This window comes from Xanthobacter luteus, assembly GCF_040049235.1.
Lineage (GTDB): Bacteria > Pseudomonadota > Alphaproteobacteria > Rhizobiales > Xanthobacteraceae > Xanthobacter.
On sequence record NZ_JBDZDO010000003.1, the window covers coordinates 1 to 111,560 of the forward strand.

General features: G+C 70.8%; 100 protein-coding genes, 1 pseudogene and 1 other annotated feature (1 of these 102 running past the window's edge). Of the genes and pseudogenes, 54 read left to right on the top strand and 47 right to left on the bottom strand.

The window, feature by feature from the left end; translation table 11 throughout:
- The first annotated feature begins 194 nt into the window (after positions 1-194).
- Genes ABLE88_RS11010 through ABLE88_RS11025 form a run of 4 tightly spaced genes read left to right on the top strand, consistent with a single transcriptional unit; the run spans position 195 to position 3,570 of the window.
- Positions 195-1,085, top strand: coding sequence for a branched-chain amino acid ABC transporter permease (locus ABLE88_RS11010; RefSeq protein WP_348831666.1), 891 nt, complete (start codon positions 195-197; stop codon positions 1,083-1,085).
- Complete coding sequence (locus ABLE88_RS11015; protein ID WP_348831668.1) at positions 1,078-2,121, top strand: branched-chain amino acid ABC transporter permease; 1,044 nt, start codon at positions 1,078-1,080, stop codon at positions 2,119-2,121. The genes ABLE88_RS11010 and ABLE88_RS11015 overlap by 8 nt, the downstream gene beginning before the upstream one ends.
- Positions 2,118-2,861 carry an ABC transporter ATP-binding protein gene (locus ABLE88_RS11020; RefSeq protein WP_348831669.1) on the top strand — a complete coding sequence of 248 codons (744 nt, stop codon included), beginning with the start codon at positions 2,118-2,120 and terminating at the stop codon, positions 2,859-2,861. The genes ABLE88_RS11015 and ABLE88_RS11020 overlap by 4 nt, the downstream gene beginning before the upstream one ends.
- 1 nt (position 2,862) lies before the next feature.
- The gene (locus tag ABLE88_RS11025; protein WP_348831670.1) at positions 2,863-3,570 is read left to right on the top strand and encodes an ABC transporter ATP-binding protein; all 708 of its coding nucleotides are present in this window, start codon (positions 2,863-2,865) and stop codon (positions 3,568-3,570) included.
- Between the two features lie 43 nt (positions 3,571-3,613).
- Here the strand turns inward: ABLE88_RS11025 and ABLE88_RS11030 are convergent, their stop codons facing one another.
- Positions 3,614-4,438, bottom strand: coding sequence for a sterol desaturase family protein (locus tag ABLE88_RS11030; RefSeq protein WP_348831671.1), 825 nt, complete (start codon positions 4,436-4,438; stop codon positions 3,614-3,616).
- Positions 4,439-4,633: 195 nt separating this feature from the next.
- On the opposite strand from ABLE88_RS11030, the gene ABLE88_RS11035 reads away from it, so the two are divergent.
- Entirely contained in the window at positions 4,634-5,458 is an 825-nt protein-coding gene (locus tag ABLE88_RS11035) for an AraC family transcriptional regulator (RefSeq protein ID WP_348831673.1), read from the top strand.
- A 9-nt stretch (positions 5,459-5,467) separates the two neighbouring features.
- On the opposite strand, the gene ABLE88_RS11040 is transcribed toward ABLE88_RS11035, so the two are convergent.
- Positions 5,468-6,493: a LysR family transcriptional regulator gene (locus ABLE88_RS11040; RefSeq protein WP_348831675.1), complete on the bottom strand. Its 1,026-nt coding sequence runs from the start codon at positions 6,491-6,493 to the stop codon at positions 5,468-5,470.
- 263 nt (positions 6,494-6,756) lie between these two features.
- Between ABLE88_RS11040 and ABLE88_RS11045 the strand changes: the two genes are divergently transcribed.
- From ABLE88_RS11045 to ABLE88_RS11075, 7 genes are all read left to right on the top strand, one after another.
- The gene (locus tag ABLE88_RS11045; protein ID WP_348831677.1) at positions 6,757-8,178 is read left to right on the top strand and encodes a UbiD family decarboxylase; all 1,422 of its coding nucleotides are present in this window, start codon (positions 6,757-6,759) and stop codon (positions 8,176-8,178) included.
- 65 nt (positions 8,179-8,243) lie between these two features.
- The gene (locus ABLE88_RS11050) at positions 8,244-9,707 is read left to right on the top strand and encodes an aldehyde dehydrogenase family protein (protein WP_348831678.1); all 1,464 of its coding nucleotides are present in this window, start codon (positions 8,244-8,246) and stop codon (positions 9,705-9,707) included.
- Positions 9,708-9,874: 167 nt separating this feature from the next.
- Positions 9,875-11,080 (top strand): amino acid ABC transporter substrate-binding protein, encoded by a 1,206-nt coding sequence (locus tag ABLE88_RS11055; protein ID WP_348831679.1) that lies wholly within the window; start codon positions 9,875-9,877, stop codon positions 11,078-11,080.
- Between the two features lie 119 nt (positions 11,081-11,199).
- Complete coding sequence (locus ABLE88_RS11060) at positions 11,200-12,087, top strand: branched-chain amino acid ABC transporter permease (RefSeq protein WP_348831680.1); 888 nt, start codon at positions 11,200-11,202, stop codon at positions 12,085-12,087.
- The gene (locus tag ABLE88_RS11065) at positions 12,087-13,895 is read left to right on the top strand and encodes a branched-chain amino acid ABC transporter ATP-binding protein/permease (protein WP_348831681.1); all 1,809 of its coding nucleotides are present in this window, start codon (positions 12,087-12,089) and stop codon (positions 13,893-13,895) included. Before ABLE88_RS11060 ends, ABLE88_RS11065 begins: the two co-directional genes overlap by 1 nt.
- Positions 13,895-14,602 (top strand): ABC transporter ATP-binding protein, encoded by a 708-nt coding sequence (locus ABLE88_RS11070; protein WP_348831682.1) that lies wholly within the window; start codon positions 13,895-13,897, stop codon positions 14,600-14,602. Before ABLE88_RS11065 ends, ABLE88_RS11070 begins: the two co-directional genes overlap by 1 nt.
- 33 nt (positions 14,603-14,635) lie before the next feature.
- The gene (locus ABLE88_RS11075; RefSeq protein ID WP_348831683.1) at positions 14,636-15,394 is read left to right on the top strand and encodes an SDR family NAD(P)-dependent oxidoreductase; all 759 of its coding nucleotides are present in this window, start codon (positions 14,636-14,638) and stop codon (positions 15,392-15,394) included.
- Positions 15,395-15,422: 28 nt separating this feature from the next.
- On the opposite strand, the gene pth is transcribed toward ABLE88_RS11075, so the two are convergent.
- Complete coding sequence (gene pth, locus ABLE88_RS11080) at positions 15,423-16,031, bottom strand: aminoacyl-tRNA hydrolase (protein WP_348831684.1); 609 nt, start codon at positions 16,029-16,031, stop codon at positions 15,423-15,425.
- 125 nt (positions 16,032-16,156) lie between these two features.
- Positions 16,157-16,771, bottom strand: coding sequence for a 50S ribosomal protein L25/general stress protein Ctc (locus tag ABLE88_RS11085; RefSeq protein WP_348831686.1), 615 nt, complete (start codon positions 16,769-16,771; stop codon positions 16,157-16,159).
- Between the two features lie 214 nt (positions 16,772-16,985).
- Here ABLE88_RS11085 and ABLE88_RS11090 point away from each other — a divergent pair, with 214 nt between their 5' ends.
- Positions 16,986-17,996 (top strand): c-type cytochrome, encoded by a 1,011-nt coding sequence (locus ABLE88_RS11090; protein ID WP_348831687.1) that lies wholly within the window; start codon positions 16,986-16,988, stop codon positions 17,994-17,996.
- A 40-nt stretch (positions 17,997-18,036) separates the two neighbouring features.
- On the opposite strand, the gene ABLE88_RS11095 is transcribed toward ABLE88_RS11090, so the two are convergent.
- Positions 18,037-18,162, bottom strand: a complete 126-nt coding sequence (locus ABLE88_RS11095; RefSeq protein ID WP_348831689.1) for a hypothetical protein — start codon at positions 18,160-18,162, stop codon at positions 18,037-18,039.
- Positions 18,163-18,302: 140 nt separating this feature from the next.
- Positions 18,303-20,477 (bottom strand): primosomal protein N', encoded by a 2,175-nt coding sequence (locus tag ABLE88_RS11100; RefSeq protein WP_348831691.1) that lies wholly within the window; start codon positions 20,475-20,477, stop codon positions 18,303-18,305.
- 55 nt (positions 20,478-20,532) lie between these two features.
- Here ABLE88_RS11100 and ABLE88_RS11105 point away from each other — a divergent pair, with 55 nt between their 5' ends.
- The 3 genes and pseudogenes from ABLE88_RS11105 to obgE all read left to right on the top strand — a co-directional run bounded on the left by ABLE88_RS11105 (position 20,533) and on the right by obgE (position 23,349).
- Positions 20,533-21,261 carry a CPBP family intramembrane glutamic endopeptidase gene (locus ABLE88_RS11105; RefSeq protein ID WP_348831693.1) on the top strand — a complete coding sequence of 243 codons (729 nt, stop codon included), beginning with the start codon at positions 20,533-20,535 and terminating at the stop codon, positions 21,259-21,261.
- A 340-nt stretch (positions 21,262-21,601) separates the two neighbouring features.
- Positions 21,602-22,265, top strand: a pseudogene (locus ABLE88_RS11110) (amidohydrolase family protein).
- Between the two features lie 46 nt (positions 22,266-22,311).
- Entirely contained in the window at positions 22,312-23,349 is a 1,038-nt protein-coding gene (gene obgE / locus ABLE88_RS11115) for a GTPase ObgE (protein ID WP_348831695.1), read from the top strand.
- Between the two features lie 190 nt (positions 23,350-23,539).
- Here obgE and ABLE88_RS11120 read toward each other — a convergent pair whose 3' ends face one another.
- Entirely contained in the window at positions 23,540-23,764 is a 225-nt protein-coding gene (locus ABLE88_RS11120) for a YgaP family membrane protein (RefSeq protein ID WP_348831697.1), read from the bottom strand.
- Between the two features lie 263 nt (positions 23,765-24,027).
- Here ABLE88_RS11120 and murD point away from each other — a divergent pair, with 263 nt between their 5' ends.
- Positions 24,028-25,551 carry a UDP-N-acetylmuramoyl-L-alanine--D-glutamate ligase gene (murD, locus tag ABLE88_RS11125; protein WP_348831699.1) on the top strand — a complete coding sequence of 508 codons (1,524 nt, stop codon included), beginning with the start codon at positions 24,028-24,030 and terminating at the stop codon, positions 25,549-25,551.
- Positions 25,552-25,576: 25 nt separating this feature from the next.
- On the opposite strand, the gene ABLE88_RS11130 is transcribed toward murD, so the two are convergent.
- Positions 25,577-25,993 carry an Ohr family peroxiredoxin gene (locus tag ABLE88_RS11130; protein ID WP_348831700.1) on the bottom strand — a complete coding sequence of 139 codons (417 nt, stop codon included), beginning with the start codon at positions 25,991-25,993 and terminating at the stop codon, positions 25,577-25,579.
- Between the two features lie 178 nt (positions 25,994-26,171).
- Here ABLE88_RS11130 and ABLE88_RS11135 point away from each other — a divergent pair, with 178 nt between their 5' ends.
- From ABLE88_RS11135 to hypF, 9 genes are all read left to right on the top strand, one after another.
- Positions 26,172-27,062 (top strand): TIGR01459 family HAD-type hydrolase, encoded by an 891-nt coding sequence (locus tag ABLE88_RS11135; protein ID WP_348831702.1) that lies wholly within the window; start codon positions 26,172-26,174, stop codon positions 27,060-27,062.
- A 194-nt stretch (positions 27,063-27,256) separates the two neighbouring features.
- A complete protein-coding gene (locus tag ABLE88_RS11140) occupies positions 27,257-28,207 on the top strand; it encodes a bifunctional riboflavin kinase/FAD synthetase (RefSeq protein WP_348831704.1) in 951 nt (316 codons plus the stop codon).
- Between the two features lie 238 nt (positions 28,208-28,445).
- Positions 28,446-29,660, top strand: a complete 1,215-nt coding sequence (locus ABLE88_RS11145) for an aminotransferase class I/II-fold pyridoxal phosphate-dependent enzyme (RefSeq protein ID WP_348831706.1) — start codon at positions 28,446-28,448, stop codon at positions 29,658-29,660.
- Positions 29,661-29,705: 45 nt separating this feature from the next.
- Complete coding sequence (locus ABLE88_RS11150) at positions 29,706-32,231, top strand: DNA translocase FtsK (RefSeq protein WP_348832178.1); 2,526 nt, start codon at positions 29,706-29,708, stop codon at positions 32,229-32,231.
- A gap of 147 nt (positions 32,232-32,378) precedes the next feature.
- Positions 32,379-33,209 carry a LolA family protein gene (locus ABLE88_RS11155; RefSeq protein ID WP_348831707.1) on the top strand — a complete coding sequence of 277 codons (831 nt, stop codon included), beginning with the start codon at positions 32,379-32,381 and terminating at the stop codon, positions 33,207-33,209.
- Positions 33,210-33,311: 102 nt separating this feature from the next.
- Complete coding sequence (locus tag ABLE88_RS11160; protein WP_348831709.1) at positions 33,312-34,709, top strand: sensor histidine kinase; 1,398 nt, start codon at positions 33,312-33,314, stop codon at positions 34,707-34,709.
- A gap of 8 nt (positions 34,710-34,717) precedes the next feature.
- Entirely contained in the window at positions 34,718-35,725 is a 1,008-nt protein-coding gene (locus ABLE88_RS11165) for an NADH-quinone oxidoreductase subunit B family protein (protein ID WP_348831710.1), read from the top strand.
- Complete coding sequence (locus tag ABLE88_RS11170) at positions 35,722-37,179, top strand: nickel-dependent hydrogenase large subunit (protein WP_348831711.1); 1,458 nt, start codon at positions 35,722-35,724, stop codon at positions 37,177-37,179. The genes ABLE88_RS11165 and ABLE88_RS11170 overlap by 4 nt, the downstream gene beginning before the upstream one ends.
- Positions 37,180-37,189: 10 nt before the next feature.
- Positions 37,190-39,514 carry a carbamoyltransferase HypF gene (gene hypF / locus ABLE88_RS11175; protein ID WP_348831713.1) on the top strand — a complete coding sequence of 775 codons (2,325 nt, stop codon included), beginning with the start codon at positions 37,190-37,192 and terminating at the stop codon, positions 39,512-39,514.
- A gap of 3 nt (positions 39,515-39,517) precedes the next feature.
- On the opposite strand, the gene ABLE88_RS11180 is transcribed toward hypF, so the two are convergent.
- From ABLE88_RS11180 to ABLE88_RS11190, 3 genes are all read right to left on the bottom strand, one after another.
- Positions 39,518-40,441, bottom strand: a complete 924-nt coding sequence (locus tag ABLE88_RS11180) for a sugar kinase (RefSeq protein ID WP_348831715.1) — start codon at positions 40,439-40,441, stop codon at positions 39,518-39,520.
- A gap of 94 nt (positions 40,442-40,535) precedes the next feature.
- On the bottom strand, positions 40,536-41,096 hold the full coding sequence (locus tag ABLE88_RS11185; protein WP_348831717.1) for a lysozyme inhibitor LprI family protein: 561 nt from the start codon (positions 41,094-41,096) through the stop codon (positions 40,536-40,538).
- A 2-nt stretch (positions 41,097-41,098) separates the two neighbouring features.
- Positions 41,099-42,283, bottom strand: a complete 1,185-nt coding sequence (locus ABLE88_RS11190) for a pyridoxal phosphate-dependent aminotransferase (protein ID WP_348831719.1) — start codon at positions 42,281-42,283, stop codon at positions 41,099-41,101.
- Between the two features lie 254 nt (positions 42,284-42,537).
- Here ABLE88_RS11190 and mutY point away from each other — a divergent pair, with 254 nt between their 5' ends.
- Positions 42,538-43,665 (top strand): A/G-specific adenine glycosylase, encoded by a 1,128-nt coding sequence (mutY, locus tag ABLE88_RS11195; RefSeq protein ID WP_510182889.1) that lies wholly within the window; start codon positions 42,538-42,540, stop codon positions 43,663-43,665.
- A 43-nt stretch (positions 43,666-43,708) separates the two neighbouring features.
- Here the strand turns inward: mutY and ABLE88_RS11200 are convergent, their stop codons facing one another.
- A complete protein-coding gene (locus ABLE88_RS11200) occupies positions 43,709-44,923 on the bottom strand; it encodes a site-specific DNA-methyltransferase (RefSeq protein WP_348831721.1) in 1,215 nt (404 codons plus the stop codon).
- Positions 44,924-45,002: 79 nt separating this feature from the next.
- The gene (locus ABLE88_RS11205; protein ID WP_348831722.1) at positions 45,003-46,829 is read right to left on the bottom strand and encodes a monovalent cation:proton antiporter-2 (CPA2) family protein; all 1,827 of its coding nucleotides are present in this window, start codon (positions 46,827-46,829) and stop codon (positions 45,003-45,005) included.
- Positions 46,830-47,023: 194 nt separating this feature from the next.
- Positions 47,024-47,079 (top strand) — a sequence feature (sul1 is cis-regulatory element that is thought to sense ions involved in sulfur or methionine metabolism; They are found in Alphaproteobacteria).
- A 68-nt stretch (positions 47,080-47,147) separates the two neighbouring features.
- On the opposite strand from ABLE88_RS11205, the gene ABLE88_RS11210 reads away from it, so the two are divergent.
- Entirely contained in the window at positions 47,148-48,623 is a 1,476-nt protein-coding gene (locus ABLE88_RS11210; RefSeq protein WP_348831724.1) for a SulP family inorganic anion transporter, read from the top strand.
- A gap of 112 nt (positions 48,624-48,735) precedes the next feature.
- The gene (locus ABLE88_RS11215; protein ID WP_348831726.1) at positions 48,736-48,960 is read left to right on the top strand and encodes a toxin-antitoxin system YwqK family antitoxin; all 225 of its coding nucleotides are present in this window, start codon (positions 48,736-48,738) and stop codon (positions 48,958-48,960) included.
- Positions 48,961-49,087: 127 nt separating this feature from the next.
- On the opposite strand, the gene ABLE88_RS11220 is transcribed toward ABLE88_RS11215, so the two are convergent.
- Positions 49,088-49,789, bottom strand: a complete 702-nt coding sequence (locus ABLE88_RS11220) for an SDR family oxidoreductase (protein WP_348831728.1) — start codon at positions 49,787-49,789, stop codon at positions 49,088-49,090.
- A 36-nt stretch (positions 49,790-49,825) separates the two neighbouring features.
- Complete coding sequence (locus ABLE88_RS11225; protein WP_348831729.1) at positions 49,826-50,746, bottom strand: NAD(P)-dependent oxidoreductase; 921 nt, start codon at positions 50,744-50,746, stop codon at positions 49,826-49,828.
- 106 nt (positions 50,747-50,852) lie between these two features.
- Between ABLE88_RS11225 and ABLE88_RS11230 the strand changes: the two genes are divergently transcribed.
- A complete protein-coding gene (locus ABLE88_RS11230; protein WP_348831730.1) occupies positions 50,853-51,908 on the top strand; it encodes a LacI family DNA-binding transcriptional regulator in 1,056 nt (351 codons plus the stop codon).
- 10 nt (positions 51,909-51,918) lie between these two features.
- Positions 51,919-52,752 (top strand): TrmH family RNA methyltransferase, encoded by an 834-nt coding sequence (locus ABLE88_RS11235; protein WP_348831732.1) that lies wholly within the window; start codon positions 51,919-51,921, stop codon positions 52,750-52,752.
- A gap of 10 nt (positions 52,753-52,762) precedes the next feature.
- Here ABLE88_RS11235 and ABLE88_RS11240 read toward each other — a convergent pair whose 3' ends face one another.
- Both ABLE88_RS11240 and ABLE88_RS11245 read right to left on the bottom strand, forming a co-directional pair.
- On the bottom strand, positions 52,763-53,476 hold the full coding sequence (locus ABLE88_RS11240) for an MgtC/SapB family protein (RefSeq protein WP_348831733.1): 714 nt from the start codon (positions 53,474-53,476) through the stop codon (positions 52,763-52,765).
- 101 nt (positions 53,477-53,577) lie between these two features.
- Entirely contained in the window at positions 53,578-53,991 is a 414-nt protein-coding gene (locus ABLE88_RS11245) for a VOC family protein (protein ID WP_348831735.1), read from the bottom strand.
- A 162-nt stretch (positions 53,992-54,153) separates the two neighbouring features.
- On the opposite strand from ABLE88_RS11245, the gene ABLE88_RS11250 reads away from it, so the two are divergent.
- From ABLE88_RS11250 to serA, 13 genes are all read left to right on the top strand, one after another.
- On the top strand, positions 54,154-54,321 hold the full coding sequence (locus ABLE88_RS11250) for a hypothetical protein (protein ID WP_348831737.1): 168 nt from the start codon (positions 54,154-54,156) through the stop codon (positions 54,319-54,321).
- An 88-nt stretch (positions 54,322-54,409) separates the two neighbouring features.
- A complete protein-coding gene (leuC, locus tag ABLE88_RS11255; RefSeq protein WP_348831738.1) occupies positions 54,410-55,834 on the top strand; it encodes a 3-isopropylmalate dehydratase large subunit in 1,425 nt (474 codons plus the stop codon).
- A gap of 475 nt (positions 55,835-56,309) precedes the next feature.
- A complete protein-coding gene (locus ABLE88_RS11260; RefSeq protein WP_348831740.1) occupies positions 56,310-56,732 on the top strand; it encodes a metallopeptidase family protein in 423 nt (140 codons plus the stop codon).
- Positions 56,733-56,790: 58 nt separating this feature from the next.
- Complete coding sequence (locus tag ABLE88_RS11265; RefSeq protein WP_348831742.1) at positions 56,791-57,339, top strand: cytochrome b; 549 nt, start codon at positions 56,791-56,793, stop codon at positions 57,337-57,339.
- Positions 57,340-57,437: 98 nt separating this feature from the next.
- Entirely contained in the window at positions 57,438-58,043 is a 606-nt protein-coding gene (gene leuD / locus ABLE88_RS11270) for a 3-isopropylmalate dehydratase small subunit (RefSeq protein WP_348831744.1), read from the top strand.
- A 252-nt stretch (positions 58,044-58,295) separates the two neighbouring features.
- Entirely contained in the window at positions 58,296-60,176 is a 1,881-nt protein-coding gene (gene ybaL, locus ABLE88_RS11275) for a YbaL family putative K(+) efflux transporter (RefSeq protein WP_348831745.1), read from the top strand.
- A gap of 98 nt (positions 60,177-60,274) precedes the next feature.
- On the top strand, positions 60,275-61,186 hold the full coding sequence (locus ABLE88_RS11280) for a metal ABC transporter substrate-binding protein (RefSeq protein ID WP_510182891.1): 912 nt from the start codon (positions 60,275-60,277) through the stop codon (positions 61,184-61,186).
- Positions 61,183-62,091, top strand: coding sequence for a manganese/iron ABC transporter ATP-binding protein (locus ABLE88_RS11285; protein WP_348831749.1), 909 nt, complete (start codon positions 61,183-61,185; stop codon positions 62,089-62,091). Before ABLE88_RS11280 ends, ABLE88_RS11285 begins: the two co-directional genes overlap by 4 nt.
- 211 nt (positions 62,092-62,302) lie before the next feature.
- A complete protein-coding gene (locus ABLE88_RS11290; protein ID WP_348831751.1) occupies positions 62,303-63,172 on the top strand; it encodes a metal ABC transporter permease in 870 nt (289 codons plus the stop codon).
- 2 nt (positions 63,173-63,174) lie between these two features.
- The gene (locus ABLE88_RS11295) at positions 63,175-64,002 is read left to right on the top strand and encodes a metal ABC transporter permease (protein ID WP_348831753.1); all 828 of its coding nucleotides are present in this window, start codon (positions 63,175-63,177) and stop codon (positions 64,000-64,002) included.
- A gap of 8 nt (positions 64,003-64,010) precedes the next feature.
- A complete protein-coding gene (locus tag ABLE88_RS11300) occupies positions 64,011-64,967 on the top strand; it encodes a DUF4238 domain-containing protein (RefSeq protein WP_348831755.1) in 957 nt (318 codons plus the stop codon).
- Between the two features lie 103 nt (positions 64,968-65,070).
- Positions 65,071-66,246, top strand: coding sequence for a phosphoserine transaminase (locus tag ABLE88_RS11305; RefSeq protein ID WP_348831757.1), 1,176 nt, complete (start codon positions 65,071-65,073; stop codon positions 66,244-66,246).
- 298 nt (positions 66,247-66,544) lie between these two features.
- Positions 66,545-68,131, top strand: a complete 1,587-nt coding sequence (gene serA, locus ABLE88_RS11310; RefSeq protein WP_348831758.1) for a phosphoglycerate dehydrogenase — start codon at positions 66,545-66,547, stop codon at positions 68,129-68,131.
- Between the two features lie 54 nt (positions 68,132-68,185).
- Here the strand turns inward: serA and ABLE88_RS11315 are convergent, their stop codons facing one another.
- From ABLE88_RS11315 to ABLE88_RS11330, 4 genes are all read right to left on the bottom strand, one after another.
- Positions 68,186-69,118: a DMT family transporter gene (locus ABLE88_RS11315; protein WP_348831760.1), complete on the bottom strand. Its 933-nt coding sequence runs from the start codon at positions 69,116-69,118 to the stop codon at positions 68,186-68,188.
- Positions 69,119-69,376: 258 nt separating this feature from the next.
- Positions 69,377-69,973, bottom strand: coding sequence for a disulfide bond formation protein B (locus ABLE88_RS11320; protein WP_348831761.1), 597 nt, complete (start codon positions 69,971-69,973; stop codon positions 69,377-69,379).
- A 7-nt stretch (positions 69,974-69,980) separates the two neighbouring features.
- Positions 69,981-70,136 carry a DUF5993 family protein gene (locus ABLE88_RS11325; protein ID WP_348831763.1) on the bottom strand — a complete coding sequence of 52 codons (156 nt, stop codon included), beginning with the start codon at positions 70,134-70,136 and terminating at the stop codon, positions 69,981-69,983.
- A 128-nt stretch (positions 70,137-70,264) separates the two neighbouring features.
- The gene (locus ABLE88_RS11330; RefSeq protein ID WP_348831764.1) at positions 70,265-71,152 is read right to left on the bottom strand and encodes a VOC family protein; all 888 of its coding nucleotides are present in this window, start codon (positions 71,150-71,152) and stop codon (positions 70,265-70,267) included.
- 656 nt (positions 71,153-71,808) lie between these two features.
- On the opposite strand from ABLE88_RS11330, the gene ABLE88_RS11335 reads away from it, so the two are divergent.
- The gene (locus ABLE88_RS11335) at positions 71,809-73,791 is read left to right on the top strand and encodes an acyltransferase family protein (RefSeq protein WP_348831765.1); all 1,983 of its coding nucleotides are present in this window, start codon (positions 71,809-71,811) and stop codon (positions 73,789-73,791) included.
- Between the two features lie 177 nt (positions 73,792-73,968).
- Here the strand turns inward: ABLE88_RS11335 and ABLE88_RS11340 are convergent, their stop codons facing one another.
- Together ABLE88_RS11340 and ABLE88_RS11345 are read right to left on the bottom strand one after the other, a co-directional pair.
- Positions 73,969-75,942 carry a methylmalonyl-CoA mutase family protein gene (locus ABLE88_RS11340; protein WP_348831766.1) on the bottom strand — a complete coding sequence of 658 codons (1,974 nt, stop codon included), beginning with the start codon at positions 75,940-75,942 and terminating at the stop codon, positions 73,969-73,971.
- 266 nt (positions 75,943-76,208) lie between these two features.
- The gene (locus ABLE88_RS11345) at positions 76,209-76,445 is read right to left on the bottom strand and encodes a GlsB/YeaQ/YmgE family stress response membrane protein (RefSeq protein WP_348831768.1); all 237 of its coding nucleotides are present in this window, start codon (positions 76,443-76,445) and stop codon (positions 76,209-76,211) included.
- A 246-nt stretch (positions 76,446-76,691) separates the two neighbouring features.
- Between ABLE88_RS11345 and ccrA the strand changes: the two genes are divergently transcribed.
- Positions 76,692-77,975 (top strand): crotonyl-CoA carboxylase/reductase, encoded by a 1,284-nt coding sequence (gene ccrA, locus ABLE88_RS11350; RefSeq protein WP_348831769.1) that lies wholly within the window; start codon positions 76,692-76,694, stop codon positions 77,973-77,975.
- A 100-nt stretch (positions 77,976-78,075) separates the two neighbouring features.
- Here ccrA and ABLE88_RS11355 read toward each other — a convergent pair whose 3' ends face one another.
- Positions 78,076-78,423 (bottom strand): DUF6476 family protein, encoded by a 348-nt coding sequence (locus tag ABLE88_RS11355; RefSeq protein ID WP_348831771.1) that lies wholly within the window; start codon positions 78,421-78,423, stop codon positions 78,076-78,078.
- An 18-nt stretch (positions 78,424-78,441) separates the two neighbouring features.
- Between ABLE88_RS11355 and ABLE88_RS11360 the strand changes: the two genes are divergently transcribed.
- From ABLE88_RS11360 to ABLE88_RS11370, 3 genes are all read left to right on the top strand, one after another.
- Positions 78,442-79,497 (top strand): RluA family pseudouridine synthase, encoded by a 1,056-nt coding sequence (locus tag ABLE88_RS11360; RefSeq protein WP_348831772.1) that lies wholly within the window; start codon positions 78,442-78,444, stop codon positions 79,495-79,497.
- Between the two features lie 115 nt (positions 79,498-79,612).
- Positions 79,613-80,515 carry an RNA polymerase sigma factor RpoH gene (gene rpoH, locus ABLE88_RS11365; RefSeq protein WP_348831774.1) on the top strand — a complete coding sequence of 301 codons (903 nt, stop codon included), beginning with the start codon at positions 79,613-79,615 and terminating at the stop codon, positions 80,513-80,515.
- A gap of 85 nt (positions 80,516-80,600) precedes the next feature.
- Positions 80,601-81,722, top strand: a complete 1,122-nt coding sequence (locus ABLE88_RS11370) for a helix-turn-helix transcriptional regulator (protein ID WP_348831776.1) — start codon at positions 80,601-80,603, stop codon at positions 81,720-81,722.
- 48 nt (positions 81,723-81,770) lie between these two features.
- Here ABLE88_RS11370 and ABLE88_RS11375 read toward each other — a convergent pair whose 3' ends face one another.
- From ABLE88_RS11375 to ABLE88_RS11395, 5 genes are all read right to left on the bottom strand, one after another.
- On the bottom strand, positions 81,771-82,442 hold the full coding sequence (locus ABLE88_RS11375; protein ID WP_348831778.1) for a VIT1/CCC1 transporter family protein: 672 nt from the start codon (positions 82,440-82,442) through the stop codon (positions 81,771-81,773).
- A 124-nt stretch (positions 82,443-82,566) separates the two neighbouring features.
- Entirely contained in the window at positions 82,567-84,384 is a 1,818-nt protein-coding gene (gene yidC, locus ABLE88_RS11380) for a membrane protein insertase YidC (protein ID WP_348831780.1), read from the bottom strand.
- Complete coding sequence (gene rnpA, locus ABLE88_RS11385) at positions 84,381-84,779, bottom strand: ribonuclease P protein component (RefSeq protein WP_348831782.1); 399 nt, start codon at positions 84,777-84,779, stop codon at positions 84,381-84,383. The genes yidC and rnpA overlap by 4 nt, the downstream gene beginning before the upstream one ends.
- A 27-nt stretch (positions 84,780-84,806) precedes the next feature.
- Positions 84,807-84,941: a 50S ribosomal protein L34 gene (gene rpmH / locus ABLE88_RS11390; RefSeq protein WP_348831784.1), complete on the bottom strand. Its 135-nt coding sequence runs from the start codon at positions 84,939-84,941 to the stop codon at positions 84,807-84,809.
- Between the two features lie 191 nt (positions 84,942-85,132).
- Positions 85,133-86,113: an alpha/beta hydrolase gene (locus tag ABLE88_RS11395; RefSeq protein WP_348831786.1), complete on the bottom strand. Its 981-nt coding sequence runs from the start codon at positions 86,111-86,113 to the stop codon at positions 85,133-85,135.
- A gap of 116 nt (positions 86,114-86,229) precedes the next feature.
- On the opposite strand from ABLE88_RS11395, the gene ABLE88_RS11400 reads away from it, so the two are divergent.
- Complete coding sequence (locus ABLE88_RS11400) at positions 86,230-87,450, top strand: TIGR03862 family flavoprotein (RefSeq protein ID WP_348831788.1); 1,221 nt, start codon at positions 86,230-86,232, stop codon at positions 87,448-87,450.
- On the opposite strand, the gene ABLE88_RS11405 is transcribed toward ABLE88_RS11400, so the two are convergent.
- The 3 genes from ABLE88_RS11405 to ABLE88_RS11415 all read right to left on the bottom strand — a co-directional run bounded on the left by ABLE88_RS11405 (position 87,440) and on the right by ABLE88_RS11415 (position 90,628).
- Positions 87,440-88,033: a DUF924 family protein gene (locus tag ABLE88_RS11405; RefSeq protein ID WP_348831790.1), complete on the bottom strand. Its 594-nt coding sequence runs from the start codon at positions 88,031-88,033 to the stop codon at positions 87,440-87,442. The genes ABLE88_RS11400 and ABLE88_RS11405 overlap by 11 nt on opposite strands.
- An 11-nt stretch (positions 88,034-88,044) precedes the next feature.
- Positions 88,045-89,205 carry a CobW family GTP-binding protein gene (locus tag ABLE88_RS11410; protein ID WP_348831792.1) on the bottom strand — a complete coding sequence of 387 codons (1,161 nt, stop codon included), beginning with the start codon at positions 89,203-89,205 and terminating at the stop codon, positions 88,045-88,047.
- 94 nt (positions 89,206-89,299) lie between these two features.
- Positions 89,300-90,628 (bottom strand): D-alanyl-D-alanine carboxypeptidase family protein, encoded by a 1,329-nt coding sequence (locus ABLE88_RS11415; RefSeq protein WP_348831794.1) that lies wholly within the window; start codon positions 90,626-90,628, stop codon positions 89,300-89,302.
- Between the two features lie 456 nt (positions 90,629-91,084).
- Here ABLE88_RS11415 and ABLE88_RS11420 point away from each other — a divergent pair, with 456 nt between their 5' ends.
- A complete protein-coding gene (locus ABLE88_RS11420) occupies positions 91,085-92,434 on the top strand; it encodes an MFS transporter (RefSeq protein WP_348831795.1) in 1,350 nt (449 codons plus the stop codon).
- 72 nt (positions 92,435-92,506) lie between these two features.
- On the opposite strand, the gene mraY is transcribed toward ABLE88_RS11420, so the two are convergent.
- From mraY to ABLE88_RS11455, 7 genes are all read right to left on the bottom strand, one after another.
- Positions 92,507-93,592 carry a phospho-N-acetylmuramoyl-pentapeptide-transferase gene (gene mraY, locus ABLE88_RS11425; RefSeq protein WP_348831797.1) on the bottom strand — a complete coding sequence of 362 codons (1,086 nt, stop codon included), beginning with the start codon at positions 93,590-93,592 and terminating at the stop codon, positions 92,507-92,509.
- Positions 93,593-93,599: 7 nt separating this feature from the next.
- On the bottom strand, positions 93,600-95,048 hold the full coding sequence (locus tag ABLE88_RS11430) for a UDP-N-acetylmuramoylalanyl-D-glutamyl-2,6-diaminopimelate--D-alanyl-D-alanine ligase (protein WP_510182892.1): 1,449 nt from the start codon (positions 95,046-95,048) through the stop codon (positions 93,600-93,602).
- A gap of 20 nt (positions 95,049-95,068) precedes the next feature.
- Positions 95,069-96,535: a UDP-N-acetylmuramoyl-L-alanyl-D-glutamate--2,6-diaminopimelate ligase gene (locus tag ABLE88_RS11435; protein WP_348831800.1), complete on the bottom strand. Its 1,467-nt coding sequence runs from the start codon at positions 96,533-96,535 to the stop codon at positions 95,069-95,071.
- 91 nt (positions 96,536-96,626) lie between these two features.
- Positions 96,627-98,531 (bottom strand): peptidoglycan D,D-transpeptidase FtsI family protein, encoded by a 1,905-nt coding sequence (locus tag ABLE88_RS11440; protein ID WP_348831802.1) that lies wholly within the window; start codon positions 98,529-98,531, stop codon positions 96,627-96,629.
- Between the two features lie 11 nt (positions 98,532-98,542).
- Positions 98,543-99,118, bottom strand: a complete 576-nt coding sequence (gene ftsL, locus ABLE88_RS11445) for a cell division protein FtsL (RefSeq protein ID WP_348831804.1) — start codon at positions 99,116-99,118, stop codon at positions 98,543-98,545.
- Between the two features lie 5 nt (positions 99,119-99,123).
- Entirely contained in the window at positions 99,124-100,161 is a 1,038-nt protein-coding gene (gene rsmH / locus ABLE88_RS11450; RefSeq protein ID WP_348831806.1) for a 16S rRNA (cytosine(1402)-N(4))-methyltransferase RsmH, read from the bottom strand.
- Complete coding sequence (locus ABLE88_RS11455) at positions 100,158-100,631, bottom strand: division/cell wall cluster transcriptional repressor MraZ (protein WP_348831808.1); 474 nt, start codon at positions 100,629-100,631, stop codon at positions 100,158-100,160. The genes rsmH and ABLE88_RS11455 overlap by 4 nt, the downstream gene beginning before the upstream one ends.
- Positions 100,632-100,997: 366 nt before the next feature.
- Between ABLE88_RS11455 and ABLE88_RS11460 the strand changes: the two genes are divergently transcribed.
- Positions 100,998-101,702, top strand: coding sequence for a TerB family tellurite resistance protein (locus ABLE88_RS11460; RefSeq protein WP_348831809.1), 705 nt, complete (start codon positions 100,998-101,000; stop codon positions 101,700-101,702).
- Positions 101,703-101,737: 35 nt separating this feature from the next.
- Complete coding sequence (locus ABLE88_RS11465) at positions 101,738-102,505, top strand: N-acetylmuramoyl-L-alanine amidase (RefSeq protein ID WP_348832180.1); 768 nt, start codon at positions 101,738-101,740, stop codon at positions 102,503-102,505.
- Between the two features lie 18 nt (positions 102,506-102,523).
- Here ABLE88_RS11465 and ABLE88_RS11470 read toward each other — a convergent pair whose 3' ends face one another.
- The 6 genes from ABLE88_RS11470 to ABLE88_RS11495 form a co-directional block, all read right to left on the bottom strand.
- Entirely contained in the window at positions 102,524-103,537 is a 1,014-nt protein-coding gene (locus tag ABLE88_RS11470; protein ID WP_348831811.1) for a KpsF/GutQ family sugar-phosphate isomerase, read from the bottom strand.
- 101 nt (positions 103,538-103,638) lie between these two features.
- Positions 103,639-104,325 carry a DUF1045 domain-containing protein gene (locus ABLE88_RS11475; RefSeq protein ID WP_348831813.1) on the bottom strand — a complete coding sequence of 229 codons (687 nt, stop codon included), beginning with the start codon at positions 104,323-104,325 and terminating at the stop codon, positions 103,639-103,641.
- An 8-nt stretch (positions 104,326-104,333) separates the two neighbouring features.
- Complete coding sequence (locus ABLE88_RS11480) at positions 104,334-104,981, bottom strand: MBL fold metallo-hydrolase (protein WP_348831815.1); 648 nt, start codon at positions 104,979-104,981, stop codon at positions 104,334-104,336.
- A 159-nt stretch (positions 104,982-105,140) separates the two neighbouring features.
- Entirely contained in the window at positions 105,141-106,496 is a 1,356-nt protein-coding gene (locus tag ABLE88_RS11485) for a DUF3422 family protein (RefSeq protein ID WP_348831817.1), read from the bottom strand.
- Between the two features lie 94 nt (positions 106,497-106,590).
- A complete protein-coding gene (locus ABLE88_RS11490; RefSeq protein WP_348831819.1) occupies positions 106,591-109,158 on the bottom strand; it encodes an ABC transporter permease in 2,568 nt (855 codons plus the stop codon).
- Entirely contained in the window at positions 109,155-109,859 is a 705-nt protein-coding gene (locus ABLE88_RS11495; protein WP_348831821.1) for an ABC transporter ATP-binding protein, read from the bottom strand. Before ABLE88_RS11495 ends, ABLE88_RS11490 begins: the two co-directional genes overlap by 4 nt.
- Positions 109,860-110,010: 151 nt before the next feature.
- Between ABLE88_RS11495 and ABLE88_RS11500 the strand changes: the two genes are divergently transcribed.
- The gene (locus ABLE88_RS11500; protein WP_348831822.1) at positions 110,011-110,691 is read left to right on the top strand and encodes an arylesterase; all 681 of its coding nucleotides are present in this window, start codon (positions 110,011-110,013) and stop codon (positions 110,689-110,691) included.
- Between the two features lie 13 nt (positions 110,692-110,704).
- Here ABLE88_RS11500 and ABLE88_RS11505 read toward each other — a convergent pair whose 3' ends face one another.
- Together ABLE88_RS11505 and ABLE88_RS11510 are read right to left on the bottom strand one after the other, a co-directional pair.
- A complete protein-coding gene (locus ABLE88_RS11505; RefSeq protein WP_348831824.1) occupies positions 110,705-111,259 on the bottom strand; it encodes a 2,4'-dihydroxyacetophenone dioxygenase family protein in 555 nt (184 codons plus the stop codon).
- 20 nt (positions 111,260-111,279) lie between these two features.
- Positions 111,280-111,560, bottom strand: partial view of a glycerol dehydrogenase gene (locus ABLE88_RS11510; RefSeq protein ID WP_348831825.1) — the final stretch only. 838 nt of this gene lie beyond the right edge of the window; 281 of the gene's 1,119 nt are visible here — the last part of the coding sequence; its start codon lies beyond the right edge, outside the window — the gene reads right to left on this strand; the stop codon is at positions 111,280-111,282.

Below are 111,560 nucleotides of genomic sequence, written 5' to 3' on the forward strand. Positions count from 1 at the left end.
CCACCAGGCGATGCAGCCGATGTATGTGGTGCGCATCAACAACGGCAAGTTCGACATCATCGGCAAGGTGTCGGCCGAGGACGCCATCGGCCCCGACGCCTGCACCAGGTTCTGAGCCCGAGCGGGCACCGACGGAGCGTCGCGGCCGGCAAAGCCGCGGCGCTCCCCATAGCTTCCAGGGAGACACAAAGGCGATGAACGCCCTCGACTACTTACAGTTCGTGCTGGCGCCACAGGTGGTGAACGGCCTCGCCCTTGGCGTCGCCGTCGTGCTGGTGGCGCTCGGGCTGACCATCATCTTCGGCCTGCTCGACGTCATCAACATGAGCCACGGCGAGTTCTACGCGGTCGGCGCCTATCTCGCGCTGGCGCTCGGCGCCGCCCAAATCGACTTCTGGCTGCTCATCGTGCTGGTGCCGGTGCTGATGCTGCCGCTCGGCATGCTCACCGAGCGGCTGCTCATTAGGCCGGTCTTCAACACCAAGGACCGCCACGTGACGACGCTGCTCGTCACCTTCGGCCTCGCGCTGATCGCCGAGGACGTGCTGAAGCTGATCTTCGGCCCCAACACGCAGCGCCCGCTGACCCCGATCCCGGGCGCCAGCGAGATCTTCGGCATCATCCTGCCCAACTACCGCCTGTTCCTGATCGCCATCGGCGCGGTGATCGTCGCCGGCGTCGCCTTCGTGGTCTACCGCACCCGGCTCGGCGCCATGGTGCGCGCCGCGGCCTACGACCGCGACATGGCCGCCTCGCTCGGCGTGCCGGTGTCGCTGGTCTATTCCGGAACCTTCGCCTTCGGGGTGGCGCTCGCCGGCCTCGCCGGGGTGCTGCTCGCGCCCATCTACTCGGTGTTTCCCACCATGGGGCGGGACTTCATCCTGCTCGCCTTCACGGTGGTGATCGTCGGCGGCATGGGCTCCATCTGGGGCGCGGTGGTGGCGGGGCTGCTGCTCACCCAGGTCCAGGCGCTGGCGAGCCTCGTCATCTCGCCGGTCTGGACCGATCCGATCGTGTTCGGGACCATGGTCGCCTTCCTCGTGTTCCGCCCCCAGGGCCTGTTCGGGAGGCTCGGCCATGCATGACCGCCTCACCCTCGCCATGCGCGCCAGCCACGCGCTGGCGGCGCTCCTGGTGGTCGCAGCCCTGGGGCTCGCCTTCGTCGGCGCGGCCATGGGCGACACCTTCTATCTGCGCCTTGCCACCGAGGCGCTGATCTTCGCCGGCCTCGCGCTCTCGGTGGACCTGCTGCTCGGCTATTCCGGCGCGCTCTCGCTCGGCCAGGCGCTCTATTTCGGCATCGGCGCCTACACCTCGGCGCTGGTGCTGATGAAGGTGCCCTCGTTCTGGGCCGCCATGGCCGCCGCGGCGGTGGTCACGCTGGTCTGCGCGCTGGTCGGCGGGCTGATCGCCAACCGGGTGCGCGGGGTCTATTTCGCCCTGATCACCTTCGGCCTCGCCCAGGTGGTCGCCAAGGTAGTCTACAACATCCGCGACCTCGGCGCGTCCGACGGCATGATCGGCATCCCGGTGATCGACATCGGCTTCGGGCCGTTCTCGGTGTCGGCCGGCAACCCGCTGGGCTTCTTCCTGGTGGTGCTCGCCATCATCATGGGCCTCTACGCTGCGACCGCCTACATGCTCGACACCCCGTTCGGCCGGGTGCTCACTGCGCTCAAGGCCAACGAGCGGCGCGTGCCGTTCCTCGGCTACTCGGTGTGGCGCGCGCGCATGGTGTGCTACCTCGCCGCCGGGCTCATCGCCGGGCTGTCCGGCGCGCTCTACCCGATGCTGCGCGGCTTCGTCTCGCCGGAGCTCATGTTCTTCATGACCTCGGGCAACGCCGTGATCTCGGTGATCCTCGGCGGCGTCGGCACGCTGGTGGGCGCGCTCTATGGCAGCGTGTTCCTGGTGATCATCAAGTCGGTGATCGGCAGCTGGACCGAGCACCACCTGATCGTCATCGGCGTCCTGTTCATGGCGGCCGTCCTGTTCCTGCCGAAGGGCATCATCGGCCTCGTGCGGCCGCATGTGGAGCGGCTCATCGCCACCCGCCAGCCGCGCAAGGCGTCCGCCGCAAGCGAGGCCGGCGCCCTGGAAGCAGAGGAGGTGAAGCCGTGAGCCGACCCGTTCTGGAGGTCAGCAACCTCTCCATCGCCTTCGGCGGCCTCAGGGCCGTGGACGACGTGAGCCTCAACGCCGAGCGCAACCGCATCACCACGGTGATCGGCCCGAACGGAGCGGGCAAGTCCACTTTGTTCAACATCATCTCGGGGGCGCTCCGGCCGCTTTCCGGCCGGGTCATCGTCGACGGCGTCGACATGACCGGGGCCGCCCCCGAGCGCCTCAAGGGCGCGGGCCTGTCGCGCTCGTTCCAGATCACCAATCTGTTCTTCGAGCTCTCGGTGGCCGAGAACCTGCGCCTCGCCGCGCAGGTGCTGGAGCCGGCCTCCCGCGCGCTGCTGCCGATCCGCTGCTCGCCGCGGGCGCGGCAGAAGACGCAGGAGATGCTGGAGCGCTTCGATCTCACCCACAAGCGCGACGAACTCGCCGGCAACCTCTCCCACGGCGACCAGCGGCGCCTCGAGATCGCCGTGTGCCTCGCCTCCGAGCCGAAGATCCTGCTTTTGGACGAGCCCACCCAGGGCATGAGCCACCAGGACACGGCCGACACGGCGAAGCTGGTGCGCTCGCTGACGCAGGACGTGAGCGTGCTGCTGATCGAGCACGACATCGGCCTCGTCATGGAACTCTCCGACCACGTCGTGGTGATGCACCAGGGCCGCAAGCTCGCCGAGGGACCCCCGGCCGCGGTGCGCGCGGACCCGCAGGTGCAGGCCGCCTATTTCGGGCACGCATGACATGCTGAACATCGAAGGCCTCAACAGCCACTATGGCCGCAGCCACATCATCCAGGGCATCGACCTTACCGCCGCGCCCGGCGAGGTGATCGGCATCTTCGGCCGCAACGGGGTCGGCAAGACGACGCTGCTCAAGACCATCGCCGGCTGGGTCAAGCCCAGCTCCGGCTCGATCCGGCTCGGCGACGCCTCGCTCGCGGGGCTGGAGCCCGACCGCATCACGCGCCTCGGCGTCGGCCTCGTGCCCGAGGACCGGCGCATCTTCCCCGGCCTCACGGTCGAGGAGAACCTGACGCTGGGCTTCATGCAGGCGCGGGGGCGCACCGCGAGCGCCGAGCGCGCGCTGCTCGGCGAGATCTACGACCGCTTCCCGCGCCTCAGAGAACGCCGGCACCAGCTCGGCACCACGCTGTCGGGCGGCGAGCAGCAGATGCTGGCCATGGCCCGCGTCCTGGTGGGGGCGCCCAAGCTGGTGCTGGTGGACGAGCCCTCGGAGGGCCTCGCGCCGATGATCGTGGCCGAGGTGTTCGCCATCGTGCGCGAGCTCAAGGAGCGCGGCGCCATGGTGCTGCTGGTGGAGCAGAACGTCCACGAGGCGCTGTCGGTGACCGACCGCTTCGTGGTCATCGAGCGCGGCCGCATCGTGCTTTCGGGCGAGGCCGAGAACGCCGAGGACCGCGCGCGCCTGATGCGGGCGCTCGCGGTGTGAGGCAGGGGTCCCGGCCGCGGCCGGAACCCCCCTCGCCCGTGGGTCAGGTCTTGCCGGGAGCGGACGGCTGCGGCCCGTCGTCGAGGCCGGGAACGGCGATGTCCGGGTCCACGGGGCGCAGCTCCCGCTTCATGTGCTTGTGCGTGGTGCCGTTGAACAGCGTGCCGAAGAAGCCGCGGTCGAGATCCGAGGTTCCGAACAGATAGTCGCAGATCGGGAAGGTGAGGTTGAAGTTCCGCGTCTGCATGAAGCCGAGCACGTGGTGGATGTAGTGCATCCGCCGCACCGTGTTGATGAGCGGGATGTATTTCAGGATCGGATGCTTCTCGTCGTCCACATGGGACAAGGTGTGCAGGCCCTCATAGAGCAGGTAGTAGCCCGACATGGTGATGACCACGAGATAGCCGGCGTTCGGCGACATCAGCCAGCCCGCGACCAGCGCGAACGGCAGCGAGGCGAGGATGAAGCCGATGGGGGCGAAGGGCGGGAACAGCAGCGCGCGCCATTCCTTGTGGCCGTGGAAGTCGAGATCGTGGTGGGTGAAGAACTGGTGGTGCACCGTGCAGTGGCGCTTATAGACCGCCTCCAGGCCCGGCACCGGCCGGTGCAGGATGTAGCGGTGGGCCGCCCATTCCACCCAATTGCCGAACAGCGCGATGGCCGGCACCAGCATCCATTCCCAGAAGGTCGGCTGGTCGAGCTTCGACAGGCAGAAGGCGATGGTGCCGCCGGTGATGACGAGCATCACCCCCAGATGATAGGCGCCGTGATACCAGGCTGGCGTCTCCTCCACGAACTTCTTGCGGAACTTGACCTGGCGTTCCTTCTCGCGCTGGTCGCGCAGCGGGTCCTGGACGATGGCTTCCATTGCGAACCTCCCTTTTTTCGTTGGTGCGCCGATGGAACCATGCGGGAGCGCGCGGCTCCCGCTCAGCGAAGGGCGGAAATTATCATCGGGAACTATTTTTGAGCCCCGGCGGGGCTCGGCGCCGCGCCGGCGGGCGGGCCTTGCTTGTGGCGCGCCGGCGCCGCCCTTATCCTCCGGGTGCCACGGTGGAACGCGATGACACAGGCGCTCGGGATCCTCGCCGGCCGCTTCGGCCGGGTCGCGCTGCTCGACATGGACACGTCGCTGACGGTCCATGCGCACGGGCATTGCCATCTCGTGTTCAAGATCGCCGGGCCCGACCAGCTGTTCACCGTGGAGGGCGCGCCGCTGCCCTTGCGCGCCGACACGGCGGTGGCGGTGAATTCCTGGCAGGAGCACGCTTATGCCCATGCCACCGGCGGCGAGCGCACGGTGTTCCTCGCGCTCTATCTCGAGACCGATTGGCTGGCCGACGCCGACCGGCTGTTCAGCCTGTGCGGGCGCCCGGCCTTCTTCTCGGCGCCCGGCGTCTGCGTGGGGCCGGAGGCGGAGTTCTGGCGCGACCGGCTGATCGAGATGGTGGAGGCCGGCGGCGAGGCGGCCGCGGCCGTGGAGGAGGCCATTCTTCAGCTCTCGTGGGCGGTCGGCCGGCGCGCCGCGCGCCACGCGCCGCCCCCGGCCAGGGCGCCGGACTTCCGCATCCGCCGCGCCATGCGGGCCATGCACGAGCGCATCGGCCAGCCTTACGCCTATGACGCCCTCGCGACGGCGGCCGGGCTGTCGCGCTCGCGCTTCAACACGCTGTTCAAGGATTCCACGGGCGTGACGCCGGCGGTCTACGGCAACGCGCTCAGGGTCGAGGCCTCGGTGGCGGCGCTCGGCACGCGCGGCTCCAGCATCAGCGCGGTGGCGGACGATCTCGGCTTCAGCGCGCCGAGCAATTTCTGCCGCTTCTTCCAGCAGCACACCGGCCTCGTGCCGCGCGATTTCCGCCGCGCCGTGGCGACTGTGGCCGGGTAGACGCCGGGCCTACGCCGTCGGCTTCGTCCGCTTGCGGGTGCGCCCCGGCGGGGTGCCCTCGGGACCGTCGGCGGGCTGGGTGCGCGCGGCGCCGAGGGCTCCCGTCACCCGCATTGGCGCGTTGACGTATTGGCTCGCGGACGTCGCCGCCGCCACCGCGTCCTGGCGCACGATGTCCACCACCGCCTTCGCCGCCGCCGAGACCGCCCGGCGCGGGTGATGCACGACGACAATGGAGCGCGCCATGCGCCGGTCGGAGAAGCGCCGCGCCCGCACCCGCCCGGAGGCGAGCGCCTGGTGCAAAGCGATGGTGGGCAGGACGGTGGCGAGGTCGGTGCTGGAGATCACGTCGCAGATCGCGGGCAGGGTGTCGATCTCGAGCCGCGGCTTGAGCTTGATGCCGGCTTCGGCGGCCTGCTCCTCCAGGATGCTGCGCAGCCCGTGACGGCGCGAGGGCAGAACCAGATCGTAGCGCGTCAGGTGCTCGAGCGTGAGCTCCCGCGGCACCGACATCGGCGAGCCCCGGCGGCAGGCGAACACCATGTCCTCGTCGAGGATATGGTCCGCATTGAGGCTCAGCTTCTTGCGCGGAACGTTGACGATGGCGAGGTCGAGCTGGCCCGAGGCGACCCAGTCGAGCAGCATCTCGGTGTAGCCCTCGCAGGCGGAGAGCTCCACGTCCGGGAAGCGCTCGGCGATCTTGGCGGTGGAGCTCGCGAGCGTGCTCTGCGCCACCGAGGTGACGAGCCCCACCCGCACGCGACCGGAAATGCGCCCGTTGAGGCGGGCCATCTCCTGCATGGCGTGCTCGACGTCGCGCACGATCGGCGAGACGAGGCGCGCCAGCGTCTCGCCCGCCACGGTGGTGGTTACGCCGTGGGCGCCACGGTCGAACAGCTTCTGGCCGAACTCGGCCTCGAGCTTGGCGATCTGCATGGAGAGCGCCGGCTGCACGATGTTGAGCTGGCGCGCCGCCCGCGTCATGTGGCGGGTCTCGGCAAGGCAGAGGAAATACTGCATCTGACGCACGTCCATGGCATGCTCCCCCGCTGCTCCCCGGCGCCCGCCCGGGCCACGCGACCTGATCAGTCCCGATGATTTGAATGATAATCAATCATTATTTGTTTTGATTATCCAGCGTCCCTATGGTCCAGCCCGTGTCCGGCTGCGGACGCGGCGCCCAGAATGCGGATCACCGCACGCCGGCGCGGGGAGGGACCAGGGAACGGGCAAAGGCGGCAAGGCGCCGCTGCGATGCGCCGTCCCCGCACGGTGCGAGCGGAGAAGAATCCATCATCATGCGCAGTGAACCGACGGTGCGTCCCCTCGCCCAGCCCGCCAAAGCGGACCTTCGCGCCTGGCTCGCGGCGCTCGCCCAGCGCGGCGATCTCGCCGTGGCCCACGAGGGCGTCCCGCTCGCCGACGCGCTGGCGGCCATCGCCAAGCGCACGGAGCGGGACAAGGCGGTGCTGTTCCCGCGGCCCGGCGGCCACGCCGTTCCCGTGGTGGCGAACCTCTTCACCCGCCGGGCCTGGGTGGCGGACAGCCTCGGCATCGACGAGCACGATCTGCTCCCCCGCTTCCTCGCCGCCGCCGCCGATCCGCTGCCGTGCGTCGAGGTGACGGGCGCGGGCGCGCAGGAGGTGGTCCACACCGACGTGGACCTGCTGAAGCTGCTGCCCATCCCCAAGCACAACGAGCTCGACAGCGGGCCCTACATCACCGCCGGGCTGATGATCGCCCGCAATCCCCGAACCGGGGCGCAGAACGTCTCCATCCACCGCTGCCAGATCAGCGGGCCGAACCGCATCGGCGTGCTGCTGCTGCCGCGCCACACGCGCGCATATTACCGCATGGCGGCGGAGGCCGGCACGGCGCTGGAGATCGCCATCGTCATCGGCGTGCATCCCGCGTTGCTGCTCGCCTCCCAGGCGATCGCCGCGCTCGACGTGGACGAGATGGAGATCGCCGGCGCGCTCCTCGGGCGTCCGGTCGAGGTGGTGAAGTGCCGGACCAATGCGGTGCGCGTGCCGGCCGACGCCGAGATCGTGCTCGAGGGCCGCATCCTGCCGGGCGTGCGCGAGCCCGAGGGGCCGTTCGGCGAGTTTCCGCAGTATTACGGCCCCCGCGCATTGCGCGAGGTGATCGAGATCGACGCCGTCACCCACCGTCGCCATCCGATCTTCCACACCATCGTCGGCGGCAGCTTCGAGCATCTGGTGCTCGGCGGCGTGCCGCGCGAGGCGACGCTGCTCCAGCACCTCAAGCGCTCGTTCCCGAACGTGCTCGACGTGCGCCTGACCACCGGCGGGACCTGCCGCTACCATTTGGCGGTGAAGATCGACAAGCTGAGCCCCGGCGAGCCGAAGAACATCATCATGTGCGCCTTCGGCGGGCACTACGACATCAAGCAGGTGATCGTGGTGGACAAGGACGTCGACATCTCGGTGCCGGAGCAGATCGAATGGGCGGTGGCCACCCGCTTCCAGGCCGATCGCGACATGGTGCTGGTGGCCGGCGCGCAGGGTTCCAAGCTCGATCCCTCGTCGGACGAGGGGATGTCCGCCAAGCTCGGCCTCGACGCCACCGCCCCGCTCACGGACGACCCCATGGCGTTCCGCCGCATCCACGTGATGGGCGAGGAGGCGGTCGACCTCGACACCGCGCTGGTGAAGGACCCCAACGCCGCCTTCGCCCGCATCATCGCCCAGATGCCCTGAGGGGCGCCGACCCGAGCGGCGGGCCCGTGCCCCGCGCCACCGTTCGACAACCGAGAGCATCGTCCATGAATGCGATGACCGTCCTTTCCGCCAAGAACCTCGTCGACGGCGCCTGGGTGGACGCCGCCGCGGGCGCCACCGCCCCGAGCTTCGATCCCGCCAGCGGCGCCGTCATCGGCCATTTCCCGGCCAGCACAGCGGTGGACGCGGAGGCCGCGATCGCCGCCGCGCGCCGCGCCTTCGAGGCGCCCGGCTGGGCGCAAAATCCGCGCCTGCGACAGATGGTGATGCTGCGCTGGGCCGACGCCATGGAGCAGAAGGCCGATGTCCTGGCCCGCCTGCTCACCGCCGAGAACGGCAAGCCGCTCGCCCAGTCGCGCGGCGAGATCGCCGGGTCGGTGTCCGAGATCCGCTATTATGCGGGGCTCGCGCGCTACATTCCGGGCCACGCCTTCGAGGTGGAGCCGGGCGTCTTCTCCACCATGATGAAGGAGCCGGCGGGCGTCGCCGGGCTCATCATTCCGTGGAACGCGCCGGCGGTGCTGCTGATCCGCGCGCTCACGCCGGCGCTCGCCGCAGGCTGCACGGTGGTGGTCAAGCCGGCGCCGCAGACCGCCATCCTCACCGCCGAGATCCTGCGCACCCTGCACGAGGCGGAAGGGCTGCCGCGCGGCGTGCTCAACCTCGTCTGCGAGGCCGGGCACGAGGTGGCGCGGGCGCTGGTCACCTCCCCCGAGGTGGACGTGATCTCCTTCACCGGCTCCAACGCCACCGGCGCGCGCATCATGGCGGACGCGGCCCCGACCATGAAGAAGCTGTCTCTGGAGCTGGGCGGCAAGTCCTGCTGCCTGGTGTTCCAGGATGCCGACGTGGATCAGGTGGCGCCGAAGCTCGCGGCGGCGGCGACCATCATCTCCGGCCAGCAGTGCACCGCGGCGCGCCGCGTCCTGGTGCACGAGAGCCGCTTCGAGGCGATGAAGGCGGCGCTCAAGGCGGCGCTCGCGGGCCTCGCGGTGGGGCCGGGCGACGCGCCCGCCTCCCAGATGGGCCCGCTGATCGACCAGGACGCGCTCACGCGCGTCGGCCGGCGCATCGAGGAGAGCATGGCGGCGGCCGACGAGGTGGTGCTTGCCGGCACCCGCCCCGGCGGCGCGCTGGAGAAGGGTTGCTTCCTCACGCCCACTCTGGTGGCGCACGAGGACACGGGCGCGTTCTTCATGCAGGAGGAGATCTTCGGCCCGCTGGTGGTGATCGAGCGATTCGCCGACGAGAAGGACGCGGTGCGCCGCGCCAACCACACCCAATATGGCCTTTCCGCCAGCGTGTGGACCCATGACGGCGCCCGGGCCTTGCGGGTCGCCCGCGCGCTGCGCAACGGCACGGTGTGGATCAACGACCACAACAAGCTGTTCGCCGAGGCCGAGACCGGCGGCTACCGGCGCAGCGGCCTCGGCCGGCTGCACGGCTACGACGCGCTGATCGACTTCGTCGAGATCAAGCACGTTTACCAGGATGCCGGCGTCGTCTGAGGCCGGCCGGAGGCGGCCCGGCGCCGGCCTCGGACCGTCTTCGTCATCAAGAGAAATGATGAATACAATAATTACTAATTATTTGCCCTGATGGATCGCGTCTCGTTAGCTCACGGGCTGCCGCCTCGCAAACAGGCGCGCCAAGAAAGAAGTGTAGGGAGGAACATATGACGAGGAGATGGGGTGTCCCTGCGGCTCTGGCGATGGCCGCCGCCTTGGTGGGAGCCGGCCCGGCGGCCGCGAAGATCGGTTCGTGCGACGATCCGATCCTGCTCGGCACGACGATCTCGGAGACCGGCCCGTTCTCCACCCTCACGGACAATTGGAAGAAGATGACCGAGATCTTCTTCGAGGAGATCAATGCAGCCGGCGGTATATACGTCGAGGCCTGCAAGAAAAAGCTTCCGGTCAAGATCGTCATCTACGACGACCAGAGCAACCCCTCCACCGCCACCTCTCTGTTCGAGAAGATGGCCTCGGTGGACAATGTCGACTTCTTCGTCGGCCCCGACTGGACCTCCCTCGGCCTGCCGGTGCCGACCGTGGCGGAGCGCCACCAGATCCCGATCGTGATGGCGAACGTGGCGACCCCCTCGGCCTATCAGCGCGGCCTCAAATACATGTGGGGCACGCCCTATCCGGTGGTGCCGCTATGGTCCAAGCGTTACTTCGAGATGCTCTCGAAGATGGATCCCAAGCCCAAGACCATCTTCTTCGTCACCCACGACAACCCGGTGATGAAGGGGATCACGGACTTCTGGGCGCCCAAGGCCGAGGAGCAGGGGCTCAAGATCGTCGGCCGCGAGCTGTTCCCGGCCGACGCCAAGGACTTCAGCGCCATCATCCTGAAGATCCGCGCGGCCAGGCCCGACATCGTCTACATCGCCTCGTTCGACAACGTCTCCGCCCCGCTGGTCCAGCAGATGCGCCAGCAGCGCATCAAGGCGATGGACGTGCACCACACCATGCTCACCGGCGCGCTGGCCCGCCAGGTCGGCCAGGACATCGAGGGCATGACCGGCGAGCTCGCCTGGTATCCGGCCGTCGGCGGGCCGCGCAGCGCGCTCGTGAAGAAGGTGCTGGAGCGCTCCAAGGTGGACATGTTCGAGAGCATCTTCACCATGGGCCGCATCGCCTCCTATCTGGTGATGGTGCAGGCCATCGAGCGCGCCGGAGCGGTGGACCGCGAGAAGGTGCGGGAGGTGCTCACCAAGGGCACGTTCGAGGCGCCCCCCGGGCCGGTGGTGTTCAACGAGAATGGCTTTCCCACCACCAACGGCGCGTTCACGATCCAGATCCAGAACGGCAAGGTCGCGGTCGTGTGGCCGCCGGACGCCGGCAAGGTGATCTGGCCCTCGCCCTCCTGGAAGTAAGCGGGGTGGATGTCTCCGGGCGCGCGCGCGTCCGCCCGGAGCTCTCGCGCCTCCATAGAGCGCCGCCCGCCTGCCACCGGCCGCAGGGGCGGCCCCGACGAGCCTGAAAGCTTCAAGCCATGCCCGTGGACATCCTCATCCAGATCGCGATCGGCGGCATCCTGATCGGCGGCCTCTATGCGCTCTTCGCCTTCGGCCTGTCGCTGATCTACGGCGTCGCCCGCATCCTCAACTTCGCCCATGGCACGCTGCTGGCGATCGCCGGGGTGCTCGGCAGCATCCTCTACGGGCTGCTGGGCGCGAACCCGCTTGCGCTGATCGGCATCATCGCCCTCCTCGCCGTGGTGTTCTTCGGCTTTGGCTGGGCCTTCCACGACACGCTGCTCGCGCCGCTCAAGCGCCGCAGCCACTTTGAGGCCTCGGTGGGCACGGTGCTGACCACGGTCGGCGCGCTCATCGTCATCGGCGACGTGGCCGCGGCGCTCGCCGGGCCGCGGCCGCGCAACATCCCGATCCGCTCCGACGTGCTGGAGTTCGGCGACATCCTGATCCCGGTCTCGCAGGCCTGGATGCTCGCCGCCATCGCGCTGCTGACCGTGGTGCTGCACCTCGTCCTCACCCGCTCCTGGTACGGGCGGGCGGTGCGCGCGGTCACCCAGGACCATGTGGGCGCGGCCTTGTGCGGGGTCAGGGCGCGCGTGATCCACGGCATCACCTTCGGGCTCGGCGCAAGCCTCGCCGCGGTCGCCGGCGTGCTCTACGCCACGGTGTATCCGATCGACCCCTATGCCGGCTTCAACCTCACGGTGAAGGCCTTCACCATCATCGTGCTGGGCGGGGTGGGCAACCTCCTCGGCGCGCTCGCCGCCGGGCTCTTCCTCGGCGTCGCCGAGGCGTTCACGGCGTTCTTCTGGGCCGCCGAATGGGCCTCGGCCCTGTCGATCTTCCTTCTGCTCGCAATCCTCGTCGCCTTCCCGCAGGGCTTTGGCGCGGCGCGGAGGACCTGATGACCCAGCATGAGGCGACCATGCCCCGCGTTTCCCCGCCGGCCCGCCCCCGTGCCTTCGGCGGCTTCGGCACCATTGTCGGCGCGGCGGCGGCCGGCGTCCTCGCCCTCGGCGTGCCGCAGCTCGGCGTGCCCTATGTGACGAGCCTTGCCTTCACCTTCCTGGTGTTCTTCGTCCTGGCGCAGAGCTGGGACTGGATCGGCGGGCTCGCCGGCTACGTCAATCTCGGCCATTTCGCCTATTACGGCATCGGCGCCTATGCCTTCAGCATCGCGCTGGTCTCCGGCGTGCCGACGCCCGTCTGCTTCCTTATCGCCGCCGCCGCCGTGGCGATGATCGCGGCGCTGCTCTCGTTCCCGCTGTTCCGCCTGACGGGCGACTACTTCGCCTTCGCGACCCTTGCGGTGCTGCCGCTCGCCGAGCTGCTCGCGTTCAACCTCGTGCCGCTCACCGGCGGCGCGGACGGCATCGTCCTGCCGCCGCGTTACGTCCTGGTGCCCGCCTTCTACACCGCCGTCGGGCTTGCGGTGGTCACCTTCGCGCTCTCGGTGCTGCTGGCCCGCAGCCGCTTCGGCTATGCGCTCAAGAGCATCCGCAACGACGAGCAGGCGGCCGAGGTGGTGGGCATCCGCATCTTCCCGGCCAAGCGCGCGGTGATGGTGCTGTCCGGCGCCTTCGCCGCGCTCGCCGGGGCGGTGCACGCCTGGCAGCTGTCCTACATCGATCCGCCCACCGTGTTCGGCCTCAACGTGGCCCTGGTGCCGGTGGCCATGGCGCTGTTCGGCGGCTCCGGCCTGCTGTGGGGGCCGCTGGTGGGGGTGGTGCTGCTGTTCTCCGTGCAGCAATACCTGCTGGTCAACATGACCATGCTGCACGCCACGGTCTACGGCCTCATCATCCTGCTGATCGGCCGCTTCATGCCGGGCGGCCTGCTGCGCGCTTCCGTCGCGCGCGCGACGCCGCTGCTACGGGGCCTGACCCGGGAGGTCCACCACGAGATCGCGCCGGCACCCGCGGCGGCCGGGCGCGAGAAGCGCCTGCCCATGCCGGTGCGCAAGCCGGATCCGGACAAGGTGCTGCTCTCGCTCAAGGGCATCACCAAGGCCTTCGGCGGCAACGTGGCGGTGAACGCCGTCACCCTCGACGTGCGCGAGGGCGAGGTGATCGGTCTCGTGGGCGCCAACGGCTCGGGCAAGACCACGCTCTTCAACTGCATCTCGAAGGTCTACGAGCCGACCGGCACGCTTCTGTTCGACGGCACGGACATGAAGGGGCTCCGGCGCGACCAGGTGGCGGGCATCGGCGTCGGCCGCACGTTCCAGAACCCGCGCCCGTTCGGCGACCTCACCGTGGCGGAAAACATCGCCGTCGCCGCCACCTTCCGCGCCGACCGCCCCTCGATGACCGCGGCGCTCCAGGAGGCGCAGAGCTATGCCGCGTTCGTCGGCCTCGAGGAGCGCTTCACCCAGCGCGCCGACGCGCTTTCGCTGCAGGAGAAGAAGAGCCTGGAGCTCGCCCGCGCGCTCGCTTTGCACCCCAAGCTCCTGCTGGTCGACGAGGTCGCCTCCGGCCTCACCCCGGCCGAGGTGAAGCGCTTCGTCGCCCACATCCGCGAGATCCGCGAGGTCTACGGCGTCACGGTGATCTGGGTGGAGCACATCTTCTCGGCCCTGGCGCAGATCGTCGACCGCCTGGTGGTGCTGGAGCAGGGCCAGGTGATCGCCGACGCGCCGCTCGCCGAGGCGGTGCGCGACGAGCGCGTGCTCGCCGCCTATCTCGGCTCGGCCGCCACCAAGGAGGGCCACTGATGCTCGCCGTCTCTCACCTCGTGGTCGACCACGGCAAGATGCGCGCATTGTGGGACGTGAGCCTCTCCATCGCGGCGGGCGAGAAGGTGGGCCTGCTCGGCGCCAACGGCGCCGGCAAGAGCACCACGGTGGGCGCCATCATGGGCCTGTTCCCGCCCCAGTCCGGCGAGATCCGCTTCGAGGGCAAGCCGATCACCGGGCGCGCGCCGGCCGAGAACGTGGCGCGCGGCATCGCCCTGGTGCCCGAGGGCCGGCGGCTGTTTCCCGAGATGAGCGTGCGCGAGAATCTGGAGATGGGCGCCTATCTGCGGCCGCTGCGCGGCGGCCTCGATGCCCGGCTCGGCGTGGTGTTCGACCTGTTCCCGATCCTCAAGGAGAAGGCCGCCCAGGCCGCCGGCGAGCTCTCCGGCGGCCAGCAGCAGATGGTGGCCATCGGCCGGGCGCTGATGTCCGACCCGCGCCTGCTGCTGCTCGACGAGCCGTTCCTCGGCGTCGCCCCGCTGGTGATCGAGGACGTGATGAACGCCTTGCGGCGGGTCGCCGCCAGCGGCGTGACGATCCTGCTGATCGAGCAGAACATCCACCGCGCGCTCGATTTCGTCGACCGCGCCTATGTGATCGAAAACGGCCGCACCGCGCTCGAGGGAACCCGCGAGAGCCTGATCGGCGACGCCGATTTCGGCTCCAAGTTCCTCGGCCTCGAATGAGGCGCGCCGGCCGGCCAAAAAAGGAGACGTAGGATGGGACGATTGAGCGGCAAGGTCGCGCTGGTCACCGGCGCGGCGCAGGGTATCGGCGCGACCTACGCGCTGGCATTGGCGCGGGAGGGCGCGAAGGTGTCCATCTCCGACATCGCCGCCCCCGAGGCGACGTGCGCCGCCGTCGAGGCCGCGGGCGGAACGGCGCTGGCGCTCCCCGCGGACGTGACCGATCCCGCCTCCGTGGAGGCCATGGTGCGCGAGACGGTGGACGCGTTCGGCAGCGCCGACATCCTGGTCAACAACGCCGCCCTGTTCGGCAATCTCGCGCTGAAGCCATTCTGGGAGATGTCCGGCGCCGAATGGGACAAGGTGATGGCCGTGAACGTGCGCGGCGTGTTCGAGTGCGCCAAGGCGGTGCTGCCCCACATGCGCGCCGCCGGCTACGGCAAGATCGTCAACGTCGCCTCGGGCACGGTGTTCAAGGGCTCGCCTTTGATGCTGCACTACGTGACCTCGAAGGGCGCCGTGGTGGCGCTCACCCGCGCGCTCGCCCGCGAAGTGGGCGGCTTCGGCATCCGCGTGAACTGCATCGCCCCCGGCCTCACCATGAGCGCCAACGTGAAGGCCAACGCCGACTGGGCGGGCGAGATCGCCGCCGCCAACATCGCCTCGCGCGCCCTGAAGCGCGAGGCCGAGCCGGAGGATCTGATCGGCACGCTGCTGTTCCTGTGCGCCGCCGACAGCGACTTCATGACCGGCCAGACGGTGGTGGTGGACGGCGGCTCGGTGATGCACTGAGGCGGGGTGGGAGAGGGCGCCGCGGCCGTCAGCCCTTCTCGCCGACCCGCTTCTGCTCGCCGAAGCCCTGGGCCTCCAGGAACAGGTGCACCCGGTTCTGGAATTCCTCGGTGCGGCCGGCGGCCAGCAGCGCGCAGAAGTCCGCGCAGGCGTCGCACACCGCGTCCACCCAGCCCCTTTCGGACTTGGCGAAGTCGCCCAGCACGTAGGGCATCACCATCTGCTTGTCGCCGGGGTGGCCGATGCCCAGGCGCACGCGCCAATAGTCGTTGCCGCACTGGGCGGTGATGGACCTGAGGCCGTTGTGCCCGGCATTCCCGCCGCCCTTCTTGAGGCGCACCTTGGCGGGCGGCAGGTCCAACTCGTCGTGGAACACGAACACCCGGTCGAGCGGGATCTTGTAGAAGCGCATGGCCTCGGAGACCGCGCGCCCGCTCTCGTTCATGTAGGTCTCGGGGAACAAAGCGATCGCCTTCTCGCCGGCGATCTCGCCTTCCGCCGCCATGGACTGGAAGCGGCGCCGGAGCGGGCCGAGGCGGTGGCGGCGGCACACGGCGTCGAGGGCCATGAAGCCCACATTGTGCCGGTTGCCGGCATATTTCGGCCCGGGATTGCCGAGCCCTGCGAGCAGGAACACGGGGCGACGGGCCTCCGGTCGGACAGGGAAAGGGCGGCCCGGGCGCCGCCGTCCTCACGGCCGCCAGGCCGTGAACGGCCGGCCGGGCGATCCACCCGGCCGGGACTGCGCGCGGTTTCGGCCGCTCAGGCCTTGGGCTCTTCCTTGGCCGCGTCGTCGGTCTCGGCCTCCTTGAGGCCCGAGGGGGCGACGATGGTGCCGAGCGTGTCGTCGCCGTGGCCGGCCCAGGTGACGCCCGCCGGCAGCTTGAGGCCGGACAGGTGGAAGCTGTCGCCGAAGCCGGCGCCGGTGAGGTCCACCTCGACCGCGTCCGGAATGGATTCCGCCGGGCACTCGAGCTCCACCGTGTGGGCCACCACGTTGAGGGTGCCGCCGCCCTTGAGCGCGGGAGACGCCTCCTGCTTGACGAAGTGGACCGGCACCTCGACGGTGACCGTGGCGCCCTTGGAGACGCGCAGGAAGTCCACGTGCAGGGGATAGTCCTTCACCGGGTCGAGCTGGTAGTCGCGCGGGATCACCCGGTGCTTGGTCCCGTCCACGTCCACCTCGAACAGGGTGGTCAGGAAGTGGCCGGAATAGATGATCTTGTTGATCTCGATGTGGTTCAGCGAGATGGCGACCGGGTCCTGCTTCTCGCCGTAGATCACGGCGGGCACGCGCCCGGCACGGCGCTCGGCACGGGCGGCCCCCTTGCCGACCCGCGGGCGCGCCACTGCCTTCAGTTCCTTGATGGCGGTCATGGCACTCGTCCTAACGTTGAAATAGTTTTAAAAGGGAATCGCGACCGCATACGCGGCCGCAGACCACCCGCTTGCCGGCACGCCTCCAGGGGGGCGCATGCCGGCGCGCGGGAAGGCGCGCTTATAACGGCGTATCTGCGCGCATGCAACAACAGCCGGCCTTCGGGGGACGCACATGGGGCGGCGCTGGTGTGTCGTGGCGGTTGTCGCCCTAATGGTTGCAAGTGGACCTCTTGGGGCACAAGGCGATCCCGGCCAGGGCGCGGCGGCCAAAGCCCATGCCGACAAGCTCGCCAAGGCCAATGCCCGCATCGCCGTGTGGGATCTTCCGGAGATCGATTTCCTGCCGGACGACGAATTCGGCCGCCTGGCCCGCCTCGGTCGCTCCATCGTGCTGGCGACGCCGCGCCATATCGGTCCGGATGCCGCCGATCCGGCGGGGCGCTTCGCCGGCAACAATCTCGCCTGCGGCAATTGCCATCTCAACGCCGGCACCAAGAAGTTCGGTTTGCCTCTGATCGCCGCCTCGGTGGACTACCCCGCTTATTCCGGCCGCTCGGGGGCTTCCGCGACCATCGAGGATCGGCTCAATTCCTGCATGATGCGGTCCATGAACGGGCGCGCCATGCCGGACGACGCTGTGCCCATGAAGGCGCTGGTGGCCTATCTGAAAGTGCTTTCCGGCGCGCTGCCGGAAGGGGCGAAGATCGTCGGCGCGGGCGCCGGGGCGATCCCAGAACTCAAGCGCCCGGCCGACCCGAAGCGCGGCGCCAAGGTGTTCGCGCGCAACTGCGTCTTCTGCCATGGGGCGGACGGGCAGGGGATCCGGCGCAACGTGGCGGACGCCTCGTTCGGCTACGGAGTGCCACCCTTGTGGGGCCCGGACAGCTTCAACCAGGGCGCGGGCATGAACCGCCTCATCACCGCGGCGAACTTCGTGCACGACAACATGCCGAACGGCGCCAGCTGGATCATGCCCGTGCTGGCGCCCGCGGACGCCTGGGACGTGGCCGCCTTCGTGGTGTCCCAGCCCCGCCCGGCGCTCGCCGGGGTCGACAAGGACTTTCCCGACCTGCTGTCGAAGCCGGTGGACACCTCCTACGGCCCGTATGCGGACGGCTTTCCCGCCACCCAGCACAAATACGGCCCGTTCGCGCCGATCCGCGCCGCCATCGCGCGGCTCAAGGCGGAGAAGGGCCGCGTGCCGAACCCAAACGACAAATGAGCGAGGGTTGACCCAGCCAGAGGGGCCCGGTTCGGCCCGCCTATCGCGGCGTGTCCGAGCTGCAGCTCTTGGGCGTCGACTGGCCGAACCAGTTGCCGCATTTATCGCAGCCGGACAGGCCGAGCGCGAGCGCGGCGATCACGGCCATCCTGAACATCGCGCGCATGGGCTTCCCCGTTCGGCCGGTCTGTCGATGACGGCCGAACCATAGCTTGCCTGGCGGCGAAGAAAAGCCCCGCCGCCCTTCTTCCCCGCGGCCAAGGGGCCGCACCGGCATGCCCGCGGCGTGCCGACCTGCATCATGGGTCACAGGAAGCTCTGCGGGTCCACGTCGATGGCGACCCGCACGTTGCCCGTGGGACGCGGCGCCACCGCGCGCCAGGCCCGGAGGTAGGCGGAGAGGTCGAAGGCGCGCGGCGACCGGGCGAGCAGCCGCCAGCGGTGCCGCCCGCGCAGCACCGCGAGCGGGGCTTCCGCCGGGCCGAGGATGCGCACCTCGGGCGAGATCGGCGCCGAGGCGGCGAGCCGGCGGGCGTGCGCCTCGGCCGCGATCGCCTCGCTCGCCGACACGACGAGGCTCGCCATGCGGCCGAACGGCGGCAGCATGGCCTCCTGCCGGGCGGCGATCTCGCTCTCGTAGAAGGCGGCCCGGTCGCCCTTCACCAGAGCGCGCATCACCGGATGCTCGGGCATGTGGGTCTGGACGAAGCCGCGTCCCTCCGCCGCGCCGCGGCCGGCGCGTCCGGCCACCTGGTGCACCAGCTGGAAGGTGCGCTCGGCGGCGCGCGGATCGCCATGGCCGAGGCCGACGTCGGCGTCCACCACGCCCACGAGGGCAAGGCCGGGAAAGTTGTGGCCCTTGGCGACGAGCTGGGTGCCCACCACCACGTCCACCTCGCCCTTCGCCACCGCGTCGAGCTCGGCCCGCATGCGCTCGACGCCGCCCAGAAGGTCCGAGGAGAGCACCAGGGTGCGCGCCTGCGGGAACAGGGCGTCCACCTCCTCCTGCAGGCGCTCGACGCCGGGGCCGACGGGGATGAGCGAATCCTTCTCGCCGCAGGCCGGACAGGCCTCGGGAACCGGCGCCTGGTAGCCGCAATGGTGGCAGGTGAGGCGGCGGCGGAAGCGGTGCTCCACCAGCCAGGCGGCGCAGGACGGACAGCGCATGCGGTGCCCGCAGGCGCGGCACAGCGTCAGCGGCGCATAGCCGCGGCGGTTGAGGAACAGCAGCGCCTGGCCGCCCGCTTCCAGGGTATCGTTGATCTCCGCCTCCAGGCGCGGGGCGATCCAGCGGCCACGCGGCGGGCCTTCCTTCCTGAGGTCGATGGGGGTGAGCGCCGGCACCTTGGCGCCGCCGAAGCGCAGCGGCAGCGCGAGCCGGTTGTAGCGCCCGCGCCGGGCATTCACCTCGGTCTCGATGGAGGGCGTCGCCGAGGCGAGCAGAATGGGGCACGCGCAGAGCCGCGCCCGCACGACCGCCATGTCGCGGGCGTGGTAGGCGACGCCGTCCTCCTGCTTGTAAGCGGGGTCGTGCTCCTCGTCGACGATGACGAGGCCGAGGTCGCGGAACGGCAGGAACAGCGCCGAGCGCGCGCCCGCCACCACCTTCACCGCGCCCGAGGCCACCTCGTTGAGGATGCGCGCACGCCGGCGCGTGGAGACGCCCGAATGCCATTCCGCCGGCTTGACGCCGAAGCGGGCGGTAAAGCGCTCCAGGAATGCCTGGGTGAGCGCGATCTCCGGCAGCAGGATCAGCGCCTGTCGGCCCTGCCGGATCGCTTGCGCCACCGCCTCGAAATAGACCTCGGTCTTGCCCGAGCCGGTGACCCCGTCGAGCAGGTGCACCGCGAACGCCCGCTCCGCGACCGCGGCGCGCAGCACCGCCGCCGCCGCTTCCTGCGCCTCGGACAGCGCCACGGCCGCATGGTCCGGGTCGGGCGGGTAGGCGGCCGGCTCGGGCGGCAGGACCACGGCCTCCAGCGCGCCGTCGTCGACGAGGCCGTCCACCACGGAGGGGGAGACGCCGGCCTCGCGCGCCGCCTCGCTTTTGCCGCGCACGAAGCCGTCGGAAACCAGCGCCAGCAGCCGCTCGCGCGCTGCCGTCATGCGCTCGGGCCGGGCGCCGGTGGCGCGCACGCCGACGCGCTCGCGCCCCGCCCCCGGCGCCTCGCCATGGCGCAGCGCCATGCGCAGCACCATGCCGCGCGGCGCCAGCGTGTAGTCCGCCATCCAGTCGATCAGCCTGATGAGGTCGGGCGGCAGCGGCACGTAATCGAGCTTCGCCCTCACCGCCTTGAGCTTGGCGGTGTCCACCACCGGCGGCGGCCCGGCGGGCGGCCACACCACGCCGATCACGCTCCTGGTGCCGAGCGGCACATGCACGAGGTCCCCGGGCGACACCTCCATCCCCTCGGGCAGGAGGTAGGAATAGGCGGCGTCGAGGCCGAGGGGGAGCAGGACGTCGACGGTGCGCGGGCTCATGGGCGTCTTTTGGTCCGAGCGCGCGGAAAGGTCAAAGCGGGAGCGGCGAGGAGGTTTGACGACGGATCCCGCGCCGCCGAAGCTGGAGGCGGGCCGGAGCAGGACGGACGTGGGAACCGGATGGACATGGGTGGGGCTCGCGCTGGCGCTGCTGGGCCCCGGCGCCATCGCGCTGCTGTGGGGCAAGGCGACGGGAGCCCAGGCGGTCACGTCGGCTCGGGCAAGCGCGCCGTGGCTCGCGGCGTTCGCATTGCTGGTGGCCGCCGTCGCGGGGATCGCCCGCTGCGGCGAGGACCTTGGCTGGGCGGCGCTGGGCTTCGCCGGGACGTCCGTCTGGTCGGTCCCTCTCGGCGGCCTGCTCGCCCTGTTCTTCATCCTCGTGTTCGGGCCTCTGGCGGGACGTGCGCTGGCGGCGAGCGGCCTCGGCGGGTTCGAGCCCGGCCAGCGCGCGCTCGCCGGGCTGCCGACGTGGTATCTCGCAATGACGGTGGTGGTGGTCGCCGCCGGCGAGGAATGGCTCTATCGCGGCTATGCCATCGGCCGCCTCGAAGCCTTGACCGGCAGCGCGGCGCTGGCCGGCCTCCTGTCGCTTGCCGCCTTCGTCGCCGCCCATCTGCCGTTGTGGGGCCTGGGTGCGGCGCTCTCGACCGTCGTTTCCGGCGGCATCCTGACGGCGGTCTTCCTGCTCTGGCGCGACGTGTCGCTCCTTATCGTGGCCCATGTCGCGACCGACCTCTGCGGTCTGCTCGCCGCGCCCAAGCCCCGTGGTCCTGCCCGGCCATGAGCCCGCCCTTGCGTGCGCACCGATGGGTGCCTAGCTTGGGGCGCCGCCGCGTCCGACGGAGCCCCGCATGGTTTCTTCCCCGATTGACGCCGGCCGCGGCGGGAAACCCGACGATCGCGGGCGCGCCCCCCGCACGCTGCTGAAGGCCGGTGCCGTCATGGCCACCGCGCCCGAGGGCGACGCACAGGCTGCGGGCCCGGTCCGCAAGATCGCGCTGGAGGAGCATTTCACGACGCCCGAGCTGGAACGCCGGTATGTCGCGCGCCCCACCCGCAGCGACGCGCTGTTCGCCGACATCGAGCGCCGGCTGGCGGATTTCGGCAGCCTGCGGCTCGAGACCATGGACCAGGCCGGGATCGACCTGTGCGTGCTCTCCGTCACCACGCCCGGTGTCCAGGCGGAGACGGACACGGCCGCCGCCATCCGCCTCGCGCGCCAGGCCAACGACAGGCTCGCCGCCGAGGTCGCCCGGCAGCCGAAGCGCTATGCCGGCTTCGCCCACCTGCCGATGCAGAATCCGGCGGAGGCCGCGGACGAGCTGGAGCGCTGCGTGCGCGACCTCCGCTTCAAGGGCGCGCTCATCAACGGCCAGACCGGCGACCGCCGACACCGCGAGCCATGCGCTGCGGCTGGTGTTCGCCGGCACCTTCAAGCGCTTTCCCAACGTGCAGGTGATCCTGGGCCACATGGGCGAGACCCTGCCTTACCTGCTTTGGCGCTTCGACAGCCGTTGGCAGTGCTGGCTGGGCGAGACGCTGGCGACGGATGAGCTGCCCTCGACGATCGTCACGCGCCATTTCGCCGTCACCACCTCCGGCGTCTGCGACCCCGGCGCGCTCACCGCCGCCATCGGCGCCATGGGCGAGGACCGGGTGATGTTCTCCGTCGACTATCCCTACGAGGACACGGCGACCGCCGCCCGGTTCATCGAGACCGCGCCGCTTTCGCCGGACGTGCGGGCGAAGGTCTGTCACGGCAATGCCGAGCGCATCCTGAAGCTGTGAGGGCGCCGCCCTTGCGTTCGCGCCGCCGCCCGTCTACCTCCAGCCTATGAAATTCCTCGATCAGGCCAAGGTCTATGTGCGCTCCGGTGACGGCGGCGCGGGGTGCGTCTCGTTCCGGCGCGAGAAGTTCATCGAGTTCGGCGGTCCCGACGGCGGCGACGGCGGGCGTGGCGGCGACGTGTGGATCGAGTGTGTGGACGGCCTCAACACGCTCATCGACTACCGCTACCAGCAGCATTTCAAGGCCAAGAAGGGCGACCACGGCAAGGGCGCCAACCGCACCGGCGCCCGCGGCGCCGACGTGGTGCTGAAAGTGCCGGCCGGCACCCAGGTGCTCGACGAGGACGAGGAGACCCTCCTCGCCGACCTCACCGAGGTGGGCCAGCGCATCAAGCTGCTGGAAGGCGGCAATGGCGGCTTCGGCAACGCCCAGTTCAAGACCTCCACCAACCAGGCCCCCCGCCGCGCCAATCCCGGCCTCGAAGGCCAGGAGCGGTGGATCTGGCTGCGCCTGAAGCTGATCGCCGATGCAGGTCTCATCGGCCTGCCCAATGCCGGCAAGTCCACTTTCCTTGCCGCCACCACGGCGGCCAAGCCCAAGATCGCCGATTATCCCTTCACCACCCTGCATCCCGGCCTCGGCGTGGTGCGAGTGGACGGGCGCGAGTTCGTGCTGGCCGACATTCCCGGCCTGATCGAGGGCGCGCACGAGGGCGTCGGCATCGGCGACCGCTTCCTCGGCCATGTGGAGCGCTGCCGCGCGCTGCTGCATCTGGTGGACGGCACCTCCGAGCATGCCGGCAAGGCCTACAAGACTGTTCGCGCCGAGCTCGCCGCCTATGGCAACGGCCTCGACGAGAAGCCGGAGATCGTCGCCCTCTCCAAGGTGGATGCCCTCTCCCCCGAGCTGCTCAAGCAGCAGAAGGAACGTCTCCAGCGGGCGGCGAAGAAGAAACCGCTGCTCCTCTCCGCCCAGTCCGGCCAGGGGGTGCAGGAGGCGCTGCGCGCGCTGCTCACGGTGATCGGCGCCCAGCGCGGCGCCGAGGCCGAGGCGCTGAGGGCGCCCGAGCCGTGGCGCCCCTGAGCGCGCCGCGCCCGCCGCGGCGGGAAGATCGGCCCGCCCGGGGCCTTGGCCCGGTGATGAAAAAGCGCGTCTGCCGCCCCGCAGGTCGCCCGGGGCGATCGGGGCGGATCGCGCTTCAGCTCGGCACGAGACCTCCCACGACGGCGGCCTTCCCGCCGGTATCCCTCGACCGAGCGCCCCCGATGGGGCGCTAGCCGGCGCTGCGCCCGCACGTCCTCACGCCCAGCAGCACATAGGCCGGGCAGAAGCGGAACACCGCGGTCAGCAGCATGCCGAGCCCCCAGGCACCGATCAGCCAGGCCCAGTTGCCGAGCCCGGCCAGCGCCGGCACCGACGGCGCGATGAAGGGCACCAGCATCAGAACGATGCCGGCGACGAAGCGCAGGATGCGATCGATACCGCCCACATTGGCCATGACCCACCTCCTTGAAGATTGGCCCGGACCCTTCCTCCAGGAACCCGCGCCAGTTTACATTCAATGTTTTTAATGTGGCGCGAAGTCAATGCGGGAGTTTCCCCAATGGCACCGTGTCGCGGGCCGGCGGCCTTCAGGCCCCCGGCCCGGCGTCGCGCGATCCGGCGAACGGATTTAATTTGCCGGTGAATCCGCCTGCGACTTCACTTAAGAGAGCAGCGGGCGCGCGCCCGCTTCATTGCCGAGAGAAGATTGCTCCGCCCATGATCCCCGTCACCGTTTTCAAGGACCGCACCGTCGCCCTTTTCGGGCTGGGCGGCTCCGGCATTCCCACCGCTTTGGCCCTGATCGCCGGCGGCGCCCGCGTCGTCGCCTATGACGATGCCGAGCGTTCCCGCCTCAAGGCCGGGGAGGAGGGGATTCTGGTCCAGGACCTGCGCACCATCGATTGGAGCGCGGTGGACGCGCTGGTGCTTTCGCCCGGCGTGCCGCTGACCCATCCCGAGCCCCATTGGGCGGTGCGGCTCGCCCGCAATGCCGGCGTCGAGGTGATCGGCGACATCGAGCTGTTCTGCCGCGAGCGGCAGGTGAGCGCGCGCCGCTCGCCCTTCGTCGCCATCACCGGCACCAACGGCAAGTCCACCACAACCGCGCTGATCGCCCACCTTTTGCGCACCGCCGGCCGCGACGTGCAGATGGGCGGCAATATCGGCACCGCCATCCTGTCGCTGGCGCCGCCGAAGCCGGGACGGGTGCATGTGATCGAATGCTCGTCCTACCAGATCGACCTGGCGCCCGGCCTCGATCCCACGGTGGGCGTGCAGCTGAACCTCACCCCGGACCATCTCGACCGGCACGGCACCTTGGAGAACTACGCGGCGGTGAAGGAGCACCTCGTCACCGGGGTCGAGCGCGGCGGCACGGCGGTGATCGGCGTCGACGACGACTTCTCCGCCGCCATGGCCGACCGGGCCGAGCGCGCCGGCACCCACGTGGTGCGCGTTTCGGTGCGCCGGCCGCTGGCGGACGGCATCTGGCGCGAGGGCGAGACGCTGGTGGTGTCCGAGGGCGGAGCGGAGCGCTTCCGCCTGCCGCTCGGCGGCATCGGCGCGCTGCGCGGCGCGCACAACGCCCAGAACGCGGCGGCGGCGTTCGCGGCGGTGCGCGCCTTGGGCCTCGCGCCCGAGGTCATCGCCGTGGCCATGAAGCGTTTCCCCGGCCTCGCCCACCGCATGGAAGAGGTGGGCCGCAAGGGCGACGTGCTGTTCGTCAACGACAGCAAGGCCACCAATGCGGACGCCGCCGAGCGGGCCCTGCTGAGCTTCGAGGACATCTTCTGGATTCTCGGCGGCAAGCCCAAGGCCGGCGGCATCGATCCGCTCGCGCCCCATTTCGCGCGGGTGCGCAAGGCCTATCTCATCGGCGAGGCGGCGCCGGATTTCGCCGCCGCGCTGGGCGGCGCGGTGCCGCACGAGATCGTCGGCACGCTCGACAACGCGGTCGCGGCGGCGGCGCGGGACGCGGAGGCCTCAAACCTCGCCCACCCGGTCGTGCTGCTCTCGCCCGCCTGCGCCAGCTTCGACCAGTATCCCAACTTCGAGGTCCGGGGCGACGCGTTCCGCGACCTCGTCACCGCGCTGCCCGGCGTGACGGCGAACCCGAAATCCACCGCGCCCGTCGCGCAAACCGAGCCGGCGCGTGGCGGCCCGCCCCACGGGATGCCGCCGCACGGCTTGGGCGGGAATGCCGGCGGTCATCCGGGAGGCAAGCCGCCGTTCGCCCGGTGAGGTATCGAGTTGGGCGCCTTCCGCCTCAGGCGGCCGAGACGGTGACGTCGATATTGCCGCGCGTCGCCTTCGAATAGGGGCAACCCTGGTGCGCCGCCTCGAGCAGCGCCTGCATCGCCGCCTGGTCCTGGCCCGGGATGCGGCCAGAGATCTTCACCGCCAGCGCGTAGCCGTCCTCCACCTTGCCGAGGCTCGCCTCGACCGTGACTTCCGCTTCGGCGGCGTCCACCCCCTGCTTCTTCGCCACCGCCTCCAGCGCGCTGCCGAAGCAGGCCGCATAGCCGGCCGCGAACAGGTGCTCGGGCGTGGTCTTGCCCGGCTCCATGGCGCCGTTCTTGGGCGAGCCGAGATCGACGGAGACCGAGCCGTCGGAGGTCTGCGAATGGCCGCGGCGCCCGCCTTTGGCGGTGGCCACGGCGGTGAAGAGGGTCTCGAACGGCATGGGACGTCTCCGGGTTGGGCCGCTCTTGGCGGGCCTATGGGCACGGCGGTCCGGGCGCCTGCCGGCGCCGGACGGTTGAACGTAGAACTGCGCGGGGCGCAGGGCGTTCCTGTCCGCCCGGCCTTGTGGATCGGGTTCGCCCGTTCTACCTGTGCCCCGCAACAGACGGAGACACCGGATGGCCGACGACGCGACCGTGAGCGCCCTGTTCCCGCCCCTCGTGCCCGGCCTCTCGGCCTTCGCGGACGATTACGACCTCATCCTGTGCGACGTATGGGGCGTGGTGCATAACGGCATCACCGCCTTCCCGGCGGCGGCGGACGCGCTCACCCGGGCGCGCGCCGGCGGGCGTACGGTGCTGCTGGTCTCCAATGCGCCGAGGCCGAACCCGTTCATCGTCGCCATGCTGGACAAGCTGAACGTGCCGCGCGCCGCCTATGACGACGTGGTCACGTCCGGCGACGTGACGCGTGCGCTGATCGCGGCGCGGCCGGGGGTGAAGGTGTTCCATCTCGGCCCGCCGCGCGACATCGGCACCTTCGACGGGCTCGACATGGTCAAGGTCCCCATGGAAGAGGCGGACCTGACGGTCTGCACCGGCCTGCTCGACGACGAGGTGGAGACCCCCGACGACTACGCCGACTTGCTCGCGCGCATGAAGGCGCGCGCCTTGCCCTTCATCTGCGCCAATCCGGACCTCGTGGTGGAGCGCGGCGCCAAGCTGGTCTATTGCGCCGGCGCCATCGCCAAGGCCTATGAGGACCTGGGCGGAAAGACCGTGTTCTGCGGCAAGCCCTATCCGGCCATCTACCAGGCGGCGCTCGCGAAGGCGGCGGAGCTGCGCGGCGCGCCGGTGGCGCCCGCCCGGGTGCTCGGCATCGGTGACGCGCTGCGCACCGACATCGCCGGCGCCAACGATGCCGGCTTCGACAGCCTGTTCATCGCCAGCGGCATCCATGCCGGCGAATTGAACGCGGTGGACGGGCAGGTGCCGGACGAGGCCTCGCTGTCGGCCCTGTTCGACGGCCACGCCCATCCGCGCGGGGTGATGGCGCGCCTCGCCTGGTGAGGCGCCGCCGCGCGCGGCGGGCCGTCCGGTAGGCCCGCCTCGCTCAGCCTCCCCCTTACTCAAAGGCGGAGAACGCGTTATCCGATGCTTGCGACGCAAGCCGACCGGCGCGGGCTCCGCAGCCATCGCCCCCGGGACACCACCGCCGGCCGGCTTGCGCGTTCGAAGGACCCGAGGCCGCCGCGCTCATGCAGATGTCACCGCACGAACCCTTCACCGTCCTGCGCGACGCCGACCCGCTGCCGGCGCGCCTCGCCCGGCCGGTGCTCGCCATCGGCAATTTCGACGGCGTGCATCGCGGCCACCGCGCGGTTATCGACGCGGCGCGCGCTTTGGCCCGGGACCAAAGGGTGGCGGCGCTGGCGCTCACCTTCGAGCCGCATCCGCGCACCTTCTTCTCGCCCAAGACCGCGCCCTTCCGCCTGACCCCGGAGCCGGAGAAGCTCACCCAGCTGGCGCAGGCCGGCCTCGACGGCGCCATCGTGCTCGGCTTTAACGCCGCGCTGGCGGCGGTGGAAGCGGAGGCCTTCGTCGCCGACATCCTGATCGGCCGCTACGGGGTGAGCGGGGTGGTGGTGGGCTTCGACTTCCATTTCGGCCGCGCCCGCGCCGGCTCGCCCGCCTTCCTGATGGCCTCCGGCGCCCGCCACGGCTTCAAGGTGGAGGTGGTGGAGCCCATGCGCGACGAGGGCGACCCGATCTCCTCCACGGCGATCCGCAACGCGCTCGCCGCCGGCCAGGTGGGGCATGCGGCGCACATGCTGGGCCGGCCGTTCGGCTTCACCGCGCGGGTGATCCACGGCGACAAGCGCGGGCGGGAGCTCGGCTTTCCCACCGCCAACCTGGAGCTGCCCGACGGCGCCGAGCTCGCCTTCGGCGTCTATGCGGTGCGCGCCCGTCACGGCGCGCGGCGGCTCGACGGGGTGGCGAGCTACGGGCGGCGCCCCACCTTCGACAATGGCCGGCCGCTGTTCGAGGTGCACCTGTTCGACTTTTCCGGCGATCTCTACGGCGCGGAGCTGAAGGTGGAGCTCGCCGCTTATCTGCGGCCGGAGCTGAAATTCGACGGCATCGCGCCGCTGATCGCCCAGATGCACGTGGACGCGGCCCAGGCCCGCGCGGTGCTCTCGGGCGCCGCCGGATGACCCGATCATCCCCGGTCTGTGGGTGCCGTTAGGGAAGGCGGACGGCGCGGCGGCGGCGGGGGAAATCCCGGCGGTTAGCCGCGCCTTAACCGTCCCGCGCCATGCTGGAGCCTGAGAGACGTGCCTTCGCCCAAGGCCCGCAAGGGCCGGGACAGGCACGAGAGCGCGACCCCCCGCGCGCGGCGAAGCGTCCCGGCGCCCCGCCGCGCGTGGATCCGGCTCGAGAGAGGCCAGAAGCTTGCCCCATGCCGTGCCGCCGGCGGCACCCGCCGAGGACCGCCGCTCCCCGTTCGTTCGCCTGGCCGAGCTGCTCGCGCCGGTGGCGCCCGGCCGCGCGCCTTTGAGCGCGGCGGTGGGCGAGCCGCAGCACGCCATGCCGCCCTTCGTCGGCGACGTGCTGGCCCGCTCGCTCGCCGGCTTCGGGCGCTATCCACGCGCCGAGGGCACCAAAGCGTTCCGCGCCGCCGCCGCGGGCTGGCTCTCCCGCCGCTACGCTTTGGCCCGTCCGGTGGACGCCGAGCGCGAGGTGCTGGTTCTGAACGGCTCGCGCGAGGGCCTGTTCTCCGCCGCCATCGTCGCCCGGCGCCTCGCCGACGCGCGCCGCGACTTCGGCGGCCGTCGCCCGGCCATGCTGCTGCCGAACCCGTTTTATGCCGCGTACGCGGCCGGCGCCGAGGCGGCGGGCTGCGAGGCGGTGATCCTGCCGACCACCATGGACAGCGGCTGGCTGCCCGACCTTGCGGCGCTGACCCCCGAACTGATGGCCCGCACGGTGGCCATCTTCATCGCCTCCCCCGCCAATCCCCAGGGCGCCATCGCCTCGCCCGCTTATCTCGCCGAGCTGCTGCGGGCGTGCCGCGCGCACGGCGCCTATCTGTTCTCCGATGAGTGCTATTCGGAGGTCTATCTCGGCGCCGAGAAGCCGGCCGGCATCCTGGAGGTGGCGGGCAACGACGTTACCGGCGCGCTCGCCTTCAACTCGCTCTCCAAGCGCTCCTCGCTGCCGGGCCTGCGCTGCGGCTTCGTCGCCGGCGACGCGGATTTCCTCAAAGCCTTCCTCGCCTTCCGCTGGGTGGCGGCGCCCCAGGTGCCCGAGCCGCTCCAGGAGGTGGGCGTCGCGGCGCTCGCCGACGAGGCGCACGTGATCGCCTCGCGCGACCTCTACAAGGCCAAGTTCGACCTCGCCGACCGCATGCTGGACGGGCGCTTTTCCTATAAGCGGCCCGGCGGCGGCTTCTTCCTGTGGCTCGACGTCTCCGCCGCCGGCGGCGGCGAGGCGGCGGCGCTGAAGCTCTGGCGCGACGAGGGCCTGCGCGTGGTGCCGGGCGGCTATCTCGCCCGGCGCGACCTCACCGGGGCCAACCCCTGCGACGCTTATGTCCGCGTCGCGCTGGTGCAAGATCTCGCCGCCTGCGAGGAGGTGCTCGCCCGCCTCCTCGCCGGCCTCGCCTGAAGGAGAGCAAGACCCATGGCCCGCCGCCCCGCCGCCGACGCCGTGATGCACTCGCGCCTGGAGGGCCGCGCCGACCCGCTCCACGTGCCGCACCTCGGCTTCATCCCGGACGGGCTGAAGCAGGCCGTGCGCCGCCGCAGCCGGGAGATCATCGGTGCGCTGCTGCTCGCCGTCGGGCTCTTCGCCATGGTGTCGCTCGTCACCTGGTCGGCCAGCGATCCGAGCCTGTCCAACGCCACCGGTGGGGCGGTGAAGAACCTGCTGGGTCGGCCCGGCGCGGTGGTGGCCGACATGCTGATGCAGCTCTTCGGCCTCGCCTGCCTCGCCCTCGTCGCGCCGCTGCTGACGTGGGGCTGGCGCATGCTCACCCACCGTCCGTTCAGCCGCGCGCGCCTGCGCCTCGCCGCCTGGACCTTGGGCGTGATCGGCCTCACCGCCTTCCTCGCCGCCATCCCGCGCTTCGGCGCCTGGCCGACGCCGACCGGCCTCGGCGGGGTGATCGGCGACCTGTTCCCGCGCGCCGCTGCGGTGCTGCGCGGCGGCTGGGGCGACCCCCTGGACGGCTTCTTCATCGCCGGTGCCGGGCTCGCCGTGGCGCTCGCCGGGCTGTTCTTCGCTCTGAGCGGCGGCCGGCGCACGCCGCTCTCCGCCGGCGGCGCGCCCGACGAGGAGGAGGATGGGGACGACGGCACCTCGATCTCGCTCGGCGCCATCACCCACACCTTCCTGTCGCTGAAGGCGCGCCTGTTTCCGGGCCGCCGGTTGCCGCGCGTCGCCATCGGCGGGGTGGGCGCCTTCGCCCGGGAGATGTTCGCGTCCGAGCGGCCGGCCAACGACGCCAAGGGCCGGGTCGAGCCGAGCCTCGCCGGCCGCCGCGGCGCCCCGCCGGAGCCGGAGGACGAGGCCGCCGACGGCCTGGCCTACGACGCGGCGCCGCCGCCGCGGTCCGGCGTGCCGGACTTCGATGCGCCCCGCGCGGGGGCGGCCCGCGCCGCGCCGCGCCGCCCGGCGGGGCCGCCCCCGCGCGACCCGCCCAAGGGCCGCCGCGGCGGCGGCTACCAGCATCCCGCGCTCGATCTGCTCGCCGCCCCGCCGCCCACCAAGGCCCCCGCCATGAGCCCGGAGGCGCTCAGGGAGACCGCCAACCTGCTCGAAGGCACGCTTCAGGATTTCGGCGTGCGCGGCGAGATCGGCCAGGTGCGGCCGGGCCCGGTGGTCACGCTCTACGAGCTGGAGCCGGCGCCGGGCATCAAGTCGTCGCGCGTCATCGGCCTCGCCGACGACATCGCCCGCTCCATGAGCGCCATCTCCGCCCGCGTGGCCGTGGTGCCGGGGCGCAACGCGATCGGCATCGAATTGCCCAACGCCCGGCGCGAGAAGGTGCTGCTGCGCGAGCTGCTCGCCACCCGCGACTTCGGCGACAGTGGCCACAAGCTCGCCATCGCGCTCGGCAAGACCATCGGCGGCGAGCCGGTGATCGTCGACCTCGCCCGCATGCCGCATCTGCTGGTGGCCGGCACCACCGGCTCCGGCAAGTCGGTCGCCATCAACACCATGATCCTGTCGCTGCTCTACCGCCTGAAGCCGGAGCAGTGCCGCCTCATCATGGTCGATCCGAAGATGCTCGAGCTGTCGGTCTATGACGGCATCCCGCATCTCCTCGCCCCGGTGGTCACCGATCCCAAGAAGGCGGTGGTGGCGCTGAAATGGGCGGTGCGGGAGATGGAGGACCGCTACAAGAAGATGTCCAAGCTCGGCGTGCGCAACATCGACGGCTTCAACGCCCGCGTGCGCGAATCCATGGAGAAGGGCGAGACCGTCTCGCGCACCGTGCAGACCGGCTTCGACCACGAGACCGGGGAGGCCATCTACGAAAGCGAGGAGATGGACCTCAAGCCTTTGCCCTACATCGTCGTGATCGTCGACGAGATGGCCGATCTGATGCTGGTGGCGGGCAAGGACATCGAGGGCGCGATCCAGCGCCTCGCCCAGATGGCGCGCGCCGCCGGCATCCACCTGGTGATGGCGACCCAGCGTCCCTCGGTGGACGTCATCACCGGCACCATCAAGGCCAATTTCCCGACCCGCATCTCGTTCCAGGTGACGTCGAAGATCGACAGCCGCACCATCCTCGGCGAGATGGGCGCCGAGCAGCTGCTGGGCCAGGGCGACATGCTCCACATGGCCGGCGGCGGGCGCATCTCCCGCGTGCACGGCCCGTTCGTCGCCGACGAGGAGGTGGAGAGCGTGGTCCGGCACCTCAAGGCCCAGGGCGTGCCCGATTATGTGGAGGCGGTCACCGCCGAGCTCGACGAGGACAGCGGGGACGAAGACGGCGCGGTGTTCGACAAGGGATCGTTCGGGGAGGAGGGCCAGGACCTCTATTCCCAGGCGGTCGCCGTGGTGCTGCGCGACAAGAAGTGCTCTACCTCCTATATCCAGCGCCGGCTCCAGATCGGCTACAACCGCGCCGCCTCGCTGGTGGAGCGGATGGAGAAGGAGGGCGTGGTGGGCGCCCCCAACCATGCCGGCAAGCGGGAGATCCTGCTGCCGGACGAGGCGGCGGAATAGCCGCCCGCGGCCGGCCGGGGGGCCGCTTGCGGCCGCGAGATCGCGCTTGCATCCCCTGGCGGCGGGCCACAGGATCGCCACAGGCCACCGCTACGGGGAACGGTCGGCCCTCGACGGCCGCACGCTTCCGTGTCAGAGAAACCGATCATGCTGCTCCGCATTCTTTCTCCGCTCGCCTTCGCCTTCGGGCTGGCGGCCGGCTCCGTCGCCATGGCGCAGGGCCTGCTGCCGCCGGGCGACGTGCCGCGCGGCCAAAGCGCGGCGCAGGCCCAGCCGGTGCAAGGCCAGCCGATGCAGGTGCTGCCGGCGCAGATGCAGCCGGGCGCGCAGGCGCAGGCGGCGCAGCCCCCCGCCACGGCGCCGCTGCCGCCGAAGAAGCCAGCCCCGCCGGCCCTGGCCGGACCCCCCCGCACCCTGCCCCCCGCCCCGGCGCCGGACGGGCGCGCCCAGCGCGCCACGGTCGACCGGGTGAACGCCTATTACAATTCCATCCAATCGCTCACCGGCACCTTCACCCAGGTGGACCCGGACGGCAGCCGCCGCACCGGCGACTTCTACATGCAGAAGCCCGGCCGGGTGCGCTTCGAATACGATCCGCCGAGCCCGATCGAGCTGATCGCCAACGGCCAGTCGGTGGCGGTGCGCGACCGCACGCTCAACACCCAGGACATCACGCCGCTGGACCAGACGCCGCTGCGCTTCCTCCTGGCCGAGCGCATCGACCTCGCCAACGACCCGCACGTCACCGGCATCTACCAGGACGACCACTTCGTCTCGGTGGTGATCGAGGAGAAGGTGCCCATGATCGGCACCTACCGTCTGCTGATCCTGTTCGATGCCAAGGACTACACGCTGAGGCAGTGGATCGTCACCGATCCCCAGGGCTACGACACCCAGGTGTCGATCTCGAACCTCAAGCCCAACGGCCGGCCCGATCCGAAGCTGTTCGTGATCAATTTCGAACGCATGCTCCAGTAGGCGCGGCGGCGGGCCGGCGCCCGCGTCCCTTGAGGCCTCCATTGGACGCCGCCGCGCCGCTCGCCTAGCATGGGCGCCCCTCAACGGCCGCGGGGACCGCGCATGCCCGCCCAGGGCCAGGACCTGCCGAAGGACAGCCCGCGCGCCGGCGCCCGCGCGCTCGGCGGCGAAGCCTCGTCCGTGATCCCCGGCGCCGCGCCGGCGGAGGCCGACCAGGCGTGGATCGCCGTCATCCGCAAGATGGACGAGACCTACGCCGAGCTGGTCAGCCAGCAGGTGGAGCTCGAGGCCAAGAACGACGCGCTGGAGGAGGCCCAGGGCTTCATCGCCGGCCTCGTCGGCGCCATGACCGACCTGCTGATCGCCTGCGACCTCTCGGGCCGGGTGGAGCAGGTGAACCGCGCCGCCGAGCGCGCCTTCGGCGTCACCGCGGACGACCTGGTCGGCCGGCCGCTCGCCGATCTCATCGACCGCTCCTCCCGCGCCACCGCCCAGGACGTGCTCGCCACCATGGCGAGCCGGCGCCGTATCGTCGACAGCGAGTTCACCTTCGCCACCCCCGAGGGGCCCGAGCAGGTGGCGGTGAACGGCGCGCTGCGCTTCGACACGCGCGGGCGCGCGGTGGGCATCGTGCTGGTGGGACGCCCGCTGGGCGAGCTCAGGCGCGCTTATTCCGACCTCGCCGCCGCCCACGAGCACCTCAAGCACACCCAGCAGCAATTGGTGCATGCGGAGAAGATGGCCTCCCTCGGCCGCCTGGTGGCCGGCGTCGCCCACGAGTTGAACAACCCGATCTCCTTCGTCTACGGCAACGCCCACGCCCTGAAGCGCCATGCCGACCGCCTCGTCGCCTATCTCGACCAGGTGCATGCCGGGGCGGACCAGGCCGCGCTCGCCGCAGCGCGCGCGGCGCTGCGCATCGACCGCACCCGTGCCGACCTCGCCCCCACCCTCGCCGGCATGCTGGAGGGCGCCGAGCGGGTGCGCGACATCGTCGCCGATTTGCGCCGCTTCTCCTCCGACCAGCGCGAGGCGCCGAGCCCGTTCGACCTCGCCGCCGTGGTGCGCACGGCGGTGGACTGGGTGGCGAAGTCGCAGATGCCGGACCTGGCCATCGCCATCGATCTGCCCGAGCCGTTCGAGAGCGTCGGCCATCCCGGCCACATCCACCAGGTGATGATGAACCTGGTGCAGAACGCGGTGGACGCCATGGAAGGCCGCCCGGGCGCCCGCCTGGAGATCACCGGGACGAGCGCGCAAGGCCGCGCCCGGGTCACCGTGCGCGACACCGGGCCGGGCATCGCCGACGCGGTGCTCGGCCGGGTGTTCGACCCGTTCTTCACCACCAAGCCGGTGGGCAAGGGCACCGGGCTCGGCCTGTCCATCTGCTACCGCATCGTCGCCGAGCATCAGGGCGCGCTCGACGCCGCCAACCATCCCGAGGGCGGCGCGGTGATGACGCTGACCCTGCCGGCCCCGCCCGCGGAGGCGAAGGAATGAACCCGGCGATGCGCCCTCCCTTCACCGTGCTCTGGCTCCAGTCCGGCGGCTGCGGCGGCTGCACCATGTCGCTGCTGTGCGCCGAAGCGCCAGACCTTGCGGCGACGCTGGAGAGCGCGGACATCCGCTTCCTGTGGCACCCCGCTTTCTCGGAGGAGACCGGGAGTGAGGCGACCGCGCTGTTCGAGGCTGTGCTCGCGGGCGAGATCGCGCTCGACGCCTTGTGCGTGGAGGGCGCGCTGCTGCGCGGGCCGAACGGCACTGGGCGCTTCCACGTGCTGGCCGGCACCGGCGTGCCCACCATCGACTGGGTGCGCCGCCTCGCGCCGGTGGCGCGCCACGTGGTGGCGGTGGGCACCTGCGCGGCCTATGGCGGGGTGACGGCGGCGGGCGTGAACCCGGCGGATGCCTGCGGCCTCCAGTTCGACGGGCGCCGGCGCGGCGGCGCGCTGGGCGAGCCGTTCCGTTCCCGCTCGGGCCTGCCGGTGATCAATGTGGCGGGCTGCCCGACCCACCCCAACTGGGTCACCGAGACCTTGATGCTGCTCTCGGCGGGCCTCCTCGGCGCCGCCGACCTCGACGTCTATGGCCGGCCGCGCTTCTACGCCGACCACCTCGTCCACCACGGCTGCCCGCGCAACGAATACTACGAATACAAAGCCAGCGCGGAGAAGCTCTCCGACCTCGGCTGCATGATGGAGCATCTGGGCTGCCTCGGCACCCAGGCGCACGCGGACTGCAACACCCGGCTGTGGAACGGCGAGGGCTCCTGCACCCGGGGCGGCTATTCCTGCATCAACTGCACCGCCCCCGAATTTGAGGAGCCGGGCCACGCCTTCCTGGACACGCCGAAGATCGGCGGCATCCCCGTGGGCCTGCCCACCGACATGCCGAAGGCCTGGTTCATCGCCTTGTCCTCCCTCGCCAAGGCGGCGACGCCGGAGCGGCTCCGGCGCAACGCCACCGCCGATCACGTGCTGACCCCGCCCGCGGTGAAGGACATCAAGCGGCGATGAGCCCCGACGCCCGCCGCCTCGTGGTCGGCCCCTTCAACCGCGTGGAAGGGGACCTGGAGGTGCGCCTCGAGATCGCCGACGGCCGGGTGCAAGAGGCGTTCGTCTCCTCGCCCCTGTTCCGCGGCTTCGAGCGCATCCTGGAAGGGCGCGACCCGCGCGACGCGCTGGTGATCGCCCCGCGCATCTGCGGCATCTGCTCGGTGTCGCAGTCGCACGCGGCGGCGCTGGCGCTCGCCGGGCTCCAGGGCCTCGCGCCGACCCCGAACGGACGGATCGCCACCAACCTCATCCTCGCCGCCGAGAACGTGGCCGACCACCTCACCCATTTCCACGTCTTCTTCATGCCGGACTTCGCCCGCCAGGTGTACGCGGACCGGCCCTGGTTCGCGGCGGCCGAGCGGGGCTTCAAGGCGGCGCAGGGCGCGCGCGTGCGCGCGGCCATCGCCACCCGCGCCACCCTGCTCCACGTGCTCGGCCTTCTGGCCGGGCGCTGGCCGCACACGCTGGCGCTCCAGCCGGGCGGGGTGACGCGCTCGGCCGACCAGCGCGACAAGATGCGGCTCCTGGCGACGCTCGCCGCCGTGCGCGCGGACCTTCAGGACCGCCTCTACGGTGCCGCGCTGGAAGAGGTGGCGGCGCTCGACGACGCCGCGGCGCTGGAGGCGTGGCGCCGCGCCGGGCCGGCGAGCGACATGCGGCTGTTTCTCGACATCGCCGAGGACCTGGAGCTTTCGGGCCTCGGCCGCGCCTATGACCGCTTCCTGTCCTACGGCGCCTATCCGCAGGAGAGCGGCCGGCTCTATGGCGGCGGCATCGTCGCGGACGGCGTTGGCGCCACGCTCGATCCCGCCGCCATCACCGAGGACCACGCCTTCGCCCGCATGGAGGGCCGCGAGGCGCCCCACGCCCCGTTCGAGGGCTCGACCCTGCCCGACGGGCTGGACGAGGACGGCTACACTTGGTGCAAGGCGCCGCGCCTGTCGGGCCTGCCGTTCGAGACCGGCGCCTTCGCCCGGCAGGTGGTGGCGGGCCAGCCGCTGATGCGCGATCTCGCCGCGCGCGAGGGCGCCAATGTGAGGAGCCGCGTGGTCGGCCGGCTGGTGGAGGCCGCGCGCACGCTGATCGCCATGGAAGGCTGGGTGCGCGAGCTGGAGCCCACGGCGCCCTGGTGCGCGCAGGGAACGCTGCCGCAGGAGGGCCGCGCCTTCGGGCTGACGGAAGCCGCGCGCGGCGCGCTCGGCCACTGGGTGGTGGTGCAGAAGGGGCGCATCGCCCGCTACCAGATCATCGCTCCCACCACCTGGAACTTCTCGCCGCGCGACCGCGCCGGCGTGCCGGGTCCGCTGGAGGCAGCGCTGGTCGATGCGCCGATCCGCCAGGGCGAAGTGACGCCGGTGAGCGTGCAGCACATCGTGCGCTCCTTCGATCCGTGCATGGTCTGCACGGTGCATTAGGCGCCGGGCCATGGAGCGCGCCGAGGAGATCGTCGTCCGGGGCATCGTGCAGGGGGTGGGCTTCCGCCCCTTCGTGCACCGCCTCGCGCTGCGCCACGGACTGCGGGGCAGCGTGCGCAATGCCGGCGACCGGGTGGCGATCCATGTGGCGGGCGCACCCGGCGCGCTCGACGCCTTCGCCCGCGCGCTTGCACAAGAGGCACCGCCGCTCGCCCGCATCGCCGCCATCGAGCGGCGCGCGGCCGCGCCGCCCGAGGGCGCGGGCTTCGCCATCGCCGCGAGCGGGGCGGGCGAGGTCTCGGTCGGGATCGTGCCGGACGTCGCCACCTGCCCCGCCTGCCTTGCGGAGATCGCCGACCCGGCCGCGCGGCGCTTTCGCTACGCCTTCACCAACTGCACCGATTGCGGGCCGCGCTTCTCCATCGTCACCGGCCTGCCCTACGACCGGCCGATGACCACCATGGCGGGCTTTGCCCTGTGCCCGGCCTGCCGCGCCGAAAATGACGACCCCGCCGACCGGCGCTTCCACGCCCAGCCCATCGCCTGCCCCGATTGCGGGCCGCGTCTGTGGCTGGAGCATGAGGGCGCGGAAATCGCCTGCGCCGATCCCATCGCCGAAGCGGCGCGGCGGCTGACGGCGGGCGCGATCCTGGCGGTGAAGGGCATCGGCGGCTTCCACCTCGCCTGCGACGCCACCGGCGCTGAGGCCGTCGGCCTACTGCGCGCGCGCAAGCATCGACCGGCGAAGCCGCTCGCCGTCATGGCGGATCTGGCGACGGCGGAGGCGCTGTGCGTGCTGGACCAAGCGGCGCGGGCCGCGCTGGAGCACCCCTGCGCGCCCATCGTCCTCCTGCCGCTGCGCCCCGACGCCGACCTGGCGCAGGCCGTGGCGCCGGGCCAGCGCCAGTTGGGGCTGATGCTGCCTTATGCGCCGTTGCATCACCTCCTTCTGGCCGCGGTCGGCCGGCCGCTGGTGATGACCTCGGGCAACCGCTCCTCCGAGCCCCAGGCGTTCCGCGACGCCGACGCCCGCGCGAGCCTGTCCGGCATCGCCGACGCCTTCCTGATGCACGACCGGCCCATCGCCCGGCGGCTCGACGACAGCGTGGTGCGCCTCGCCGCCGGCCGGGCGCGGGTGATGCGGCGCGGCCGGGGCCTTGCGCCCATGCCGCTCGCTTTGCCGGAGGATTTCGCGGGCGCGCCGGCGGTCCTCGCCCTGGGCGCCGAGGTGAAGAGCGCCTTCTGCCTCACGCACGGGTGCAACGCGCTGCTCTCGCACCATCTCGGCGACCTGGACGAACCGGCCACCGCCGACGCCTTCGCGGCGGCGCTCGCGGACTATGCCGCCATCTTCCGCCATGCCCCCGAGGCGGTGGCGGTGGACCTCCACCCGGGATACCGGGCGAGCCGGGACGGCGCCGCGCTGGCCCACGAGAACGGCCTGCCGCTCCTCGCGGTCCAGCACCACCACGCCCACATCGCCGCCGCCATGGCCGAAGCGGGGTGGCGGCGCGGCCAGGGGCCGGTGATCGGCATCGCCCTCGACGGCCTCGGCCTCGGCGACGACGGCACGCTCTGGGGCGCCGAGATCCTCGCCTGCGACTATCGCGCCATGACGCGGCTTGCCCGCCTCGCCCCCATCCCGCTCGCCGGCGGCGACGCGGCGGCGCGCGCGCCGTTCCGGGTGCTGCTGGCCCATCTCGACGCCGCGCTCGGGCGCGCGGCGGTGGACGCGCATCCCCGCCTCGCGCCGCTGTTCGCCGGGCGGCCCGTGGCGACGCTCCGGGCGATGATGGACAAGGGGCTCAACGCGCCGCCCGCTTCGTCGGCGGGCCGGCTGTTCGACGCCATGGCGTGCCTGCTCGGCCTCGCGCCGGAGCACCTCTCCTTCGAGGGCGAGGCCGCGCTGGGGCTCGAGGCCGCCGCGTCCGGCCACGACGCCGCGCCCTATCCCTTCGCTTTGCGGCACGGGACGGGACCGGACGGCGCGGCGCTGGCCGAGCTCGATCCCGGCCCGCTCTGGCGCGCGGCGCTTGCCGATCTCGACGCCGGCCGCGCGCCCGGGGCGATCGCGGCCGGCTTCCATTTCGGCCTCGCGGCGGCCTTCGCCGACCTTGCGGCGGACCTCGCGCAGGCGCGCGGGCTCGGCACCGTGGCGCTCTCGGGCGGCGTGGCGCAGAACGCGATCCTGCTGGAGGCGATGGCGCGCCGGCTCGCCGCGCGCGGGCTCACGGTGCTCCTGCCCGCCGAGGCGCCCGCCAATGACGGCGGCCTCGCGCTCGGCCAGGCGGCCGTGGCCGCCGCCCGGCTCATGGCCGGCGCGGGCGAAGGCTGATGCTCAGTGGTGGGTGCCGCCCGCCGCCGCCGCGCGCGGGATGATGGCGCCGCGGTGCAGGATCACCTCGCCGGCGAGGCGATGGCCGGCCCGCGCCGCCTCTTCCGGCGCGGCGCCGGAAAGCCGCGCGGCGAGGTAGCCGGCATTGAAGCTGTCGCCCGCCCCCGTGGTGTCCACCGGGCTCACCGCGCGCTCCACCGGCACCTCCACCGTGCGCCCCTCCGCATGGACCAAGGCGCCGCCGGCGCCGTTCTTCACCACCACCTCGGCGACGCCATAGGTGGTGATGCGCTCGATGGTGGCGGCGGGCGAGGCATCGCCCCACAGAGCCACCTCGTCCTCGAAGGTGGGCAGCGCCAGGCTGGCGCGCTTCAACGCCTCGGAGAACACGGTGCGCGCGCGGGCGAGATCGCCGCCCCAGCCGCGCGGACGGAAATTGCCGTCGAACACGCGCCAGGCGCCGGCCTCGCCCGCCAGCTCCAAAGTGGCGAGGAAGCGGCCGAGCCCGGCATTGGAATAGAGCGACAGGGTGATGCCGGAAAAATAGACCGCGCGCGCCGCCACCATCTGCTCGGCGATGGCCTGCCAGCCGTCGAGCTCGAACAAGGCGCGGGCGGGCGAGGCATCGCGCCAGTAATGGAAGCTGCGCTCGCCCTGGTCGTCGGTGGTGATGAGATAGAGGCCGGGATTGCGGCCGCGCACCTGGAGCACGGCGCCGGTGTCGACCCCCTCGGCGCGGGCGAGGTCGAGGATGCCGGCGGAGAAGGCGTCGTCGCCGAGCGCGGTGGCATAGGCGGTCTCGACGCCGGCGCGGGCGAGATAGACCGCGGTGTTGAACGTATCGCCGCCGAAGCCGAGGCCGAAGCGGCCGTCGGAGCCGCGGGCGAGCTCCACCATCACCTCCCCCACGCAGATCACCTTGGCCACACGCGCCTCCGTTCACCTGCCGCCGCCGCGCCGCGGTTGAATATGGTCGGCAAATCGCCCTCTAGCACATTCGCGCGGCGCGGTATGCCCGGCGTCAGTCCACCGGCGGGCTGGTGGGGAAGATCCAGGCAGCGGGGCGGACCTGCGGGCCCTTCGGCCCCTCGGCGACGGCGGGCAGGGGCGCGCCGTAGCGCCCGCGCAGCTCGCGCGCCCGGCGGGTGTTGACCTCGATCAGGCACAAGGTGCGCTGCTCGAAATTGCCGATGCCGCGCTTGCCCTCGAACGGGGCGACGCTCTGGCAGTCGAAGTTGCGGAAGATCAGGAACCGCGACTGCGCCTCGTCCAGCAGGTTCTTCCAGCGGCTGCGCTGGACCGCGACGAGATCGGCGCGCGATTCGATCACGGCCATGGCGTTGCCCACCTCCGCCTCCAGCGCCGCTTCCGAGGTGCGCTGGGCGTCGTACAGGCAGCGGTTGTAGTCGCGCGGCGCCACCTGGTCGCGCGGACAGATGGCGAGCCCGGCCCAGTAATCGGGCGTCAGCGCGCCCGGCTTGCGCTCCTGCGCCAAAGCCGGGGCGACCGACGCCGCGAGCCAAAGATGAGCGAGCAGCAGCGCGCGCCGCGCCGTGAGGCCGGGCCGCGCCGCTGCCGCCACGCTCAGGCGACCTTCCGGCGCGCCAGGAACGCGCCCATGCGGTCGAGGGCGGCGACGATGTTCTCCCGCGAGGTGGCGTAGGACAGGCGCAGATAGCCCTCCCCGTGGACCCCGAAGTCCGGCCCGCCGATCACCGCCACCCCGGCATCCTCCAAAAGGCTCGAGGCGAGCTGCTTGGCCGAGGCCCAGCCGGTGCCCGAGACGTTCGGGAAGGCGTAGAACGCGCCCTTCGGCGTCGCGCACGACACGCCCGGCAGATCGTTGAGCCCGTCCACCACGATGCGGCGCCGGGCGTCGAACTCGGCCACCATGCGCGTCACCGCGTCCTGCGGGCCCTCGAGCGCGGCGATGCCGGCATACTGGGTCGCGGCGTTGACGCAGCTCCAGGCGTTCACCGCGAGCTTCCTCACCTTGTCGTAGAGGTCCTTGGGCCATACCGAATAGCCGAGCCGCCAGCCGGTCATGGCATAGGTCTTCGACCAGCCGTTGAGCAGGATGAGGCGGTCGCGCAGCTCGGGATAAGCGAGCAGGGTCTGGTGCGCTTCGCCGTCGAACAGAAACTGGTCGTAGATCTCGTCCGACAGGACGGCGACGTGCGGGTGGGCGGCAAGGCCCGCCACCAGCTTGTCGATCTCCGCCTTGGGCGTGACCCCGCCGGTGGGGTTGGCGGGCGAGTTGAGGATCAGGAGCCGGGTCGCCGGGGTGATGAGCGCAAGCGTCTCCTCGGCCGAGAAGGCGAAGCTATTCTCCTCGCGGATCGGCACCGGCACCGGGGTGGCGCCCATGTGCTCGATCATCGAACGGTAGATGGGAAAGCCCGGATCGGGATAGAGGATCTCGGCCCCCGGCTCGCCGAACAGGCGGATGGCGGCATACATGGTGACCTTGCCGCCGGGCACGATCATCACCAGGTCCGGGCTCACCTCCACGCCGTGGCGCCGGTGGAGGTCGCGGGCGACCGCCTCGCGCAGCGGCAGGATGCCGACCGAGGGGGTGTAGCCGTGCTGGCCGTCCTGCAGCGCCTTCACCGCCGCCGCGACGATGTGGTCGGGGGTGCGGAAGTCCGGCTGGCCGATGCCGAGATTGAGGATGTCCCGCCCCTGCGCGGCGAGGGCGGTGGCCCGCGCCAGCACGGCGAAGGCGTTCTCCTCGCCGATGCGGTCGAAGGCGGGATTGGTCTGGAGCATGGCGTCTTCTCCCTCGGGCGGCGCGTTGGCGCGCCTTGCCCGGACATGCGGCAGCAGGATCTGCGGGGGCGGCCGCAGCGTTTTCGATAGCATCAACGCGGCGCGCGCGCATCCCGCCGGGCAAAGGGCAGGGGCCCGCCGGCGTGGATGGCGCCGGGGCGGCCCTTGCGGCGGCGCGCGCGCCGTCGCACCTTCGGGCCATGGCCTCCGCTCCCGCCCCCGTTTCCGCTCCGCGTCCGCGCCGGCGCGTCCGCTTGCCGGCCGCTCCGGCGGAGCGCCGGATCGGGGCGCCGGGCCCGGTCGACGGCAAGGACGCGGTCCAGGACGTGGCGCCGAGCGGCCCCGCCCATGCCGCCGCGCTGCTCGCCTGGTACGACGTCCACCGCCGCCTTCTGCCGTGGCGCGCCGGGCCGGGCGAGCGCGCCGACCCCTACCACGTGTTCCTGTCGGAGATCATGCTCCAGCAGACCACGGTGAAGGCGGTGATCCCCTATTTCGGCGCCTTCCTCGCCCGCTGGCCGACGGTGAACCACCTGGCGGCGGCGCCGCTGGAGGAGGTGCTCTCGAAGTGGGCCGGGCTCGGCTATTACGCCCGCGCGCGCAATCTGCACGCCTGCGCCAAGGCGGTGAGCGCGCGCCATGGCGGCACCTTCCCGGACCATGAGGAGGCGCTGCTGGAACTGCCCGGCATCGGCCCCTACACGGCGGCGGCCATCGCCGCCATCGCCTTCGACCGCGCCGCGAGCCCGGTGGACGGCAACATCGAGCGCGTGGTCGCGCGGCTGTTCGCCGTGGCCGAGCCGCTGCCCGGCGCCAAGCCGCGCATCAAGGCGCTCGCCGCCGCGCTGGTGCCGGCGCGCCGGCCGGGCGACTTCGCGCAGGCGATGATGGATCTCGGCGCCACCATCTGCACGCCGCGCGCCCCGGCCTGCGGCATCTGCCCGCTGATGGCGCCGTGCGCGGCGCGCGCGCTGGGCGATCCCGCCCGGCTGCCGGTGAAGGCGGCCAAGGCCGAGAAGCCCGCGCGGGCGGGCGTCGCGTTCCTCGCCGTGCGCGCGGACGGGGCGGTGCTGCTGCGCTCGCGGCCGGAAAAGGGCCTGCTCGGCGGCATGACCGAGGTGCCGTCCACGCCGTGGGGGCCAGGCGGGGCCGGCGAGGCGGCGGCGCGCCACGCGCCGCTGGCGGCGCCCTGGCGCCCGCTGCCGGGCGCGGTGCGCCACGTCTTCACCCATTTCGCGCTGGAGCTCCGCGTCTGGCGCGCCGATTTGCCGCCCGGCGCGGCGGCGCCCGCGGGCACGCGCTTCGTGCTGCCGCGCGACTTCGACCGCGAGGCCCTGCCCTCGGTGATGCGCAAGGTGCTCGCGCACGGACGGGCGATCTAGCGCGGCTGGGACAGGCCGGCGCCTGGCCGCTGCGGCCGTCGACCTATTCGGCGGCGATGCCCATCTCCGAGCGCAGGCGGGCGCGCAGCATGTCGATGGGGTGGAGGCGGCCCGCCTCTTCCACATGCCAGAAGGTCCAGCCGTTGCAGGCCTCCGCCCCCTGGGCCAGCGCGCCCATGCGGTGGATCGAGCCGACGCTGCGGTCGGCGGCGTCGGTGAGCGCGATGGTGCCGTCGGCGCGCACCACGGCGCGGAAGCGGCCCTTGGCGTCGGTGAGCTCGGCGCCGGGGGTGACGAAGCCGCGCTCCACCAGCGCCGAGAAGGCGACGCGCGGCGCCTCGCGGGCGCTGGGCGGCGCCACCAGCGCGTCCTCGGGCAGCGGCTCCACCGCGGCGATGCGGGCGCGGGCGGCCTCGGCATAGGCCGCTTCGCGCTCGATGCCGACGAACGACCGGCGCAGGCGCTTGGCCACCGCCGCCGTGGTGCCGGAGCCGAGGAACGGGTCGAGCACCACGTCGCCGGGCCGCGTGGCGGCGAGCATCACGCGGGCGAGCAGCGCCTCCGGCTTCTGGGTCGGGTGCAGCTTGCGCCCCGCCGCGTCCTTCAGCCGCTCCGCACCGGTGCACAGCGGGAACAGCCAGTCCGAGCGCACCTGCACGTCCTCGTTGCCGGCTTTCAGCGCCTCGTAGTTGAAGGTGTATTTCGCGCTCGGGTCGCGCGCGGCCCAGATCAGCGTCTCGTGGGCGTTGGTGAAGCGCCGGCCCCGGAAATTGGGCATCGGGTTCGCCTTGCGCCAGACGATGTCGTTGAGGATCCAGAAGCCGAGATCCTGGAGCGCCGTGCCGACGCGGAAGATGTTGTGGTAGGAGCCGATGACGAACAGCGTGCCGCCCGGCTTCAGGAGCCGCCGCGCCGCCAGCAGCCAGGCGCGGGTGAAGGCGTCGTAGGCGGCGAAGCTCTCGAACTGGTCCCAGGCGTCGTCCACCGCGTCCACCAGGCTCTCGTCCGGGCGCTTGAGCTCGCCGCCGAGCTGGAGATTGTAGGGCGGGTCGGCGAACACCAGGTCGACGCTGGCGGCGGGCAGGCGCGCCATCGCGGCGATGCTGTCGCCGACGATCACGCTGTCGCGCACGAGCGGCGCCGCACCGTCCCGCGGCCCCTCGATCTGCGCGACCAAGGAGGCCGCCTCCCTGCCATCCGCGCGCACGCCGTTGCGGCGCACCGAACGCTGAGGCTCCCCCTTGGCCGCACGACGCATGACGCTACCCTACGCAACGCTTACCGACGGCCGGCAGTGTGGCGGCGGTGGGTTAAGGCGCGGTGAAGGGGCCGCAGGGTCAGGGCGCGGCCCGCGGCGCCTCGGCGGCGATGGCGTCCGCCGCCGGGTTGAGCGGCTGGGCGGCGTGGCGCGGGCGGGTGAAGGGCTCGGGCGTCGGGCCGTTGCCGTGCAGCAGATCGAGGCCGGCATAAAAGCCGCTGGTCTGCTCGAGGCACAGCCGCTCCTTGTCGCGGCGGCGCACGTCGGCCACCGTCTCCTGCGCCTCCTCGGGGCTGAGGCCGAGATATTCCAGCGCCCCGCGGCCGAAGGCGAGGGCGGATTCCAGCGTCTCGCGCATCTGGAAATCCACGTTCTGGTTCATCAGTTCGAGCGCGTGGCCGCGGTCGTAGGCGCGCACCAGGAGCCCGGCATTGGGGAACGCCTCGCGCGCGAGGGCGACGATCTTGTTGGCCGCCGCGCGCCTGTCGACGCATACCGCGATGGCGCGCGCCGCGCCGGCGCCCGAGGCGTGCAGCACGTCGAGATTGGTGCCGTCGCCGTAATAGATCTTGAAGCCGAACTTGGCGGCGGCGCGGATCATGTCCGGATCGTTGTCGATGATCGTCACCTCCAGCCCGCGCGCGAGGAAGGTCTGGCTCGCCACCTGGCCGAAGCGGCCGAAGCCCACCACCAGCACCGCGCCGGTGAGGCCGTCGGCGGCCTCCACGCCGTCGAGGTCCACCGCCTCGGCCGGCAGCAGGCGGCGCGCCGCCATCACCGTGAGCGGGGTGAGCGCCATGGACAGGATGACGGTGGTGGACATCACGGCGGTGACCAGCGGATCGAAGATCGCGACGCCGGCCGCCGCGGCGTAGAGCACGAATGCGAACTCCCCGCCCTGGGCGAACAGCGCGGCGCGGTAGAGCGCCTCGCGCCGGCCGGCGCCGAACGCCAGCGCCACGGCGAAGATGCCGATCGCCTTCACCGCCATGTAGCCGACCACCGCCAGCGCCACGATGCGCCACTCGGCGACCACCACGGCGAGGTTGAGCGACATGCCCACCGCCATGAAGAACAGGCCCAGCAACAGGCCGCGGAACGGCTCGATGTCCGCTTCCAGCTGGTGGCGGAAGGTGGACCCGGACAGCAGCACGCCGGCGAGGAAGGCGCCCATGGCCATGGAGAGGCCGGAGAGCTGCATCAAAAGCGCGGTGCCGAGCACCACGGTGAGCGCGGCGGCGGTCATGATCTCGCGCGCCCGCGCCGCCGACAGCAGCGCGAACAGGGGGTTGAGCAGCCAGCGCCCGGCCGCCACCACCAGCGCCACCGCCCCGGCCGCGAGCGCGATGGCGCTCCAGTCGGCGCCGTTGCTGCCGCCCGCCGCCGGCGCCAGCACCGCCACCAGCGCCAGCAGCGGCACGATGGCGAGGTCCTCCAGCAGCAGGATCGAGACCGCCCGCTGGCCGGCCGGGGTGGCGGTCTCGCCGGCCTCGTCGAGGATCTGGACGATGGCGGCGGTGGAGGAGAGCACGAACCCCATCGCGGCGATGAAGGCGACCGCCGGGGCGAGCCCGCCGAGCAGGCCGAGGCCGGTGAGCAGCGCGCCGCAGACGACCACCTGCGCGAGGCCCTGGCCGAAGATCTCGCGGCGGAGACCCCACAGGCGCTGGGGCTTCATCTCCAGCCCGATGACGAACAGGAACATGACGACGCCCAGCTCGGCGAAGTGCAGCACCGCCTCCGGCGCCGAGATCACCTTGAGGCCGAACGGCCCGACGGCGAGGCCAGCGGCGAGATAGCCGAGCACCGAGCCGAATCCGGCGCGCTTGAACAGCGGCGCCGCCACCACCCCGGCGCCGAGGACGGCGACGATCTGCACCAGCTCGAAATTGGACGCTTCGGCCATGACGGACCTCACAGGGATGGGATGTCGGCGCGACGCCGGGCAGGACATCTCGTAACGGAATGGCGGCGCCGGCGCGAGCCCGGCTGCGGCGCGGCACGCGCCGCCCTGTCAATGAATCGACAGCCGTTCCGGCGCATTGCACAATTTATGACGTTGCACCGCAAGAAGAATGCGGCTACCCAAGGCTTTAGCAATCAGGACCCGGTGCAACTCCGGGTGGCTCTTCCGGCCGCCGATCCGCCGGACAACGCAAATGACACACGCGTCTCGCGATCCGCTCCCGCGGGCGGACGGTGTTCTATTGCGGATTACTCCTTCATGCCCCCGCACACGCGCTATTTCCGCCAGTGGTTCTCCAACATCCGCGGCGACATTCTCGCCGGCATCGTCGTCGCCCTCGCCTTGATCCCGGAGGCGATCGGCTTCTCGGTGATCGCCGGGGTCGATCCCAAGCTCGGCCTCTATGCCTCCTTCGCCATCGCCTGCGTCTCCGCCGTCGTGGGCGGGCGGCCGGGCATGATCTCCGCCGCCACCGCCGCCACCGCGGTGGTGATGGTCTCCCTGGTGCGCGACCATGGCATCCAGTATCTGTTCGCCGCCACCATCCTCATGGGCGTGCTGCAGATCCTCGCCGGCTATGCGCGGCTCGGGCGGCTGATGCGCTTCGTCTCGCGCTCGGTCATCACCGGCTTCGTCAACGCGCTCGCCATCCTGATCTTCATGGCGCAATTGCCGGAGCTGATCGGCGTGCCGGTCGAGACCTACGCCATGGTCGCGGCGGGCCTCGCCATCATCTATCTGTTCCCGTATCTGACCCGCGCGGTGCCCTCGCCGCTGGTGGCCATCGCCGTGCTCACCGCCTTCGCCTGGTGGTCGGGCCTCGACCTGCGCACCGTGGGCGACCTCGGGGAGCTGCCCACGAGCTTTCCGGCCTTCCTGCTCCCGGACGTGCCGCTGACCTTCGAGACGCTGAAGATCATCTTCCCCTATGCGGTGACGCTCGCCGCCGTGGGCCTTCTGGAATCGCTGCTCACGGCGCAGATCGTCGACGACATGACCGACACGCCGAGCGACAAGAGCCAGGAATGCCTCGGCCAGGGCGCGAGCAACATCGCCTCGGCGCTGATCGGCGGCATGGGCGGCTGCGCCATGATCGGCCAATCGGTCATCAACGTCACCTCGGGCGGGCGGGGCCGGCTCTCCACCTTCGTGGCGGGCGCGTTCCTCTTGTTCCTGATCCTGGTGCTGGACGACCTCGTGCGCATCATCCCCATGGCGGCCCTGGTGGCGGTGATGATCATGGTGTCCATCGGCACCTTCTCCTGGCGCTCGATCCTCGATCTGCGCACCAATCCGCTGCCGTCCTCGGTGGTGATGGCGGCCACCGTCTTCACCGTGGTCGGCACGCACGATCTGGCGCAGGGGGTGCTGGTGGGGGTGCTGCTGTCGGGCGTGTTCTTCGCCGGCAAGGTGTCGCGGCTGGTCTCGGTGTCGCGGACCGCGGCCGAGGGGCGGGTGACCTACACCGTGCTCGGCCAGATCTTCTTCGCCTCGGCGGAGGCGTTCCTGCGCGGCTTCGACTTCGAGGAGACCCCGGCCGAGGTGGTGATCGACCTCACCCACGCCCATTTCTGGGACATCACCTCCATCGGCGCGCTGGACAAGGCGGTGATGAAGCTGCGCCAGCGCGGCGCCGCCGTCACCGTGCTCGGCCTCAATGAAGCGAGCGCCACCATGGTCGACCGCTTCGCGCTGCACGACAAGGACGGCACCCGCCCCGCCGCGCTGCATTGAGGTCACGCTGCGCTGAGCGCGGGCGGCGCGGGGGCGGCTTGCCCGCGGCGGTGCGCCGCGCCATCCTCGCGCGACGCGGAGCGGTCCGCGCCGCTTGCGGCGGAGCGCACGGATGGAGAAGACGCCCACCCCGTTCGAGAAGCGCCACCGCGACGGCTCCCTGTGGGCCCGCGGCCAGACGCTGGACGACCTGCCCACCGGCTATTGGGAATGGTTCCGGATCGACGGCACCCGGCTGCGCTCCGGCCATTTCCGGGCCGGCCGGCAGGTGGGGGAATGGACCACCTATGACAAGGCGGGTGCGGTCTACAAGGTGACGCGGATGAAAGAGGGATAGGGTCCGCGCGAGGCGGCCCATCCCAAGCCCCCGGACGGTCAGATCGCATGGCGACCGGAGCGGGTCGGGCGCTCCGTCCGAAACCGGCGGCGCATCCCACAGATTCCCGTTCAGGCGCGGCGCCGCCTCACACCGACCGCATCAGCCCGCCGTCCACCCGCAGATTCTGGCCGGTGATATAGCCCGCGCCCTCCGACACCAGAAACGCCACCGTCGCCGCGATCTCGGCGGACGTGCCGTAGCGGCCCATGGGCACGCCGGCGCGGCGCTCCGAGGTCTCGGGCAGGCTGTCGATCCAGCCGGGCAGCACGTTGTTCATGCGCACGTTCTGCGCGGCATGGGCATCGGCGAACAGCTTGGTGTAGGCGGCGAGCCCGGCTCGGAACACCGCCGAGGTGGGAAACAGCGGGCTCGGCTCGAACGCCCAGGCGGAGGAGATGTTGACGATCGCCCCCGCTTTCTGCGCCGCCATCACCGGGGCGACCAGGCGGGTCGGGCGCACCACGTTCAGAAGATAGACGTCGAGCCCGGCGTGCCAGTCCTCGTCGGTGATCTCGAGGATCGGCGCGCGCGGGCCGTGGCCGGCGCTGTTCACCAGCGCGTCGATGCGGCCATGGGCGTCGAGCGTCGCATCCACGAGGCGCTTCAGGTCGTCGTTGGACTGGTTCGAGCCGGTGATGCCGATGCCGCCCAGTTCCTTGGCCAGCGCCTCGCCCTTGCCGGAGGCGGAGAGGATGGCGACCCGGTAGCCGTCCGCCGCGAGGCGCCGCGCGCACGCCGCCCCCATGCCCGAGCCGCCCGCCGTGACGATCGCCACCTTCTCACCCATGCGTTTCCTCCCCTGCGCCGCGCGCTGCGGCATTTCCTATTCGGCCGCCGCCTTGGCACCCGGCACGGGCGGCAGCCCGTTCATGGCCGCCACCGCGTCGGCCAGGAGCGGCACGTTCTTGGCGCCATAGCCCAGGCCCTCGGCGGCGGCATAGAGATTCTTCACCGTCGCGCTCACGAACGCCGCGGCACCGGTATTGGAGGCGAGGCTGGTGACGTAGCGCATGTCCTTGTGGGCATTGGCGATGGCGAAGCGGTGGCTGTTCTCGTTGCCGTCCAGGGCATAGCCCATGAAGGTCTGGTAGAAGCCGCAATCCATGCGCCCGCCGCGGACCACGGTGTCGAACACCTGCGGCGTCACCCCGGCCTTGGCGGCGATGGCGAGCGCCTCGGCATAGATGGCGCCATAGCCGAGCGAGAGGAAATTGTTGATCAGCTTCATGGTGTGGCCGGCGCCGGGCGCGCCCACGCGCACGATCCGGCTGGCGAAGGCCGAAACCGCCGGCTCGATCACGGCGAAGGCATCATCGCCCGCGCCCACCATGGCGGTGAGGCCGCCGGTCTCCGCCTGGACCGGCGTGCCGCCGAGCGGGGCGTCGCAGAAGGCGATGCCCTTCGGCGCCAGCTCGGCGGCCAGCGCCATGGTCAAGGTCGGCTCGGAGGTGGAGCAGTCGACGATGTGGAGGCCTTCCCTGGCGCCGGCGAGCAGCCCGTCCGCCCCGCGCAGGATCGCCTCCACCTGGGGGGCGCCGGTGACGCACAGAAAGACGATGTCGCTCGCGGCGGCGAGCGCGGCCGCATTTTCCGCCTCCAGCGCGCCGCGCTGGCGCAGGTCGTCCACCGGAGCGCGCTTGCGGTGACCCAGCACGGACAACGGAAAACCCTTATCCAGAAGGCACTTGGCCATGCCATGGCCCATCAGTCCCACGCCGACGAACCCGATGCGCGGCTTGTCCATGCTCGACCTCCCCATGAAAAATGCTCTTATGCCGATGACACCTAAATCGTTTAGCATGTGACAAAGCGCTGCGCGATGCGCGAAACAACCCTTCAAAGGGGGGAGCATGGAGGACATGAGGAGCGCCCGGCTCGGCAAGGTCACGCTGCAGCGCCTGGCGCTGGAGCTGGGCCTGTCCACGGCGACGGTCTCCCTCGCGCTGCGCGACAGCCCGGTGGTCGCGGACGGCACCCGGATGCGCGTGCAGGAGGCCGCCCGCGCGCGCGGCTACGTGGCCAATCGCAGCGCCGCGGCGCTGCGCACGGCGCGCACCAACATCGTCGGCGTCGGGCTGCACGACATCGTCAACCCGGCCTTCACGGAGCTGCTCGCCGCCATCGAGGAGGCGCTCTCGGCGGCCGGAAAGACGGTGCTGCTCGGCGTCAGCCAGGAGGACGTGACGCGCCAGACCCGCACCCTCGGCACGCTCGCCGAATACCGGCCGGACGCCTTCATCGTCTCGCCCGCCGCCCACACGCAGGTGGAGGACCTGAAGGCGCTCGCCGCCACCGGCATCGCCGTGGTGCAGGTGACGCGCGAGATCGAGGGTTCGGGCTTCGACTTCGCCGGCTCCGACGATCGCGCCGGCGTGGCGCTCGGGGTGGCGCACCTGGTCGCGCTCGGGCACCGGCGCATCGGCATGGTCGGCGGCTTCGACGCCATCTCCACCGGCCGCAAGCGGCTCGCCGGCTACAAGGCCGGGCTCGCGGCGGCCGGCATTCCCTTCGACCCGGCGCTGGTGATGGCGGGGCCGGGCCACCGCGAGGAAGGGCGGCGGGCGATGATGCGGCTGCTGGCGCTCGAGGCGCCGCCGACCGCCGCGGTCTCCTTCAACGACCTCTCCGCCTTCGGTGCGCTGATGGGGCTCCAGGCCGCTGGCCTGACGGCGGGTCGGGATTTCTCGCTGGTGGGCTATGACGACATTGCCGAGGCGGCGTTGTGGCATCCTTCCCTCACCACGGTGCACACCTTCATTCCGGAATATGGGCGCGAGGCGGCGCGGCTGGCGCTGGCGCGCATGGCCGACCTCTCCCGTCCGGTGGAGCGGGTGGAACTTTCTCCGCGCCTCGTGGTGCGCGACACGACCAGCCCACCGATGCCGGTGAAGCGCCGGCCGCTGTGAGGGCGCGGCGATGATCGTCCCCGTCGCCTCCGCCGGCGACCCGCGCATCGCCGGGTTCCGGGCGGTGCGCGAACGCGATCTGGTGGGCCGCGACGGCGGCTTCATGGCGGAGGGCGAGGTGGTGCTGCGCCTCATCGCGCGCCATTTGGCCCGGACCGGCTTCGCCGGCGCGGGGCACCGGCTGGAGGCGCTGCTGCTCTCGGACCTCCAGGCCCGCCGGCTCGCCGCTCTCCTGGACCAGCTGCCGCCGGAGCTGCCGGTCCACGTGGTGCCGCAGGAGGTGATGGACGAGGTCGCCGGCTTCGCCATCCATCGCGGCGTCCTGGCGCTCGGCCGGGCGCATCCGGCCCGGCAGGCGGGGGCGCTGCTCGACGGCCTCGGGCCGCGCGCGCTGGTGGTGGCGGCGCTCGGCATCACCAACCACGACAATATGGGCGGCATCTTCCGCAACGCCGCCGCCTTCGGCGCGGACGCGGTGCTGATCGACCGCGCCTCGTGCGATCCGCTCTACCGCAAGGCGATCCGCGTCTCGGTGGGGGCGAGCCTCACCGTGCCGTTCGCCCGGGTCGAGGATGCCGGCGCGCTGCTGGACCTGCTGGCGGCGCGCGGCGTCGCGGCGATCGCGCTCTCGCCCGCCGGGGCGGAGCCGCTGTCGGCGCTGGTGCCGCCGCCGCGCGTCGCGGCGCTGTTCGGCACCGAGGGGCCGGGGCTTCCGGCCGCGGTGCTGGCCCGTGCCCGCACGGTGGCGATCCCCATGGCGCGCGACTTCGACAGCCTCAACGTCGCCACCACCTGCGGCATCGTCCTGCACCATCTGGTGGAGCGCGGGCGCGGCGCCGGGTGAGGGCGTGGCGTCAGTCGTGGGTGGTGCTTTCCCAATTGGCGTGGGCCACGCCCTTCAGGGCGGAAAGGCGCGCCACGACGGCGTCGAGCTCGTCCGACTTGACCGAGGTGCTCACCAGCGTCGCCACCAGCTCGACCGCATCCCCCTGGGCCGCGGACGTGACGTCGCTCACCGGGTAGTTCGCCTGCTCCAGCGCCTCGATCAGCGCCTCGCGCGCCTCGGCGACGGCATGGGCGTCGGTGGTGACGCGGACTTCGTAGCTCACCTCGGAGGCGCGGGTGTTGAGCGGAATGCGGTCGATGGCGCCGGCCAGCGGGCGCAGCACCGTGTTGCCGGCGATGATGATGAAGGTGATGAGCGCCGCCTCCGCCAGCATGTCGGCGCCGGTGCACGCGCCCACCGCCGCCGAGCACCACAGCGTCGCGGCGGTGTTGAGGCCGCGGATGTTGAGCCCCTCCTTCATGATCACGCCGGCGCCGAGGAAGCCGACGCCGGTCACCACGTTCGCCACCACGCGCAGGACGTCGGTGTTGGTGCCGACGCGGGCGGCAAGATCGGTGAAGGCGGCGGCGCCCACCGCCACGAGCACGTTGGTGCGCAGGCCCGCGGTGCGCTGGCGGTACTGGCGCTCGGCGCCGATCAGCGTGCCGAGCACGAAGGCCGCCCCAAGGCTCATCACCGTGTCGGCGAACTGCAGGAGTTCGAAGGTCTCGATGAACCGCAACGCCCGTCCCCTCCCCACCCACGGCCGGCACGCCGGCTGCCGCTTCGTCCGCGTCATCACTGGCGCGGCGCGGCGGGGGCTGGCAAGGAAAAACGCCAGCTTCAGCCCTGTGGCGCCGAGAGCATCCAGCGATGGCCGAAAGGGTCGCTCAAAGCGGCGAACCGGTCGCCCCAGAACATATCGGCCGGCATCATCTCGCCCACGGCGCCGGCGGCGAGGGCGCGGGCGAAGGTCGCGTCCACGTTGGCGGCCCGCGCCAGGGTCAGCGCGATGGAGACGCATGCCCGAGCGCCGGGAACGGGGGCGATCGCGCCGCTGCCGAACTCGGGAAAATCGTCGGAGAGCATCACGATCCCGGTGCCGATGACCAAGCGGGCATAGAGCACGCGCCGGCCGTCCTCGGCCATCATCTTGAAGGTCTCCTGGGCGCCGAACGCCTCGCGATAAAAGGCGATGGCGTCGAGCGCGGACCCAACCGTGAGGTAGGGAATCGCAAGCCCCGGGGCTTCTGCCATGGTCGTGCCTCCGTCATCGGCGTCCGCTGTGGCGCGGCGCGCGCCAGAGCGGAGCATCGCAGCGGCGCGGTGACAAGGCGATGTCGCGCGCGGCCGTGCCGGCCCGGGCCTCGCTGCAGTGCAAGATTGTCGCCTCACCGTGGAACTGCTAAAAAGCGTCCCATGTCCATGATCGTGCCCGCTTCCGCCCTGTCCCGGGCGGCGTTCTGCGCCGCCGGACCGTTCGCGCGCACCACCATGGAGTTCGCGGCGGTGCCGGATCACGTGCGCCTGCCGGGTCGCTTCTTCGGCCGCTTCACCACCGCCGCCTCGGCGGTGCTTGGCCGCTGACGCTGACGCCCTTTTCCATTCCTGGATCATCTCGATCATCCGCCCGGCCGCATTCGCGCGCGCGGGCATCCTTAAGGGACACGAACCCATGAGCGCACCCGTCGGCGGCCCCCGCACCCTCTACGACAAGATCTTCGACGACCATGTGGTCGAGCGCCAGGACGACGGCACCTGCCTGCTCTATATCGACCGCCATCTGGTGCATGAGGTGACCAGCCCGCAGGCCTTCGAGGGCCTGCGCGTGACCGGGCGCAAGGTGCGCGCGCCGGGCAAGACGCTTGCGGTGGTGGATCACAACATCCCCACCACCGACCGCACCTTGCCGAACCCCGACCCGGAGAGCGTGGCGCAGATCGCGGCGCTGGCGGAGAATGTCAAGGAATTCGGGATCGAATACTATGACGGCTTCGACAAGCGCCAGGGCATCGTCCATGTGATCGGCCCGGAGCAGGGCTTCACTTTGCCCGGCACCACCATCGTCTGTGGCGATAGCCACACCTCGACCCACGGCGCCTTCGGTGCGCTCGCCCACGGCATCGGCACCTCGGAGGTGGAGCACGTGCTCGCCACCCAGACGCTGATCCAGAAGAAGGCGAAGAACATGCGCGTCACGGTCGACGGCAAGCTGCCGGAGGGCGTGGGCGCCAAGGACATCATCCTCTCGATCATCGGCACCATCGGCACCGCCGGCGGCACCGGCTACGTGATCGAGTATGCGGGCGAGGCGATCCGCTCCCTCTCCATGGAGGGGCGGATGACGGTGTGCAACATGTCCATCGAGGGCGGCGCGCGCGCCGGCATGGTGGCGCCCGACGAGAAGACCTACGCCTATCTGGAAGGCCGCCCCAAGAGCCCGAAGGGCGCCGACTGGGACGCGGCGCGGCGCTACTGGGACACGCTGCGCTCGGACGCGGGCGCCTATTTCGACACCGAGCTCAGGCTCGACGCGGCAAGCCTGCCGCCCATCGTCTCGTGGGGCACGAGCCCGGAGGACGTGGTCTCGGTCGAAGGCGTGGTGCCCGATCCGGACCAGATCGCCGACGAAGGCAAGCGCGCCGCCAAGCATCGCGCGCTCGCTTATATGGGGCTCACCGCCGGCACCCGGATCACCGACATCGCCCTCGACCGGGTGTTCATCGGCTCGTGCACCAATTCGCGCATCGAGGATCTGCGCGTGGTGGCGAAGATCGTTGCCGGCCAGAAGGTGAACCCGAACGTCGCCGCCATGATCGTTCCCGGCTCCGGCATCGTGAAGGAGCAGGCGGAGGCGGAGGGCCTCGACGCGATCTTCCGGGCGGCCGGCTTCGACTGGCGCGAGCCGGGCTGCTCCATGTGCCTCGCCATGAATGCCGACCGCCTCTCTCCGGAGGAGCGCTGCGCTTCCACCTCCAACCGCAACTTCGAGGGGCGGCAGGGCCCGCGCGGGCGCACCCACCTCGTCTCGCCCGCCATGGCGGCGGCGGCGGCGATCGCCGGGCGCTTCGTCGACGTGCGGACCTGGCCGCGGGCCTGACGGTTCTGGCGGTAACAGGAGGTGCCGGCGGGTGCGCCGCCCGGCTCCGGGAGTGTTGCAAAAGAAAAACGGGCAACGAAAAGCGCCGCCCGTTTTATTCACAAATGCGTGATAATTAGACCCCTGCGACCGGGAAACCGGCCATTCGCGCTCCCGCCGCCGTTACAGAAGGGCGGAGAACACCGCGGAGACGGTGGCCGCATTCGCCTCGTGGGGGGCGAAAAACGCAGCGATTCCAATGATCGTCACCAGCGCGCCGGTGACCGCAAGCTTCCGAAGCATGGTCACTCTCCCAGTTCCTAGTCTGCGTGGAAAACGATGCAGACCCATTAAGAGTTCCTTAACCAAACCGGACTGAACGGCGCTTGAGGTCCGCGTTCATAATGCGTTCAGCCTTGTAACGCCCGCGTGAGTACTCGTCCGCGAGGCGCGAATAGTGGATGCGCCAAGCCCGGCAAGGAGCGGTATCGCAGTCATGAGTACGCCCAACCCCTGGCGCGACCGGCAAGCGCCGAGCCTCGAGGACATGGAGGCGCTGGCGGCCGAGGCCTTCACCCGCCTGCCCGAGGCGTTCCGCCGCCTGTGCCAGGGGGTGGTGATCCGGGTCGAGGACTTCCCCACCGAGGAGGTCCTGGAGGCCATGGGCTTGGAGAGCGAGTTCGACCTTCTGGGCCTGTTCCAGGGCATCGGCCGCGCCCAGGACGGGGCGGTCGCCCAGACCGGGCAGATGCCGAACATGGTGTTCCTCTATCGCCGGCCCATGCTCGATTACTGGGCCGAGCACGAGGAGACGCTGGGCGGCCTCGTCACCCACGTCCTGGTGCACGAGATCGGCCACCATTTCGGACTTTCGGACGACGACATGGACCGCATCGAAGCGATGGCGGACATGCCGTGATGCCGCATCGACCAAGCGCCTCAGCCTGTTTAGAAATGCTCCAAACAAAGGAGCGATCATGATCGACCCGACCCTCGAGCGTTACCCCTTCTCCATGCGCGCCCTGCATTGGCTCGTGGTGCTCGCCGTGCTGGTGGCCTATGGCGTCATCTATCTGGAGGCGTTCTTTCCGCGCGGTTCGGTTGGCCGCGCCTATATCTGGTGGACGCACATCTCGGTTGGCCTCGCGCTGGTGGCGCTCCTGATGCTGCGCATTCCCAACCGCATCCTGGCGCGCCAGCCCGCGCCTTCCGCCGCGCTCTCCCGCCCGGTCCGCATCGCCGCCGCGGTGGCGCACGGGCTGCTTTACCTGCTGCTGATCGCCACCCCGCTCTTGGGCATCTGGCTCGCCTTCCTGCGGGGGGATGCGGTCACCTTCTTCTCGCTCTTCACGATCCCTTCGCCGATCGGCATCGATCGCACCTATGCGCGCGAGATCAAGGAGGTGCACGAGACGATGGCCGACGCGCTGGTGGTGCTCGCCATGCTCCACGCGGCCACGGCGCTGGTGCACCACTTCGTGCTCAAGGACGACGTGCTCCGGCGCATGCTGCCCCCATCCCGCTGACCCTGCAGGCGCTGGGCAACGGCCGCAGCGCCTGTTAGGACCAGACCCAAGCGCAACCGCGCACCCCACGAGGACAACGCCAAACCCCGAGGCACGACATGGAAAAGTTCACCGTTCTGGAAGGCGTCGCCGCGCCGCTGAAGATGGTCAACGTCGACACCGACATGATCATCCCCAAGCAGTATCTGAAGACGATCCAGCGCACCGGCCTCGGCAAGGGTCTGTTCTCCGAGATGCGCTATAATGAGGACGGCTCCGACAATCCGTCCTTCATCCTGAACCAGCCCGCCTACAGGGGCGCCAAGGTGCTGGTGGCCGGCGACAATTTCGGCTGCGGCTCGTCGCGCGAGCACGCCCCGTGGGCGCTGCTCGATTTCGGCATCCGCTGCATCATCTCCACCTCGTTCGCCGACATCTTCTACAACAACTGCTTCAAGAACGGCGTGCTGCCGATCCGGGTCTCGCCCGAGGAGCTCGAGAAGCTGTTCGAGGACGCCGAGCGCGGCGCCAACGCCACCCTCACCATCGATCTGCCGAACCAGGAGATCCGCGGCCCCGACGGCGGCACGATCCATTTCGAGATCGACCCGTTCCGCAAGCGCTGCCTGCTGGAGGGCCTCGACGACATCGGCCTCACCCTGCAGAAGGCGCCGAGCATCGCCACCTACGAGGCCGCCAAGGGCGCCGAGCAGCCCTGGCTTTAGGGCTGCGGCCGGACGGGTTTGCCTGAGCCGGGGCATGTGAAAGCCGAGCCTGCCGGGTCTGCGGCTTGAGTTCTTGCGAAGATCGGGCGCTCCCGGCGGGGGGCGCCCGTATTTTTTTGGCGCCGTGGAGCGAATCTTGCCTGAACCGCTGGACCCGTTCCGGGATTTGCTTAAACTCTTGGCATTCCAATCAGTCCCATGTCTGCGCGTCGCCGCGCGGATGATCCGTTTTGCCTGGAAGGAGGTGCCGAATTGCCCCACGACACGCCGCTGATCGCGACCCTCGTCGGAGCATTCGTGCTGGCCTTCGTGTTCGGCGCCATCGCCCAGCGCCTGCGCCTGTCGCCGCTGGTGGGCTACCTGATCGCCGGCGTCATGGTCGGCCCCTTCACTCCCGGCTTCGTGGCCGACCAGCACCTGGCGGTGGAACTGTCCGAGATCGGCGTCATCCTGCTGATGTTCGGCGTGGGCCTGCATTTCTCGCTGAGCGACCTGCTGTCGGTGAAGGCCATCGCGATCCCCGGCGCGGTGCTGCAGATCGGCGTCGCCACCGCCATGGGCGTCGGCCTCGCTCAGGTCATGGGCTGGGGCCTCGGCGGCGGCGTCGTGTTCGGCCTTGCGCTCTCGGTCGCCTCCACGGTGGTGCTGCTGCGCGCGCTCCAGGAGCGGCGCCTGGTCGAAAGCGAGCAGGGCCGCATCGCCGTGGGCTGGCTGATCGTCGAGGACCTCGCCATGGTGCTGGCGCTGGTGCTTCTGCCGGCGCTTTCGGAGAGCCTCGGCGGCAAGGCGGTGGACGTCGGCGCGGCGTCCGCCTTCCTCGGCCCCATGGACCTGTGGACCTCGCTCGCCGTGACGCTCGGCAAGGTGGCGGGCTTCGTCTTGTTCATGCTGGTGGTGGGCCGGCGGGTCATTCCCTGGGTGATGCACTTCGTCGCCCATATCGGCTCGCGCGAGCTGTTTCGCCTCGCCGTGCTCGCCATCGCGCTCGGCGTCGCCTTCGGCTCGGCCAAGCTGTTCGGCGTCTCGTTCGCGCTCGGCGCCTTCTTCGCCGGCATGGTGCTGAGCGAAAGCCCGCTCTCCCATCGGGCGGCGGAGGAGACGCTGCCGCTGCGCGACGCCTTCGCGGTGCTGTTCTTCGTCTCCGTGGGCATGCTGGTGGACCCGGAGATCGTGGTGAAGAGCCCGCTGCCGCTGCTCGCCGCGCTGCTCATCGTGGTGGTGGGCAAGTCGGTGGCGGCCTATCTGCTGGTGCGCCTGTTCGGCTATTCCCAGCTCACCGCCTTCACCATCTCCGCCTCGCTGGCGCAGATCGGCGAGTTCTCCTTCATCCTCGCGACGCTGGGCGTGAGCCTCGGCCTGATGCCGGCGGAGGCGCGCGACCTCATCCTCGCCGCGGCGATCCTGTCGATCCTCGCCAATCCGTTCTTCTTCCTGGTGCTCGACCGGTTCCGGGCCAAGAAGGCGGCGGCCGCGGCGCCGGTGCCGCCGAGCGGGGCGCAGACGCCGGAGCCGGTGCTGGAGCGCACCGAGAAGGCCGGGCACATCGTGCTCGTGGGCTACGGCCGGGTGGGCCGCCTTGTGGCGGACGGTCTTGGGGCGGCCGGGCTGCCCTTCCTGGTGATCGAGGACCAGGAGGACCGGGTGGAGGAGCTGCGCCGGGCCGGCTTCGAGGTGGTGGACGCCAACGCCGCCTCACCCGCCGCCATGGAGGCGGCGAACGTGGCCGGCGCGCGGCGCCTCATCCTCGCCATCCCGGACGGCTTCGAGGCGAGCGGGGTGCTGAAGAAGGCCCGCGCGCTCAATCCGCAGATCGAGATCATCGCCCGCGCCCATTCGGACGCAGAGGTGGGCCACCTGCGCCAGAGCGGCGCGGACTTCATCATCATGGGCGAGCGGGAGGTGGCGCGCGGCATGCTCGCCCACGTGCTCGCCAGCCCCGCCGCTCCCGCCGCTTCCGCCGGGACCGCTTCCACCGTCGCGGTGGTGCCCGACGCGGCGGCGCCGGGCGCGGGGGCGGGAGGCGCAGCCCCTGGAACCGAGGGGCAGGCGGCGAGGGCCCCCGCCTCCGGTCCAGGGACGCCCTCGGAGACGGTCGATCCGAAGACCGGGGAACCCAGGTTGCCACGCTCTTAAATGCAAATGATTTGCAATTGCATTTTTTGACGCGTATTTTGTTTCCGTTGCCTTTGAGTCATGGAGGCGCGCTTATGCGCTTGCTCACCCGCCGATTGATGACCGCATCCCTGTTCGCCCTGGCGCTGCTGCCCGCCTTGGGCGCCGTGACGGCGCGCGCCGCGGCGCCGGAGACGCCGGAGAAGTTCAAGGCGGTGACCACCTTCACCATCATCGCCGACATGGCGAAGAACGTGGCGGGCGACGCCGCGATCGTCGAATCCATCACCAAGCCGGGGGCGGAGATCCACAATTACCAGCCCACACCCGGCGACCTCATCAAGGCCCAGGGCGCCGACCTCGTGCTGTGGAACGGGCTCAATCTGGAACTCTGGTTCGAGAAGTTCTTCAGCCGCCTGAAGAACGTGCCGAGCGTGGTGGTGTCCGACGGCGTGGTGCCGATGGGCATCGGCGAGGGGCCCTACAGGGGCAAGCCGAACCCCCACGCCTGGATGTCGCCGGAGGCGGCGCTCATCTATGTGGACAACATCGCCGCCGCCTTCGCGAAATACGATCCGAAGAACGCCGCCACCTACAAGGCCAATGCCGAGGCCTACAAGGCCAAGATCCGCGCCGCCATCGACCCGATACGGGCGAAGCTCGACGTGGTGCCGCCGGAACGGCGCTGGCTGGTCACCAGCGAGGGCGCCTTCTCCTATCTCGCCCGCGACTTCGGCCTGAAGGAGCTGTTCCTGTGGCCCATCAATGCCGATCAGCAGGGCACGCCCCAGCAGGTGCGCCGGGTGATCGACAAGGTGCGGGCGGAGAAGATCCCGGTGGTGTTCTCGGAGAGCACCGTTCCCGCCGCCCCGGCCCAGCAGGTGGCGCGCGAGACCGGCGCGCGCTACGGCGGCGTGCTCTATGTGGATTCCCTGAGCGAGCCGGACGGGCCGGTGCCCACCTATCTCGACCTTCTGCAGGTGACCTCGGGCGCGATCGCCAAGGGGCTCACCGCCGGGTACACCCAATGAACGTTCCGCTTGCGCCACGCGCCGATCCCCGCGCCATCGGAGCGCCGGGATCGGGACTGTGCGTGCGCGACGTGACCGTCACCTACCGCAACGGCCACACCGCGCTGCGCGATGCCAGCTTCGAGATCCCCACCGGCACCATCACCGCTTTGGTCGGCGTGAACGGCTCGGGCAAGTCGACCCTGTTCAAGGCCATCATGGGCTTCGTGCGCGCGGCGCGCGGCGCCATCACCATCCTCGGCCGGCCGGTGCGCGCGGCCCTGAAGGAGAATCTCGTCGCCTATGTGCCCCAGGCGGAGGAGGTGGACTGGACCTTCCCGGTGCTGGTGGAGGACGTGGTGATGATGGGCCGCTACGGCCATATGGGCCTGCTGCGGATCCCGCGCGCCGCCGACCGGGCGGCGGTGGACGCGGCGCTCGCGCGCGTCGGCATGCTGGAGTTCCGTTCCCGGCAGATCGGCGAGCTCTCCGGCGGCCAGCGGAAGCGCGTCTTCCTCGCCCGCGCGCTAGCCCAGGACGCGCGCGTGATCCTGCTGGACGAGCCCTTCACCGGCGTCGACGTGAAGACCGAGGACGCCATCATCGCCTTGCTCAAGGCGCTACGCGACGAGGGGCGGGTGATGCTGGTCTCGACCCACAATCTCGGCTCGGTGCCGGAATTCTGCGACCGCACCGTGCTCCTGAAAGGCACCGTGCTGGCCTATGGCCTCACCTCCGAGATCTTCACCCAGGCGAACCTCGAGAAGGCGTTCGGCGGCGTGCTGCGCCATTTCGTGCTGGACGAGAGCCACGCCGCCACCCCCGGCACGCTCGGCGTGCTGACCGACGACGAGCGCCCGCTGGTGCTCTACAGGGACCGTCCGGCCCAGAGCGGCACGGCGGGCTCCTCCGAGGGGATCGGCTGATGGGACGGAAAGGGACCGCCCTCGCGCCCCGGCCGACTGGAGCGATCAGCGGAAGGAGAGCCGGGGCCCAGCGCAAGACGTCGCCGAAGGCGGCTCCCGCCAGCCCCGCTGCGCGTATTTCGCCTGCTGCGCAGGACTTTCCCCTGGACCCCGGATCGGCGCTCCAGCTGCGCTGTCGCTTGTCCGGGGCACGCACGCGGGGCCTGAGGCCATGACCGCGACCCTCGCCCTCCTGCTGGAGCCGTTCTCCTATTCCTACATGGTGAACGCCATGTGGGTGTCGGCGCTGGTGGGCGCGGTGTGCGCCTTCCTGTCCGCCTTCCTCATGCTCAAGGGCTGGTCGCTGATCGGCGACGCGCTCTCGCACGCCATCGTTCCCGGGGTGGCGGGGGCCTACATGCTGGGGCTGCCCTTCTCCATCGGCGCCTTCTTCTCCGGCGCGCTGGCGGCGGGGGCGATGCTGTTCCTGCAGGAGCGCACCAAGCTCAAGGAGGACGCGGTGATCGGCCTGATCTTCACCTCCTTCTTCGGCCTCGGCCTGTTCATGGTCTCGCTCTCGCCCACCTCGGTGAACGTGCAGACCATCGTGCTCGGCAACATCCTCGCCATCACGCCGCAGGACACGCTCCAGCTCGCGCTCATCGGCTTCATCTCGCTGGCGCTGCTGCTCGTCTTCTGGAAGGACCTGATGGTGACCTTCTTCGACGAGAGCCACGCCCGCACCATCGGCCTCAACACCACGTTCCTGAAGGTGATGTTCTTCACCTTGCTCGCCGCCTGCACGGTGGCGGCGCTGCAGACCGTGGGCGCCTTCCTCGTCATCGCCATGGTGGTGACGCCGGGGGCGACCGCCTATCTGCTCACCGACCGCTTCCCGCGCCTGATCGGCCTCGCGGTGATGATCGGCGCGGGGACGAGCTGTGTCGGCGCCTACCTGTCCTATTTCCTCGACGGGGCGACCGGCGGCATCATCGTCGTGCTGCAGACGCTGATCTTCCTGGCCGCCTTCCTGTTCGCGCCCAAGCACGGCATGCTGGCCGCGCGCCGCCAGGCGGCCCTCGCTTTGAAGCGGGAGGCGTGAGCATGGCGACGCTCTTTGCCCCGTTCCAGTTCGGCTTCATGCAGACCGCTTTGGTCATCGCCGCTTTGGTGGCGGTGCCCATGGCGCTGCTCTCGTGCTTTTTGGTGCTGAAGGGCTGGTCGCTGATGGGCGATGCGGTCTCCCACGCGGTGCTGCCGGGCGTGGTGCTGGCCTACATCGCCGGCCTGCCGCTGGCCTTCGGCGCCTTCGTCGCCGGCATGGTGTGCGCGCTCGCCACCGGCTTCCTGAAGGAGAACAGCCGGGTGAAGGAGGACACGGTGATGGGCGTGGTGTTCTCCGGCATGTTCGGGCTCGGCATCGTGCTCTACACCAAGATCCAGACCGACGTGCATCTCGACCACATCTTGTTCGGCGACATGCTGGGGGTGAGCTGGGCGGACATCGCCGAGAGCGCGATCATCGCGGGGCTGGTGACGCTGGCGCTTCTGGCGAAATGGCGCGATCTGCTGCTGAACGCCTTCGACCCCGCCCAGGCCAAGGCGGTGGGGCTGAACACCGGCCTTCTGCATTACGGGCTTCTGGTGATGCTGTCGCTGACCATCGTCGCGGCGCTGAAGGCGGTGGGCATCATCCTCGCCGTGTCGCTGCTGATCGCGCCGGGGGCCATCGCGTTCCTGGTGACGCGGCGCTTCGGCTGGATGCTGGTGACGGCGGTTCTGGTGGCGGTGTCCTGCTCGCTCGCCGGCGTCTACCTCTCCTTCTTCCTCGACTCGGCCCCGGCGCCGACCATCGTGCTGCTGATGACGGCGGTGTTCATGGGGGTGTTCGTGCGGGGGCGGGTGGTCGCGGGGCGGGTGGAAATGCAGTAAGCTAATGCATGTCGATAACAAAGCATGCCCAACCGCGTAGGCACCACTATATTCCAGTCTTCTATCTTCGCCGCTGGGCGGGCAATGACGGGCGCCTATGCCAGTTCAGCAAGGAGGCAGGCATAATTCGACCGCTCCGCAGAAGCTCCAAGGCGACTGGATTCATCCGAGCACTTTATGAACTTCGCGATTTTCCTCCTGATTTGGCACAGCAAATCGAGAGCAAATTCTTTCATCCCATCGACTCTCTCGCTGCGGACGCGCTTGATCTCTTGGAGAAAGACGGCGACCAAGCGTTATGGAATCCAGACATACGTAGCGCCTGGACACGATTTAATTTATCTCTACTTCTTCGCTGCCCGGAATATATAAATACACTTAGAATGTGGTGGCCCAACGAATTTAGACGAACTGATCCTGCTCAAGAAGCTCGGTATCAATCGCAACGATCTGAGTCTGATCCACCAACTTTTTTTGATTTTCTTTCCACTCGGCCCGAAGCCGAGATTGAAAAATACCAATTTGAATTTCTTTTCAAACTAATTGATAGCTCAAGGATGGGAACTCAGATCAACAATTTACACTGGAGAGTTGTCGATTTTACACCTGATTGCGTCCCCCTGCTTACCTCCGACCGACCTGTGATCCGAACTAGCGGCCTTATGCTTCCGAACGGTCATCTAGCGCTGCCGATCGGGCCTCGGAAGCTGTTTGTTGCGACTCACGATGATGCTGTTCTAAATAAAATAAAACAAGTCTCTAGAACCCATTTAGCCAAAGAAATAAATCAGCATGTCGTTAGAAACGCTGTCAGATATGTCTATGCCATCGACGACAAGCATCTTCCATTCATTAAAAAGAATTTCGGCACTGTCCGTGAAGCGCGTTTGATGGAGGAGATTGTTAACGCTCCACAGTCGCCATCGCCAGCTATTGGACTGGTACCACGAGAACCTCCGATATAGCCTAGTTCCCACCCCACCCTTGACGCCCCCACCCCCACAGGCGTATCGCCATCCGCGGGACACCTCCCCCCAACGGGAGGCGCCCATCTGCAAGGATGGTTACATGACGACGAATCCCGCTCCGGCCTCGCGCCCGGAGAACCCCAATTTTTCCTCCGGCCCCTGCGCCAAGCGACCCGGCTGGTCGCTGGACCAGCTCGCCGACGCCCCGCTCGGCCGCTCGCACCGCGCCAAGGTGGGCAAGGTGAAGCTCAAGGAAGCCATCGAGCTGACCCGCGAGGTGCTCGAGGTCCCGGCCGACTACCGCATCGGCATCGTCCCCGCCTCCGATACCGGCGCCGTCGAGATGGTGCTGTGGTCCATGCTGGGCGCCCGCCCGGTGGACATGCTGGCCTGGGAGAGCTTCGGCGAAGGCTGGGTGACGGACGTCGCCAAGCAGTTGAAGCTCGCCGACGCGCGCACGCTCTCGGCGCCCTATGGCGAGCTGCCGGACCTCGGTCAGGTGGATTTCAGCCACGACGTGGTGTTCACCTGGAACGGCACCACCTCCGGCGTCATGGTGCCGGACGCCGCGTGGATCCCCGCCGACCGCGCCGGCCTCACCATCTGCGACGCCACCTCGGCGGCGTTCGCGCAGAAGCTCGATTTCGCCAAGCTCGATGTGGTCACCTTCTCCTGGCAGAAGGTGCTCGGCGGCGAGGCGGCCCACGGCATGCTCATCCTCTCCCCCCGCGCGGTGGAGCGGCTCGAGAGCTACAAGCCGGCGTGGCCGCTGCCGAAGATCTTCCGCATGACCAAGGGCGGCAAGCTGATCGAAGGCATCTTCGAGGGCGAGACCATCAACACCCCGTCCATGCTGTGCGTCGAGGATTATCTCGATGCGCTCAAGTGGGCGAAGAACATCGGCGGCCTCTCGGCGCTCCAGGAGCGCTCGAACCGCAATTTCGAGGCCATCGCCCAGTGGGTCTACCGCACGCCGTGGGTGGACTTCCTGGCCAAGGACCCGGCGACGCGCTCCAACACCTCGGTGTGCCTGAAGGTGGTGGATCCCGACGTGACCGCGCTGCCCGCCGATGCCCAGGCGGCGTTCGCCAAGGCCATAGCCTCGGGCCTCGAGAAGGGCGGCATCGCCTACGACATCGGCGCCTATCGCGACGCCCCGCCCGGCCTGCGCATCTGGTGCGGCGCCACCGTGGAGCGCTTCGACGTGGAAGCGCTCACCCACTGGCTCGACTGGGCCTTCACCGAGGCGAAGTCCGCGCTGCCCAAGGCGGCGTGAGAAAGCCGGCGTGAGGGGCTGCAACGGCGAGGGCCGGGCGCGCCCTGATCCCCTCTCCCCTTGCGGGAGAGGGTTAGGGTGAGGGGTAAGGCCCTCGCCGCGCACAATACGGTCCCCCTTCGGACGCCCCTCACCCCTGCCTCCCCCGTCGGGGCGAGGCAGCAGGCGGCGCCGGACGCCGCGAAACCCCTCACCCCCGGCCCCTCTCCCGCAAGGGAGAGGGGAGAAGCGCAGTCTCTGCGGCGGCGCGCGATCCGACGCCGCGCCGCACCCCAACCCACATTTCCCGGAGCCCCCAATGGCACCCCGCGTTCTCATCTCAGACAAGCTCTCGCCCGCCGCCATCCAGATCTTCAAGGACCGCGGCGTCGAGGTGGACTTCCAGCCCGACCTCGGCAAAGACAAGGACAAGCTGGCCGAGATCATCGGCAATTATGACGGCCTCGCCATCCGCTCGGCCACCAAGGTGACGCCCAAGATCCTGGAGCAGGCGAGCCGCCTCAAGGTGATCGGCCGCGCCGGCATCGGCGTCGACAATGTCGACCTGCCGGCCGCCACCGCCAAGGGCGTGATCGTCATGAACACGCCGTTCGGCAATTCCATCACCACCGCCGAGCACGCCATCGCCATGATGTTCGCGCTCGCCCGCGAGATCCCGGCGGCGGACGCCTCCACCCAGGCCGGCAAGTGGGAGAAGAACCGCTTCATGGGCGTCGAGCTCACCGGCAAGACGCTCGGCATCATCGGCTGCGGCAATATCGGCTCCATCGTCGCCGAGCGCGGCGTGGGCCTGAAGATGAAGGTGATCGCCTTCGATCCCTTCCTGTCCCCCGAGCGGGCGCTCGACCTCGGCGTCGAGAAGGTGGAGCTGGACGATCTGCTCGCCCGCGCCGACTTCATCACGCTGCACACCCCGCTCACCGAGAAGACCAAGAACATCCTCTCGGCGGAGAACCTCGCCAAGACCAAGAAGGGCGTGCGCATCATCAATTGCGCCCGCGGCGGGCTGGTGGACGAGGCGGCGCTCGCCGCCGCCCTCGATGCCAAGCACGTGGCCGGCGCCGCCTTCGACGTGTTCACGGTCGAGCCCGCCGAGACCAACCCGCTGTTCGGCCGCGCCAATGTGGTGTGCACCCCGCACCTCGGCGCCGCCACCACCGAGGCGCAGGAGAACGTCGCCCTCCAGGTGGCCGAGCAGATGAGCGACTACCTGCTCTCGGGCGCCATCTCCAACGCGGTGAACTTCCCCTCCATCACCGCCGAGGAGGCGCCGAAGCTGAAGCCCTTCATCGAGCTCGCCGAGAAGCTCGGCTCGTTCGCCGGCCAGCTCACCGACACCGACGTCAAGACCGTGCGCCTCACCTATGAGGGCGCGGTGGCCGACCTCAAGGTGAAGGCGCTCACCTCGGCGGCGGTGGCCGGCCTGCTGCGCCCGGCGCTGCCGGACGTGAACGTGGTCTCCGCCCCCTCGGTGGCGAAGGAGCGCGGCATCGTGGTGGAGGAGATGACCCGCGCCGCCACCGGCGACTATGACAGTCTGATCACGCTCACGGTGGTGACGGACAAATACGAGCGCTCGGTCTCCGGCACGGTGTTCGCCGACGGCCACCCGCGCATCGTCAACATCAAGGGCATCAAGGTGGACGCCGAGTTCGCCCCCGCCATGATCTACGTCACCAACGAGGACAAGCCGGGCTTCATCGGCCGCTTCGCGGGGCTTTTGGGCGATGCGGGCGTGAACATCGCCACCTTCGCCCTCGGCCGCGACCATGCGGGCGGCGATGCCATCGCCCTGGTGGCGGTGGACGGCGCGGTGCCCGCCGACGTGCTCGGCAAGGTGCTTGGACTGCCCCATGTGAAGCAGGCCAAGGCGCTCGGCTTCTGAGCGCGGGGCTCGGGGTCGCCGGGATCCGGCGGCCCGGGCCGCCCGCGGCGGCGGTCAGCTCTTGGGCGGCCCCTTGCGGGCGCTGAGGGTGGCAAGGCCGATGCCGCCGATCACCAGCACATAGCCCACAAGGTGGTACCAGGCGAGGCGCTCGCCCAGGAACACGATGGCGAGCGCCGTGCCGAACACCGGCAGCAGGTGGATGAACGGCGCCGCCCGGTTCGCGCCCACCTGCTCCACCGCCCGGTTGAAGAACATGTAGGCGATGAGCGAGGGCCCCACCGCCACATAGGCCATGGCCGAGAGCGTCAGCGAGTCGAACTTCAGATACTTGCCGAGATACATCTCCCACAGCACCGTGGGGATGAGGATCACCGCGCCGAGCGCCATGATCACCAGCAGGAACGACAGCGGCCCGAGCGGCGGCCGCTCGCGCAGCATCGCCGCGTAGAAGCCGTAGATGACGATGGCGAGGATGAGCCAGAGGTCGCCCTCGTTCGGCTTGAGGTGCAGCAGGACGTCGAGGTCGCCGCGGCTGATGATGAACATCACCCCCACCAGCGAGACGCAGATGCCGGCCGTCTGGCCCGCGGAAAGGCGGTCGCGGAACAGCAGGAAGGTCCAGGCCGCCAGCACCAAAGGGGTCACCGACTGGACCAGGAGCCCGTTCACCGCCTCGGTGTACTGCAACCCGTAATAGGTCATCGAGTTGTAGCAGGAGATGCCGGTGGCGGCGAGCAGCGCCAGCATCCGCCAGTGCCGGCGCACCAGCGGCAAATCGCGCATCAATTGGCCGAAGGCGAACGGCGCCAGGATCAGCGCCGCCCCGACCCAGCGCACGAAGGCCAGCGTCAGCGGCGGCACGTGGCCGGCGATGTAGCGGCCGAGCACCATGTTGACCGCCCAGAGCAGCGCCACCAGCGTGAGCAGCAGATAAGGGGCACCGAACAAAGCGCGGAAGGGGCTGGACGATCTGGGTGGGGACATGACCTCTTCCGAAGGCGTTGCGATGGGGACGGCGGCGCGACGGGGACCCTTGAGAAGAGGACAATCGGGGGGACGAGGGCGATCCGCGGAGCGCCACCGCCGCCCGGCGGATCGCCGCGCGCCGCACAGGGCCTCCTGCGCCCCCGGAACGGCGGACGGCCGGATCGCCGGTCCGGCCAGGGCTCATCTAGCCGCTTTCGCCGCAGTCCGGAAATGCATTCTCGTGGGGTCTGGATCAGCAACCTTGATGTCGGCGCATCACTGGCCGAGCAGCCGGCGCAGCGGCGCCGAGAGATCGCCGAGGGCGCCGTCCTGGAGCAGCTGGTACTGCGTGGGGTTGTCCGGGCACAGCCCGGCGCCGCATTCGAGCACGGTGGAGGCGCCGTTGGCGAAGGCGAGCAGCAGGCCGAGCGCGATCATGACGCCGCCGAGGGCACCGGTGCGCACCGGGGCGCGCAGGCCGTCCGCGAACTGGCGGTCGAACAGCAGCATCGCCGCCGTGCCGGCGACGCACACCATGAATATGGCGAACGCCCAGGCGTAGAAATGCAGGCCGAAGAAGGCGTCGCCATAGGCCCCCTCGCCGGGCACGATGTGCAGCAGCGTCTGGCGCAGCGAGACCGCCGCCCCGGCGAGCGCGGAGATCAGCACCACCGCATAATGGGAGGGCCGGGGGCCGAACTTCACGTTGAGCGCGAGGCCGGTGGCCACGCCGAGGAAGCCGGCGCGCTGGAGGATGCACAACGGGCAGGGCAGGTCGCCGAACAGCAATTGGTCGGCGAACGCGGCGACCAGCACCACGCTCACCGCCGCGAGCCCGAGGGCGTTGAGGGTGCGGGAGAAATCCGGGCTCATCTGGCCCTCACAGCGCGATGTTGAGGGGATCGGTGGCGTGCAGCTTGAACAGCACGAGCATCGCCGCCATGGACACCAGCCAGAGCGCGAGCGCGGCCGTCCTGCTGCCGGCCAGCGTCGCGACGAGCGCGAGGAAGACCCCGAAGAAGGGGATGGACATCATGGGTGCTGCCTCCGGGGCGCCCGGGCGCGCGCCCTCTGTTCTTCGCAGGCGGTCCGGCGGACCGCCCCATTGAGTGACACCCTAATGTGATTTTGCCTGGTTTGCGAACGTCACGGTGGCCGGCCCGCTCAGGCGGCCGCCGCCTCGGGCCGGAACATCACCCGATTGCCCGCGGGGTCGGCGGTATCGAGAGCGCCGTCGCGCCGCTCGAAGGGCCAGCCGGCAGCCGAGAGGCGCCCGGCCAGTGCCGCGATGCCGTCCGCCGGCAGGTGCACGGCGAAATGATCGAGCCCGGTCGCGCCCTGCGGTGCCGGCGGCGCGCCCGCGGAATGCCAGACATTGAGGCCGAGGTGATGGTGGTAGCCGCCCGCGCTCACGAACAGCGCGCCGGGATAGGTCGCCATGACGCGCAGGCCCACGAGGTCGACCCAGAAGCGCCGGGCGGCGTCGAGATCGCCGACCTTGAGGTGCACATGGCCCATGTCGGTGCCGGCGGGCGCCGGGCCTTCGGCGGGGGCCGCGCCGGCGAGGGCACGCAAATCGAGCGGCAGCGTCGCCATGTCGATGCCGCCGTCCTCCAGAGCGGGCCAGGCCGCGCGCGGGCGGTCGCGATAGATCTCGACGCCGTTGCCGTCCGGATCGTCGAGATAGAGCGCCTCGCTCACCAGATGATCGGCGGCGCCGACGCGCAAGCCGAGCCGGCGCGCGGCCAGAAGCCGCGCCCCGAGCGCCGGCCGGTCGGGCACCCGCACGGCGAGATGGAACAGGCCCGGCGCACGGGCCGGCGGCAGCGGCGCCGCGGCGTCGCGCAGGATCTCGACCAGCGGACGGCCGCCGGCGCCCAGCACCGCGCGGGCCGGCTCCCGCGCCATGAGGTCGAGGCCGACCGCCGCGCGATAGAACGGCACCAAAGCGCCGGGATCGCGGCTGCGCAGCGTCACGGTCCCGAGCGCGAGCCCGTCGGGCAGCAAAGCGGGGGCGCGCGCATCCGGCGCGGCGGGGGTGGCCTGAGGCATGGTGATCTCCGTTGGCCCGCGGGGAAGGCGGGCGCTCCCACCCAAGATGGGGCATGAGCGCCGGCGATGCGATTGCACGGATGCAATCAGAACATGGCAGCGCGCGCCCGGCGCCGGCCTGGCTTGTCTTTCCCGCAGCCCGGCTGAGACACCCGGCCGGGCCGCGGCGGCGGACGATATCCACCCCTCGGCTCCGGCGTCCAGCGCCCCCTCGCGCCGCCGCGCGTCCATGGCGAGATCGGCGCGCTTGGCGCCGATCGCTTCGCACGACCGTCGGCGAGGTCCGGAGGAAGCTCGGGAGGGGCGGCGGCCGGTGCGCGAGGGCGGAACATGGCAGCTGGCGGCAAGCTCCCCAAGGGTGGGATGAGGTGCCGCGCCCTCACGTTGCCCGGCGGCGGCGCGGCACGGACACGGGCGCCGACAGATGCGCGCGGGTCGGCGAGCGCAGGCGGGACCAAGCGACGTCAGGTTGTGTTGTGGTGCAGTGCAGTATGCTATTTGCTGAAGCGGCACCAAGGCGGTGGCATACCGTGATTGCCAGCACCTTTGTTGTGCCGCGACGCAATGGGCAAATCGTGGTCCGGTCGCCACCGGGCAAACCGGCGATTGCCTTTGGAAGTGAATGCCGGCCGAACTTCAGTCTCTGGAGAAAAATCTTGGTCGACAAGAGCAAAGATTTCCGCGTCGACATTAACGGTCTGCGCGCTTGGGCAGTTATCGCTGTAATACTATTTCATTTTGGCGTTATTGGCTTTGCTGGGGGCTTTGTCGGAGTCGATATTTTCTTCGTCATCTCCGGGTTTCTGATGACCGGGATCATTGTTCGTAGCCTTGAAAAGGAGGCGATGGGGTCCGGGGCACGATTTTCCGTCCTCGGCTTCTGGCTGGCGCGCGGCCGCCGCATCGTGCCGGCGCTGACCGGACTCTGCCTGTTTCTCATGATTGTCGGCTGGTTTTTCCTCACACCTACGGACTACAAGCGGCTTGGCCAGCAATCGATCGCTGCTCTTGGATTTGTTTCTAATTTTCTTTATTGGATGCAGGCTGGCTATTTCGATACGGCATCGCACGAGAAGCTTCTTCTGCACACATGGTCTCTGTCGGTCGAATGGCAGTTTTACATCGTTCTGCCGATTCTGCTCCTGATTGGCTGGAAGCTTCGTCCCACCCGGGCCTTTCTGGCAATCCTCATAGGCCTCGGGGCGCTGGTTTCCTTCGGCCTGTCGGCCCTGACCACGCCCTGGGCATCGGGAGCGGCGTTCTTCCTGCTGCCGGCCCGGGCATGGGAATTGCTGGCTGGCGGCCTGGTGGCGATTCACGGCGGCGCATTCGCACTTTCCGCCGGGCAGAAGCGACTCGTCGAGGGGCTGGGCTTCCTTCTGATTGCAGTCTCCATATTCTACTTCGATTCGACCACCATCTGGCCCGGCTGGCGTGCCGCTGTTCCCGTCGTTGGAGCCATGTTGGTGCTGGTCGCGTCCCGACAGGACTCGCTCTGGACGCGCCCATGGGTGGCCCAACGTCTCGGCGACTGGTCCTACTCCCTCTATCTCTGGCACTGGCCGTTCGCCAGCGCGCTCGTGTTCCTGAGACTTGAGGGTCAAGCGGGGCCGATCGCCGTCGGTCTCGTCCTGACCGTCGTCTGTGGCTGGCTGTCCTACCGCTTCATCGAAACGCCATCCCGGATCGGGCTGGCGCGGCTCCCGCAGTGGGGCGATGCGGCGGCGCTCGCCGGGGCGGTGGCGCTGGTGGCGCTTCCCTCTGTCTGGATTGCGCGATACGCCGGCATCCCCGAACGCGTCAGCAGCGCGATCAATGCCATCGAGCGGGAAGCAGGAAACAAGAATCCCCGTGCCCGAGAGTGCCTCGGCGCATTTCCGACCAAGGAGTGCGCATACGGTGGCGGCACGCCCGGCGTGATCGTGTTTGGCGACAGTCATGCCGGTGCGGTCGTCCGTTCGGTTGAACGGAGCTTGCCGGACAGGTCGCTTGCCGTCCTTGATTGGACGACTCCTGGATGCCAGACCGTCCGCGGACTTCGCGTGTCGAACCTTCGAGGCAATCTGTGTGCTGATTTTGTCGAGGCTGCACTGCGGCGCAGCGACGAGTTGGCGCCCGACATTCCAATGCTGATGGTGAACCGCTATGCGACACTATTCCAAGGCCCCAACGAGGCCGACCTCGCCGGGGAATTGAAGAAGCCGTCCAAATATCTGACCAAGCCGCACAGCGTCCGCGATGAGGCGCTCTACCGAGAGATGCGGGACGGCGTCATTGCGACGGCCTGCCGGTTCGCTCAGCACAGACCAGTCTATATCCTGCGGCCCATCCCGGAAATGGGACTGAACGTTCCGGTCGTTATGTCCCGCTCGCTCATGCTGGGGCGGCAGGAGAGCGTATCGGTGCCGTTCGACGCCTATCTGGCGCGAAATACCTATATTCTAGAGACTCTTGATCTCGCTGCGGCCCGCTGCGGGGTGAAAATCCTCGATCCCGCCCCGCTGATCTGCCGGCAAGGAACCTGTCGCGGCGATGTCGATGGCGTTCCGATCTATGTCGACGATGACCATCTGAGCGAGCACGGCGCGGATCTCCTGATCCCGCTTTTCCGCCAGATGTTTTCGCCAAACGTACGTTGATCCGGAACTGGATCGCCGCCGTTGGCCCCGGGCCATGGCGATACGACACGATCGTGCCGGCTCGCCAGGCCGCTCGAAGCTATCGGAGCCCCGCGGGCGGCCCGGCGGGCGCCTTCTTGCAGGTTCGAGACCCCCGGTCAGCCGGGGCCGCGCCATGCTGTGCCGCGATAGGGGCGGTCAGGCCGCCTTCTGCGCCTCGCGGTCAACGATCGAGACGATGTCCGCCATGATGCGGTTCAGCTCGAAATTCTTCGGCGTGTAGACCGCCGCCACCCCGAAGCCCTTGAGCTGGGTCTCGTCCTCCGGCGGGATGATGCCGCCCACCACCACCGGCACGTCGGACAGGCCCTCGGCGCGCAGGCGCTCCATCACGTCGCGCACCAGCGGCACGTGGGAGCCGGAGAGGATGGACAGGCCGATGACGTGGACGCTCTCTTCCAGCGCCGCGTTGACGATCTCGGCGGGGGTCAGGCGGATGCCCTCATAGACCACCTCCATGCCGCAATCGCGCGCCCGCACCGCGATCTGCTCGGCGCCGTTGGAATGGCCGTCGAGCCCCGGCTTGCCCACCAGGAACTTGATGCGGCGGCCGAGCCGGGCGGAGACCGCGTCCACGTTCCGGCGCACCTCGTCGAGCCCCTGGGTGTCCGCGCGCGCGGCGCGGCCGACGCCGGTGGGCGCGCGGTACTCGCCGAACACCTCGCGCAGGCACGTGCCCCACTCGCCGGTGGTGACGCCCGCTTTGGCGCACTGGATGGACGGCTCCATGATGTTGCGCCCCTCCTGCGCCGCGCTCTTGAGCGCGGCGAGAGCGGCAGCCACCGTCTTGGCGTCGCGCGCCTCGCGCCAGGCCTTCAACCGCGCCACCTGCTCGGCCTCGACGCCCTCCGGCACGGTGAGGATGGCGCCTTCGCCCGTGGTGAGCGGGGAGGGTTCGGTCTCGGTCCAGCGGTTGACGCCCACCACCACCTGCTCGCCGCGCTCGATGGCTTCCAGGCGGCGGGTGTTGCTCTCCACCAGGGCCTGCTTCATGTAGGAATTCTCGATCGCCGCCACCGCGCCGCCCATGGCGTCGATGCGCGCCAGCTCGGCCCGCGCCTCCTCCTTCAGCTCCTCCACCTTCTTCGCGATCTCGGTGGAGCCGTCGAAGATGTCGCCGTATTCCAGCAGGTCGGTCTCGTAGGCCACCACCTGCTGCATGCGCAGCGACCATTGCTGGTCGAACGAGCGCGGCAGGCCCAAGGCCTCGTTCCAGGCCGGCAGCTGCACGGCGCGGGCGCGCGCCTTCTTGGAGAGGGTGACCGCCAGCATCTCTAGAAGGATGCGGTAGACGTTGTTCTCCGGCTGCTGCTCGGTGAGGCCGAGGGAGTTCACCTGGACGCCGTAGCGGAACAGCTTCTGCTTGGGGTCGGTGACGCCATAGCGGTTGACGCAGATCTCGTCCCACAGGTCGACGAACGCGCGCATCTTGCACATCTCGGTGATGAACCGCATGCCGGCGTTCACGAAGAAGGAGATGCGGCCCACCACCTCGCCGAACACCGCGCCCTCCGCCTCGCCCGACGCCTTCACCGTGTCGAGGATGGCGACCGCGTTGGCGAGCGCGAAGGCGAGCTCCTGCACCGGCGTCGCTCCGGCCTCCTGCAGATGGTAGGAGCACACGTTCATCGGGTTCCATCGGGGCAAATGCTCGGTGGTGAAGATGATGGTGTCCTTGGTGAGCCGCATGGAGGGCGCCGGCGGGAACACGTAAGTGCCGCGCGAGAGATATTCCTTGATGATGTCGTTCTGGGTCGTGCCCTGGAGCCGGGCGCGGTCCGCGCCCTGCTCGTCCGCCACCGCGATGTAGAGCGCCAGCAGCCAGCCGGCGCAGGCATTGATGGTCATCGACGTGTTCATGTCGGCGAGCGGGATGCCGTCGAACAGGGTCCGCATGTCGCCGAGATGGGAGATCGGCACGCCCACCTTGCCCACTTCGCCCCGGGCCAAAGGATGGTCGCTGTCGTAGCCGGTCTGGGTGGGCAGGTCGAAGGCGACCGAGAGGCCGGTCTGGCCCTTGGCGAGGTTCGAGCGATAGAGCTTGTTGGACTCCGCCGCCGTCGAGTGCCCGGCATAGGTGCGGAAGAGCCAAGGTTTATCGCGGCCCGCCATCCTCGTTCCCCATTGTTCACCATTCTGGCGCGAATTGTGCGTCGCAATGCGCGCGACGTCGATGAGAAATTTTGCCGGTGTCCGGCGCGCCCCTCGCCCGCCGCCCGCGCGTGCCGGCGCCGGCACGAGCCCGCTGCGACACGAGGCGCCAGCCCGATGGAAGCGTGGCACGCTTCCATCGGGAAGGACCACCGTGCGGACCGCCCTCGGAAAGCCAGGCCGCGCGAGCCCGCTCGGAGCGCGGTGCGGTCCGGGCGCCGCTTTCCCTACCGCTTCACCAGCGAGATCACGAACAGCAGGATCACCGCGCCGATGGTGGCGGAGATGATCTGGCCGAGGAGGCCGCCCACCAGGAACACGTTGCCGAACAGGAACCCGCCGATGAGCGCGCCGACAATGCCGACGGCGATGTTGCCCACCAGCCCGAAGCCGTACCCCCGGAACAGCTGCCCCGCGAGGAAGCCCGCGATGGCGCCGATGATGATCATCCACAAAATGCCCATGTCCATCTCCCTATCCCGCACGCCGAGCCGGGCGCCGAGCGGCCCCGTGGCCGCCTCACCTTAGCTCCCCGGCGGGCGCACGGAAACGGAAACGCGAGCGCGGCCTTGTGGTTCATCGCGGCAGCGCGAATACCCCGCAGATCGCGGAAAGTGGACTATCCACCTGGAATTATTCTCTGCTACGCTGCACTGCGATATGACACCAAACGTGACCGAACGGTCCGCCAGCGAAGAGGACGCGACGCCATGGGCCAGATTGCAACCGCCGAAGCCAGCGAGGGGGCGGTGAAGGATCTCTACGAGCTGGGCGAGATCCCCCCGCTCGGCCATGTGCCGTCCAAAATGTATGCCTGGGCCATCCGCCGCGAGCGGCACGGCCCCCCGGAAGACTCGTTCCAGCTCGAAGTGGTTCCCACCTGGGAGCTGGGCGAGAACGACGTGCTCGTCCTCGTGATGGCGGCGGGCGTCAATTATAACGGCATCTGGGCCGGGCTCGGCCAGCCGATCTCGCCGTTCGACGTCCACAAGGCCCCGTTCCATGTGGCCGGATCGGATGCCTCGGGCATCGTCTGGGCCGTGGGCTCGAAGGTGAAGCGTTGGAAGGTCGGCGACGAGGTGGTGGTCCACTGCAACCAGGACGACGGGGACGACGAGGAGTGCAACGGCGGCGACCCGATGTTCTCGCCCTCCCAGCGCATCTGGGGCTACGAGACGCCGGACGGCTCCTTCGCCCAGTTCTGCCGGGTGCAGGCGCGCCAGCTGATGCCGCGCCCCATGCATCTGACCTGGGAGGAGAGCGCCTGCTACACGCTCACCATGGCCACCGCCTACCGCATGCTGTTCGGCCACCCGCCGCACACCGTGAAGCCCGGTGACCACGTGCTGGTGTGGGGCGCCTCGGGCGGGCTCGGCGTGTTCGGCGTGCAGCTCGCGGCCGCCTCCGGCGCGCACGTGATCGGCGTCATCTCGGACGAGACCAAGCGCGACTACGTGCTCGGCCTCGGCGCCAAGGGCGTGATCAACCGCAAGGACTTCAAGTGCTGGGGCCAGCTGCCCAAGGTCAACTCGCCGGAATATGCCGAGTGGACCAAGGAAGCGCGCAAGTTCGGCAAGGCGATCTGGGACATCACGGGCAAGCGCGACGTGGACATCGTGTTCGAGCATCCCGGCGAGCAGACCTTCCCGGTCTCGACCCTGGTGGGCAAGCGCGGCGGCATGATCGTGTTCTGCGCCGGCACCACCGGCTTCAACATCACCTTCGACGCCCGCTACGTCTGGATGCGGCAGAAGCGCATCCAGGGCTCGCACTTCGCGCACCTGAAGCAGGCCTCGGCCGCCAACCAGTTCATCATCGACCGGCGCGTCGACCCTTGCATGTCCGAGGTGTTCCCCTGGGAGCGCATCCCGGAGGCCCACACCAAGATGTGGAAGAACCAGCACGCCCCCGGCAACATGGCGGTGCTGGTGAACGCGCCGCGCACCGGCCTGCGCACGCTCGAGGACGTGATCGAGGCCGGCGCGAAAGGCTGAGGCCGGGCTCAAGCTCCGGCTTGGCCGCGCCCGCCTTCCGCGCGGCTTCAGTCACACCATGGTACTCCGGCTTGACCGGAGGACCATTCCCGGTCTCCGCTCAGGGCTGCTCGGCGAAGCGCAGCGTGCCGGCGGGCGCGAGGGTGCGCGCGTCATAGGTGCGAATCTCCACCGCACCCGCTATATCAAGGGTCACCACCACCACGTCGCCGGCCACGGCGGTGGCGACGATCTTCGCCCCTTTGGGCAGCAGCGCGGTCTGCGCGCCCTCGGCCAGCGGCTTGGCGCGGATCATCCGGTAGCCGATGACGCCCATCACGCTGGCGACGCCGAGCACCATGACGAGCATGGACATGGTGGAGAATCGGCGGAACTTCGCGAGCACGCGCTCCTGCTCCGGGGTCAGCGCCGCGTCGGGGCTCTCGATGGGGGGCGGGCGGTGGAACATGAGCGGGCCTGACGTGTGATGGAGACGGGACACAAGGTGGATGCCGAGCTGGACGACGATTTCTCCGCCGACGACCCGACCTTCGCAGCGGGCGCCGAGCACCCCGTCATCGCCACGTCGCAGGACCACGGCGAGCGGCTCGACCGCGTGCTGGCGCGGCATCTCGCCGAGCTGAGCCGCACCCGCATCAAGCGCCTCATCACCGAGGGGCATGTGACGCTCGCGGGGCGAGTGGTAGGCGACGCGGCCCAAAGGGTCAATGCCGGCGAGGCGTTCACGGTGCTCGTTCCGGCGCCGGAGGCCGCCGCGCCGCTGCCCGAGGACCTGCCGCTCGCCATCGCCTTCGAGGATGCGCACCTCATCGTCATCGACAAGCCGGCCGGCCTCGTGGTGCACCCGGCCCCTGGCCATTCCGGCGGCACGCTGGTGAATGCGCTGCTGCATCATTGCGGCGACAGCCTGTCCGGCATCGGCGGCGTCAAGCGGCCCGGCATCGTCCACCGGATCGACAAGGATACCTCCGGGCTTCTCGTGGTGGCGAAGTCGGACGCCGCCCATAAGGGCCTCGCCGCCCAGTTCGCGGACCACGGTCGGACCGGACCGCTGGAGCGGGCCTATCTCGCCTTCGTCTGGGGCGTCCCCGAGGCGCGCGGCACCGTGGATGCGCCCATCGACCGCCATCCCGCGCACCGCCAGAAGATGGCGGTGCGGCAGAGCGGGCGGCACGCGGTGACGCACTGGGAGCTGGTGGAGAGCTATGCCGGCACCGACGGCACGCCGGTGGCGAGCCTCGTGCGCTGCCGGCTGGAGACCGGGCGCACGCACCAGATCCGCGTGCACATGGCGCATCTGGGACATCCGCTTTTGGGCGACGAACTCTACGGCCAGGGCTTCCGCACCAAGGCGGCGCGGTTGCCCGAGGCGGCGCGGGAGACGCTCGGCGGGCTCGGCCGGCAGGCGCTTCATGCCGAGCGGCTCGGCTTCGCCCATCCGGTGACGGGGCAGGCGCTCTCGTTCGGCAGTGCCCTTCCGAAAGACCTCGCGGGGCTCAGGCAAGCACTCTCGTCGACGTGAGCGCGGAAACCTATTCCCGCCCCGATCGTATCTATATGATCGGAGTACGCGGCGGGCGCCAAGCGGCCGCGAACGCGGCCGCCCTGACGGGGACCGCAGCGCAAGGAGGCCTCTCATGGCCCAGGTCAAGAACGTTCCCATCCCCTCGGCCGAGGGCGGGCTGACCCGGTATCTCGAGGAGATCCGCCGGTTCCCCATGCTGGAGCCGCAGGAGGAATATATGCTCGCCAAGAGCTGGCGCGAGCATGGCGACCGCGAAGCCGCTCACAAGCTGGTGACCAGCCATCTGCGCCTGGTGGCGAAGATCGCCATGGGCTATCGCGGCTACGGCCTGCCGATTTCGGAAGTCATCTCCGAGGGCAATGTGGGCCTCATGCAGGCGGTCAAGCGCTTCGAGCCCGAGAAGGGCTTTCGCCTCGCCACTTATGCCATGTGGTGGATTCGCGCCTCGATCCAGGAATACATCCTGCGCTCCTGGAGCCTCGTGAAGATGGGCACGACGGCGGCGCAGAAGAAGCTGTTCTTCAACCTGCGCAAGGCCAAGAGCCAGATCTCCGCGCTGGAGGAGGGCGACCTGCGCCCCGACCAGGTGAAGCAGATCGCCACCAAGCTCGGCGTCACCGAGCAGGACGTGGTGGACATGAACCGCCGCCTCTCGGGCGACGCCTCCCTCAACGCCCCGATCCGCGAGGACAGCGAGGGCGGCGAGTGGCAGGACTGGCTGGTGGACGAGCGGCTCGACCAGGAGGAGCAGCTGGCGGCGAGCGAGGAGCTCGACAATCGCCGCGCCGCTCTGACCGGCGCCCTGTCGGTGCTCAACGACCGCGAGCGGCGCATCTTCGAGGCCCGCCGCCTGTCCGAGGACCCCATGACGCTGGAGGATCTCGCGTCCGAGTTCGGGGTCTCGCGCGAGCGCGTGCGCCAGATCGAGGTGCGCGCCTTCGAGAAGGTGCAGAAGGCGGTGATGGAAAAGGTGCGCCAGACCGAGTCGCCGAGCGCGGAGGCGGTCGGCGCCTGATTGCGGCGCATTTCCGCGGGGAAGGTTGCGTCGCTCCATGGCCTAGCGTTAAGTAACCTCTCCGATGCACCGCGCGGAGAGACACGTGGCCGGGTCCGACCTGCTCTCCGTTGTGGACAGCTTCTACGCCGCGGCGCTTGAGCCCGAGCGCTGGCAGAAGGCGCTCGATGCCCTGTCGGGCGCCCTGGGCGCCATCGGCGCGACCATGGTTCCGCTCGGCATTGACCGGACCATGCGCGCGTTCGCCTCCGAGTCCCTTGCCGAGGCCAATGCGGAATACCAGCAGACTTGGTGGCGCCATTACACCGCGACCATGCGGGTGTTCCAGCGGGGGCTGAGGCCAGGGCTCGTCGGCACCGACCGTTTGGTGATCAGTGAAGAGGAGATCCGGCTCGATCCCTTCTACCAGGACTTCCTGCGCCGGCACGGCATCCGCCAGACCATGGCGGCCGTCGTTTCCGTGGGCAACGGTCGGCTCCTGTCCATCGGTGCCCAGCGCAGCATCAAGCGGGAGCTGTTTCAGGACGGGGACGTCGGCACCCTCGCGAAGCTCGCGCCGCATATCGGGCGGGCCCTCGCCATTTCCACCGCGCTGGTGGAGGCCCGCCGCATGGCCGGCGATCTCGCCGAGGCCGTGGAGCGCCTCGCCTGGGGCGTGGTGATGCTCTCCGCATCCGGCGACGTGCGTCACGTCAACGCCGTCGCCGAGTCCCTGCTGGGGGACGGCCTCGCGCTCGCTGGCCGGCGGCTCAGAGCCGCGGCGCGGGACGACAATGAGCGCCTCCAGGCCGCCGTCGCGGCGGCCCTGCCGGGCGCCGGCATGCCGGCCGCGAAGGGCGTGCTGGTGCGCCGCAGCGGCGCGGGGGGCTGGCTCTATGTGGAGGTCGTGCCGATCCGGCCGAAGCTCGAGCCGCTGGAGATCATGACCTTTGGCGCCGGCGGCGCGATGCTGCTGATCCGCTCGCTGGACACGGTGCCCCGCACCGTCGCGCACCACCTCCAGGCGATGGGCCTCACCCCTGCGGAAGCGCGGCTCGCCGAGGCGGTCGGCCAGGGCGGCTCCTTGAAGCAGGTGGCCGATGCCAGCGGCATCGCCTACGAGACAGCGCGGACCCAGCTGCGGGCTGTGTTCGCCAAGCTCGGCGTCCGCCGGCAGGGGGAGCTGACGATGATCGTCATGCGGCTCGTTTCGGCCGCCGTGCGCTAAAGCGCAGATCGCGCTTTTGGGCAGGGCGGGTGCAGAGGCGGGGGCCGTTCAGGACAGCAGATGGCCCATGGCGATGCCGGCCAGCGCGGCCGAGGCGGCTATCGCCAGCGTCTCCGCCGCCGCGCGCACCACCGGCCGCTTCGCCACCAGGCCGCGGCCGATGCCGAGCGCCAGCAGCAGCGCCGTGGTGAGCACCAGCGAGACGATGCGCGCGCTTTCCATGGGCAGGAAGGCGAACGGCAGCACCGGCGTGAAGCCCGCGAACAGATCGGACACGAACATCCAGAATGCGTGCGAGGCGGGGCTCGCCCCGTCCTCCGTGTCGGCGAGTTCGGTGCGCAGGCCGAAAGCGGCCCGCGGCGCGCGGGCGAGCGCGCCGGCCACCGCCGCCACGTCCTCCGGCGCCATGCCACCGCGGGCGAGCGCGCCGGTGACGGCCGCGGCCTCGATCTTCGCCGCGGCGGGATCGACCGCGGCCCGACGCCGGAGCGCGCGCGCGTCGCGCACCGATTCCGCATCGAGATAGCTGCCCGCCATCATGGAGACGGCCGCGGCCGCCGCCCCCGTGGCGCCGGCGATCAGAACCGTGCGGGGATCGTCGGTGCTGATCGCGACGCCGAAAACGAGGCCGAAGATGGAGACGGTGCCGTCCTCCATCCCGAACACGATGTCGCCGATGGAGGCCTTGAGCGAGGAAAGGATGCGCGCGCCTGCCGACATGGGGTCCTTGCCTTCCGCCGCCCGGACGGGCGTCCCGCCGACCAGCCGGCGGGGGAGGAGGGGGGACACCCCGGAACGCCGGGAGCGGTCCCCGGCCGCAGCCGGTCGGCCTTTGACCGCCCGGTCAGCTCTTGGCCGACGCCTTTTTCGAGAACATCCCGCGGATGTTGTCCCACAGTTCGATCTTCACGCCATGGCGCTTCATGATCACCGCCTGCTGCGCCACCGAAAGGGTGTTGTTCCACGCCCAGTAGATGACGAGACCCGCCGCGAAGTGCGCCAGCATGAAGGTGAAGATCAGCGGCATCCAGTTGAAGATCATCTGCTGGGTCGGGTCCGGCGGGGCCGGGTTCAGCTTCATCTGCACCCACATGGTGATGCCCATGACGATGGGCCAGGCGCCCAGCATCAAATAGGAGCCGATCACCGGCACCGACGAGGGATCCCACGGGATGAGGCCGAACAGGTTGAACAGGGTGGTCGGGTCGGGCGCCGAGAGGTCGCGGATCCAGCCGAAGAACGGCGCGTGCCGCATCTCGATGGTCACGAACAGGACCTTGTAGAGCGCGAAGAAGACCGGGATCTGCACCAGGATGGGCAGGCAGCCCGCCACCGGATTGATCTTCTCCTTCTTGTACAGCTCCATCAGCGCCTGCTGCTGCTTCGCCTTGTCGTCGGCGTAGCGGTCGCGGATGGCGGTCATCTCCGGCTGCACCGCCTTCATCTTCGCCATCGAGGCGTAGGACTTGTTGGCGAGCGGGAAGAAGACCAGCTTCAGCAGCACGGTCACGGCCAGGATCGCCAGGCCGAAATTGCCCACCAGGCGGTAGATCCAGTCGATGACGAGGAACAGCGGCTTGGTGATGAAGTAGAACCAGCCCCAGTCGATGAGGCGGTCGAAGCGGTCGATCTTGTAGGTCTCGGCATAGCCGTCCACCAGCTGCACCACCTTGGCGCCGGCGAACAGCTGGCCCTTTGAGGCGACGGTGCCGCCGGGCTCGGCGGTCAGAGGCGCGGCGAGATAGTCGGCCTGGAAGGTCGGCGTGTTGCCGAAGGCGCCGGCGGAGAACTTGGCCTCCACCTTCACGTTCTGGTCCGGGATGACGGTGGCGGCCCAGTATTTGTCGGTGATGCCGAGCCAGCCGCCGGTGGCGGCGGCGGTGACCTGCTTGTCCTTCTCCATGCTGGAGTAGGTGATCTCGTGCAGGCCGCTCTCGCCCAGCACGCCGATCAGGCCCTCATGGAGGATGTAGAAGCCCTCGATCTTCGGCCGGCCGTGGCGCGAGACCAGCGCGTAGGGGTAGAGCGTCACGGCCGTGCCGGTCTTGTTCTCCACCTCGTCCTTGACCGCGAACATGTAGTGGTCATCCACCTCGAAGGTGCGGCGGAACACCAGGCCCTGGCCGTTGTCGTAGGTGAGGACGAGCGGCGTCTTCTCGGTGAGCGCAGTGCCGGCGGCGGTCCACACCGTGTCGGGGCCGGGCATCGCGAGGCTGGCGCCGGAAGCGGAGGTCCAGCCGAACTCCGCATAGAAGGGATGCGGCGCGCCCGAAGGCGAGAGCAGGACGATGTTCGGGCTCTTGGGGTCGACGGTCTCGTGGTACTCCGTGAGCTGCAGGTCGTCGACGCGGCCGCCGCGCAGCGAGATCGAGCCCTTCAGGCTTCGGGTGGCGATGGCGACACGCGGGCTCGCGGCGAGCGCCTGCTCGCGGGTGAGCGGCACCTGGGCGGCCGGGGCGCCGCCCGCCTGGGGCACCGCGCCGGGGGTCGCGGTTCCGGGCGCCGGGGTCGCGGAGCCGGGCGCCTGCTGGGCCGCCTGCTGCTGCTGCTCCGCGGCCTGGCGCTGGCGCTCCGCCTGGGGCATGCCGAAGAAATATTGCCAGCCGAGCAGGATCGCCATCGACAGAGCGATGGCGATGAACATGTTGCGGTTGTCGCTCATGGGTGGCCTCCGGCGGCGGGGGCGTCGATCGCGGGGATCGCCGACTGCTTGGGGCGGGATTTGGGCTTGCCGGGGGCATTCACCCGGTTGACGGCGCGCTCGAGATCGCCGACGAGGTCGCAGAACGGGGCGCGCAGGGCCTCGACGCGCGCCACCAGCACATAATCGAAGCCCGGCCGGCCGCGCTCCGGCAGCACGCGGCGCGCCACCTCGCGCAGGCGTCGGCGGATGCGGTTGCGCACCACGGCGCCCCCGGTCTTCTTGGTTACGGTGAAGCCGACGCGAACCTCGCCCGCATCACCCCGGTCGCGTCCCTGCAGCAGGAAGGCGGGCACGCCGGCGCGGCCGGCCTTGGCGGCGGCGAGGAAGTCGCGGCGCTTGCGGAGGCGATCCACGACGGGCAGCTCCGCGATCTCCACCTGTCAGGCGGACAGGCGCTTGCGGCCGTGGGCGCGGCGGGAGGCGACGATCTTGCGGCCGTTGCGGGTCGCCATGCGCGCACGGAAGCCGTGGCGGCGCTTGCGCACGAGCTTGCTGGGTTGATAGGTGCGCTTCACGGGTCTGTCTCCGGAGTTCCTGTGGCCGCCGCGGTGGCACGGACCCCAGCAGCGGCGCTGCCACGGCGCCTTGCGCCGATGCCCGCTCGATCGGCTCGACAGGCGAGATCGGTTCGAGGAATGAGGGCTGGGCTCCGGCCGCCGGAGCCGCCTGAGTTCGGGGGCGCTTATAGGGGGGCCGGGCGCCGGCGTCAATGCGCAACCCGCGGCGCCAGCCGGCCGCTAGGGCAGGCCGGCCAGGAACCCGTCCAGCGCCGGCAGCACGCCGGGGTCGAGCGGCAGAGCCGGATCGGCATAGGCGGCGGCGTTGCCCGCCCGACCCGCGGGCACGGACTTGGACACGTGGTTCGCAGCCTCGAGCGCACCAGTCGCGCGGCGGGCCGGGCGATGGTCAGGGCGGCGATGTCGCTCGCGCCCGCCTGGAGGTCGCGTCCGGCGGCGATGATCAGGGTCGGAACGGGCACAGCCGCGAGGTCGCCGGCCGGGTCCACCCCCAGGACCGAGACCAGATAGGGCTGCACCGAGGGCCGGAACAGCGGCGCCAAAGCCGGCGACACTCCCGCCACCATGTCGCCGCGCGCCAGCATGGCGAGGATGTGTCGGCTCTCCTCCAAGAGCGCGGGCGGCAGGCCGGAGGCCGCGAGTTGATCGAGGAGCACGGTGCCGAGCGGGCGGCCGGGCGGCGCCATGAGGACCAGGCCGGCCACCCGTTCGGTGCGCGCAAGGCGGGCGGCGATCATGGCGCCCTCGCTGTGGCCCAGCGGCACCACGCCGCGCACGTCCGGCCGCGTCGCCAGCGCCCGCAGGGCGGCGCGCGCGTCCGCCTCCAGCAGCGCGAAGGTGATGTCCGCCTCACGGCCGGCCAGGGCGCGGCTCGCCCCCACCCCGCGCTTGTCGTGGCACAGCACCACATGGCCCGCCGTGGCGAGCCCGGTGGCGATGCTGCGGTAGAGATCGGTGGCGAGGCCGGGGCCGTTGCCGTCCCGGTCGGTGGGCCCGGAGCCGGCGACCATCAGCACGCCGAGCGCGCGGCGCGCACGGCGCGGCGCCAGAAGGCTGCCCGAGAGCCCGTCCTTCTGCCAGCCCGTCTCCAGCAGCGCGGGCGCGGCGCGCACGGCGGACACCGGCAGGCCGGCGAGGAGAAGGGCGGCGATCTGGCGGCGGGAGTGCATCGGGCTTTGGCAATCGGGCGCGGGCCTGGGCGCCGGCGCGCGGCTTCGGCAGCATAGCCGAGGTGAGTCGCCACTCCACCCTTCCCAATTGCCGTGGCCACGCTTAAATGGCGCGCATGGTCTCTCAGCAGGACGCGCCGCTCGTCTGCGTCGTCGGCGCCGGCCCGGCGGGCCTGGCGGCGGCCGAGCGCCTCGCCGCAGCCGGCCTCAAGGTGGCGGTCTACGACCGCATGCCCTCGCTCGCGCGCAAGTTCCTGATGGCCGGGCGCGGCGGGCTGAACCTCACCCATTCGGAGCCGTTCGAGCGCTTCCTCGGGCGCTATGGCGACGCCAGCGGCCACCTCGAGCCGGCGCTCGCCGCCTTTCCGCCGAGCGCACTCATGGACTGGGCGCAGGGGCTCGGCGAAGAGACCTTCATCGGCACCAGCGGGCGGGTTTTCCCCAAGAGCTTCAAGGCCTCGCCTTTGCTGCGCGCATGGCTCGGCCGGCTTGCGGCATCGGGGGTCGAATTCCACGCGCGCCACGCCTGGCGCGGCTGGGACGCGGACGGGCGGCTGTTGTTCGAGACCCCCGGCGGCCCGGTCACGGTGGCGCCGGCGGCCACCGTCCTGGCGCTCGGCGGCGCCTCCTGGCCGCGCCTCGGCTCGGACGGCGCGTGGCAAAGGCTGCTCGCCGAAAAAGGCGTGCGCGTCACCGAATTCGCGCCCGCCAACATGGGCATCCGGGTGTCCTGGTCCGAGCCCTACCGCGCCCACTTCGCCGGCGCGCCGCTGAAGCGCATCGCCCTCGCCATCGACGGCGTCAAGGTGCGCGGCGAGGCGACCGTGACCGAGGAGGGCCTCGAAGGCGGCGCCGTCTACGCTTTGTCCCGGCGCCTGCGCCGCGCGACGCAGGCGGGGCCGGCCGAGCTCCTCGTCGACTTGCGCCCGGACGTGGAGGCCGAACTGCTCGCCGCGCGCTTCGCCGCGGCGCCGCGCAAGCTCTCGTTCTCAAACCTCATGCGCAAGGCGGCGGGCCTTGCCCCGCCGGCCGCCGGCCTGGTGCGCGAGGCGCTCGGGCCGGACGGCCCGCGCGGCGCGCAGGATCTCGCGCGGCTGGTGAAGGCGCTGCCGGTCACCGTCACCGGCACGTCCGGGCTCGAGCGCGCCATCTCCACCGCCGGCGGCGTCGCCTGGTCCGAGGTCGCGCGCGACTATTCCCTGCGCGGCCGCCCGGACACCTTCGTGTGCGGCGAGATGATCGACTGGGAGGCGCCGACCGGCGGCTACCTGCTGCAGGCCTGCTTCTCCACCGGCCGGGCGGCGGCCGACGGCGTCCTCGCCCGCCTCACCCCTTGAAGCCGCCGGCGTCCAGGAACGCCTGCTCCTCCGGCCGCATGACGCGCCCGAGGACCGGATTGCGATGGGGGAAGCGGCCGAACCGGTCGATGATCTCCTGGTGCATCAAGGCGTATTTCAGCCCGTCCGCGTCGCCGATGCGGCGGTAGAGGTCGGCGCAGCGCGCCTGCCGCCCGGGGTCCTCGGCGTGCATCAGCGGCAGATAGAAAAAGCGCGCCAGATCGGCAAAGCGCCCGAGGCGGGCGGGATCGTCGTCGCCGCGCGCCAGCGCCGCCTCGGCCACCGCGAGCGCCGAGGGATCGCTGGCGAAGGCGCGGCGGGTGCCGCGGAAGGCGTTGCGCGGCACCTGGTCGAGCAGCAATACGAGGGCGAGCGCGCCCTCGGCGGTGCCTGCCCAGCCGGAGAGCCGGTCCGCCGCGGCCGCCTCGTGCAGCGGCAGCAGGTGCACACCCACCTCGGCGTCGAAGCCGGGATCGGCGGCGAACCATTTGTCCGGCCCCGCCGCCAGCCAGAAGCCGAGCACGTCGGCGGCGGTCTCGGCCGCAGGGCGCGCGGCCGGGTCGTGGGCGTCTGCGTCCCCCATGGCATTATCCTTCATGGCTTCAATCCCGGCGGCGCGAGCGGATTGTCGGCGAGCGCGGCGGCGTCCGGCGCGTCGACCTCGGGCACGCCCAGGAAAGCGTGGAACAGGCGCTCGATCACCTTGGGGTCGAGGTCGCGCACGATCATCACCAGGCGCGTGCGATGGTCCTCGTCCGGCCAGGCGGGAAGGCGCACCGGCGGGTGCATGAGGTGCTGCACGCCGTGCAGAACCAGCGGCATTTCGGGATGCTCCTTCACCTTCACGATCGCCTTCATGCGCAGGAGCTTGGCGCCATGGGTGGCGCGCAGCAGCTCGAGGAACAGATCGAGCGTGGCGAGCGGGATGGCCGCGTCGGTGGCGAGGGTGAAGGCGCGGATGCGCGCGTCGTGGCGGTTCGGGTCGTGCGGGTGGCCCCCGTCTTCGCGCGCGGCCACCGCCTCCTCGGCGAGCCAGCGGGCGACGTCCGGGATCTTGCCGGAGGGATCATAGAGCCCCGCCTCCAGCAGCCGCGCCGCGTCCGCCTCCCCCGCCGCCGCGTCGAGCACGGGGGCCGCGGGCGCGAGCCGATTCAGGCGCGCCACCAGCGCGGCGCGCGCGGCCTGTCCGCGCGGGCCTTCGAGGAGGTCGGCCTTGGCGAGCACGATCCGGTCGGCCACCGCCACCTGCTTCACCGCCTCCTCGTGGGCGTCGAGGGTGGCCATCCCGTTCACCGCGTCCACCACGCACACCACGCCGTCGAGCCGGTAGCGCATCGCGAGATAAGGGTGGCCCATGAGGGTCTGCAGGATCGGGGCGGGATCGGCGAGGCCGGTGGTCTCGACGATGACGCGGGAGAACGGCGGCAGGCGGTCGTTGTCACGCCCGCGCAACAGGTCCTCCAAGGCCGCGACGAGGTCGCCGCGGACGGTACAGCACAGGCAGCCGGAGGCGAGCAGCACCACCCCCTCCTTCACCTCGCGCACGAACAGGTGGTCGAGGCCGATCTCGCCGAACTCGTTGATGAGCACCGCCGTGTCGGCGAGCGCGGGGTCGGCGAGCAGGCGGTTGAGCAACGTGGTCTTGCCGGCGCCGAGAAAGCCCGTGAGCACGGTTACGGGCAAAGGCGGCGGCGGCCTGCGCAGGGGCGGCTGGAGGTTGGACGCGCTGGGATCGGGGGCGCTGGGATCGGGCATGGCCCGATCTAGCATGATTGGCCCGCGTGCGCGCGGGGCGACGGGATGCCGCGCGCCGGGCGGGCCGGTCCGGCGCCGCGGCGCCGGTCGCGGCTCAGCCCTGGGGCTTGGACGGCGGCAGCGGCGCGGCGCCGCTTTCCGGCGGCTTGGGCTTGGGCTTCGGCTTGGTGGTCGGCGTGGCCGCGGCGGTCACCGGTGCGGCGGGAGCCACCTGCTTCTTGCTGGCGGCCGGCTTGGCCGCCTCCTTCACGCCGGGATCGGAGGCCGCGGCGGCGACCGCGCTCGGCTTGGGGTCCGGCTTCTTCTTGGGCTTGTCGCTGGCGATCGCGGTATCGGGATCCACCGGCGCGCCCTTCACGCCCACATACACCTGGACCGGCGGCATGGAGGGCGGAAGCTGCTGCTGCAACAGCACCGCGCCGGAGATCTGCACCGGCGCCGCGAAGGCGAACGGCGAGCCGGTATCGTTCTGCGCGCCTACCAGCTCGTCCTCGTTCTCCGCCGCCGTCCCCCTGCGCTTGGCGTTGCAGACCACGTCGCGCATGTCGGTGGGCGGGCCGCCAGCATTCTGAAGCGCGCCGAGGCTGGCGCCACCGCCGAAGATCGACCAGGTGTGCTGGAAGCCTTTCTCGAACAGCACCGCCGCCTCTTCGTTGCGACCGACCGCGGACGACGCGCCCAGCACCACGGCGATCAGGCGCTTGTTGCCACGCGTGGCGGTGGCGACGAGATTGAAGCCGGAGCCGCAGATGAAGCCGGTCTTCATGCCGTCGGCGCCCGGATAGCGGTCGATGAGGCGGTTGTAATTGCGCAGCACCCGCTTGCCGATCCGGATCGCGGGGATGCGGAACAGCATCTCATGCTCGGGAAAGTGATAGATGATGGCGCGGGCGAGGATGGCGAGGTCGCGCGCGGTGGTCACCTGATCGGGATCGGGCAGGCCATTGGGGTTTTCGTAATGGGTGCCGGTCATGCCCAGGTGCCGCGCGGTGGCGTTCATCTGCGCCACGAAGGCCGGCATGGAGCCGCCGATCCCCTCCGCGATCACCACCGCGATGTCGTTGGCGGACTTCACCATCAGCATCTTGAGGGCGTTGTCGAGCGTGAGCTTGGTGCCCGGCTGGAAGCCCATCTTGGAGGGCTGCTGCGAGGCCGCGAGCGCCGAGACGGTGAGCGGCGTGTCCATGGTGACGCGCCCGTCCTTCACCGCCGCGAGCGCCACATAGACGGTCATGAGCTTGGTGACGGAGGCGGGATACCAGGGCGCGCCGGCGTCCTGCTGCTCGATCACGCGGCCGGAATCGGCCTCCACCAGGAGGTAGGGGTGGGCGCCCGCCGGCTGGGCGACCGAAAGCGCCGCGCAGGCAAGCCCGATGGACGCAAACGTGCGCATGGCAGGCGGAAGGAAGGTGGTGCGCGCCAACCCAACGGCTCCTCGATTCCGGTGGAAGCCCCCCGAATGTTCTCGTCCTTCCTTAACCGCTTTCGGCAGCCCGGAAAAGCCGTAACCAGCATGTCGCGGCGATAAAGCAGGGCACAACCGGGCGCAGATACACCGTCGCCTGCGTCATGATTTGGCCGTATTTTTACAACCTTGCACGAACACTGGCGTTCCTGGTCTGGCGACTTTGGGGAAGCTGTGCCTTGCCATGGTAAGCGGGCCCGGACCGGGTCTTGCCGGGGCGGCGGCGCCGCCCCCCCACCGGCGGGCGGCGGCGCGGCGGGACGGGCCAGGCTTTTGCGCGGCATGGACTTGCCGATCGCCGGCCGCTTCGTCCCGGGCGCATGATCTGCTACATACTGCCAAGCTTGCACCCCCGTGCCGGCCCCGCGCGCTGCCCGGCGGCGCGGCGGCGGCCTGCTTCTGCCGAGGGTCGAAATGTCGGGACAGATCGCACGCCAGGCCGAGGCCGCTTCCGCAGCGGACGACCGCGTTCCGCTCACGCGCCTTCACCTGCTGGCCGTATTCGTCTGCGCGCTGGGCCTTGCCGTCGACGTCGCCGAGCTGGCGCTCGGAGGGGTGCTGTCGGCTGTGTTCTCGGCGCCGCCGCATGCCGTCTCCCGGACGGAGCTGTCATGGCTGCTCGCCGCCGCCTATGCCGGCGCGGTGATCGGCGCGCCGGCGTTCGGGTGGCTGGCCGACCGCCATGGCCGGCGCGCCCTGCTGTTCGCGGCGCTGGTCACGCTGGCGCTGGCGTCGGCCGCCGCCGCCGCGAGCGCCAATGTCGGCCAGCTCGCGCTGCTGCGGCTGCTGGGCGGGGTGGCCCTCGGCGCCTATCCGCCGCTGATGTTCGCCTACCTCTCCGAACTCCTGCCCCCGGTGCAGCGCGGGCGTCTGCTGATGGTGTCGGTGGCGATCGCCGGCCTGGGGCCCGTCGCCCTGGTGTTCGCCGTGCACGGGCTGACGCCGCTGGCGCCGTTGGGGATCGAGGGCTGGCGCTGGGGCTTCCTGCTCGGCAGCCTTGGCGCAGGCCTGTGCAGCCTGCTGTTCCTGCTGCTCCCGGAATCGCCCTATTGGCTCGCCCGCAGGGAGGCCCGCGCGTGCGCGGCGGACGCCGGATCCCGGTGTCGCCCGGACCATGTCGCGCACCTGCCGGCGGGATCCGCGCCTTCGGGCCCCGAAGGCGCTCCGCAGGGCGGGACGGCGGCGTCCCCGTCGAGGTCCCGCGGAGGGCTGGCGTTCGTCGTCGCCTGCTTCTTCCTGACGCCGTGGGCGGTGCTGGGATTTCAGGTGCTCGGCGGCGCCGTGCTGGTCCATCACGGCTTCAGCCTCGGTGATTCGCTCCTGCTCGTGGGGGTCTTCACCTTCGGGCCGGTCGCGGGCGCGTTGCTCGGCAGCGTCGTCATCGACCGCGTGGAGCGGCGCACCCTCGTCGTCGCGTCCGCGGGGACGCTGGCCATCGTCGCGCTCGCCTTCGGCTTTGCCCGCTCCCTGCCCGCGCTGACCGCGAGCGGCGTCGCCTTCGGCGTCCTTGCGTCCGCCTTGCTTCCCGCCTTCGCCGTGTATGCCGCCGAGCTCTTTCCCACGGATCAGAGGGCAGGAGCCATATCCTGCGGCTGGGCCGCGAACCGCGTCGGCTCGGCGCTCGTGCCCATCGTCCTGCTGCCGATCCTGGACGGCTCCGGTCCGGCGGTGATGTTCGCCGTCATAGCGGCCACGCTCGTGGCACTGGCGGTCCTCGTGGCGATGCGCGGGCCCCTCGGGCGATCCGGGCGGGCGCTCGGCTAGAGAGGTATCGAGCCCAGAGGACCCCGGTTCGCGCCAAGACGGCGCGTCAATGTTCCATGGTCCGGCTCGCCCTCACCTGAGCTTCAGCGTCGCCAGCCCCGCCAGCGCCAGCACCACGGCGACGATCCAGAAGCGGATCACCACCTGCGGCTCGGTCCAGCCGAGCTGCTCGAAATGGTGGTGGATGGGCGCCATCTTGAACACGCGCTTGCCGGTGAGCTTGAACGAGACCACCTGGACGATCACCGAGACCGCCTCCAGCACGAACAGGCCGCCGATCACGGCGAGGACGATCTCATGCTTGGTGGCCACCGCCACCGTGCCGAGCAGGCCGCCCAGGGCCAGCGACCCGGTGTCGCCCATGAAGATCTGCGCCGGCGGGGCGTTGAACCACAGGAAGCCGAGCCCCGCCCCCATGAGCGCGCCGCAGATCACCGCCAGCTCGCCCGCGCCCGCCACGTAGTGGATCTGCAGATAGTCCGCGAACACCACGTTGCCCGAGAGATAGGCGATCACGCCGAACGAGCCGGCGGCGATCATCACCGGCACGATGGCGAGGCCGTCGAGCCCGTCGGTCAGGTTCACCGCATTTCCGGCGGCGACGATCACGAAGGCGCCGAAGATCACGAAGAACACGCCGAGGTCGAGCAGCAGGTCCTTGAAGAAGGGAAACGCCACCGAGGTGGACAGGCCGCTCTTGCCGGCGTTCATGATCACCACCACGGCGACGCCGGCGATCACCGCCTCGATGGCCAGGCGCACCTTGCCGGACAGGCCGTTATGGGTCTGCTTGGTCACCTTCAGATAGTCGTCGTAGAAGCCGATGAGCCCGAAGCCCATGGTCACCATCAGCACCATCCACACATAGGCGTTGGAGAGGTTCGCCCACAGAAGGGTGGCCACCAGCAGGCCGGAGAGGATCATCAGCCCGCCCATGGTGGGCGTGCCCTTCTTGGTGATCAGGTGCGACTGCGGCCCGTCGGTGCGGATCGGCTGGCCCTTGCCCTGTTTCAGCCGCAGCGTCGAGATGATGCCGGGGCCGAACAGGAACACGAACAGCAGCGCCGTGACCACCGCCCCGCCGGTGCGGAAGGTGATGTAGCGGAACACGTTGAAGGCGGTGAATTCCTGGTGCAGCAAGGCGAGCCACTGGAGCATGAAACAATCATCCTTCGAGAGAGGCGTCCTCGCCCGAGCGGAAGCGGTCGGAAAGGCTCTTCACCAGCGGGGCCATGCGGCTGCCGTTGGAGCCTTTCACCATCACCGTGTCGCCGCCGCGGATCGCCGCCGCCACCATGGGTTCGAGATGCGTCGCGTGCACCGCATAGCCGCCCCGCCGCTCGGCGGGAAGGGCCTGCCACAGCGCATGCATGTGCGGCCCGCAGCAGAACACCTGATCGATGCGGTCGGCGACGATGGCGCCGGCGAGGCCCGCATGATGGGCGTCGGCGCCCTCGCCGAGCTCCAGCATGTCGCCGAGCACCGCGATGCGCCGCCCGCGCGGCCCCACCGGCGAGCGGCCGAGCACGTCGATGGCGGCGCGCATGGAGGCCGGGTTGGCGTTGTAGCTCTCGTCGATGAGCGTCGCCTGGCCGCCCTTCACCGCGAGCCGGATCGGCACGCCGCGCCCCGGCGGCGGCTTGAGCCGCGCCAGCGCCAGCGCGCAGAGCGCGAGGTCGGCGCCGAGCAGGCGCGCGGCGGCGAGCACCGCCAGCATGTTCTGGACGATGTGCCGCCCCGGCATGCCCACCTTGAGCGTGACCGACGTGCCCATCACGTCGACCACCGCCGCCGAGCAGAAAGGCTGGAGCGCCACGTCGGTCAGGCGCACGTCCGCGCCCTCGCTCGCGCCGAAGGTGACGATGCGCGCCACGCCCTTCGCCCTGGCGGCGGCGGCGAGCCGCGCGAACAGCGGGTTGTCGAGGTTGAGGACGGCGGTGCCGCCCGCCTCCAGGCCGTCGAAGATCTCCGCTTTGGCGTCGGCGATCTCCTCGATGGAGGAGAATTGGGCGATGTGCACCGGCTCCACCGTGGTGACGATCGCCACCTGCGGGCGCACCATCTTCACCAGCGGCGTGATCTCGCCGGGATGGTTCATGCCGATCTCGAACACGCCGTAGCGCGCCTCGGGCGGCAGGCGCGCGAGCGAGAGCGGAACCCCCCAGTGATTGTTGTAGGAGGCAGCCGAGGCGTGGGTCTGCCCGTCCGCCGCGAGCGCGAGGCGCAGCGCCTCCTTGGTGGTGGTCTTGCCCACCGAGCCGGTGACCGCGACGATGCCGGCGGCCGAGCGCGCGCGCGCCGCGCGGCCGGTGTCCTCCAGCGCGCCGAGCACGTCCTCGACCACCAGGAGGCGGGCGTCGGCCGCGAACGCCCCGGCCTTCTCCCGCGCCACCACGCAGAGCGCCGCGCCGGCGGCCAGCGCCGCCTCCACAAAGGCGTGGCCGTCCGCCTTCTCGCCGGCGATGGCGAAGAAGGCGTCGCCGGCCTGGAGCGTGCGGGTGTCGATGGAGATGCCGGTGATGGGCGCGGGCGCGCCCGACAGCCGTCCGCCGGTGGCCGCCGCGAGCTGCTCGGGCGCGAACAGCGCGCGCGCCGGCGCCCCGGCATCCGCCATTACCCCTGCGCCAAGCGAGCTCATGCCCCAACCTCCCCCAAGGCGGCGCGCACCGCCGCAGCGTCCGAGAACGCATAGGTTCGCTCGCCGATGATTTGGCCGGTTTCGTGGCCCTTGCCGGCGACGACCAGAGCATCCCCACGTTCCAGCATCGTGACGGCGGTCCGAATCGCCTCCGCCCGGTCGCCGATCTCCCGCGCGCCGGGGGCGGCGGCCAGGATCGCGGCGCGGATCGCGGCCGGGTCCTCGGAGCGCGGATTGTCGTCGGTGACGATCACCACGTCCGCCTTCGCGCTGGCGATGGCGCCCATGAGCGGGCGCTTGCCGGTGTCGCGGTCGCCGCCGCAGCCGAACACGCAGACGAGGCGGCCCGGTACCGCCGCGCGCAGGGTGTCCAGCACCGCGGCGAGCGCCTCCGGCTTGTGGGCATAGTCCACGAACACCAGCCGGGACGGGTCCTCGCTTACCCGCTCGAGGCGTCCCGGCACGCCGGAAAGGTGGGCCATGGCGGCGAGCGCCTCGGCGCGGGGCGCGCCGCAGGCGATGGCGAGGCCGGCCGCGAGCAGCGCGTTGTCCGCCTGGAAGCGGCCGACGAGCGGCAGGCGCACCGCACCGTCGTCGCAGAAACGGACGATCTGGCCGGCGCCGTCGCTCTCGATCGCATCAACCGCGATCTGCGCCCCCTCTTGCGGAGCGCCGATGCCGACGGTGGGAAGCCCGCGCGTGGTGGCCCAGGCGAGGGCGGTGGCGGCATAGGGCGCCGAGAGCACCGCCACGGCCGGCGCATCCGCCGGCATCACCTCGGTGAAGAGCCGCAGCTTGGCCTTGAAGTAGGCCTCCAGGGTGGGGTGGTAGTCGAGATGGTCGCGGCCGAGATTGGTGAAGCCGCCGGCCGAGAGCCGCACCCCGTCGAGCCGCTTCTGGTCGAGCCCGTGGGAGGAGGCCTCCAGCGCCATGTGGGTGACACCCTCGCCGGCGAGGCGGTCAAGCGTGGCGTGCAGCTCGACCGGGTCCGGGGTGGTGAGGCTGCCATAGGTCTCGCCGTCCGGCGCGACGAGGCCGATGGTGCCCAGATACGCCGCGCGATGGCCGAGCCGCTGCCAGATCTGGCGCAGGAAGAAGGCCACCGAGGTCTTTCCCGCGGTGCCGGTGATGGCGGCGATGGTTGCAGGCTGGCGCGGATAAAAGCGCGCCGCCGCCAGCGCCAAAGCGCGCCGCACGTCGAGCGCGAAGGCGAAGGCGACGCCTCCCGGCGCCTCCATCAGCCCCCCCGTGGGCTCCATGAGCACGGCCGCCGCGCCACGCGCGATCGCGTCGGGAATGAAGCGGGCACCATCGGCCTTGGCGCCCGGCACGGCCACGAACAGGAAGCCGGGCTCCACCTTGCGGCTATCGGCGGTGACGCCGGAAATCGGCACGGCTTCGCCCGCGCCGGAGAGGATCCGGGCCTGGCCTTCGAGCAGATGTCCCAGCGTCGTCACGGTCATCGGGGCTCCTTTTGGCACCCTCGCGCGCGGGTGTCATCCCGCCGATGGGGGAAGGTCGCGCCGGCCCCGCCGCGCGCCGCCTCCCCTACCGTCAGCGCATGCCCACGCGCTGCGACGCGCGCAGCATCTGCTCGGCATTGGGCAGGTTCTGGCGTGGTGAAAGGCCGAGCATGGGGGCGATGCGCTCGACGATCTTGCCCGCGGTGGGGGCCGCGTTCCAGCCGGAGGTGGCATAGCCGTGGGTCTCGGGCGTCGCCTTGGGCTCGTCGAGCATCACCAGGACCAGGTATTTGGGCCTGTCCATGGGGAAGATGGCGGTGAAGGAGGTGAGCAGCTTGTTCTTGGCGTAACGCCCGTTCACCACCTTCTCGGCGGTGCCGGTCTTACCGCCGACCAGGTAGCCGGGAACCTCGGCCTTGGTGGCGGTGCCCTTCTCGGCATTGAGGCGCAGCAAATAGCGCATCTTGTCGGAGGTCTCCGGCTTCAGCACCCGGGTCGCCACCTTGCGCGCCTCCTCCTCGGAGCGCTTGAGCAGCGTGGGCGGGATGAGATAGCCGCCATTGACCATGGAATTCACCGCCATCACCGCCTGGAGCGGCGCCACCGACAAACCGTGTCCGAAGGCGATGGTGGCCGAGTTCACCTCGCCCCAGCGCTTCGGCACGATCGGGAAGGAGCTTTCCGGCAGCTCGGTGCGCAGCGGGTCGAGCTGGCCCATCTTCTTCAAGAACGCCTTGTGCGCCTCCACCCCCAGCGAGAGCACCATCTTGGCGGTGCCGACATTGGAGGAGAACAGGAACATCTCGGGCACGCTCAGCACCCGGTTCTCGGCGTGGTAGTCGGAGATCCGGAAGCGCCCGAAGGACAGGGAGCCGCGGGCGTCGAACGACGAGGCCAGGGAAATCTTGCCGGAATCGAGCGCCATGGCGAAGGACAGCGCCTTGAAGGTGGAGCCCATCTCGTAGACGCCGGTGGTGAGGCGGTTGAGATAGGCCTGGTCGGTGGGGTCGCCCGAGACGTTGGGGTCGTAGTCCGGCAGCGACACCATGGCGACGATCTCGCCCGTGGTCACGTCGGTCACGAGGCCCATGGCGTGGAGCGCCGAGAACTTGGCCTTGGCGATCCTCAGCTCGTCGCGCACCGCGTGCTGCACCCGGACGTCGATGGAGAGCGACACCGGCTCCTGCTGGCGGTCGGTGGCGAAGCCGGCGAGGTGGAGGTCGGCGAGGCCGCCTTTGTCGATGTATTTCTCGAGCCCCGAAATGCCCTGGTTGTCCACGTTCACGCCGCCGATCACGTGGGACAGGATCGGCCCGTCGGGATAGACGCGCCGATTCTCCTTGATGAAGCCGATGCCGGGAAGGCCGAGACGGTAGATGGCGCGCTGCTGGGCCGGGGTGATCTCGCGCCTAAGCCAGGCGAAGCCGCGCCCCGAGCCGAGGCGCGCGCGCACCTCCTTCACGTTGAGGTCGGGCAGCACCTTCAAGAGGCCTTCCAGCGCCTCGTCGGGGTCGATCAGCCGGCGCGGCTCGGCGAACAAAGACGGCGACTTCACGTCGATGGCGACCACGTCGCCGTTGCGGTCGAGGATGTCCGGGCGGGCGGAGGCGAGGGCATCCGAGCCGCCGCGCCGGGTGTGGCTCGGATCACTGAGCGAGAGGCGCACCAGCTGGCCGGCGATGGCGAGGAAGACGAGGCAGAACACGCCGACCATCAGCTTCAGGCGCCCGCGGGCGATGGTGGCCGGATCGCCCCGGTCGAGGCCGGCGAGGCCGCGCAGGAGGGTCCTCGCGCCGGCATAGGCGGCGCGGGCGAGCACCCGCAGCAGCGCGAACGCGGCGACGGCAAGGACCCTGAGCAGCCGCGCGAGGCCATGGCCGGCGCGGGTGCCGACCTGCCCGGCGGCGATTGCCCCCCGTGCGCCGGCGCGCGTGAGCGCATGGCCGAGGGAGCGGGCGAGGGCGAAGGCGAAGGAAAGCGGGCTTGCGGATGCCATGGCGTCCTCCTTCACCGGTTGCCGGACAGGAAGCCGGGCGGAAACAGCGGGGCGAGCGCGTCGAACAGGCCGGGCGGCTTTTGCGGCTGCGGCTCGGGCTCGGGGGCGGCGGCGGGCGGCGGCGGTGCGGCGCGCTGGGCGGTCTGCGGGCGCGGCGGCTTCGGCGCCGACGGCTGGCGCAGCGCCGAGGCGGCGGGCAGGCCCGGCGCGCCGGCGCCCTGGGCGGGGGCGGGCTTGCTCACCGAGGAGGTGACCAGCGGCGCGTCCACCAGCGCCTCGATCATGCCGCCGATCTTGTCGTCGCCGCCCTGCGGGCGCTCGGGCAGATCGGAGAGGTCCGAGATCGCGTCCACGTCGAGCCGCTTCAGATCGAGATGCCGCTCCACCAGGCCCTGGATGTAGATGGGGGACGTGCGGCGCGCCCATTCGGCCTTCAAGAGGCCGATGGCCTCGCGCTCCTTGCGGATCTGCCCCCGCAGGCTGGCGAGCCGCTCGGCTTCGGAGGTGGAGGCGTATTTGAGGTGATACACCACACCGGCGGTCACGAGCAGCGCGACCACCATCACGACGTTGGCCACCCGCAGCATCGGTCCTAGCGTCTCCGCCCCTGGCGTTGCACGAAGGGGGCGGGAAGGAGCCCCCCCATGTCACCGCCCGGATGCGCCGAGGCGTCCACGCGCTCGGCCGCCCTGAGCTTGGCGGACCTGGAGCGGGGATTTCTCGCCACCTCCTCGGGGCCGGGCTCGACCGCCCCCTTGGCGAGGAGGCGGAAGGAGGGGGCCGGACCTTCGGCTTGCGGCATGTGGCGCGAGGCGGACGGTGCCTTGGACCGGTTTGCCAGAAAAGTCTTAACGATCCTGTCCTCAAGGGAATGGAACGTCACCACCACCAGCCGGCCGCCCGGCTTCAGGGCCGTCTCGGCGGCCTTGAGCGCCGCGGCGAGCTCGTTCAGCTCCTCGTTCACGGCGATGCGCAGGGCCTGAAACGTGCGCGTCGCCGGGTGCATTTCGCCGGGTTTCGCCCACACGACGCGCGCGACGATCTCCGCCAATTGCGACGTGCGGGTGATGGGCGCCTCGGCGCGCGCCTTGACGATGGCGCGGGCGATGGCGCGGGAGTGGCGTTCCTCCCCGAGCGACCAGATCACGTGGGCGAGCTCGGCCTCCTCCAGCCCGGCCACCAGATCGGCGGCGGACGGCCCGTCCGATCCCATGCGCATGTCGAGCGGGCCGTCGCGGCGGAACGAGAAGCCGCGCTCGGCCGCGTCGAGCTGCATGGAGGAGACGCCGATGTCGAGCACCACCCCGTCGAGCGGGGAGAATCCGGCCTGGGCGGCGACGATGTCGAGGCGGGAGAACCGGTCGTGGGCGAGGATCAGCCGTCCGCCCGCGGCCGCGACGAGGTCGGCGCCGGCGGCGATGGCGCTGTCGTCCCGGTCGATGGCGAGCACGCGGCAGTCGGCGGCGGCGAGGATGGCGCGGGTATAGCCTCCCGCGCCGAAGGTGCCGTCCACGTAGCGGCCGGCATCCTTCGGCGCGAGGTGCGCGAGGACCTCGTCGAGCATCACCGGCAGATGACGGGCGGGTCCGCCTGCGGCGCCGGGAGTGCCGACCCCGCCGTCCGTCGTCATGCCGTGGTGCCCTTGGGGCCCTCCGCCCGGGAGCCGATGGCCTGCCTCAGCTCGCGCACCCGTCGGGTGGCCTCCGCGAGATGGGCCTTGAGCCGGTCCGGTTCCCATATCCTGAACTTGTGCCCGAGGCCGACGAAGGCGACCTGGTCGCCGATCCCGGCATGGGCCTTCTGCGTCTCGGTCAGCACCACCCGGCCCTCCGGATCGATGCGCAGGCTCTCGCTGGTCCCGTAGAGCGCGGTGGCGAGTTCCTCGCGCTCCTGCGAATAGGGCGGATAGCGCGAGATCAGGTCCTCGATCTCGCTGAGGAGCCGCGATCCGCCCGCGTCCAGCGCCGGTTCGGCGAGGCTCGGATGGCAATGGAGGCTCTCCGCCCCGTCTTTCGCCAGCACCGCGCGGAACGGCGCGGGGATGGACACCCGGCCCTTGGCGTCGAGACGCATCGTGTAGGTGGACACGAAGCGGTCCATGGCGCCCGAAGCCCTCTCTCGGCGGGCGCGCCCGCGGCGCACCCCTGCGGCGGCCATGGGCCGCCCGATCCTGTCTTGGGTGTACATGGGCTAGCATGGGTGATCATGGGCGTCAATGGAATGGCGATGGGGGCGGGTGCCTCGTGGCCGGTCGAAGGTGAGCCTGCCCTTTCCGTTCGCCACACCCCCCCTGCTGGGGAGGGTAAGGTGGAGGGTGTCACGGCGCCTCTGCTGATGGGGTTTCGACACCCCCACCCCTGCCCCTCCCCACAAGGGGGAGGGGTTCCCCGTTGCGCTCCGAACGCCCGCCCTCTTGAGAAACCCGCGCGAACGCCGTAGCTCCTCAGCGCATCTTTGGAGGACCACGTGGCCTATGGATTGATTGGCGGGGCGGGCATGGGCTTTGCTCTCGGCGGGCCGCTCGGGGCGCTCGTCGGCGCGCTCGCGGGCCATGCGCTCGACCGCCTGCTGGCGCCCGCGCCCAAGCCCGCCGCCTTCTCGGTGGCGCTGATCGCGCTGCTCGCCAAGATGGCGAAGGCCGACGGCGTGGTGGTCCAGGCCGAGGTGAAGGCGTTCCGCGAGGTGTTCGACATTCCGGAGGAGGAGCTGCCTCAGGTCGCCCGCCTGTTCGACCTCGCCAAGCAGGACACCGCCGGCTTCGAGGCCTATGCCCGGCAGGTGGCGGACCTGTTCGCGGACGAGCCCGACACCCGCGAGGACCTTCTCGACGCCCTGTTCCACGTGGCCAAGGCGGATCACGCGCTGCATCCGCGCGAGCTCGCATTCCTGGCCGAGGTGGGGCGCATCCTGGGCTTCGAGGGCGCCGCCTACGAGCGCATCGAGGCGCGGCACGTGCGCCGGCCGGGCGATCCCTATGCGGTGCTCGATCTCGACCCCGGCGCCACCGATGCCGAGGTGAAGGCGCACTGGCGGGCGCTGGTCGCGGCCCATCATCCCGACCGCATCGCCGGCCGCGGCCTGCCGCCCGCCGCCGTCAAGCTCGCCACCGACCGCGTCGCCGCGCTCAATGCCGCCTACGACGCCATCGCCCGCCAGCGGGGATTGTCATGAGCCGCTCCGAAGCCGACGTCCCGAGCGCGGCTCCCCTGCCGTTCGCGCCCGATTCGCCCCTGGTGGTGGCGCTCCGGCCCTCGCCCAATGTGAGCGAGCGCACCCTGCCCATCGACATGATCGTGCTGCACTACACCGGGATGGAGAGCGCCCAGGCGGCGATCGACCTCCTGGCGAGCCCCGAGAGCAAGGTCTCCAGCCATTATGTGGTGCTGGAGGATGGCGCGGTGGTGCAGATGGTGCCCGAGGCGGCGCGCGCCCACCATGCCGGCGTGTCGTCGTGGGAGACGCTGACCGACACCAATTCCCGCTCCATCGGCATCGAGATCGTCAACGGCGGCCATTCCTTCGGCCTGCCGGACTTCCCGGACGCGCAGATCGACGGCGTGATCGCCTTGTGCCGCGACATCGTGGAGCGCCATGTCATCCGGCCCGATCGGGTGGTGGCCCATTCCGACGTGGCGCCGGCGCGCAAGGACGATCCGGGCGAGAAATTCCCCTGGGGCCGGCTCCATGCGGCCGGGGTCGGGCACCTGGTGCCCGCGGCGCCCATCTCGGGCGGCGGCTTCCTGATGCAGGGCGACGCCGGCCCGCCGGTGGCGGCGCTGCAGGCCATGCTGGCGCTCTACGGCTACGGCATCGCGGTGAGTGGGTCCTATGACGACGCCACCCGCATCGTGGTGACCGCCTTCCAGCGCCATTTCCGGCCCGCCAAGGTGGACGGCGTGGCGGACGCCTCGACCGTCCGGACCCTGCGCGATCTCATCGCGGCGCGGCCGGGGGAGGCGCCGGCGGTGGCGTGAGGCGGAGCCGGGCGCGCCTCAGGCGATGCCGGTGCGCAGCAGGTCGTGGATGTGGAGCACGCCCACGGGCCGGGCGTCCTCCACCACCAGCAGCGCGGTGATGGCCTTCGAATTGAGGATGTGCAGCGCCTCGGAGGCGAGCTGGTCGGGCCGCACGGTCTTGGGCGAGGCCGTCATGATCTCGCGCGCCGCGCGGGCGGTGAGGGTGTTGGACATGTGGCGCCTGAGATCGCCGTCGGTGACGATGCCGGTCAGCCGTCCCTCGCCGTCCACCACGCCGACGCAGCCGAGGCCCTTGGCGCTCATCTCCACCAGCGCCTCGCCCATGGGGGTCTCGCCGCCGACCAAAGGCACCGCGTCGCCGCCGCGCATCACGTCGCGCACGAACTTGAGGCTTGCGCCCAGCTTGCCGCCGGGATGGAGCTGGCGGAAGTCGAGCGCGGTGAAGCCCCGGCTCTGCAGCAGCGCCACCGCCAGCGCGTCGCCGAGGGCGAGCTGCATGAGGGTGGAGGTGGTGGGGGCGAGCCCGTGCGGGCAGGCCTCCGGCGCCGCCGGCAGGGCCAGGACCACGCTGGCGCTGGAGGCGAGCGCGCTCTCCGGGTTCGAGGTGAAGGCGATGAGCGGCACGTCGAAGCGCCGCGAATATTCGACCAGGTCGCGCAGCTCCACGGTCTCGCCCGACCAGGACAGAGCGACGATGACGTCGTCCGGCGTGATCATGCCGAGATCGCCGTGGCTCGCCTCTGCCGGGTGGACATAATGGGCCGGCGTGCCGGTGGAGGCGAGGGTGGCGGCGATCTTGCGCCCCACATGGCCGCTCTTGCCCATGCCGGTGACGACCACCCGCCCGTGGGCGTTCTGGATCGTCGCCACCGCCACCTCGAAGGCCGCGCCGAGCGGGCCTTCCAGCGCGGTCTTGAGCGCGGTGAGGCCCGCCTGCTCGGCCGCGACCGTCGACAGGGCGGACACCACGGCGGCAGAATGGATGTGCGGCACGGGGTCCGCCGAAGCTTTATGGGCCGTAGGACGCATGGTCGTATCTCGATAGCACCGTTCGGGCCGGAAGGGGAGCCGGCTCCGTCCCGAGGGTATGGCATGGGGGCGGCGGTATTATGGTCTCTCGCCCGCCGACGTCACCCGAGCGGGAACCTGCAAGCGAGGCGGAACGGACCGCCTTTCTCGTCCTCGATGAACAAGGCAAGGTCGATGATCTCCGCCGGCAGGCGCGCGCCCGAGGCGGCGAAGGCGTCGGCGAGCGCGTTGAGCGCGTGCCCGTGCTCGGCCTCGTCCAGGGGCCCGGTGAGGGTCATGTGGAAGCGGTATTCGTCGAGCACGTAGGGGTAGCCGTAGGCGTCGAGCATGTCGGTCTGGCGCTGGCTCAGCGCCTGCGGCTGGCGCCGGGCGCGCTCCTCGGGCGTCAGCGGCGCGCGCAGCGGATCGAGGTCCTTCACCACGCAGGCGGCGATGTCGTCGAGGGTCGGCACGGGCACCGGCGGGGTGAGCGCCACGAACCGGCCGAGCGCCGTCACCTCCAGGGGCGGCAGCTCGAACGGGCGGTGCTCGCCCGCCACCGCCGCGAGCGCGGCGCACAGGTCCGCCGCGGCGGCGCCGGGGGCGAGGTGGAACGGCGCCTTCAGCGTGCCGTGGAAGCCGTAGCGGCGCGGCTCCGCGGTGATCTGCCGCCAGCGCTCGGCGTCGAAGCCGGGCAGGTCCGGCGCCGCCGGCAGCTCCCCGGTCTGCGCGTCGCGGCCGAGGATGGCGCAGCCGAAGCGCCAGAGCGCGCTGTCGGCGGGCGGGGCCAGATAGACCGCGTAGCGCATCGGCGGGCTCAGCGCGGCAGGAACGGGTTGGTGGCCCGCTCGTCGCCGATGCTGGTGAGCGGCCCGTGCCCCGGCAGGCACACGGTGGCATCGCCCAGCGGCAGCAGCTTCTCGACGATGCCCGAGATCAGCTGGTCGTGGCTGCCATAGGCAAAGTCGGTGCGCCCCACCGAGCCGCGGAACAGCGTGTCGCCGACGATGGCGATGCCGGCCGGCCGATGGACATAGACCAGGTGGCCCGGCGTGTGGCCGGGCACGTGCAGCACCTCGAAGTCCAAATCGCCCACCGTCAGCGTGTCGCCTGCCGCCATGTAGCGGTCCGGGGTCACCGCGCGGGCGCCCTCCAGGCCGTATTTGGCGGCCATGTCGGGGATGCCGTCGATGATGAACTGGTCCGCCGCGTGCGGGCCTTCCACCGGCACACCCAGACTCTCGGCCAGCTCCGCCGCGCCGGCGGCGTGGTCCACATGGCCGTGGGTGAGGACGATCTTCTCGATCTGCGCCCCGGTCTCGGTGATGGCGGCGCGGATCTTGTCGAGGTCGCCGCCGGGGTCCACCACCGCGCCCTTCATGGTCTTGGTGCACCAGACGATGGAGGCGTTCTGCTGGAACGGCGTGACGGGGATAATGGCGATCTGGATCGGCTGCTGGTCCATGAAGGGTCCTTGGAAGGCTGGTCCGGGGCGCCCTGAGGGGCCCGGCGGAAGGCGGGTGCCGCTGCGCGGCCGTCCCGCCTTAGATAGTCGTTCCCGCGCCGGGGCGCATCCGGGCGCAGCGGCAAGGTGCCTTTGCGCCGGTGCCCGCGTGACGCAGCCTCAATCATCGTCGCCGTGCGCGCGGCGGATGCGGCGCACCACCGACCACACGGCCAGCACCGCCACCGGCACCGACAGCGCGGTCAAAAGCCCCACGTCGAGATGAACGCCGGTGAGACGGGCGTCGATGCCGCTCTCGTGGATGCCCTCGAAGACATGGTGAAACAGGCTCACCACATAATAGGAGATGGCGGCGACCGAGAGCCCCTCCACCGTGCGCTGGAGGCGCAATTGCAGGCGGGTGCGCTCGTTCATGGCGCTGAGCAAATCGCGGTTCTGCTGCTCCAGCTCCACGTCCACGCGGGTGCGCAGCAAATCGGCGGCGTTGGCGAGCTTCTGCGCGATCTTGTCCTGCCGGTCCTCGACCGCGAAGCAGGTGCGCATGGCGGGCGCCATGCGCCGGTCGAGGAATTGCTGCCAGGTGGGAAAGCCCGGCACCGCCACCTCGCGGATCGCGGCGAGGCGCAGCCGCACGATCTCCATATAGGCGCGGCTGGCGCCGAACCGGAACAGCGAGGCGGTCGCCCCGGCCTCGATCTCGGACGCGAGCGCCACCAGCTCGTCGAGCAGCTCGTTGTTGGCGGCGAGGCCCTCGGTCAGCGTCATCTCCTTCGCCGCGTCGGCGAGCCGGCCCTCGATGCGCGAGATGGCGGGCGACAGGCGCTGCGCCTCCGGCAGACCGAGCAGCGCCAAAGTGCGGTAGGTCTCGACCTCCAGCAGGCGCTGGACCAGCGCGCCGGCCGCCTCCGCCCCGAGGCCGCGGTCGCGCACCAGGATGCGCACGAAGCCGGAGGGGTCGGCCATGAAGTCGGTGGCGATCTCCGCCTGGCCGTCGCCGACGTCCGAGCGGGCGAGGCTGGCGCGGTCGAACACCGTGTCGAGCAGGAAGTCCTCGGCGGTGTCGGTGACGAGGTGGAGGTCCACCGCCACCAGCAGCGGGCCGGGCTGCGGCACCTCGGCGAACGGGCTCGCCAGCGTCACCGCGGGGGGCTGGAACGGCAGCGCGCCGGGCACGATCTCCGGGCACGGCATGTCCCAGGTGTAGGTGCAGAACTCGGCGTGGCTCTCCCAGCGCAGGTTGGCGCCGCCGAAGGAGACCGAATGGTGCTTCGCCCCCGGCGCCGGCGTCGGCAGCCCGCGCGAGGCGCACAGATGGGCGATCGCGGCGCGGTCCTTCTGCGCCGCGGCGAAGTCGAGCAGGAAGCCGGCGTGCAGGAAGCGGCGCGGCGTCTGCGCCGGCACGAATGGGCGGGCATGCAATTCGCCGAGCACCGCCGCGCGCAGCGGATGGGCCGAGAGCTGGCGCCCCTCGCCGATGAGGAGGTCGGCCGATCCCGGTGCGGTCCGCTGGTCCATGTGGGTGATCCCGAAATTCCCGTCCCTGGTGCTGGCACGGCGGGCGGGCTCGATCAAGGCGCAAGGCTGACCTTCTTGGTCGCAGCCCCGGCCCTCACAGGTGGCGCAGCACCCAAGCGGGCGGCGCGCTCAGCGCCTTGAGCGTCGCCAAGAGGCCGAGCGCGACGGTGACGGCGAGCGCCCCGAGCGCCGCGCCGAGTGCCACGGCGGGCGAGAAGGTGAAGCCGATCTCCATCACGAACACCGTCACCGCATAGGCCGACAGGCTCCCCGCCGCCACCGCCACGGCGGCGGTCACAAGGCCGATGCCGGCATATTCCAGGGCATAGGCGGCGATGAGGCGCGCGCGCGTCGCCCCGAGCGTCTTCAGGATCACCGCCTCGTAGACGCGCCGCTGATGACCCGCCGCCAGCGCCCCGGAGAGCACCAGGAGCGAGGTGAGCAGCGTCACGAGGCTCGCCGCGCGGATGCCGAGCGAGAGGTTCTCCAGCATGCGCCGCGCCTCCTCCAGCGTCTCCTTCACCCGCACCACGGTGACCGCTGGATAGGCCTCCGCCACCTGGTTGAGGAGCGCGATCTCCCCCGCCGCGTCGGCGCCGCCCGGAAAGGTCAAGGTGGCGAGCACGGAGTGTGGCGCGCCGGCGAAGGTCGCGGGCGAGAACACCATGACGAAGTTGATGCCGAGCCGCTCCCACTTCACCTCGCGCAGGTTGGCGATGGTGGCGGTGACGAGCCGGCCGAGCACGTTGACGCTCACCGTGTCGCCCACCTTGAGGCCGAGGCCGGCGGCGATCTTGGCGTCGAAGGAGACCAGCGGCGCCGTCTCCCCCGCGCCCCACCATTGCCCCTCGACCAGCCGCGAGCCCTCCGGGAGCGTGTCCGAGAAGGTGATGCCGCGGTCGCTCTGCAGCACCCAGGCGGCCTCCGCCGAGGGGCGCACCGCCTCGGCCGGGATGGAGTTGAGGGCGATGATGCGCCCCCGCAGCATGGGCACCGCGCGCAGGCGCGCGCCTGGCGCGCGATCGGCGACGAAGCGGGCGAACGCCGCCTGATCCGCGCTCGGCACGTCCACGAAGAAGAAGCTCGGCGCCTCCTCGCGCACCGGGCCGGCCAGCTCCGCGGTGAGCGAGCGGTCGATCAGGCCCACCGCCACCATCAGCGACAGGCCGAGGCCGAGGGAGAGCACCACCGTGGGGGTGAGCGCGCCCGGCCGGTGGGTGTTGGCGAGCGCGAGGCGCGGCACCATCGCCCGCGGCCGGGGCAGCCGGCGCGCCAGCGCCACGAGGCCCATCCCCACAAGGCGCAGCAGGCCGAACACGCCCGCCGCCGCGGCGATGAAGACGGACGCCGCCTTCATGTCCACCGCGCTCGCCAGCGCCAGGGCGACGAGGCCGAGCGCCAGCAGCGCCGCCAGCAGCAGCGGCCGGCGCGGCAGGCGGGCGCGCGCCTCGCCCGCAGTGTCGCGGAACAGCAAAGCGGCCGGCGTCTCCTGCGCCCGCGCCAGCGGCAGCACGGTGAACAGGCCGGCCACCAGAAGCCCGTAGAGCCCGGCGAGGCCGAGCGTCGCCCCGTCGAGCCGCGGCGCCACCGGATAGGGGATGACCGAGGACAGCGCGGCGGTGCCGACGAACGGGATGGCGGCGCCCACGGCGAGCCCGGCGGCGATGCCGGCGGCGGCGATCACCCCCATCTCGATCCCGTAGGCCGCGAACACCTGGCCGCGCGTCGCGCCGAGGGCCTTCAAGGTGGCGATGGTGGCGCGCTTGGCCGCGAGGTGGCTGGCCACCGCATTGGCGATGCCCACCCCGCCCACCAGCAGCGCGGTCAGCGCCACGAGGGTGAGGAACTGGCCGATGCGCTCCATGTTGCGTTCCAGCTGCGGCGTCGCGCCGTGGCGGGTGCGCATCTCGAAGCCGGCGTCGTCGAAGCGCTCATGGGCCGCATCCATCAGCGCGTCGAGCGCCTCGGGCGGCGCCGTTTCGGGCAGGCGCAGGCGGTAGCTCCAGCGCACCAGGCTGCCGGGCTGGACGAGGCCGGTGGCGGGCAGGTCGCCGACCGAGATCAGCAGGCGCGGGCCGAGACCGATGCCGGCGGAGAGCTTGTCGGGCTCCGAGACCAGCGCCGCGCGGATCTCGAACATCGCGTCGCCGATCTTGACCTTGTCGCCGATCGCGAGCCCGAGCCGGGCGAGCAGCGCCGGTTCCGCCGCCGCCCCCGGCAGGCCGTGGCCGGGCGCGAACAGCGCCCCGGGCGACATGGACGGGGAGAGTTCCAGCCGGCCGGCCAGCGGATAGACCGGGTCCACCGCCTTCAGCTCGGCGAGCGCCGCCTCGCCCGCGAGGGTCCGCGCCATGGCGCGCAGGCTCGCGACCCGGCTCACCTCGCCGCGCAGGGTGAAGAAGCCGAGCTCGATGTCGCTCGCCTCGCGCTGCGTGAGGGTGAAGGCCGCGTCGCCGCCGAGGATGGCGCGCCCCTCCCGGTCGAGCCCCTCGGTGAGCGCGCGCGCGAACGAGCCGATGCCGGCGATCGCCGCCACCCCGAGCGCGAGGCACAGCAGGAACACGCCGAAGCCCTGCCGCGCGCCGCGCAGCTCGCGCAGCGCGAAGGCGAGGGCCGCCGGCAGCCGGGGGCCAGAGACGGACGGTCCGCCGCGTGCGCTCATGTCACCTCGGCGCCGGCCGCCACCACCGCGCCCGAGCGCAGCCGCACGATCCGGTCGCAGCGCGCCGCCAGCCCCGGGTCGTGGGTGACGATGACGAGGGTCGTGCCGCGCGCCCGCTGCGCGGCGAACAGGAGGTCCATGATCTGCCGCCCGGTCGCCTCGTCGAGATTGCCCGTGGGCTCGTCCGCCAGCAGGATGGCCGGCTCGGGGGCGAGGGCGCGGGCGAGCGCCACGCGCTGCTGCTCGCCGCCGGAGAGCTGGGAGGGATAATGGGCGGCGCGCGCGCCGAGGCCCACCTCCGCCAGCTCCCGCGCCGCCCGCGCGAACGCGTCGGCGCGGCCGGCGAGCTCCAGCGGCACGGCGACGTTTTCGAGCGCGGTCATGGTGGGGATGAGGTGGAAGGACTGGAACACGATGCCCACATGACGGCCACGGAAGCGCGCGAGCTTGTCCTCGTCGAGGCCGGTGAGCCGGGTCCCGGCGACCTCCACGGTGCCGGCGTCGGCCCGTTCGAGGCCCGCCATCACCATGAGCAGGGTCGACTTGCCCGAGCCCGACGCGCCCACGAGCCCCACCGCCTCGCCGGGTGCCACGGCGACGCTCACGTCCTTGAGCACATGGACGCGGGCCGGCCCGCTGCCGAGATAGAGGTCGATGTGCGATAGGCTGAGGATGAAAGAAGGAGTGGCTATGTCGTCCATGCGTGTCGCGGCGAAGGGGAACCCTGAGACCTTGGGCCGGGCGGCGCCCGTTGCAGCCTTGTACGCCAGCAAAGCACCAATCGCCCACCGGGGGAACGCGGTGCCGGCGTCGCAGCCCCGCGCGGCCGCCCGGCGCGCCGAAGCGGCGCCAGTGCTGGCGCGCGCCCTGGCGGTGCTGCTGGTCCTGTTCACGTTCACGTCAGAGGCGGCGGCGCGCACCGTGCGCATCGTCGCCTTCGGCGACAGCCTCACCGAAGGGCTCGGCCTGCCCAAGAGCCAGGCCTTCCCGGCGCAGCTCGAGGCGGCGCTGCGCGCCAGGGGCCACGACGTGGAGATCGTCAATGCCGGCGTCTCCGGCGAGACCGCGCCCCAGGGCCTCGCCCGCCTCGACTGGTCGATCCCGGCCGGGACCGACGCGGTGATCGTCGAGCTCGGCGCCAACGACATGCTGCGCGGCCAGAACCCGGACGGCACGCGGCGCGCCCTCACCGAGATCGTCCGGCGCCTGAAGGCGAAGGGCATCTCTGTGCTGCTCGCCGGCATGCGGGCGGCGCCGAACCTCGGGGCGGACTACGCGCTGCGGTTCGATCCCGTGTTCCCGGAGATCGCCGCCGCCGAGGGCGTCCTGCTCTATCCCTTCTTTCTCGATGCGGTGGCGGGCAGCCGGGCGCTGAACCAGCCGGACGGGCTGCATCCCAATGCGCGCGGCGTGGCCGCCATCGTCGCCGGCATCCTGCCGAAGGCGGAAGCTCTGATCGCCCAGGTAAAAGACAAGGACGCCGAGGAAAAGGCCGTGAAGGCCGACGGCGCCCAAGGCGGCGCGGCGCGGTAGCCGCCCGGCGGCCTCAGCGGATGAACTGGTCCACGAAGCCGGCGCCGAGCCCGATCGCGCCATAGTGCCGGCGGCACAGGTCGATCTTGGTGAACACGTCCTCATAGCCCATGACGGCGCCGTCCGGGTCCACATAGATCATGGCGCCGTTCACCTGGAACAAGGTGATCATCTCCTCCACGTGCGCGTCCACCACCAGCGTGTGGGTCTCGCCCGGCGCCTCGTAGACATAGCCGCCCTCCTGCGCCACCCAGTCGTGCTCCAGATAGCGCCAGGAGCCCTTGAGCACGTAGCCATGCACCGGCTGCGGGTGGCGATGGCGCGAGAGCACGCCGGACTTGCGCACCTTCAGCAGGTTCACCCAATAGCCGCGGCTGGCGCACAGGCACAGCGGCCGGAACCAGACGTTGGGCTGCTGCGGCACCCACACGCGCTCGTCCTCGGGAATGACGCTCGGGATGACGATCTCCGGCGGGCTCTCCTGCGGCTGGGGGTGCCGGTAGGGGGTGCGCGCCGCCTCGGCGCTCTCGGGGATCCTGGGGCGGTTTGAGGGGGCGGCGGCGGGCATGGCGTTTCCTCCGATCGGGGTCAGGCGGCGCGCGCCGGGGCGAGCGCGCTCAGCCCCTCCAGGCGCTCCATGGCGTCGACGATGTCGTCGCTTTCGAGCGCGCGCTCGAAATTGCGGGCGTGCGGCGCGGCGAGGGTGAGGCTTGCGATGGCCGCGAGCGTCTCGGCGCGCGGGGGGGCGATGCCGAAATCCTTCAGGCAGATGGGCAGGCCCACCTTGCGGTAGAAGGCGAACTGCTCGCGCATGAAGTCCTTGGAGCGCCGCTCCAGCAGGAACTGCACCAGAAGCGCATAGGCCACCT

What these genes read in the sequence shown, in the direction of transcription:
- ABLE88_RS11085 (WP_348831686.1), bottom strand. Translation starts at nt 16,771, where the DNA reads ATGACCGCCATCAAGGAACTGAAGGCAGTGGCGCGCCCGCGGGTCGGC.
- mraY (WP_348831797.1), bottom strand. Translation starts at nt 93,592, where the DNA reads ATGCTCCAGTGGCTCGCCTTGCTGCACCAGGAATTCACCGCCTTCAAC.
- leuC (WP_348831738.1), top strand. Translation starts at nt 54,410, where the DNA reads ATGAGCGCACCCGTCGGCGGCCCCCGCACCCTCTACGACAAGATCTTC.
- ABLE88_RS11430 (WP_510182892.1), bottom strand. Translation starts at nt 95,048, where the DNA reads ATGGCGGATGCCGGGGCGCCGGCGCGCGCGCTGTTCGCGCCCGAGCAG.
- ABLE88_RS11435 (WP_348831800.1), bottom strand. Translation starts at nt 96,535, where the DNA reads ATGACCGTGACGACGCTGGGACATCTGCTCGAAGGCCAGGCCCGGATC.
- ABLE88_RS11205 (WP_348831722.1), bottom strand. Translation starts at nt 46,829, where the DNA reads ATGGCCGAAGCGTCCAATTTCGAGCTGGTGCAGATCGTCGCCGTCCTC.
- ABLE88_RS11305 (WP_348831757.1), top strand. Translation starts at nt 65,071, where the DNA reads ATGACGACGAATCCCGCTCCGGCCTCGCGCCCGGAGAACCCCAATTTT.
- ABLE88_RS11065 (WP_348831681.1), top strand. Translation starts at nt 12,087, where the DNA reads ATGACCCAGCATGAGGCGACCATGCCCCGCGTTTCCCCGCCGGCCCGC.
- ABLE88_RS11320 (WP_348831761.1), bottom strand. Translation starts at nt 69,973, where the DNA reads ATGAGCCCGGATTTCTCCCGCACCCTCAACGCCCTCGGGCTCGCGGCG.
- ABLE88_RS11490 (WP_348831819.1), bottom strand. Translation starts at nt 109,158, where the DNA reads ATGAGCGCACGCGGCGGACCGTCCGTCTCTGGCCCCCGGCTGCCGGCG.
- rsmH (WP_348831806.1), bottom strand. Translation starts at nt 100,161, where the DNA reads ATGACGACGGACGGCGGGGTCGGCACTCCCGGCGCCGCAGGCGGACCC.
- ABLE88_RS11075 (WP_348831683.1), top strand. Translation starts at nt 14,636, where the DNA reads ATGGGACGATTGAGCGGCAAGGTCGCGCTGGTCACCGGCGCGGCGCAG.
- ABLE88_RS11035 (WP_348831673.1), top strand. Translation starts at nt 4,634, where the DNA reads ATGACACAGGCGCTCGGGATCCTCGCCGGCCGCTTCGGCCGGGTCGCG.
- ABLE88_RS11100 (WP_348831691.1), bottom strand. Translation starts at nt 20,477, where the DNA reads ATGAGCCCGCGCACCGTCGACGTCCTGCTCCCCCTCGGCCTCGACGCC.
- ABLE88_RS11410 (WP_348831792.1), bottom strand. Translation starts at nt 89,205, where the DNA reads ATGCCCGATCCCAGCGCCCCCGATCCCAGCGCGTCCAACCTCCAGCCG.
- ABLE88_RS11475 (WP_348831813.1), bottom strand. Translation starts at nt 104,325, where the DNA reads ATGCGCTACGCGGTCTATCTGGCCCCGCCCGCCGACAGCGCGCTCTGG.
- ABLE88_RS11480 (WP_348831815.1), bottom strand. Translation starts at nt 104,981, where the DNA reads ATGGACCAGCAGCCGATCCAGATCGCCATTATCCCCGTCACGCCGTTC.
- ABLE88_RS11165 (WP_348831710.1), top strand. Translation starts at nt 34,718, where the DNA reads ATGCGCCCTCCCTTCACCGTGCTCTGGCTCCAGTCCGGCGGCTGCGGC.
- ABLE88_RS11265 (WP_348831742.1), top strand. Translation starts at nt 56,791, where the DNA reads ATGATCGACCCGACCCTCGAGCGTTACCCCTTCTCCATGCGCGCCCTG.
- ABLE88_RS11070 (WP_348831682.1), top strand. Translation starts at nt 13,895, where the DNA reads ATGCTCGCCGTCTCTCACCTCGTGGTCGACCACGGCAAGATGCGCGCA.
- ABLE88_RS11095 (WP_348831689.1), bottom strand. Translation starts at nt 18,162, where the DNA reads ATGCGCGCGATGTTCAGGATGGCCGTGATCGCCGCGCTCGCGCTCGGC.
- ABLE88_RS11030 (WP_348831671.1), bottom strand. Translation starts at nt 4,438, where the DNA reads ATGGAAGCCATCGTCCAGGACCCGCTGCGCGACCAGCGCGAGAAGGAA.
- rpoH (WP_348831774.1), top strand. Translation starts at nt 79,613, where the DNA reads ATGGCCCAGGTCAAGAACGTTCCCATCCCCTCGGCCGAGGGCGGGCTG.
- ABLE88_RS11260 (WP_348831740.1), top strand. Translation starts at nt 56,310, where the DNA reads ATGAGTACGCCCAACCCCTGGCGCGACCGGCAAGCGCCGAGCCTCGAG.
- ABLE88_RS11140 (WP_348831704.1), top strand. Translation starts at nt 27,257, where the DNA reads ATGTCACCGCACGAACCCTTCACCGTCCTGCGCGACGCCGACCCGCTG.
- ABLE88_RS11025 (WP_348831670.1), top strand. Translation starts at nt 2,863, where the DNA reads ATGCTGAACATCGAAGGCCTCAACAGCCACTATGGCCGCAGCCACATC.
- ABLE88_RS11300 (WP_348831755.1), top strand. Translation starts at nt 64,011, where the DNA reads ATGTCGATAACAAAGCATGCCCAACCGCGTAGGCACCACTATATTCCA.
- ABLE88_RS11225 (WP_348831729.1), bottom strand. Translation starts at nt 50,746, where the DNA reads ATGGACAAGCCGCGCATCGGGTTCGTCGGCGTGGGACTGATGGGCCAT.
- ABLE88_RS11470 (WP_348831811.1), bottom strand. Translation starts at nt 103,537, where the DNA reads ATGCGTCCTACGGCCCATAAAGCTTCGGCGGACCCCGTGCCGCACATC.
- ABLE88_RS11440 (WP_348831802.1), bottom strand. Translation starts at nt 98,531, where the DNA reads ATGGCATCCGCAAGCCCGCTTTCCTTCGCCTTCGCCCTCGCCCGCTCC.
- ABLE88_RS11325 (WP_348831763.1), bottom strand. Translation starts at nt 70,136, where the DNA reads ATGATGTCCATCCCCTTCTTCGGGGTCTTCCTCGCGCTCGTCGCGACG.
- ABLE88_RS11235 (WP_348831732.1), top strand. Translation starts at nt 51,919, where the DNA reads ATGATCGTCCCCGTCGCCTCCGCCGGCGACCCGCGCATCGCCGGGTTC.
- obgE (WP_348831695.1), top strand. Translation starts at nt 22,312, where the DNA reads ATGAAATTCCTCGATCAGGCCAAGGTCTATGTGCGCTCCGGTGACGGC.
- ABLE88_RS11215 (WP_348831726.1), top strand. Translation starts at nt 48,736, where the DNA reads ATGGAGAAGACGCCCACCCCGTTCGAGAAGCGCCACCGCGACGGCTCC.
- ABLE88_RS11315 (WP_348831760.1), bottom strand. Translation starts at nt 69,118, where the DNA reads ATGTCCCCACCCAGATCGTCCAGCCCCTTCCGCGCTTTGTTCGGTGCC.
- ABLE88_RS11170 (WP_348831711.1), top strand. Translation starts at nt 35,722, where the DNA reads ATGAGCCCCGACGCCCGCCGCCTCGTGGTCGGCCCCTTCAACCGCGTG.
- yidC (WP_348831780.1), bottom strand. Translation starts at nt 84,384, where the DNA reads ATGAGCGACAACCGCAACATGTTCATCGCCATCGCTCTGTCGATGGCG.
- ABLE88_RS11150 (WP_348832178.1), top strand. Translation starts at nt 29,706, where the DNA reads ATGCACTCGCGCCTGGAGGGCCGCGCCGACCCGCTCCACGTGCCGCAC.
- ABLE88_RS11355 (WP_348831771.1), bottom strand. Translation starts at nt 78,423, where the DNA reads ATGTTCCACCGCCCGCCCCCCATCGAGAGCCCCGACGCGGCGCTGACC.
- ABLE88_RS11280 (WP_510182891.1), top strand. Translation starts at nt 60,275, where the DNA reads ATGACCGCATCCCTGTTCGCCCTGGCGCTGCTGCCCGCCTTGGGCGCC.
- ABLE88_RS11010 (WP_348831666.1), top strand. Translation starts at nt 195, where the DNA reads ATGAACGCCCTCGACTACTTACAGTTCGTGCTGGCGCCACAGGTGGTG.
- ABLE88_RS11375 (WP_348831778.1), bottom strand. Translation starts at nt 82,442, where the DNA reads ATGTCGGCAGGCGCGCGCATCCTTTCCTCGCTCAAGGCCTCCATCGGC.
- ABLE88_RS11055 (WP_348831679.1), top strand. Translation starts at nt 9,875, where the DNA reads ATGACGAGGAGATGGGGTGTCCCTGCGGCTCTGGCGATGGCCGCCGCC.
- serA (WP_348831758.1), top strand. Translation starts at nt 66,545, where the DNA reads ATGGCACCCCGCGTTCTCATCTCAGACAAGCTCTCGCCCGCCGCCATC.
- ABLE88_RS11400 (WP_348831788.1), top strand. Translation starts at nt 86,230, where the DNA reads ATGGTCTCTCAGCAGGACGCGCCGCTCGTCTGCGTCGTCGGCGCCGGC.
- ABLE88_RS11250 (WP_348831737.1), top strand. Translation starts at nt 54,154, where the DNA reads ATGTCCATGATCGTGCCCGCTTCCGCCCTGTCCCGGGCGGCGTTCTGC.
- ABLE88_RS11210 (WP_348831724.1), top strand. Translation starts at nt 47,148, where the DNA reads ATGCCCCCGCACACGCGCTATTTCCGCCAGTGGTTCTCCAACATCCGC.
- ABLE88_RS11135 (WP_348831702.1), top strand. Translation starts at nt 26,172, where the DNA reads ATGGCCGACGACGCGACCGTGAGCGCCCTGTTCCCGCCCCTCGTGCCC.
- ABLE88_RS11345 (WP_348831768.1), bottom strand. Translation starts at nt 76,445, where the DNA reads ATGGGCATTTTGTGGATGATCATCATCGGCGCCATCGCGGGCTTCCTC.
- ABLE88_RS11285 (WP_348831749.1), top strand. Translation starts at nt 61,183, where the DNA reads ATGAACGTTCCGCTTGCGCCACGCGCCGATCCCCGCGCCATCGGAGCG.
- ABLE88_RS11495 (WP_348831821.1), bottom strand. Translation starts at nt 109,859, where the DNA reads ATGGACGACATAGCCACTCCTTCTTTCATCCTCAGCCTATCGCACATC.
- ABLE88_RS11360 (WP_348831772.1), top strand. Translation starts at nt 78,442, where the DNA reads ATGGAGACGGGACACAAGGTGGATGCCGAGCTGGACGACGATTTCTCC.
- ABLE88_RS11340 (WP_348831766.1), bottom strand. Translation starts at nt 75,942, where the DNA reads ATGGCGGGCCGCGATAAACCTTGGCTCTTCCGCACCTATGCCGGGCAC.
- ABLE88_RS11120 (WP_348831697.1), bottom strand. Translation starts at nt 23,764, where the DNA reads ATGGCCAATGTGGGCGGTATCGATCGCATCCTGCGCTTCGTCGCCGGC.
- ABLE88_RS11290 (WP_348831751.1), top strand. Translation starts at nt 62,303, where the DNA reads ATGACCGCGACCCTCGCCCTCCTGCTGGAGCCGTTCTCCTATTCCTAC.
- murD (WP_348831699.1), top strand. Translation starts at nt 24,028, where the DNA reads ATGATCCCCGTCACCGTTTTCAAGGACCGCACCGTCGCCCTTTTCGGG.
- ABLE88_RS11090 (WP_348831687.1), top strand. Translation starts at nt 16,986, where the DNA reads ATGGTTGCAAGTGGACCTCTTGGGGCACAAGGCGATCCCGGCCAGGGC.
- ABLE88_RS11050 (WP_348831678.1), top strand. Translation starts at nt 8,244, where the DNA reads ATGAATGCGATGACCGTCCTTTCCGCCAAGAACCTCGTCGACGGCGCC.
- ABLE88_RS11015 (WP_348831668.1), top strand. Translation starts at nt 1,078, where the DNA reads ATGCATGACCGCCTCACCCTCGCCATGCGCGCCAGCCACGCGCTGGCG.
- ABLE88_RS11200 (WP_348831721.1), bottom strand. Translation starts at nt 44,923, where the DNA reads ATGCGTCGTGCGGCCAAGGGGGAGCCTCAGCGTTCGGTGCGCCGCAAC.
- ABLE88_RS11230 (WP_348831730.1), top strand. Translation starts at nt 50,853, where the DNA reads ATGGAGGACATGAGGAGCGCCCGGCTCGGCAAGGTCACGCTGCAGCGC.
- leuD (WP_348831744.1), top strand. Translation starts at nt 57,438, where the DNA reads ATGGAAAAGTTCACCGTTCTGGAAGGCGTCGCCGCGCCGCTGAAGATG.
- ABLE88_RS11155 (WP_348831707.1), top strand. Translation starts at nt 32,379, where the DNA reads ATGCTGCTCCGCATTCTTTCTCCGCTCGCCTTCGCCTTCGGGCTGGCG.
- ABLE88_RS11420 (WP_348831795.1), top strand. Translation starts at nt 91,085, where the DNA reads ATGTCGGGACAGATCGCACGCCAGGCCGAGGCCGCTTCCGCAGCGGAC.
- ftsL (WP_348831804.1), bottom strand. Translation starts at nt 99,118, where the DNA reads ATGCTGCGGGTGGCCAACGTCGTGATGGTGGTCGCGCTGCTCGTGACC.
- ABLE88_RS11505 (WP_348831824.1), bottom strand. Translation starts at nt 111,259, where the DNA reads ATGCCCGCCGCCGCCCCCTCAAACCGCCCCAGGATCCCCGAGAGCGCC.
- ABLE88_RS11045 (WP_348831677.1), top strand. Translation starts at nt 6,757, where the DNA reads ATGCGCAGTGAACCGACGGTGCGTCCCCTCGCCCAGCCCGCCAAAGCG.
- ABLE88_RS11485 (WP_348831817.1), bottom strand. Translation starts at nt 106,496, where the DNA reads ATGGACCAGCGGACCGCACCGGGATCGGCCGACCTCCTCATCGGCGAG.
- ccrA (WP_348831769.1), top strand. Translation starts at nt 76,692, where the DNA reads ATGGGCCAGATTGCAACCGCCGAAGCCAGCGAGGGGGCGGTGAAGGAT.
- ABLE88_RS11295 (WP_348831753.1), top strand. Translation starts at nt 63,175, where the DNA reads ATGGCGACGCTCTTTGCCCCGTTCCAGTTCGGCTTCATGCAGACCGCT.
- ABLE88_RS11405 (WP_348831790.1), bottom strand. Translation starts at nt 88,033, where the DNA reads ATGGGGGACGCAGACGCCCACGACCCGGCCGCGCGCCCTGCGGCCGAG.
- ABLE88_RS11455 (WP_348831808.1), bottom strand. Translation starts at nt 100,631, where the DNA reads ATGGACCGCTTCGTGTCCACCTACACGATGCGTCTCGACGCCAAGGGC.
- ABLE88_RS11130 (WP_348831700.1), bottom strand. Translation starts at nt 25,993, where the DNA reads ATGCCGTTCGAGACCCTCTTCACCGCCGTGGCCACCGCCAAAGGCGGG.
- ABLE88_RS11220 (WP_348831728.1), bottom strand. Translation starts at nt 49,789, where the DNA reads ATGGGTGAGAAGGTGGCGATCGTCACGGCGGGCGGCTCGGGCATGGGG.
- ABLE88_RS11060 (WP_348831680.1), top strand. Translation starts at nt 11,200, where the DNA reads ATGCCCGTGGACATCCTCATCCAGATCGCGATCGGCGGCATCCTGATC.
- ABLE88_RS11040 (WP_348831675.1), bottom strand. Translation starts at nt 6,493, where the DNA reads ATGGACGTGCGTCAGATGCAGTATTTCCTCTGCCTTGCCGAGACCCGC.
- hypF (WP_348831713.1), top strand. Translation starts at nt 37,190, where the DNA reads ATGGAGCGCGCCGAGGAGATCGTCGTCCGGGGCATCGTGCAGGGGGTG.
- ABLE88_RS11245 (WP_348831735.1), bottom strand. Translation starts at nt 53,991, where the DNA reads ATGGCAGAAGCCCCGGGGCTTGCGATTCCCTACCTCACGGTTGGGTCC.
- ABLE88_RS11160 (WP_348831709.1), top strand. Translation starts at nt 33,312, where the DNA reads ATGCCCGCCCAGGGCCAGGACCTGCCGAAGGACAGCCCGCGCGCCGGC.
- ABLE88_RS11330 (WP_348831764.1), bottom strand. Translation starts at nt 71,152, where the DNA reads ATGCCTCAGGCCACCCCCGCCGCGCCGGATGCGCGCGCCCCCGCTTTG.
- ABLE88_RS11190 (WP_348831719.1), bottom strand. Translation starts at nt 42,283, where the DNA reads ATGCTCCAGACCAATCCCGCCTTCGACCGCATCGGCGAGGAGAACGCC.
- ABLE88_RS11395 (WP_348831786.1), bottom strand. Translation starts at nt 86,113, where the DNA reads ATGCACTCCCGCCGCCAGATCGCCGCCCTTCTCCTCGCCGGCCTGCCG.